We start from the raw sequence: 83282 nt of genomic DNA on the forward strand, positions 1-83282 counted from the left end.
ACGCTGGTCATGCTGATCCGGCACGCGGAGAACCCGTACCCGGGCGACGTCGGCGAGGACGACGAGGGCAACGACGACCCCGGCTCGCTGGCCGGCCGGGGCCGCCGCCGGGCCGAGGGCCTGCCCGCCCTGTTCGGGCCGGCGGCCCGGGTCCCGCTGCCCCGGCCCGCCTCGCTGTTCGTGTGCGGCGGGTCCGTCGCCCGCTCCCGGCAGACCGTGGCCCCGCTGGCCGAAGCGCTCCGCCTGCCGCTCCGGGACCGGATCGCGGTGGGCAAGGAGACCGCGCTGGCCCGGGCCGCACTCGCCGCCCCCGCACCGGTCCTGATCTGCTGGGAACACCACGGCTTCCCCCGGCTGATCCAGGCCCTCGGTGCCGCAGGCGCCCCCGGCGTTCCCGCCGCCTGGCCGGACCGCTACGACCTGGTCTGGCTGTTCACCCGGCGCCGCGGCACCTGGACCTTCCGCGAACAGGGCCAGCACCTCCTGCCCGGCGACGTCTGACCCGAGACCGCCCGACACTGCCCGCCGCCGCTCGCCCGCCGCCGCCCGTACGGTGGCGGCCCGGTGCCCCGCGTTACGTCAGCGTTCCGTCAGCGGGGCCGCCCCCAGGGCACGCGCCAGGTACGCCGCCGTACGGCTGCCGGCCGCGCGCGCCACCTCCCCCGGCGGGCCCGCCGCCACCACCCGGCCGCCCGCCGCTCCGCCGCCCGGACCGAGGTCGACCACCCAGTCCGCGCCCGCCACCACCGCCATGTCGTGCTCCACGACCACCACCGAGTGCCCCGCGTCCACCAGCCCGTGCAGCTGCCGCATCAGCACCTCCACGTCCGCCGGGTGCAGCCCGGTCGTCGGCTCGTCCAGCAGGTACAGGGTGTGCTCCCGGCGCAGCCTCTGCAGCTCCGCCGCCAGCTTGATCCGCTGCGCCTCGCCGCCCGACAGCTCGGTCGCCGGCTGCCCCAGCCGCAGATAGCCCAGCCCGATCTCCGCCAGCGCACCCAGGCTGCGCGCCGCCGCGGGCACGCCGGCGAAGAAATCCGCCGCCGACTCCACGGTCAGGCCCAGCACTTCGGCGATGTTCAGCCCCCGGTACCGCACCCGCAGGGTCTCCTCGTTGTAGCGGGCTCCCGCACAGACCGGGCAGGGCGCGTACGTACTCGGCAGGAACAGCAGCTCCACCGAGACGAAGCCCTCGCCCTGGCACTCCTCGCACCGCCCGCCCGCCACGTTGAACGAGAAGCGTCCCGCCTTCCAGCCCCGCGCCCGCGCATCCTCGCCCGCCGTGAACAGCCGCCGCACCACGTCGAACAGCCCGGTGTACGTGGCCAGGTTGGACCGGGGCGTCCGCCCGATCGGTTTCTGGTCCACCTCCACCAGCCGTCGCACCGCGAACTCCCCGTCCCCCGCGATCCGTTCCCGTACCGCGTCCGCCAACACCCCGCCGACCAGCGTGGACTTACCCGAACCGGAGACCCCGGTCACCGCCGTGAACACCCCCAGCGGGAACTCGGCCGACAGCTCCCGCAGATTGTTCCGGCTGACCCCGGACAGCCGGACCGACGCCCCCGCCCCGCCCCGCACCGGCCTCGGCTCCCGCTGCCGCCCGCCCCCGGCGAACAGGTACGGGGCCGTCGCCGAGCCGGGTACGCCGGCCAGCGCCGCCGGCGGCCCGCTGTGCAGCACCCGGCCGCCGTGCTCACCGGCCAGCGGACCCACGTCCACCAGCCAGTCGGCGTGCCGCACCACGTCCAGGTGGTGCTCCACCACGAACACCGTGTTCCCGGCGGCCTTCAGCCCGTCCAGCACGCCCAGCAGCGCCTCGGTGTCGGCCGGGTGCAGCCCGGCGGAGGGCTCGTCCAGCACGTAGACCACCCCGAACAGCCCGGACCGCAGCTGTGTGGCCAGGCGCAGCCGCTGCAGCTCGCCGGCGGACAGGCTGGGCGCGGTGCGGTCCAGGCTGAGGTACCCCAGCCCCAGCTCGACCACGGACCCGATCCGCGACCGCAGATCGGCCGCGAGGACCCGAGCCGCCTCATCGGTCCCGGACGGCCCGGACGGCCCGGACGGCCCGGACAGCCCGGACGGCTCGGACGGCCCGGACCGTCCCGCGTCCGCCCCCTCGGCCAGTACGCCGTCCAGGTCGGTCAGCGGCAGCGCGGCCAACTCGGCGATCGTACGGCCGGCGAAGGTGACGGCGAGCGCCTCGGGCCGCAGCCGCGCACCCCCGCAGGCCGCACACGGCGCGTCGGTGAGGAACTTCTCCGCCCGGGCCCGCAGGGTGGCGCTCTTGCTGTCGGCGAAGGTTCGCATCACCCAGCGGTGCGCGCTCATGTACGTGCCCTGGTAAGGGCGTTGGATCCGGTCCGCCTCGCGCACCGGGTGCACGGTCACCACCGGCTGCTCCTCGGTGAAGAGGATCCACTCCCGCTCCCCGGCCGGAAGCTCCCGCCAGGGCCGGTCCACATCGTGCCCCAGCGCCTCCAGGACGTCCCGGAGGTTCTTCCCCTGCCAGGCGCCGGGCCAGGCGGCGATGGCCCCCTGACGGATCGACAGGCCCGGGTCGGGAACCAGGAGTTCCTCGCTGGTTCGGTGGATCCTGCCGATGCCGTGGCAGGAGGGGCAGGCCCCGGCGGCCGTGTTCGGCGAGAAGGCGTCGGAATCCAGCCGCCCGGCCCCGGGCGGATAACTCCCGGCCCGGGAGAACAGCATCCGCAGCGAATTGGACAGCAGGGTGACCGTCCCCACCGACGACCGCGCCCCGGGCGCGGACCGCCGCTGCTCCAGCGAGACGGCCGGCGGCAGGCCGCTGATCGAGTCCACCTTCGGCGCGCCGATCTGGTGGATCAGCCGCCGGGCGTACGGGGCCACCGACTCGAAGTAGCGGCGCTGCGCCTCGGCGTAGACGGTGCCGAAGGCGAGCGAGGACTTCCCCGACCCGGAGACCCCGGTGAACACGGTCAGCGCGTCACGCGGAAGGTCCACGTCCACCGCGCGCAGGTTGTGCTCCCTGGCTCCCCGGACACGGATGAACGAGTCTGCGGGCTGCTGCATTCGTCCCAGTTTAGGGGGTGTGTGTCAGCGCAGTCCCGGCGGCCCGGCGGGCGACTCGGCAGGCGTCCCGGCAGGCGGGGCCGGCCGGGTGAGCCCGGTCGGCCCGGTCGGCCCGGTCGGCCCGGTCAGCCCGGCCAGCCGGGCCAGCCGGGAGAAGGAGTCCACCAGTGCCTCGCGATCGTGGGAGGAGGTGGTCACCAGCAGCTCGTCCGGGGCGGTCGACTCCGCCACCGCCGCCAGCCCGGCCGCGACCTGATCCTCCGTCCCGTGGATGTGTCCGGCCAGAGCCCGCTCGTAGAACTCCCGTTCCCTGGGCGACATCTCCAGGGCCGCCACCTCCTCCGCGGGCATCAGCGGGGGGAAGCTGCCGTGGGTCCGCGAGTACGCTGCCGACCACGCTTCCGGGACCAGCAGCCGCCGGGCCTCCTCCTCGGTGGCCGCTACGGCGACCGTGCCCGAGACGATCACGTACGGCCGCTCGCACCGGGCCGACGGGCGGAACTCCCGGCGGTAGCCGTCGACGATCTTCAGCACCCGGTCCCGGTCCCGCAGATCGCCCACGACCAGAGGCAGTCCGGCCCGCGCGGCGATGCCCGCGCCCTCCCCGGTGGCCAGGACGAAGGCGGGGACGCGCAGTCCCTCCGCGGGCCGGGCGTGGACCTGGGGGTGGGCCGTCTGGGTGCCGTCGAGCCAGCCGAGCAGTTCCGTCAGCTGCTCCTCGAAGCCGTCGGCGTCGGTCCGGTCCCGCCCCAGGGCCCGCCGGATGCCACCGGTGAAACCCACCGACCGGCCCAGCCCCATGTCGATCCGGCCCGGGAACAGCGACTCCAGCACCCCGAACTGCTCGGCCACCACCATCGGCTGGTGGTTCGGCAGCATCACCCCGCCCGTGCCGACCCGGATCCGGTCCGTGGCCGAGGCCACCGCGGCGGCCAGCACGGTCGGTGCCGAGCCCGCCACCCCCGGCACGCTGTGGTGTTCGGAGACCCAGAAGCGGTGGTACCCGAGCGCCTCGGCCCGCCGGGCCAGGTCCACCGTGTCACGCAGTGCCCGGGGCCCGTCCGAGCCCTGGCGGATACGGGACCGGTCGAGGATCGACAACCTCGGGATCATCGGTGCAATGGCCATATGCATCTCAACACCCGGCGGCGGCCCGGATTCCCGAGCGGCCTCTGTCACCCCCTGGTCCTAGGCTGCACACATGAGCGATTCCAGCCGAAGCCGGCGGCCGCTGGCCGTCTTCGACATCGACAACACCCTGGCCGACACCGCGCACCGGCAGCACTGCCTGGAGCGGCGCCCCCGGGACTGGAAGGGGTTCTTCCGGAAGGCCCCGGCCGACCCGCCGCTCGACCGCGGAGTGGCCCTGGCCCTGGAGGCGGCCGCCGAGTGCGAGGTCGTGTACCTCACCGGTCGTCCGGAGCACTGCCGTGCCGACACCCTCGACTGGCTGACCCGGCACGGGCTGCCCGAGGGCCGGCTGTTCATGCGGGGCAACGCGGACCGCAGGCCCGCCCGCCTCACCAAGCTGGAGGCGCTGCAGCGGCTCGCCCGCGGCCGCGAGCTGCGGGTGCTCGTCGACGACGACGAGCTGGTCTGCCAGGCGGCCCGGGCCGCCGGGTTCCCGGTGCTCCTCGCCGACTGGGCGGAGAAGGCCCCGGAGCTCAGGCTGGCCCAGGAGGGTGCGGGCCGCACCTGACGCGGCGCAGGCCCGGCTCCGTGCCGGGCCCGCCCGCCCGCCCGTACGCCGGGCAGGACAGCCGGTACGCCGGGCAGGCCCGCCCGTAAGACCGGTCAGTCCTCTCCCTCGAGGCGGAAGCCGACCTTGAGTCCCACCTGGTAGTGCGCGATCTGGCCGTTCTCGATGTGCCCGCGCACCTGAACCACCTCGAACCAGTCGAGATTCCTCAGCGTCTGCCCGGCCCGGGCGACGCCGTTACGGATGGCCTGGTCGATGCCCTCGGTCGAGGTCCCGACGATCTCGGTCACGCGATAGGTGTGGTTCGACATGTGGTTCTCCACGGTGTGAGCGATGCCTTGTTCCACCGTGCCCCAGTAAGGGCGGCTCCGCGATATTTGCGAAGAGAATCCCGGGCGTCAGGCCCTTGATCCGGCCACATGGTCTATGCCAATTTCGAGCCAGCTTTGGTACAGACCAGAAGGTGACCTTCGTGAAGAGACGCTTCCTCGCCGTGTGCGCCGCCCTCGTCGCGGCAACCTCCCTGACCGCATGCGGCGCCCTGCCCGGAAAAGGCGGGGCATCCGGAAAGGTGACGCTCTGGCTGATGAAGGGCAGCGCCTCGGACGCGTTCATCCAGAAGTTCACCGAGAGCTACGAGGCCGAGCATCCGGGCGTCGACCTCGAGGTGAAGATCCAGGAGTGGACCGGCATCGGCGACAAGGTCAACGCCGCCCTCAAGGGCACCGGCCCGGAGCGCGCCGACGTCATCGAGGTCGGCAACACCCAGGTCGCCCAGTACATCGAGACCGGCGGCCTCTCCGAGCTCACCCTCGAAGGACTGCGCGAATGGGGCAGCCGGGACTGGCTCAAGGGCCTCGCCGACCCGGGCAGCATCAACGGCGCCCAGTACGGCATCCCCTGGTACGCCGCCAACCGGGTGGTCATCTACAACAAGGACCTCTTCGAGAACGCCGGCATCAAGAACCCGCCGAAGAACCGCCAGGAATGGCTGGCCGCCACCCAGAAGCTCGACAAGGGCGACCGTCAGGGCATCTACCTGCCCGGCCAGAACTGGTACGTCCTCGCCGGCTTCATCTGGGACGAGGGCGGCGAGCTCGCCGTCGAGGGCAACGGCGTGTGGACCGGGACCCTCGACACCCCCCAGGCCCTGGCCGCCATGGACTTCTACAAGGACCTCCACGCCCTCGGCGACGGCCCGGCCGGCGCCGACGAGGAGACGCCCCCGCAGGCCGAGGTCTTCGCCCGCGGCCAGGTCGCCCAGATCATCGCCCCGCCCGGGCAGGCTGCCCAGATCGAGTCCCTCAACCCCGCGCTCAAGGGCAGGCTCGGCTACTTCCCGATCCCGGGGAAGACCTCCGACAAGCCCGGCGCCGTCCTCACCGGCGGCTCCGACCTGATCATCCCGGCGAACACCCCGAACCGGAGCGCCGCCATCGATGTGATCACCGCCCTGGTCAGCGAGAAGTGGCAGACCGAGCTCGCCCGGACGATGAGCTACGTGCCGAACAAGCCCGCCCTCGCCTACGCCGTCCAGGGCAACGACGGGGCCACCGCCATGACCGCCGGAGCCGCCCAGGGCCGGGCCACCCCGAAGTCCGCCCGCTGGGCGGAGGTCGAGGCCAAAAACCCGATCAAGCCCTACATGACCGCCGTACTCTCGGGACAGGACCCCAGGCAGGCGGCCCGGGCCGCGGGCGAAACGATCGGCAAGGTCCTCAGCTCCGACCGCTGACCCGATCGCCGCCCGGCAGCCGTCCCGATCGCCGCCCGGCAGCCGTCCCGGCGGCTGCCCGGAGTCGCTCCGGCAGCCGCCCCGGCGGCTGACTCCCGGCATTCAGCGTCCGCACATCCAACTGCCGCTGCGAGGTCACGTCGAATCCAGCCGGTCACGGAAAAAGTAGAGAGAGCCAGGCCAGGACCGCCGGCCTGGCTCTCCGCGTCCGGACCAGGAGCTGCCATGACCATCGCCCCCCTGTCCCCAGTCCAGCCGCTCGCCCCCACCACCCCCAGGTACACCGTCCGGCTCGCCCGCGACGAGTCCGAGGTGCGCGCCGCCCAGCGGCTGCGCCACCAGGTCTTCGCCGGTGAGCTCGGTGCCCGACTGGATGGCCCCGAGCCCGGCTTTGACATCGATGCCTTCGACGCCTACTGCGACCACTTGCTCGTCATCGAGGAGGAGACCGAACAGGTCGTCGGCACCTACAGGCTGCTGCCGCCGGAACGCGCCGCCGTCGCCGGCCGCCTCTACTCCGACGGCGAGTTCGACCTCTCCGCCCTCGACCCCATCCGCCCCGACCTGGTCGAGGTCGGCCGCTCCTGCGTCCACCCCGCCCACCGCAACGGCGCCGTCATCGCCCTGATCTGGGCCGGACTGGCCCGCTACATGGACCGCACCGGGCACAACTGGCTGGCCGGCTGCTGTTCGGTACCGCTCGCCGACGGCGGTGTCCTCGCCGCCGCCACCCGCGACACCGTCCTGACCCGCAACCTCGCCCCCGAGGAGTACCGGGTCACCCCGCACCGGCCCTGGAACCCCGAGGGGATCACCTTCCCCGACCGGTCCGAACTGCCCCCGCTGCTCCGCGGCTACCTCCGGCTCGGCGCCTGGGTCTGCGGAGAACCCGCCCTCGACGCCGACTTCGGCTGCGCCGACCTCTACGTCCTGCTCTCCCTGCGCCGGACCAACCCCCGCTACCTCAAGCACTTCCTCTCCCTCGTCCCCTCCGCATGAGCACCTGGCTCCCCACCGCCCCCTGCACCCCCGCGGCCTGTGCCACGCACACCGGCCGGGCCGCGGCCGTGCCGCGCGCCGTGCTCCGGCTCGCCGCGGCCCTCGCCCTGGTCCTCCTCGGGATCCTCGGCGCCCCGCCCACCCGGATGCTCCCGGCCCGCCCCCGCCACGCGGTCACCCGCACCTGGTGCACCGCGCTGCTCAGGGCCTTCGGTGTCCGCGTCACCGTCCACGGCAGCACCGGGCCCGACGGCGCCCGCCTGCTCGTCGCCAACCACATATCCTGGCTGGACATCCCCCTGATCGCCGCCGCCGTGCCCAGCCGGATGCTCGCCAAGAGCGAGATCGGCCGCTGGCCCGTCATGGGCCGGCTCGCCGCGCAGGCCGGCACGCTCTTCATCGAACGCGACCGGATCCGCTCCCTGCCCGGCACCGTCGCCACCCTCACCCGCGCCCTGCTCGCCGGCGACCGGGTGACCGTGTTCCCCGAGGGCAGCACCTGGTGCGGCCGCGCCCAGGGGCGCTTCCGCCGGGCCGCCTTCCAAGCCGCCCTCGACGCCCGGGCCCCCGTACAGCCCCTCCACCTCGCCTACACGCTGCCCGACGGAAGCCCGGCCACCGCGCCCGCCTTCGTCGGCGACGACCCCCTCGCCGCCTCCCTCTGGCGGATCCTCCGGGCCCGCGGGATCCACGCCGAGGTCACCCTGCTGCCGCGGATCCCGCCGGGATGGCACGCCGACCGGCGGTCCCTGGCCGCGGCCGCAGAGGCCGCGGTCGGCACCGCCGCCGGCGTGCCCTTCGTCCCCTACCCGTACTCCTATGCGGCCCCGGACACCCGCCCGGAGGCTTCCGCGGGTGCCTCCCGGCCCGAGCCGCCGGCCACCGACAGCGACAGCGCGAAGCGGCCCGCAGCGTCCGTCCACCACTGGGCCAGCTCCAGGCCCGCAGCAGCCAGTTCCTCCTGAACGCCCTGGCGGCGGAACTTCGCCGAGACCTCCGTGAGGATCTCCTCACCCGCCTCGAACGGCACCACCAGGTCCAGCGCCCGGATCTTCACCGCCAGCTCCGACCGCGCCCGCAGCCGCATCTCGATCCACTCCTCCTCCCGGTTCCACACCGCCACGTGGTCGAAGTCGGCCGGACGGAAATCCGCGTCCAGTTCCCGGTCGATCACCGCCAGGACGTTCCGGTTGAACTCGGCCGTCACCCCTTGCGCGTCGTCGTACGCCGCCACCAGCACGGACCCCTCCTTCACCAGGTCCGTACCCATCAGCAGCGCGTCACCGGGCGACAGCATCGCCCGTACCGCCTTCAGGAACACCGCCCGCTCCGGCGGCAGCAGATTGCCGATCGTGCCCCCCAGGAACACCACCAGCCGCGGGGCGGGGGTGTCCGGCAGGAGCAGCGGCTTTGTGAAGTCCGCCAGCAGCGCGTGCACACGGAGCCGGGGATGCTCCGCCAGCAGCGCGTGCGCCGCCCCGGTCAGGGCGCTCTCGCTCACGTCCACCGGTACGTACGCCTCCAGCGCGGGCAGCGCCTCGATCAGGTGCCGGGTCTTCTCCGAGGACCCCGACCCCAGCTCCACCAGCGTCCGCGCACCCGTCACCGCGGCGATCTCCTGCGCCCGTTCCAGCAGGATCTCCCGCTCCGCGCGCGTCGGGTAGTACTCCGGCAACCGGGTGATCTCCTCGAAGAGTTCACTGCCCCGGGCGTCATAGAACCATTTCGGCGGCAGCACCTTGGGGAAGCGGGTGAGACCGTGCAGCACGTCCTCGCGCAACGCCCTTTCCGCGGCGTGCTCGTCCAGCGTGCGGGTCAACTCGAAGTCGTTCACAGGCCGTTCTCCTCGTGCTTCTGGATGGGCTCGTGCTCCTGGAGGGGGACGAGCGGTGCCACCGGCAGCGGGTCGACCACCACCCGGGTCCGGGTGGCGGTCAGCACGCTCCGGTCCGGCACCTCGCACCAGCGCGGATCGTCGTCGTACGGTTCGGACGCCACCACCGTCCGGCCGCCTCCCGCGGCCTCCGGCTCGGCCAGGTACCAGAGGGAGTCCCCACAGGCCGTGGCCGCGATCGACCCCCCGTCGGTGAGCAGCAGGTTCAGCCGTGAACCCGGCACGGCCGCCCACAGCTCGCGCACCGCCCCGGCCAGTGCGTCGCCGAGCCCCTCACCCGCCCGCAGCCGCCGCAGCACCAGCGCCCACACGAACGCCGAGTCCGACCGCGCCGCCAGCGACAGCAGATCGGCCGGCGGTAGCCCGGCAGCCGGACCCGCGGGGTGGGCGAGGGCCTCCGGCCAGTCCCGCAGCACCCCGTTGTGGCTGAACAGCCACGGCCCCTCCGAGAAGGGCGCCGCGGCCGCCTCCCCGTCCGACGACGGATGCGTGGCATCGCGTACGGCGGCCAGAACGGCCCCGCTGCGCACCACCCGGGCGAGGTCCGCGAAGGCGGCGTCGCCCCACACCGGTTTCCCGCGCCGGTAGCGGGCCGGAACCGGATCGCCCTCCGCGTACCAGCCCAGGCCGAACCCGTCGGCGTTGACCGTGCCGTGCTGCTGCCGGCGCGGCTCCCACGCCTGCCGCACGAGCGAGTGCTCGGGGTCGGTGAGCAGCTTCCCCAGCCGGACGACCGGTCCGACGTAGGCGATGTGACGGCACATCAGACGTCCCTCACGGTGCGGAAGCCGGAGAAGATCTGCCTCCGGGCCGGCAGGTCCCAGTTGCGGAACGTGCCCCGGCAGGCCACCGGGGCCACCGCGAAGGAGCCCCCGCGCAGCACCTTGTGCGCGGACCCGAAGAACACTTCCGAGTACTCCCGGTACGGGAACGCGCGGAAGCCCGGGTACGGCAGGAAGTCGCTCGACGTCCACTCCCACACGTCACCGATCAGCTGCCGCACCCCCAGCGGGGACGACCCCGCCGGGTAGCTGCCCACCGGGGCCGGACGCAGGTGCCGCTGGCCCAGGTTCGCGTGCTCGGGCGTGGGGGCGGAGTCCCCCCACGGATAGCGGGTGGACCGACCGCTCACCGGGTCGAACCGGGCCGCCTTCTCCCACTCGGCCTCGGTGGGCAGCCGCCGCCCGGCCCACCGGGCCCAGGCGTCCGCCTCGTACCAGCTGACGTGCAGCACCGGCTCGTCCGGAGGTACCGGCTCGGTCACCCCGAACCGCCGACGCAGCCACTGGCCGGCTTCCCGGTGCCAGAACAACGGGGCCCCGATGCCGTGCCGGTGGATCTGCTCCCAGCCCTCGGCGGCCCACCAGCGGGGCTCCGCGTAGCCGCCGTCCTCGATGAACGCCTGGAACGCGGCATTGGTGACCGGGACCGTGTCGATGTGGAAGGCCCCGGTCTGGCGCCGGTGCGCCGGCCGCTCGTTGTCCAGCGACCACGGCTCGGCGGTCGCCGAAGTGCCCATGCTGAACGGGCCTGCGGGGACCAGGACCTCCGGGACCGGCGGAGGGTCGTACGGCGCCTCCGGGGCGGGGTCCGGGGCGGTGAGCACGGGTGGACCCTTGCGCAGCTGATGGGTTATCAGCATCGTTTCGTCGTGCTGCTGTTCGTGCTGCGCGATCATCCCGAAGGCGAACCCGTCGGCGAGCAGCCCGGTCCCTTCCAGCGGGGTCCGCTCCAGCAGGTCGAAGACCCGGCCGCGCACCTCGGCGGCGTACGTGCGGGCGTCGGCGGGATCGAGCAGTGGCAGCTTCGGGCGGTCGGCGCGCGGGTGCGCGAAGGCGTCGTAGAGCGGGTCGATCTCGGGCCGCATCGGCTCCCGGCCGCCCACCCGGCGCAGCAGCCAGAGCTCTTCCTGATTGCCGATGTGGGCGAGGTCCCAGACCAGGGGGGACATCAGGGGGGAGTGCTGGGCGATCAGCTCCGGGTCCGGGACGGCATCGGTGAGCGCGGCGGTCCGCGCCCGGGCGGCGGTGAGCTCGGCCAGGGCCTGGTCGCGGAGGGGGGTCGGCGCGGGGGCGGGCGCGGGGGGTATGGGGTCTGTCGGGGCGGTGAGGCCGGCGTCTGTGGGGGTGGGATGGTTCCTGGTGGTCACTGGTGCGGATCCTTCCCGGGAATCGGGGTCGGTGCCGTGCGTGCGCGTTCCGCCGGCCGGGCGGGGCGGGCCGGGCGCTGCGGTTCGTCGGCGGGGCAGCGGCCCCGGAGGACGTACCGCTCGGTGAAGCCGCCGACGGCGTCCAGCACCTGGCGGGAGGCGCCGAGCCGGGGCAGCGCCTCGGTCGCGGCGCGGAAGCAGGCGACGGCGGCGTTCCGCAGCTCGGGGCCGGCGGCCGGACCACGGCGGGCGGCCGCCCGCCACAGCGGATTGCGGGGCGCGGGGTCCGTTCCGTATTCGTCGGCCAGTCCCTTCACCGCCCGGTAGGCCGTCTCGGAGGCCTCCGGGTCGTCGAACAGGGCGTGCACGACGGCCGTCGGGACCAGCCAGCCGTCGTCCCCCGGCTGCGCGTCGATCATGCGCAACTCCAGGTGTCCGCGCGGCCTGACCGGGGGGAACAGCGTGCTCAGGTGGTAGTGCAGGTCCTCCGCCGTGGCCGGGCGAGGCCCGCGGCCGCGCAGCCACTCGCGGAAGGTCAGTCCGTCCGGGACCGTCCAGGTGGCGGCGGTGTCGGCGTGTGCCCCGTCCTCCGCGGACTTTACGCACATCACCTCGGTGTCCAGCGCGTGTGCGGTCCAGGCGGTACGGGGCTCCAGGTCGAGCGGAGGGGCCAGGGCGCGGCGGGGGTCCAGATCGCCCCACACGCCCTGACGCGAGCACCGCCAGCCGGCGTACCGGCCCTCGCGGGCGGGCGAGTTGGCGAACGCGGACACCAGGACCGCGCCGAGCAGGTGCGCCAGCCGCCAGCGCCGCCCGTAGCCGAGCGGACCGGGTTCGTCGTATCCCGCGTCCACGCAGACCTGCACGGAGGCGGATCCGCACATCATGGTCCGGCCACCCGGGCCGGTGCGGTCGAGATAGGTCTCCATGGCCTCGTAGCGCGGAGTCCCGCGGAGCAGCCGGCGGAGGGGGCGGCGCGGGTCGCGGCCGCTGCCGTGGAGGAAGAGTCCCCGTTCGCCGAGCAGGGACCGGACGGCGGCCAGGTCGGCCTGCAGGCCGTCCACGCACTCGGTGAGCGAGGCGGCGGGGGCCGAGCTGAGTTCGAGCTGGCCGCCGGGCTCCACGGTGAAGCAGGAACCGAGGGGCAGTGCGCCCACGGCGTCGAGAGCGTCCCCCAGCCGGTCGGGGGCCACGGGGCTCCCGGGGCGTTCGGTGTCGAGGACGAGCCATTCGAGCTCCGCGCCCAGCAGGCGGGGCGGGCCCGTCTTGAAACAGATGCCGTGCACCAGCTCCTCGGCCTCGGGTTCGGAGATGGACGTGCTCTGGGCGTGCGGTGCGGGTGAGTCCTGTGGCATGACCGGATCCTTGTCTCCCGTCGTGGACCGTGAGGTCACCCGTGCCTACCCGCCCGCGCCGGGGAGCGAATCGTGTGATGTGGCGATCTCACAAAGAAACGCAAGGAAATTGCGTTGCCGATGGTCGTCGCCGATCACGAGGATTCACGACATGAGCAGCAGATTGCGCGCGATCGCGCAGGAGAACACGGAGATCGTGGCGGCCGGCCGGTACCGGACGCGATCGGGACGGGAGGTCTCCCTCGCCGCCGCCGTGGCGGAAGCCAAGGCCGGAACCAGGATATATGGGCCCGAGTCGGTCATTCCAGGCGAAGGGGTCCTGACTGCTCCCTTCGAAACATCGGTGGAGGTCACGGGGGAGAGCAGCACGGTCGCGGCCCGCAGGCTGGCGGCTTCGGGGCGGGTGGCGGTGCTGAACTTCGCCTCGGCCCGGAATCCGGGCGGCGGCTACCTGCGCGGGGCGAAGGCGCAGGAGGAGGCGCTGTGCCGGGCTTCGGCCCTGTACGAGACGCTGCTGGAGGCGCCGGAGTACTACGCGACCCACCGCGCGGAACGCAGCACGTTCTACACCGACCGGGTGATCCACTCGCCCGGCGTCCCCGTGTTCCGGGACGATCGGGGCGAGCTGCTGGAAACCCCGTTCCGGGCTTCCTTCCTCACGTCCCCGGCCCCGAACGCGGGCACCATCCGCCGCCAGGAGCCGGGTCGCACCCACGAGATCCCGACCGCCCTCGCCCGACGCGCGGAGCGCGTCCTGGAGACCGCCGCACTGCACGGCTACCCGCAGCTGGTGCTGGGGGCCTGGGGGTGCGGGGTGTTCCAGAACGACCCGGGCGAGGTGGCCGGGGCCTTCGCCGGACTGCTGCGCGAGGGAGGGCGGTTCGCGGGGGTGTTCGAGCGGGTGGTGTTCGGGATCCTGGATCGGGATCCGGGGGTGCAGAGGCTTTTCGAGCGGGCTTTCGAATGAGTTCGGTGAACCGGGGCTTTCGGTGAGCCGGGGCTAGTGCCACCCGTAGAGCTCGCGCAGCCGGTCGACGACCAGGCCGAAGCGTCGGCGGTCCAGTGCGCACGCCTCTCTGCGCATGCCTGTTTCGTGCACGCGCAGGACCCGGTCCACGTCCACCCAGGATTCCCGTCCGGCACCGTCCCAGGGGCCGGAGCCGATCGGCACCCATTCCCGGTGGTGATCGTGCCGCTTGCTGGACAGCTGTACGGCGAGCAGGGTCGGCCCGCTTCCTTCCCGGGCCACGACCAGCACGGGCCGGTCCTTGCCGCGCCCGTCGTTCTCTTCGTAGGGGACCCAGGTCCAGACGATCTCACCGGGGTCGGGATCACCGTCGTGAGCGGGGGCGTAGGAGGTCCGGACGGGTCCGATGGCTCGTGGATCGGCCTCGGTGGTGGCGTCGTGGCCGTACCGTCCGGGGAATTCACCGGCGGAGGGGAGATAGGGCGGCGTCATCCGCGTCAGGGTACGCCGAAAGAGGGGTGGGGGAGGGGGATGGGTGGGGGAGGGGATGGGCGTGTCTTGGGTGAGCGGGGGTGGGGGTGGGTGGGGGTGAGGGTGGGGTGTGCCGGGGCTTCGCTGGGTCGGCGTCTGGTGGGTGCCCGGGGGCTGCCCGTCAGTCCCAGTGTCATTCCGTGACGGCCGCCGGCGTCAAGGGCGCGACGTTGTCGCGTCGCTTCGCGATTCCGCTTCGCTCCACCCTTGACACCGGCGGCCGTCCCGGAACGACAAGGACTGTCGGGCGGCCCCCGGGGGGATGGCATGGAGGGACCCAAGGCCAGTCGTCACCGGCTTCGGCGGGCACAGGCGGCGGCTGCCGCTCGGCCGGCCGCCCATCCGGGCGGACGCAGAGGTGAAGTCGATCAGATCTACGTAATCCAGCTCGGCCCACGCGCACCAGATCGCTACGCGCTTCTCTTTGTCGGCGGAGGCGGCCCGTCTGGGGTCGGACATAGGCCGCCACCGATCGCTACGCGCTTCTGCTTGTCGGCGGATGCGGGCCGCCGGGGGCTGGACAGAAAGCGCCTGCGAATTAGGTAGGTCGATCCCCCTGTGAAGGCCTGTGCGAATTGGTCTTCTGGGAACGGGTAACTCGATATCGCCTACGAGTCGAGGGCGGAGATCACCGCATGCACGGTGGCGATGTCCTCCTGTCGGCTCAGCGCCCTCGACTTCTGCTGCAGCGTGACGGCGAGCAGGTGGGCCCGTCCGGGATCCAGATCAAGCAGCTTTCGTGCGGCGGCAGCGGATTCGGCCCGAAGGGCCAGGGATATCTCGGGCTGGTCGGCGAATTCCTGTCGGCTGTAGTCGATGAGTGTCACCACGAGACGGGGCAGATAGGCGAGCGGGCTCACCTGGGAGAGCACACGGTACGCCGCAACCCGCTGGCGGATCGGCAGTTCCGCCGATCCCAGAAGTGCGACCCGTGCCCGCAGAACTGCGTCGTGATTGATGTTCGCCGAGTGATTCATGACGGAGATTCTGGAATCCCGACGCTCCCCGAACAAGGCCAACGGACTGTGCCGTTCGCCCTACGAAAACGCCACCGAACCTGTCATGATGGATACGTCTTAACCTCCCGGACCCCTCTCGCCGCCGAAGACGCGCGGCGCCGGCCGCGTCCCGAAGGCCCGTTCCCAAGAGGTCCTTTGGCTCACGGTGAGGCGATGGCGGGCAAGGACGGGGACTTGCGGAGCAGCCACTGTCCGAATGACCGTCGTGGGGGCCGGACCACGACGCGTCCGAAGCTCTTCTTGCCGACGAGCTCCACCCGCAGGGTCACCGACGTACCGGAGGCGGGAGCCTGACGGATCTTCACCTTGCTGAATTCCACTGCCAGGGCATCGGCATCGACCACGATGCCCGGCCTGGTGATCAGCGTCAGGGTCTTGCCGCTCATGTCCATGTCGATCCGCAGGGTGTCCTGGGTGATGACGGCCTGAGTGAAGTCCAGCGTCACCTCGCACCACTCCACCGCAAGTTCGAGCCTCCGAGGCACCACCCAGCGCCCCACGCGCCTGACCGTGCTGAACCTCTGCTCGATCCGGACGACATCCTTGACCCCTGCCACGGCCGTGCCGGCCGAGACGGGCGGCAGGTCGGCGGTGAGCGGTGTCAGCTCGCCGATGGTCCGTGCCGACAGAGCAACCTCCAGGCGCTCGTCCAACTCGTCCGAGGTCAGCAGCCCGTCCCCCGCCGCGACCCGCAGCACGTCCACCACCCGGTCCCGGTCCGCATGGGAGGCCCGCAGTGCGGGCGTCGAGCCAGAGGGCGAGATCTCTCCCGACATGCTTCCGTCCTGGTGCGTCGACGTCTTCGCGCGATGCAGCCACCGGCGCGACTGATGAACTAACGCTATATCGCGACATGCGTCTCGGTCAGCCCTGTCAACCATTGTCGATGTGCCCCGAGTTGACGGCCCGCGTCCAGCCACCGACGGCCGTATCCGCCGCCCGTCCGGAGTCCGTGCCGATCGCAGCTGTCCGCCCTTCGGCAGCCCGCACCCGCCGAGAAACAGGAGCGCGTAGTGATCGTGGGCGGTCTATGTCCGGCCCCCGGCGGCCCGTATCCGCTGAGAAAGCAGGAGCGCGTAGCGATCTGGTGCGCGTGGGCCGAGCCGGCTTACGTAGATCTGATCGACTTCGATTCCGCGTCCGCCCGGATGGGCGGCTGGCCGAGCGGCAGCCGCCGCTCGTGCCCGCCAACGCCCCGGCCAAGGGAGCCTGGGTCCCTCCATGCCATTCCCCCGGGGGCCGCCCGACAGTCCTTGTCGTTCCGGGACGGACGTCGGGGTCAAGGGTGGCCCGAAGGGCCATCGCCGGAGGCGACGCGACCGAAGGGAGCGCCCTTGACGCCGACGGCCGGCACGGAACGACACTGGGACTGACGGGCAGCCCCCGGGCACCCCCAGACGCCGTCCACGGAAGTCTGCCCACCCCACCCCCACCCCCACCCCCACCGCCCTCCCCCCCCACCAGCCGCCCCACGACCGCTCCGGCCGTGCCCGGCGCAGCCCACCGTTGACATGCCGTGACGGCCCGGCGGAGACTGCGCTCGCACACGCCCGCACGCGTGTGCCCGACTCAGGAGAGAGCCATGCACATCCGCGACGTGTACGTCGTCGACGCCGTCCGCACCCCCATCGGCAAGTTCGGCGGCGCGCTCGCCGGCGCCCGTCCCGATGACCTCGCCGCCCACGTCGTCCGCGCCCTCGTCGACCGGACTCCGCAGCTCGACCCGGCCCGCATCGACGACGTCGTCCTCGGTGACGCGAACGGTGCAGGTGAGGACAACCGCGACGTCGCCCGCATGGCCGTGCTGCTCGCCGGGCTGCCGGTCACCGTGCCCGGCGTCACCGTCAACCGTCTCTGCGGCTCCGGTCTGGAGGCCGTGATCCAGGCCGCCCGCGCCATCGCGCTGGGTGACGCCTCCATCGCCATCGCCGGCGGCGTCGAGTCGATGAGCCGCGCCCCGTGGGTCGTCCAGAAGCCCGAGCGTGCCCTGCCCGCCGGGCACCAGCAGATGTGGTCCACCACGCTCGGCTGGCGCATGACGAACCCGAGGATGCCCGCCGAATGGACGGTGTCCCTCGGCGAGGGCGCCGAGCTGATCGCCGACAAGCACGGCATCACCCGCGAGGCCCAGGACGCCTTCGCCCTCGACAGCCACCGGAAGGCCGCCGCCGCCTGGGCGGCGGGGCACTTCGAGGGCGAGGTCGTGCCCTACCCGGACGCGCCGGACCTGGTCCGCGACGAGTGCATCCGCGAGGGGTCCACGCCCGAGGCGCTCGCCCGGCTCAAGCCCGCCTTCCGCACCGACGGCACCGGCACGGTGACCGCGGGTAACGCCTCCCCGCTCAACGACGGTGCCGCGGCCCTCCTGCTCACCGACGAGGCGGGGCTCGCGGAGACCGGCCGCGAGCCGCTGGCCCGGATCCGGGCCTCCGCCGTGACCGGCATCGAGCCGCACCTGTTCGGTCTCGGGCCGGTGGACGCGGTGGAGCGGGCGCTCGCCAAGGCCGGCCGCGGTTTCGCGGATCTCACCTCCTTCGAGCTGAACGAGGCCTTCGCGGCGCAGGCGCTGGGCTGCCTGGCGGCCTGGCCCGAGCTGGATCCGTCGGTGGTCAACCCGCGAGGCGGCGCCATCGCCATCGGCCACCCGCTCGGTGCATCCGGGGCCCGGCTGGCCGGTTCGGTGGCGCACCAGCTCGCCGCGGCCGGCTCGGGCACCGGTCTCGCCGCGCTGTGCATCGGCGTGGGGCAGGGGATCGCCCTCGTCCTGGAACGCTGACCGGCGGCCCGGCGATCAATTCCGGTCATCGCTCGCCTCAACTGCCTGATAACTGAACAGTTTTGGCCTGTCCGGCTGGCTACGATGACCCCTGCCCGAGCCAGCCCGCCGCGCCCCGGAGGCCCTGCCATGCCGCTTCTCGACCCGACCCTCTGGCAGGACGGACCGACGCTGACCGGCGGTCCGGCCCCCGTGGTCGAGCCCGCGACCGGCCGGGTCCTCGCCACGATCGACCTCGCCGCACCGGCCGACGTCGCCGAGGCGGCGGTACGTGCGCGGGCCGCGCAGCCCGGCTGGGCGCGGTCCACCCACCTGGAGCGCGCCGCGGTCCTCCGCCGGGCCGGGGACCTGTTCGCCGGGCACGCCGAGGAGCTGAGCACCTGGCTGGTGCGGGAGTCCGGTTCCATACCCGGCAAGGCCGCCTTCGAACTGCACGTGGCGGCCCAGGAGTGCTACGAGGCGGCCGCCCTGGCCTCCCGTCCCACCGGACAGGTGCTGCGGAGCGAAGCGCCCCGGCTCTCCTACACCACCAGGGTGCCCGCCGGTACGGTCGGGGTGATCGCCCCCTTCAACGCCCCGCTGATCCTGGCGATCCGCTCAGTGGCCCCCGCGCTCGCCCTCGGCAACGCGGTGCTGCTCAAGCCGGACCGGCGCACGGCCGTCTGCGGCGGTCTGGCCCTGGCCGCCGTCTTCGCCGCGGCCGGACTGCCGGACGGGCTGCTGCATGTGCTGCCCGGCGGTGCGGACACCGGAACGGCCGTGGTCACAGAACCCGGCGTCCGCGTCCTGTCGTTCACCGGGTCCACGGCGACCGGCCGGACCGTCGGAGAACTGGCGGGACGCCATCTCAAGCGGGCGCACCTGGAGTTGGGCGGGAACTCCGCGCTCCTCGTCCTCGCCGACGCCGACGTCGAGGCCGCCGTCGCCCAGGCCACCTGGGGCTCGTTCTTCCACCAGGGCCAGATCTGCATGACCGCCGGGCGTCACCTGGTCCACGTCTCGCTCTACGACGAGTACGTCGAACGGCTCGCAGCCAGGGCGGAGTCCCTCGCGGTCGGCGACCCGTACCGGGAGCAGTTCCACCTCGGTCCGGTCATCGACCAGGCCCAGCGGGACCGGATCCACGCGCTGGTGGAGGCCAGCACGGCCCAGGGAGCGAAGCTGGTCGCCGGCGGCACCCACCAGGACCTGTTCTACCGGCCCACCGTGCTCGCGGGTGTCGCCGACGACACCCCCGCCTACGCGGAGGAGGTCTTCGGGCCGGTGGCACCGGTACGGTCCTTCGTCACCGAGGACGAGGCGGTGGCGCTGGCCTCCGGCGGCCCGTACGGCCTCTCCCTCGGCATCGTCACCGCCGACACCGCGCGCGGGCTCGAACTGGCCGAGCGGATCCCCACCGGGATCGCCCACATCAACGACCAGACGGTGAACGACGAGGCGGTGGCCCCCTTCGGCGGCATCGGCGTGTCCGGCACCGGGGCCCGCTTCGGCGGCGAGGCGAACCTGGACGCCTTCACCGAACTCCGCTGGACCACGGCCCGCCGCACCGCGGCCGGGCACCCGTTCTGACCGCCGTTCCGGCCGCCCCTCCCGGCCACCTCTCCCCGTCAGAACTTCCTTTCCCCCAGCGGGTCATCGCCCAGGGCCACCGGGTGCGCGAGCGCGTCCTCGTACGCCGCGCGCCCGAAGGCGTAAGGGCCGATGGCGAGTTCGCCCCATTCCGGGCGGTAGAGCTGCCGGAAGCCGGACCAGGTCACCTCATGCGGTGTGACGGTGACCCGGGCGAGCAGTGGCCAGCACTCCCAGACGCCGCAGCAGCAGCCCAGCAGCGGGATGAGGCCGGTCGAGTCGCCCCACAGTTGCTCCCGCAGCTCCGGCCGGACATCGCCGAGGAAGTGCCGTACCGGGTCGCCGAGGTCTCCCTCCGGCATCCCGTCGTGCTGCCGGAGCACGCGCTCCTCGATGGCTTCCGGGCTGCCGTATTCCTCCGCCTCCAGTTCGGGGACCCAGTGGGCCCGGGTGGCGGCGGCCGCGCGGACCCGCAGGTCGGTGCCGTCCACCCGGATGCCCCAGAGCGACGTGATCCGGTAGGTGTAGAACTCGACGTCGTGCACGGTTCCCATCTTTCCCCCGCGGGCGCCCGGAATGAAGGCGGCGCCCCGCCCGTTGCACCACCAGACGCGCCACCCGGCGCACCCCTACGGAGGTCGGAAGACAGTGGCCACAGTCGAGCTCACCAAGGACAACTTCGACAGCACGGTCCGTGACAACGGATTCGTCCTGATCGATTTCTGGGCGGAGTGGTGCGGGCCCTGCCGCCAGTTCGCGCCGGTCTACGAGCGGGTCTCCGAGGCCAATCCGGATCTGGTCTTCGCCAAGGTCGACACCGAGGCGCAGCCGGAGCTCGCCGCCGCCTTCGACATCCGGTCCATCCCGACCCTGATGATCGTCCGTGACCAGGTCGCCGTGTTCGCCCAGCCGGGCGCGCTGCCCGAGCCGGCCCTCACCGACATCATCGGCCAGGCCCGCGCCCTCGACATGGACGAGATCAAGGCGAAGATCGCCGAGGCACAGGCCGGGAAGGGCTCCGAGGGGGACGGCGGCGCGCCGGACGCCTGAACGGCGTGCGGGCGGGGGCGGCGGCCGAGAGACTGTGCCCCATGACCGAAGCCGAGCAGTACGACGTCGTGGTGCTGGGCGCGGGCCCGGCCGGCGAGAACATCGCGGACCGGACCTGCGCCGCCGGGCTCACCACCGCGGTGGTGGAGAGCGAACTGGTGGGCGGGGAGTGCTCGTACTGGGCCTGCGTTCCCAGCAAGGCCCTGCTGCGCCCCGCCCTCGCCCGTGCGGACGCCCGCCGGGTCCCCGGGCTCGCGGCGGCCGTCCGGGGGCCGCTCGACCCGGAGGCCGTCTTCGCCCACCGCGACTACTGGACGGGGCACTGGAAGGACGACGGTCAGCTCGACTGGCTCGCATCCATCGGTGCCCACTTCCACCGGGGCCACGGACGGCTGGACGGGCCGCGGAGGGTCGCCGTCACGTCGGCGGAGGGGGAGCACCACGTCCTCACCGCCCGGCACGCGGTGGTCGTCGCCACCGGCAGCCGGGCCGTCGTGCCCGATCTGCCCGGCCTCGCCGGGGCGCGGCCGTGGACCAGCCGGGAGGCCACCTCCGCCCGGCAGGTGCCGCCCCGGCTGCTGATCGTGGGCGGGTCGGTGGTGGCCGCCGAGATGGCCACCGCGTGGCAGGCCCTGGGGTCCCGGGTCACCGTGCTGGTGCGCGGGGACCGGCTCCTGCCGCGGATGGAGCCGTTCGCCGGGGAACTGGTCGCCGAGGCGCTGCGGGAGGCCGGCGCGGAGATCCGTACCGGGGTGAGCGTCCAGGCCGTCGTACGGGACGGCCACACCGGGCCGGTCACGGCGGTCCTGGAGAACGGGGAGACCGTCGAGGGTGACGAACTGCTGATGGCGACCGGACGGTCTCCGCGCACCGAGGACATCGGCCTGGAGACGGTCGGGCTGGCGCCCGGGGACTGGATCCCGGTGGACGACACCCTGCGCTCCGCCGCGCACGACTGGCTGTACGCGGTCGGGGACGTCAACCACCGCGCGCTCCTCACCCACCAGGGCAAGTACCAGGCCCGGATCGCCGGCGCCGCGATCGCGGCACGCTTCGCCGGCACCGCCGGCAAGGCGGGTACGGCGGGTACCGGCGGTGACGGGGCGCTCGACACCGCCCGCTGGAGCCCCCATGTGGCGACGGCCGACACGGCCGCCCTGCCCCAGGTGGTCTTCACCGATCCGGAGGCCGCCGCGGTGGGCCCGACCCTGGACGCCGCGGAACGCGCGGGACACCGGGTGCGGGCCGTCGACTACGACCTGGGCAAGGTCACGGGTGCCGGGCTGTACGCGGACGGCTACCGGGGGCGGGCCCGGATGCTGGTCGACCTGGACCGGGGGACCCTGCTCGGGGCCACCTTCGTCGGGCCGGGAGCGGCCGAGCTGCTGCACGCGGCGACGATCGCGGTGGCCGGCGAGGTCCCGGTGGACCGGCTCTGGCACGCCGTGCCGTCCTTCCCGGCGATGAGCGAGATCTGGCTCCGGCTGCTGGAGACCTACCGGGACTCGGAGGGGTGACACCGGGCGGGAGGAGTGCGCCGTACGACGCGTCCGGAGGGCGAGCTCGGCCCGGCCGCTCGGGTGGCGTCCGCCGCGCCCTCAGGTGCCGTCCGCGGTGTGCCTCAGGTGGCCGAGGAACCAGTCGCGGGCGAGGTCGGAGACCTCGTCCAGGGCGCCCGGCTCCTCGAAGAGGTGCGTGGCGCCGGGAACGACCTCCAGCCGGTTCTCGCAGCTCAGCTGCCGCTGTGCCTGCTCGTTCAGGTCCAGCACCGTGGTGTCCCGGCCGCCCACGATGAGCAGGGTGGGCGCGCGTACGGCGGCCAGGTGCGGCCCGGCCAGGTCCGGGCGCCCGCCCCGGGAGACCACCGCGCCGACTCCCGAACCGGCCGGCGCTGCCGCGGCGGCCTGCAGCGCAGCCGCGGCCCCGGTGCTCGCGCCGAAATAGCCGAACGGGAGCGCGCTGCGGGACCGCAGCCAGCGGGTGGTGTCCAGCAGCCGGCCTGCCAGGGTGTCGATGTCGAAGACGTTGGCCCGGCGGGCCTCCTCGGCAGGGGTGAGCAGGTCGAAGAGGAGGGTGCCCAGGCCCGCCTCGTTCAGGGCGGTCGCCACCGCCCGGTTGCGCGGACTGTGCCGGCTGCTGCCGGAGCCGTGGGCGAAGAGCACCACCGCTCCGGCGCCGCCCGGCAGGGTGAGGTCCCCGGCAAGTGAGACGCCACCGGCGTCCACGGCGACGGGTCCGGAAGCGAGCGGGCCGGCCCCGTCCCCGCCGGCCGCGTCCCGCGGACCCGCACCCGCACCCGCACCCCCGCCCCCCTCCTGCTCCGTGGCCCTGGCCAGCAGGGAGACGACCTCCTCGTCCGGGGTCTGGGAGAAGTCCTGGTACCACTCGCCGACTGCGCGGAAGGCGGGCGGCGCGTACAGGCACACCACCTCGTCCGCCTCGGTGCGCAGCCAGGCCAGCGCCTCCGGCGGCGCCACCGGGGCCGCCAGTACCACCCGGGCCGCGCCCTGCGCCCGTACGACCTCGCACGCGGCGGCGGCGGTGGCGCCGGTCGCGATCCCGTCGTCCACCACGATCACCGTGCGGCCCCGTACGGGCACCCGCGACCGGCCCTCGCGGAACCGGTGCGCCTGCCGCAGCAGGTTCTCCTGCTCCGCCTGTTCCACGGCCGCGAGCTCCTTCGCCCCGGCCCGGCTGCTGCGCACGATGTCCTCGCTGATGATGCGCACGCCGCCCTCGCCTATGGCGCCGAACCCCAGCTCACGGTGGTAGGGCACGCCCAGCTTGCGGACCACGATGACGTCGAGCGGCGCCCCGAGGGCACGCGCCACCTCGAAGGCCACCGGGACCCCGCCGCGGGGCAGTCCCAGGACGACGGGCGCCTCGCGCTCCAGGTGCCGCAGGGCCCCGGCGAGGCGCGCGCCCGCGTCCGTACGGTCGGTGAAGAACATCGTCCTCCACCCCCAATCCCACCCCCTGACCGCGGCCGATCCCTCAGCCGATTCCTCTCGGACCGGCGTCTACCCGTACGGGTCGAAGGGGATGCCCGCCGGTTTGGCCTCCGCGAGGTGGGACTGGAAGGAGCCGTCCTTCAGCCCGAAGTGCGCGCTGCCGAAATCCGCCTGGCTGAGCTTGTCGCGCAGGGTGGGGGGATATCCGTCCCAGCCGACGAGCGCCGGGAACTGCCAGGTGCGCTTGTGGTTCTCCGGCGGTTCGTCGTTGTTGTTCGCGGCGCGGAAGCAGTGCGTACCGATGCCGTCCTTGTGGTAGACGATCTTGGGGTGGTTGCCGTCCCAGCGGATCTGGTCCCGCGTGTGGATGTTGAAGTCCCCGTGCGCGGAGGTCGCGACGTACTTCGCCTCGTCGTTCTGGATCCACACCACCACGTGCTCCCAGTCGTGGCGGTGGCCGCCCAGGCTGATGCCGGGCAGTGCCTGGTCCTTCTCGAAGTACAGCGCGTAGGCCACCGCACACCAGCCGTTGTTGCAGGCCGCCCGGGAGTAGCCGTTGGTGTTGTCGAGGTCGGAGGCGTCCCGGCAGCTGCCGTCGAGGGCTCCGGTGGGCTTGAGCCCGCCGTTGAGGACCCCGGTCGGACCTATGGCGGGGGTCGGGTAACAGCCGTCCGTGTCGTAGTCGTACGCCGGCTGGAACGCCCGCTCCATCGCGCCGGCGTTGCCGGGCAGGGCCGGGGGCGGCGCCGCGAAGGCGGCCTGCGGCAGGCCGATGACCAGGGTGAGGGCGGCACCGACCACCACGCAGGTTCTCCGTATGTGACGTCTCCGCATGTGACGACTCGTGCGCAAGGCAGGCCTCCGGCCGGGTGGGTTGGGGGGGCGCGCGAAATCCGGCCGTGGTCGGGCTCCGCGCCCGGAGCATCATTGGCGAACCGGGTCTGCGGGACAAGGGTTTGCGCAGTAATTGGTGTGTGAGGAAGGCGAGTTGGGGGCGGGTGGGCGAGGGGACGGCCGGGAGCCGGGGCGGCCGGGCGCCGGCACCGTCCCGGACGGCCCCCGGCACCGGCGCGCCCCCTGCCCCGTTCCTGCCGCGGACCTCCGCCCCCCGCGCTCCTTACGCCCGCCCCCGGTCCCCTGGTGTCCGAGCCCCCGCTAGACTCCCGCGCACGGCAGCCCGCCTGCTAATTCACTGTCGGCAGGACCCTCCCGCACGAGAGGATGAAGCCTCACGAACCGGGAGGAACCCCATGAGCCAGGTGACCCTGACTCTCCATGACCTGATGCCCGCGCAGGACCTGGCAGCCGCGATCGAGGCCGGACACGTCATCCGCAAGTCGCACCCAGAACTGCCGCTGTCCATCTACACCTACTCGCGCACCTGCCAGTACGAGCGGAACTGGACCGCGGTGACCATGCGCTGCCGCGGGCTCGTCGCCGACGACGCCACCGGCGAGGTCGTCGCCCTGCCGCTGCCGAAGTTCTTCAACGTCGGCGAGCACGAGTCCGGTCAGCCGTACGCGCCCGCCCTGCCGGACGAGCCGTTCGAGGTGTACGAGAAGGTCGACGGCAGCCTCGGTGTGGTGTTCCACTACGCCGGCAGCTGGCGGGTCGCCTCCAAGGGGTCCTTCGGCAGCACCCAGGCGGTCTGGGCGCAGCGCCGGCTCGACCGGGCGGGCACCGAGGCGCTCGGCCGGCTCGTTCCCGGGCTGACCTACCTCGCCGAGATCGTCTACCCGCAGAACCGCATCGTCGTCGACTACGGAGACCGCCGGGACCTGGTGCTGCTCGCCGCCTTCGGCCGGGACGGCACCGAGATACCGCTCGCCGAGGCCGCCGCGCACTGGGCGGGCATCGGCTCCGTGGTGACCGTCCACCCGGTCATGCCGCTGGACGAGCTGCTCAAGCTGACCGAGACGAACACGCTGCCCGGTGGCGGCGCCGCCACCGGCACCGATGCCGAGGGCTTCGTCCTGCGGTTCGCCTCGGGCGTGCGCGCCAAGGCCAAGATCGCCGAGTACGTACGGCTGCACAAAGTGCTCACCGGGGTCACCGAACGCGACATCTGGCGCAGCCACGGCATCCAGCGCTTCGCGGGAAGCTCGGCGAAGCGGCTGGCGCAGGGCCTCGGCCTGTCCGTCGCCGAACTGGGCGGCATCACCTCCAGGGGAGGCCGTCCGCTGGACGCCCTGCTGGAGCAGGTGCCCGACGAGTTCGACGCCTGGGTGCGCGGAGTGATCGTGCGCCTGGAGGACGAGGCGGCGGCCCGGCAGCGGGCCATCGACGAGGCGTACAAGTGCGTCGCTCACCTGGGCGCCGACCGCGGTGCGTTCGCCCGCGCCGTGAAGGCGCTGCCGGTCGAGCCCGGCATCAGGTCCGCGATGTTCCTGCTGCTCGACGGCCGCCCGACGGACCTGCTGGTCTGGCGCGCCGTACGGCCGGAGACGGCCGACCCCTTCACCACCGACGAGGAGAACTGAACCAGTGCCCGTAGTACACGTCATGACGGGACTCCCCGCCTCGGGGAAGACCACGGCCGCGCGCCGGCTGCAGGCGGAGTCCGAGGGCCGGATGCGCCGCGTCAACCTCGACGACCTGCGCACCATGCTCGACATACCGGCGCCCGAGCGCGGCCGCTCGCACGCGCACGAGCAGACCGTGCTGGCGGTCCAGGACGCGGCCCTCCGCTCGGCGGTCGAGGGCGGTTTCGACGTGGTCGTCGACAACACGCACCTCACCCCGCACATCCCCAAGCGGCTCAAGGCCGCGCTGACCGGACTCGACGCGTCCTTCGCGGTGCACGACTTCACCGGCGTACCGGTGGAGGAGTGCGTGCGACGTGACGCCGCGCGGGAGCGGTCGGTGGGCGAGGAGATCATCCACATCCTCGCCGAGAAGCACCGGAAGGCCACCAAGGGCGGCTGGCGGCTCACCGCCGAATGGCTGGGCGCGCAGCCGTCCGCCGAGCCGTACGTCGCCGACCCGGAGCTGCCGTCCGCGGTGATGTGCGACATCGACGGCACGCTGGCGCTGCGCGGCGACCGCGGCGCGTACGACTTCACTCGCTGCGGCCTGGACCTGCTCAACGTGTCGGTCCGGCAGGCGCTGCGCGCGTTCCGGAGTGCCGAGGGCGACCGGATCGTGCTGCTGTCCGGGCGCAGCGAGGACCACCGCGGGATCACCGAGGAGTGGCTGGCGCGACACGAAGTCCCGTACGACGAACTGTGGATGCGGGCGTCCGGGGACGGCCGCAGCGACGACATCGTGAAGGCGGAGCTCTTCGACGCGCACGTCCGTTACCGCTACGCGGTCCGGGTGTCGCTGGACGACCGGGACCGCGTCGTGGCCCTGTGGCGCCGGATGGGTCTGCCGACCTGGCAGGTCAACTACGGCAACTTCTAGGCGCGGCAGCTCCCGGTAGCGCTGCGCGGGTGGTGTTGCAGGGCTGCCATGGGGCGGGTCGTCGGCGGGCGGTCCAGCCCATGGCGGTCCTCAGTCCGCGGCTGCCGTGTTCGATGCGCCGGCGGGGCTCTTGGGTGTGAAGAAGCTGAGGTTGAGCCGGGCACCGGGTTGTGCGAGGGGTTCGGCGAGGCAGGTCGTGAGCCTGCCGGGGCCGTGCAGGGCGTGACGGAGGGGAAGTTCGGAGCCGTCGAAGTACGGCACGGGGGCGGAGGCGTGGTCGCGGTAGAGCCTTCCGGCCACGGGGTCGGCCAGGACGTCGTGCTCGAGGCGGGCGAGCGCGGCGTTCTCCGGACGCAGCTCCACGCTGTGCTTCATGGGAGGCATGAGGGCCGGCATCCAGAGGGTCTCCCAGTCCAGCAGGACGTCGGTGCGGGCCTCGGGGTCGAGGAGCATCCAGCGCATGATGTTGGCCGGAACCTGTCCGCGCGGGAAGAAGCAGCGGAAGTCCTCGTTGTGAACGACGACGTTCCATTCGGCGTCGCTGATGTACGCCAGCGCGCCGGCGATCTGGTCGATGACCCGCTGCCACGGCAGGGCGATGGACGTCCCCGAGGTGTCGTACAGGGCATGGGGCGGGTTCTCCTTGCGGGTGATCATCCACAGGAAGGCCCACTCCTGCTCGCTGAGCCGCAGCGTTCTGGCGACCGCGGTGAGGAGATCGGCGCCGGGACTGGCGAGCTGACCGTTCTCGAACCGGTTGTACGTGCCCGGGGTGCGCGTGAGCAGCAGGTCCATCTGCTCCTGGCTCAGACCGGCGGCCCGCCGGCCGGGACCGGGCAGTCGCTTGGGGAACCCCATGGTCACGGGGTCGATCGCGGCCCGGCGCGCCTGGAGGATCTCCTTGAGACGGCCTCGGTCACTGGCCGACACCTTCATCCGGCACCTTCCCCCTCGCGCTGTGTGCGTGAGCAGACGGCCGAATCGTCTGCACTCACTGCCCCTGGAAACGATGATCACACAGCGCAGGACTCACCTCCAGAACGCTCCCATTGGGACGCAAGGCAGCAACGAGACGCGGCTGTTCACCCTCAACAGCACCGGGAGCGGCAGCGTCAGCTGACCTGCGCCCCGGGCATCAAGGCAGGGCCTCGCGGCCGCGTCCGCGGAGTCCATGGGCCGCTCTGTTCCGAGCACTGTTGCACTATCAGGCGGCCGCCGGCGTGGCCCGCCGGTAGCTGCTCCCGTCACGGGTCCGCACGAGGTGCCCGCCGATGACGAGGTAGCGGCGCAGGGCCGCGCTGTCCTCGTGGACGGTGCGGATCGCGTCGTTCACCTCGGCTTCGGTGTACGTCCGCTCCGGCGCGAACAGGGTCTCGGAGAGGTGCACGAGCAGCTGTTCGCGACGGGCCGGCTTGCGCGGGATCGCCTTCAGGCGCCCGTCGGCGGCGAACAGGTCGGACACGGAACGGGTGGCGGGAGCGGCGGTCGCCGGTTGTTTTTCGATCATGCCCGGAGCCTCGCCCTTGGGCGGGGCCCAGGGCAATCGGTTTTCCCGGGACGCGAAAGCTCCCTCACTCCAGCCCGAGCCGCCTCCGCCACGCCGGATCGAGCCGTGGCCGTACGAGGACGGTGCCCTGCCGCGTCCCGACGGCCATGTCCAGGGTCGGGCTGCCCGGGAACACGGTGAGGCAGGTGACCAGCGCGGGCACGGGGGTGGACCAGATCCGCTCGCCGGTGACGAGGTGGCAGAGTGTCACGCCGGATGCGTCGCTCACGGCCACGAGCGGTTCACCGGAAGGGGAGGAACCGGTCCACAGGATGCGGTACGCGGCCACCGGAAGCCGACCGGTGACCTCCGGGGACGTGGGGTCCCAGACGGATACCGGAGCGGGCTGCCGGTCGTTCGACGCCCTGTGGTCCAGGGCGAGGAGCACCGGCGTGCCGTCGGAGAGGTGTGCCCATCGGAGATGGTCGGCGTCTCCTTCGAGCAGGATCCGGCCCGGCAGGTCGGCTCCCTGCGCACGCGGGCCGATGACCCGGTATTCGACGCCCGTGGCCGGTTCCACTACGGATGTGGCCCCGTTGGCCCCCTGCTGGGCCACCCAGCGCGTGCCCTCTGGACCGTGGTCCGGTACCAGTCGTATGACATCGGGCATGAGTGTGATCCCGGAAGCGAGGACGGGACGGCCCGTCGCACAGTCCCACAGCCGGCCGGTCACCTGACCCGGAGCCCGAAGCTCATCCGCCGGCCCGGTGCCCGGTCCGATCCGCCTGCGCAGGGCCCGCTCACCGGGGCGCACGGGCCGTACGTATGTCAGCAGGGCCGCAGTGCCGGAGCGCGAGGTGAATGCCGTGGAGAGGACCAGGTCGTTTTCACCGATCTGCCAGGGGATTCGCGCCGCGCCGCCAGTGCCACCGGCCGCGTCGCGCAGTCTGACCCGGCCGGTGAACGGGTCGAATCCGACGACCAGGGCCTCGGACCGGTGCAGGGTCGGCGGGAGCAGCGAGAAATGGGTCTCGTCACTGCCGATGCCGTCGTCCTGATGGTCGATCTGGATGACACCGGTGCTTTCCAGGAGGGTGCCGTCCCGGCCCACCTGGTGCAGCACGGCCTCGTGCCCCCACGTGTCGTCGCCCTCCCCCAGGGGCCTGATGTCCCGACTCAGCAGAGTGAGCCGCCCGCCGGATCCTTCGCACCATCCGTACAAGCTGAACCCGACCGGGAGGTGGGGCGCCTTGGCCGGAACCGGGAACGAGTGGTCCAGGGATGTGGTGTCCACCCGGGTGAGGTGCAGGACGGACCGCGACAGCGCGATGCCGGGGGCTCCCCGCCAGGCGATGAGCTCCAGGGGATCGGCGAGCCCGCCTCGGACGGTGTCGGTGCTGTAGCCGCCGTCATGGTCCTTCGCCTCCGACCAGCTCCACAGTCTGGCCGTTCCGTCGTTGCCCACAGTGAGCAGGTCGGGTTTGACGGACCCGCGCGCGGGGATCACGTGCAGTGCGCACAGGGCGCCGTCACCGCCCTGCAGGACCGGACCCGAGGGCATGCCGGTCACGGTGTCGACCACGAGGAACTCGGGCTCGAACGCGGCGACGGCCGCGGCGACGCGCCCCTCGTGGAAGAAGGGGGCGAGGGTGACGAACTGCCGATCACAGGGCGTGTACGCGCGGTTGGCGAAGGACATGGTCATCAACCGTTCGCGGTCGATGACCACGACGACGGGTTCCTCGGCCGGTCCGCGGGCGAACTTGACGAGCGGGTACGGAAACGGCGAGGCGAAGGGAGCCTCGACCGTCCGCCCGGCGCGTGTGTCGACCAGACTCAGCCTCTGCCTTTCACGCAGCGCGACAACCATGGCACCGCGCGAGTCTCGGGCACGGCCCACGATGACCGGCTGGTCCCTTCCCCGGAGTAACGTGCTCGCGCCCCCCGGACCCTCCAGCGGGTGGAGGACGAGGGTTCCGCGGGCCCGGTCGCAGACCAGCAGCTGCGCGTTTCCGCCGGCGTCGTGGCACACGCAGGCGGAGGCGCCGCTGTTGGCCCACTCCACCGGACTCGGGCTCTCGGCGGACACCTCGAACAACGCGTGTCCGGTGCGGAGGTTGAACACGACGATCCGCTCCGCGTTCCGGCACACCGCGACGGGTGTCCCGTTGCGGCCGGTGCCCGTGTCGAGGAGCACCTCACATCCCGTGTCCGGCACGGTCAGGACGACCGACCTCTCCTGCAGGTCCCACCGGCGGAGGGTGCCTGCCGTGTCGAGCGTCGCCACCTCGGTGGGGGCCGGGCCGTCGCCCACCAGACCGAAGCCGGCCACGGGCGCGGGGTGCGGCAACTCCCCCGACTGCGACGGGGCGTCGACCATCCAGACATGTACGACGTCACCGTGCCAGGGCGCCGCCACCACCGCGCGCCCCCCTTCGGGGAGCACGGTGTCGGCCGTCGTCCAGCGAGGGTCGATCCGCGCGGTTGCGTACCCGTCGCCCGCGTGCCGGCCCACGATCCGGTGAGGTGTCACCTTCCTTACGCCCACGCTCATCCGGACCACCGCAGAGGACAGCTCTTCCGCCGGCACGGCAAGCCCGTACTCCCCGTGCCTCCGCGCCACGTACGCCAGGAGAGCTGCCCGGTCCGTCTCCGGTCCGGCCGCCATGAACAGGTACGCGGCTCGTTCCACCGCCATCGACAGCAGCGGGCGGCGCGTGGCGTGCCGGACCGCCGCGAGCAGCGGCACCGGGTCCGCGGCCAGGACGAAGGCGGCGTTCTCGATCAGGTCGTCGATCCGGCCGGTGGCGGCTGCGTGGGTGGCCAGGTGGGAGCGCACGTACGCGGGGGCCCGAGCCCATTCGCCGTCCGGGACGAGCGCGGGCAGGATCCGCATGAAGCAGTCCTGGACCTCGGCCGGGTCCCGGAACCTCAGGGCCCGGCGTTTCACGTGGTCCGTCAGCTCCTGGTGGTACAGCCGGAAGTACGTCGTGCCGTCCACCGTCACATGCGACAGGTACGAGCCGTCGCCCTCCAGCAGCAGGTCGACGTCCGCCTCGGTGAGCGGGATGCCGGACAGTTCGGTCGCCACCCGCAACCAGAGCCGGCGCGGCAGGCCGTTGCCCTCGCCGAACGCCGCCGCGGTCAGCAGGGCCATCGTCGCCGTGTGGCGTTCGCGCGACAGCCGTCTCAGGTACGCCTCGAAGGCGCCGCCCACGTCGGAGGGGAGTTGCTCGGCCCAGCCGGGTGCCGATGTGTCCACCAGGGGCCCGCGCAGCAGCGCGGTCGCCGTCATGCGGGCGACAAGGAAGCAGCGGTCGGCGCGCCGGGCCACCTCGGCCGCGATCCGGCGGGCGGTGTCCGGGACGTCCGCGTAAGGGGCGCCGGTGTCCGCCAGTACCTTCGCCACGTACTCCGCGGTGCTGGTGTCCTCGGCGTACGCCCGCTCGTCGAGGTCGACCACGGGCACCCGCTCACCGATGTGCGGCAGCATCTCGCGGCGCGCCCCGATGACCAGGCGGACGCAGGGCACGCTGCCCAGCGGCCGCAGCAGTTCCCAGGCGATCCGGCGGGCCTCCGCCTTGTCGCCGCCGGGGCCGGCCTCGTCGAGGGAGTCGATGACGATGCGGAGGGGGCGGGTGCGGTCGGCGAGGGCGGCGAGCAGGGTCTCCGGGCAGGACACCCGGGCGTCGGCGGCCGCGGCGAGGCGGGCGACCAAGGCCTCCATCGTCTGGTGGCGGGCGTTGACCGAGGCGTCGGTGTGTCCGTCCAGGACCAGGCGGCCCAGGACGGCGGACTTTCCCGAGCCGGGATCGGCCGTCACCACGAGCGGAGCGCGCCCACCCGCGCCCGACAGGTGGGCCCGTACGGCCGCGAGCGCGCGCTCCCGGCCGGTGAAGTACGAACCGGGGTCGTGCACGTGTTCCACGCCGCGCCCGCGCGGGTCGAAGTGCGCGGCGAGGTCGGAGTCGGCGGCGGCGGGCCGGCCGTCCGGGCCGATCTCGGCCTGTGGGTCGAAGGCCGGGTTGGGGAAGAACGGGGGCCGCTCGGTCTGGTCGAGGGAGGAACAGGCGGCCCGCTGGGGAAGGCCGTCGGCCACGAACGAGCGGGTGATGCGTTCGGCGAGCGTGGCGGGGGACAGGTGGCGTTGGGAGGGGCCGTCGCCCTGGCGCCAGGCCGCGGCCAGCCGGCCGGTGAACGCGCCGTCCTTCGAGGTCTCGCGGTGCCGTGCGGAGGCCAGCAGCCAGGTGCCGGAACCCGGTTCGTCGCCGCGCGGGCGGAGGGACACCATGGCCTCGGTCACGCCGGCGATCTCCTGGCCGGCGGCTGCCGCGTGGCAGGCGTCCACCACGAACAGCACGTTGCGGACGGGGGATCCGGCCAGGATCTCGGCGAGGGAGGAGAGCGACAGCCAGGAACCGGGGCGGCCGTGCCGGGTGTTGGCGCAGGCCAGCCGGTAACCGCCGGAGGAGCGGACGCCGTGCCCGGCGTAGTAGAGGACGACGGCGTCCTCCGGCCGGAGGCCGGCGGTCTCGCACCAGTCCGCCAGGGCCTCCTCGAACCGGGCCGCGGCCGGTTCCAGCGAGACACCGGCCAGCACCCGTTCGTACCCGGCCGCCGTGAACAGTTCCACCACCGCCTCCACGTCCTCGTGGGCTTGCGGCAGTTCGGATTCCTCGAGGTAGTGGCGGGTGCCGGCGGCGATGAGGAACCGCCTCACCGGTGGAGGTCCTCCACGGATCCGGGCCCGTCCGTCGTCGGGTCGGCGCCGCCGTCCGCGCGCAGGCCCGCCGCCACGGCCCGGCCGGTCTCCGCCGCGGTCAGGTAGCGGGTCGCGTCGTGCATGTGGCTGCCGTTGTGCACGAGGGCGTCGGTCACCCCGTCGCCGTAGGAGGGCTTCAGTTCGCGGACGAGGGCGACGATGTCCGTGGAGTCGGCGATGTTGGTCCAGGCCCGGACCGGTTTGGGCCAGACCGCCCGCCGGTTCCCGTCCGGAGCCGGGTCCAGCCGGTCCAGTACGAGCGCCCGCATACCCAGGGGCGAGCCGATGGTGACGAACATAGGGAGGTCCCAGCCGGTGTGGTGCGCCCGGTCACACAGGGCTTCGTAGGCGACCACCGAGCCGAGCGAGTGGCCGACGACCACCTTCGTCTCCGGGGTGATCCGTGCGGCCACCCGGGCCCGGGCCTCGCTCCGGACGGCCGGGTCGGAGAAGTACGCGGTGAGCTGCTTCAGGCTGCCGATCAGCATCGCGTCGAGCATCCCGCGCAGGAAGGCCGCGCCGGTCAGGGCGTCCAGGGCCGACCGCACGGAGGCGAGCCGCAGCGCCCGGGAGGCCGCCCATCCCGCCGCTCCGCGGCTGCCAGGGGCGTCGGGTGCGGGCACGGCGGGGTCGGTGCGGGCCGCCTCCGCCCACCACTCCATCAGCAAGCGGTACTCGTCCTCGGTCTCCACATCGGCGGCCTCGTAGGGGAATTCACCGCCGCCGCGGGTGCCCCGGGGCCGGAACAGGTCCCCGTAGAAGGCGACCGCGACGTCCTCGGGCGCGGGCACCGGGCCGCCGGCCAGCCGTATCCCGCCCAGCAGTTCGGGGACCACGTCCCGGGTCAGCGAATCCTCGCTCAGATACTGCTTGCCGACACCGTGCACGAAGACGACTGTGCTCAAGGGCCCTCCCCGGGTGAGGAACCCAGCCTACGGCCACCGGCCGATGAGTGCGGCTCCTGTGGACAGTGACGGCGATCCGGATCGCCGCCACCGCGCGGGGGCGGCCGGTGTTCGCGGCCCCGGCCAGCCGGAGTCGCGCTGTCCAAGCCCCCACTCGACGGACATGCCCATTCCCTCGCCCCTCGCCTCGCACTCGGTCCCACGCCGCGCGCCACCGGTCCGTGGCAGCGCTTCCTGTCCAACTGCACTTGATGCAGGCACACTTGCACTTGCACTGTGTTCAGGTGCGACCATAAGCCAGCTGTTGAACACAGTGCAAGTCGACTTCCCGGAGGCGTCTGGCAGACTGGCCGGGTCACCACAAGGCGGTGCGGACCAGGAAATCCGGTGTGACTCCGGTGCGGTCCCGCCACTGTGACCGGATCCCGAGCGGGTTCCGGGAGTCAGACCCTGACGCGCCGCCTCTGCACCCCACTTGACGAGGGGACGAGGATCCCCCGGAGAGGCCCGCTCCCGTGATCTCGCATTCACGTAAGGCCGTTCTGCGCGCCGCGCTGTCCGCCGCCCTGCTCATACCCCTGATGTCCGTCGCCGCGTGCGGCGACTCCGGCTCCCCGGACGACGGCGTCCCGTCGGCCGGGGCCGCGGCAGGGTTCCCGTACACCGTCACCAACTGCGGTGTCGACACCACCTACAAGGCGCCGCCGCGACGCGCCGTGACGATGAACCAGCACGCCACCGAGGTGCTGCTCGCCCTCGGCCTGCAGGACCGGATGGCCGGAACCGCCTACCTCGACGACTCCGTGCTGCCGCGCTACAAGCCCGCCTACGACGGCATCAAGGTGCTCGCGAAGGAGTACCCCTCCAAGGAGGTCCTGCTCTCGGCCAACCCCGACTTCGTGTACGGTGGTTACTCCTCCGCCTTCGACAAGGCGGCCGGCCGGGACCGGGCGGGCCTGGAGAAGGCCGGCATCCGCACCAGGCTGAGCATCGAGTACTGCACCCGTGGACAGGTCGGGATCGAGCAGCTCAGGACCGAGATCACCGAGGTGGCCCGAACCTTCGGAGTGCCCGAGCGCGGCCGGGAACTGATCGCGGATCAGCAGCGGCGGCTGGACGCCGTGACCGCGAAGGTCGGCACGCGGCCGAAGCCGGCCGTCTTCGTCTACGACTCCGGCGACGGCTCCGCCTTCACCTCGGGCGGACACGGCATCGCCAACGAGATCGTGACCCGGGCCGGCGGCACCAACGTCTTCGCCGACCTCAAGGACAGCTTCGGCGACGTCGCCTGGGAGGAGGTGATCGAGCGCAAGCCCGAGGTCGTCCTCATCTACGACTACGGCGGCACCAGCGTCGAGGAGAAGAAGCGGCGGCTGCTGGACGACCCGGCTCTGGCCCAGGTCCCGGCGGTCAGGGACAGGCGGTTCGTCGTCCTGCCGTTGTCCTCCGCCGTGCTGGGCCTGCGCGTGGCCGACGCGGTGGAATCGCTGGCGGGCCAGCTGCATCCCGGAGCGTCGTGAACCCGGAACCCCGTCCTGGCAGCGGGCGTTCGCGCATCCGGTCGACGAGGTCCGGCCTCACCCCCGGTGTGCCGGCCCTCGCCCTCCTCCTCTGCGCCCTCGCCCTGCTCGTCTCCGCCCTCGCCGGGCTCGCGCTCGGGCCGGTCCGGATCGCTCCGGGCGAGGTGCTGGACATCGTGCTCGCCGGGCCCGGCCGGTCGGACGGCGCGTTCGCGGCGATCGTCTGGGACGTCCGGATGCCACGGGTGCTGCTGGGCGCGGTGGTGGGAGCCGGGCTCGCCGTCACCGGAGCCGTCCTGCAGGCCCTGGTTCGCAACCAGCTCGCCGACCCGTTCCTGCTGGGCGCCTCCTCCGGGGCCTCCGCCGGTGCGGTGCTGGTCATCGTGCTCGGGGTGGGCGCCTCGATCGGCCTGTCCCTGCCCGCCGCCGCGTTCGCCGGCTCCCTGACCGCGCTGGTCGCCGTCTACGCCCTGGCCAGGCGCGGCGGCACCATGAGCACCGGCAGGCTGATCCTCGCAGGGGTCGCCGTGCAGTACGTCCTGGCAGCCCTGACCAGCCTGGTCCTGGTGCTCTCCGCCCAGCCCGACCAGGTGAGGTCCGTGCTGTTCTGGACCCTGGGCGGGCTCGGCGGCGCCCGCTGGGACGAACTCGCGCTGCCCGCGGCCGTCCTGCTCACCGGTACCGCCCTGCTCCTGGCCCTCGCCAGGCCGCTGGACCTGCTGCTCGCGGGCGAGGAGGGTGCCCGCACCCTCGGCCTGGACACCGGCCGGTTCCGGGCCGCCGTGTTCGTGCTCACCTCCCTGGTCATCGGGGTGGTGGTGGCGTACAGCGGGGCGATCGGCTTCGTCGGGCTGATGGTCCCGCACGCCGCCCGGATGGCCGTCGGAGCCGGGCACCGGGCGCTCCTGCCGGTGTCCGCACTGGCCGGGGCGGTGTTCCTGACCCTGGCCGACCTGGTCGCCCGTACCGCCGCCGCACCCGAGGAGATACCGGTCGGCGTGGTCACCGCCCTGCTCGGCGGGCCCTTCTTCCTGTGGCTGCTGCGCCGCTCCTCCCGTGCGGAAGGGATCTCCGGATGACCTCGGCGAAACCGGCGGCACGAGCTGCGCTGTCCGCCGTGATGTCCGCCGCCGAGCCAGCCGAACTGCGCGTCGAGGGGCTGCGGTTCGAGACCGGCGGCCGCACCGTGCTGCACGGTGTGGACCTGACCGCCCGCCCCGGCGAGACCATCGGCCTGGCCGGCCCCAACGGCAGCGGCAAGACCACCCTGCTGCGCTGCGTGTACGGCACCCTGCGGCCCACCGCCGGCCGGATCCTGCTCGACGGCGCGGACGCCGCGTCGCTGGGGGTGAAGGCACGGGCGCGCCGGGTGGCGGTGGTCCCGCAGGACGCGACGGGCACCCTGGGCCTGACCGTCCGGGAGGTCGTCGCCATGGGGCGGAGCCCGCACAAGCGGTTCTGGGAACAGGACGGCCCCGAGGACGCGCGGCGCGTCGACGGGGCCCTGCGGACGGTCGGGGCGGAGGAGTTCGCCGGCCGGCGCTTCGAGGAACTGTCCGGCGGCGAGCGGCAGCGCGCGCTGCTGGCCCGCGCCCTGGTCCAGGACCCCGGCCTGCTGGCTCTCGACGAACCCACCAACCACCTTGACATCCGCTACCAGTTGGAGATGCTCGGGCTGGTCCGGGGACTCCCCGCGACCGGCCTGCTGGTGCTGCACGACCTCAACCTGGCCGCGTCGTTCTGTGACCGCCTGTACCTGCTCGCCGAAGGGCGGGTGGTGGCCTCCGGACCGCCGTGGGAGGTGCTGACGGTGGAGATGCTGGACGCGGTGTACGGCGTACGGACCCGGATCGGCGTCCATCCGACGACGGGCGCGCCCAGCATCGTCTACCTGCCGTGAACGGCGAGTGAGGTCAGGGCGCCACGGTGATCTGCTGCGCCGGGTCGGTGGTGTCGGAGACCTGGTAGACCGCGTTGAAGACGGAGGCGGTCGCGCTGGTCGGACAGCCGAACCCGCCCGTCACCTTGACCGGCACCGAGACGCCCGTGAACGTCAGGGCGGACGGTGCGCCGTTCGCCCAGGTGCCGGTGACCGTTGCCGGGGCGGTGGGCGCGGCGACGACGGTGCAGCTGGCCAGGCCGCTCGTACGGACGACCAGTCCGCCGGTCGGCACGGTCAGGGTGCCGGTGCCCGGGCTTCCGTTCTGCATGGAGACCGTCCACGCGCCGCTGGTGGTCACGGTGGGGGTGACGCCCGGCATGCTCGACGTGCAGGAGCCGTACGTGGGTGCGGAGATGGGGGAGGAGACGGCGCCGGACGGGTTGTGGTTGCCGGGCGCTGCCGGGACGGTGCCGGCCGCCGCGGAGACCGTGCAGGTCACGGTGACGGAACCGGCCTTGAGGGTGGCCTTGCCGGTGAGCTGGGCCTTGAACGCGTGGCCGGCCGGGGTGACGGTGGTCGACCCGGCCGCGGGTAATGCGGGCGCCGGGGCCGCGGTGGCGGCGGTCGCGGCGCAGGTCGATCCCAGGATCAGGCTGCCGGCGGCGGCCAGACCGAGGGCGAACGCGGTGGGCGTGCGGGTCATGGCTGTGCTCCTTGGGGATCGGGGTGCGCGGGGGCGGCGGAGGTGTCGCCGGGGACGGCCGAGGTGGTGGGGTCGCTGCCGGCGGTGGCGGAGCCGTCGGCGGTGGCACCGGTGGCAGGGGCGGCAGGGGTGCGCGGCTGCCAGCCGAACATCAGGCCGCCCCCGAGGATGCCGAGGAGGGTGCCGATCAGGAATCCGCCGAGGTTGGACAGCACCAGGGCGGCGGTGGCGATGAGCGTGGTGAGGACCCCGGCCAGCCCGCGGTAGTGCGGGGCGAACCACGCGGACAGGCCGAGCACGATCATCACGAGGCCCATGAGGACGGACGGGATGCCCGCCACGCCCTGGGCGAGCATCACCTTCAGCGGGGCGAGGGGGAGCGCGCAGATCTCCGCCCCGGCGAGGACGGCGGCGAGCCCGCCCCAGAACGGCCGGCTGCGCCGCCACCGGCGGAAGCGGGCGGCGCCGCGGCTCAGAAGCATTCCTTCTTGCCCTTGCTGATGTTCATGCTCAGCCCGGAGAGCTTGAAGGTGCCCGCGTTGGTCGCCCAGGCGGTCTGCCGCAGATCGGTGATGACGACGGAGTCGGCCTGCTGGCCGAAGAGGTCCTGCATGCCCTGGGCGTCGGAGGGGCCCTTGTCCAGGGTGGAGGCGTCCCGGCCGATCTCGATGTTGGTGAAGGTGGCGTTGCCGGAGAGCTGGGTGGCGTCGACGAACAGGTTCGACGCCTCCACCGGGGTCTTCTTGCCGGCGGTCAGACCGAGGGAGATGTCCCCGATCACCGGGAGCGAAGTGACCACAGACTGGCAGAGGTTGCTGAGCTTGGCCTCACGGATGGCGGTGACCGCGACGGGGATGAGCTCCTCACGGGCGTTGACGTCCACGCTGCCGTACTGGGCGAAGCCCTCGCCCGTCAGGCTCTGCGCGGAGACCTTGAACTGCTGGCCCGAGACGGCGAAGGAGGCGGCGAGGGCCCCTTGGGCCAGGGCCACGCCGAGACCGGCGGTGACCACGACGGCCGGGACGGTCAGGACGGCGAAACGCCGCCAGGTCACCCGGCCGTCGCCTAAGTGATGTTCCATGACATGTCCCCCTTGTGATCGTTACTGACCGGTATGGGTTGTGTCGTTGAATGTAAGAGTGCCAATGGTGGTTGGCAAGGTTGTGCGAGAGCTGCCTTTCGGCCAACTCCTACCGGCGGGTCTACTGCCCCGTACGCCCGGACTCCGGACCGCCGGTGCGGTCGGCAACGTCAGCGCGGTCGGTGGGGTCAGCGCGGCCGGCAACGTCAGAGCGGTCGGTGAGGTCAGCGCGGCCGGCACGGCCGGAGCGCAGCAGCGCGGCGGCTTCCTCGTCCACCCGCCGGGCCATGGCGCGCGAGAACTCGGCGGCCACCACATCGCCCGCCACCGGGCGCAGCGCCGCCACCGCCCCTGTGATGTGCTCCAGCTGCGCGGCCGAAAGCCGGCCCAGCCCCGCCGACCCGATCACATGCCGCCGGAACAGACCCACGAAGCGGTCCGCGAGGGCCGCCGCCTGGCTCTGCACGAACTCGCCCGCGTCCAGGATCTCGGTGAGCGGCACCCCCTGCCGCACCAGTGTGACCGTCGCCTCCAGCAGCCGCCGGCTCGGGAAGGTGACAGAGTCCCCGCCGATGCGTACGTACTCCAGCTCGGCGGCGCGCCGCGTGTGCTCGGGCCCGGCCGCGGGACCGAACAGCTCCCGGAGCTCGGCCAGGCTCATGGTGACCGGCTCCTCGTGCACCCAGTCGCGGGTCATCTCCCGCTCCAGGCCCAGGAGTCCGGCGATGCCGCCGCCCTGCTCCCAGGCCGCCAGCAGCTCGGCGATCCCGTTCACCGTGTAGCCGCGGCCCAGCAGGTCGTCGATCAGCCGCAGCCGGACCAGGTGGTCCTCGGAGTACCAGGCGATCCGCCCCTCCCGGCGCGGCGCGGGAAGCAGCCCGCGCTCCTGGTAGTAGCGCAGGTTGCGTACCTTCACACCGGCCGCCCGGGCCACTTCCTCCCGGCGGTAGCGCACCCCGTCCCGTGCTCCCTCGCCCTCTCCCTCGCTGCTCACGGGGGCGAGCCTAGCTCCGGGACCGGGGGTTACCGGCGAGTGCCGGAAGATCGGCCGTCGCCCTGCTTCACGGCCCGCAGGACCACGAACTTCGGGTCGCTCGCCACCAGTTCGCAGTTCCCGAAGAGGCGGCGCAGCCGCACGTGGTACCCGAGGTGGCGGTTGCCGACCACCCAGAGTTCGCCGCCCGGCCGCAGGGCCCGGCGGGCCTGGGCGAACATCCGCAGCGCGGTCGCGTCGGTGGTCGCCTGGTGGGAGTGGAACGGCGGGTTGTTCAGCACCAGGTCCACCGACCCGGCCGGCACTCCGGCGAGCCCGTCGCCGACCCGGAACTCGGCCCCGCCGCTCCGGCTGCCCACGCCGGCCCGCTCGTTGGCCCGGTACGTGGCCTCGGCCGAGGCCACGGCCTGGTACGACTCGTCGGTGAACAGCACCTCGGCGTCCGGGTGGGCGAGCGCGGCGGCGGTGCCGACGATCCCGTTCCCGCACCCCAGGTCGACGATCCGGCCGGGCGCCGCTCCGCCGCCGGCCGGCAGGTGCCGCAGGAAGAACCGCGTACCGATGTCCAGCCGGTCGGCGCAGAACACCCCCGCGTGGTTGACCACGGTCAGCCCGGCGGCCGCCCCGGCGTCCGCGTCCGCGGTGTACGTCAGCGGCCACGGATTCGGCCCGGCTGCCTGGGTCTCCGGCCCGGCCGCCCGGGTCTCGGGACCGCGTGCCTGTGTCTCGGGACCGGCCGCTTCGTCCCCCGGGCCGGCCTTCGGTGCCTCCCCGACAACTCCCGGGGAGCAGAAGATCAGCCGGGCCTTGCGCTCGGCCAGCGAGGTCCGGGTGGGCCCGATGATCCGCTCGAACAGGTTCAGCGTGGAGGTGTGGATCTCCTTGACCATGCCGGTGCCCACGACCACCGACCCGGCGTGCAGTGCGGGGGCCAGCCGGTGCAGCTGGTCCTCCAGCAGCGCGAGGCTCTTGGGCACCCGCACCAGCAGCACGTCGATCCGCTCCGGCGGGGTGTCCTGCGTGGTCAGCAGCCGTACCGCCCCCTCGGCCAGGCCGGCCCGCGCCAGGTTGGCCGAGGTGGCCTCGCGGCCGAGGAAGGAGTCGCCGATCTGGGTGACCCGCCCGGCGGCCGGCCCGGCGAGGGCGGTCGCCAGCGCCCCCCAGCGGTCCCCGAGCACGGTGATCTCGCCGGCACCGAGCGCCACCGGCTCCCGGTCCCCGGTCCCGGTGGTCAGGTGCCGCAGCAGGTACTCGTCCGCGGCGTCCCAGGCACGGAGCCGGTCGCGGGGGTCCTCGGGGAAGCGGGTGAGCTCGTACGAGCCGAAAGGCGTGGTCAAACGGTTCATCGTGCCCCCAGGCTATCCGAGCCCGCCCCCTCCACGCCGCCCGCGGCCCCGGGTACCTCGGGGCCGTGCGCGGCCCGGCGCGGCCCCGGCCCGCCCAGGCCTGCCGGCCGCGCCACCCCAGAGGTCACGCCGGGGACCACCTCTATTGGCCGGCGGTCACTCCTGGGGGAACTCCCCGCTCATCGCCGCCGCGATCCGCAGGTACGGAGCGGCCTCCGCGGCCCGCCCCTGCCGCTGCAGGGTGCGCCCGAGCAGCAGCTGCGCGTAGTCCTCGACCGGCCAGCGCTCCAGGATCCCGCGGAGCTCCGTCTCGGCCCGGCCGAGCTGGGCCGAGTGGTAGTAGGCCCGGGCCAGGAGCAGCCGAGTCGCCAGCTGCTCGGGCGCCTCGCCGGCCAGCGGGTCGAGGATGCGCGCGGCCGTCGCGTACTCCTTCGCCTCGAAGAAGAGCTGCGCCCGTGCCCACCGCTCGGCCGCCGTTCCGTGACCGAGGTATCCCGCCGACTGGGTCGACTCGCTCATCGCTGACACCGCCTTCCTCTCGTTCCGGTCCGATGGCTCCAACACGTGCCGAAACTTGAACATTCCACCTAACGGGACCCCGGTGCCGCGGCTACGTTGTGCGCATGAGCAATCTCGATCGCCAGCCCGCTCTCTCGACCTGCGGTGGCCGCGGCTTCGTCGTCGCCGAACCCGTACGCGAACTCCTCAGCCCGCGCCGGGTCACGCTCGGCGAGTCCACCGAGGTCCGCCGGCTGCTGCCCAACCTGGGCCGCCGGATGGTCGGCGCCTGGTGCTTCGTGGACCACTACGGCCCGGACGACATCGCCGACGAGCCCGGAATGCAGGTCCCCCCGCATCCGCACGCCGGCCTCCAGACCGTGAGCTGGTTGCACGAGGGCGAGGTGCTCCACCGCGACAGCGTGGGCAGCCTGCAGACGGTACGCCCGCGCGAGCTCGGCCTGATGACCTCGGGCCGCGGCATCAGCCACTCCGAGGAGAGCCCGCGCAAACACGCCCGCTACCTGCACGGCGCCCAGCTCTGGGTCGCCCTGCCCGACGCCCACCGGCACGTCGAGCCGCATTTCCAGCACCACGCAGAGCTCCCGCACGTCACGGCCCCCGGATTCACCGCCACGGTCATCCTGGGCACCCTCGACACGGCGACTTCGCCCGGCACCGCGTACACCCCGATCGTCGGCGCCGACCTCACCCTGGCCGCCGGCACCGAGACCCGGCTCCCGCTGGAGCCCGACTTCGAGTACGCCGTCCTGTCCATGTCCGGCGAGGCCCACGTCGACGGCGTCCCGGTACTCCCCGGCTCGATGCTCTACCTCGGCTGCGGCCGCACCGAACTCCCCCTCCGCGCGACCTCGGACGCCTCCCTGATGCTGCTCGGCGGCGAGCCGTTCGAGGAGGAGATCGTGATGTTCTGGAACTGGATCGGACGGTCACACGAGGACATCGCGCAGGCCCGCCAGGACTGGATGGAGGGCACGCGCTTCGGCGAAGTGAAGGGTTATGACGGCCCCCCGATCCCCGCTCCGGCACTCCCGCCGGGCCCCCTGAAGGCGCGCGGACGGGTGCGCTGACCTGCGCTTTTTGTGGATCGGTCGATCTGCCCGAGATGGACGGGAGACGGGGCGACGCCGTGCGGAGATCGTTTCGGAGGGGCTCGTGGCAGGCGCTCCCGGAGCGCGGCTACGGGGCTCCGGGGATTCCCGTGTGTGACCAGGTGGGGTCAGCTTCGCCAGGACGAATGCTGACCCAACCCTTGACTCTGCCGCCTGCACCTCGTGTCTGGGGACGCCGCCGGCCAACGCCGCGCGGACGTCCGGCAACGGCTCCTCCGGCGGACCGGCGTCCACGTAGCGCGGGATGTTGAGGTTGAAATCGTTCCCCGCGATCTCCTGCAGCGTGACCGCGCGATACCGATCACTGCTTCGAGCCGGTCGTCTTCGATGATGCCCCGGCGGATCTCCGTTTCTGAGCCTCCCCGGAACAGCACACCGTGCGGGGTTACGACGGCTCCGATCCCGTCCGGACGAAGCACGGCGAGGACGTGCTGGACGTTCATCCAATCAGCCCTCTTCCCCTGTGCGGGAGTCCAGCCGTATCGCATCCGCTCCGGGTGTTCTATCTCCCTATCCGTGTAGTTCATCGAGAACGGAGCGTCGTTCAGCACCCGGTCGAAGCGTCTGCGCCGGCCGTCACCCTGCATGTGGAGTGGATCGGCCGGCGTGTCACCACAGCACCGACCGTCGACGTACTTCTTGGCCTGGGCAGGCATGCCATCGGATCTCCAGATCATCGTCACCCAGAGGAAGCTCCGCCGTCCAGGCCGTAGCGGGGAGCGCCCCTTCCGCGGCCGGGCGAGCGGCGGTCCCTTCACCGGCGGCAGCGAAGCGGATGGACGGGTTGGGCCCCTGGCCGACGGGTTCGGTGTCCCGGGCGCGAGTCGCGAACGGAACCGGCCAGGGCGTGAGGCGCACAGGTCACGGGCAGGATGTCCAGAGCTCATGGGTGTCCGGCCGCGTGCGCCCCGTTGTGCGGCCGGTGCCGAGGGGCCCGGGTCTGCGGTCTACTGTTCGGGACTCGCGAGATCATCCTGTGGTGATCGTCGCTTACTTGAGTGATAATCACGTGAATCGACAAGGAGCCTTCGGCGAAACGTCTGAGCCAACTGACGGGGTGGTGATGCGATCATCTGCCCGAGTGTTGCGAGTACAGGCCCGACGGACGCCAGGGGCGTCGGCCCTCCGGGCCCACGCGGCGTCGTGGGCCTCTGGTGCTGCCGCTCACGAGGGACTCCCCGGTAGCGCGACCGGCTTCTGGCCTCGGGGCTAGGAGGCGCACACGTACCAAGCCGTTCCATGGTTTCCCGGATGGGTCACGACCTCGGACGCACGCCCGCCCGGACGCCGTTGCTCCGCACGGGGGTTGAGGACGGGGGCGCAGCCCCCGGAAGGCCTCGCCACCGGCTCGCACTCAGCTCGACTGTCAAGACCACGTGCTCGGGGACCGCGTGTGCTGGCGTACGCACTGCAGTCCCGGCGAGCAGGGGTATCCAAGGGGGAATCGCATGCCAGTGGTACGGAACGAGTTGTCCGTGCAATTACTCGGACCACTCCGAGTGTGGCGGGAGGACGAGGAGCTCGCCGTCGGACCACCCAAGCAGAAGGCATTGCTCGCGCTGCTCGCCACGCACCGGGGCACTGTGGTGAGCCGCGAGCAGATCATCGATGCGCTGTGGGGGCCTGAGGCCCCCGACACGGCAATGAACGGAGTGCACACCTATGTCGCGGGCCTGCGACGGGTGCTCGATCCCGACCGCCGCGGCAGGGAGGCCGGCGGGCTGCTGATGTCCACGGCCGGCGGGTACGAACTGCGCCTGCCGCTGCAGTCGGTTGACGCGGCCCTCTTCGCCCAGTTCTGCGTCGAGGCCCGGCGGATGGCTGCCGAGGGGGACGAGGCTGCCGCCTTTGACCGGCTCGGCAAGGCGCTCGGCCTGTGGTACGGGGACGCGCTCGCCGGGATCCCCGGGCCGTTCGCGGCCCTGGAGCGCGGCCGGCTGCGCGAGATGCGGTTCTCCGCCGCGGAGGACTGGATCGTCGGGATGATCGCCGCCGGCCGCTGCGAGGAAGCGATCGTGGTCACCGGCGAGGCCATCGCCCAGGAGCCGCTCCGGGAGAAACTGCGCTGTCTGTTGATGCTCGCCCTCTACCGCAGCGGCCGGCAGGCGCACGCCCTCCAGGCGTACAACGACGCCCGCGCCCTGCTCCGCGAGGAGCTCGGGATCGAGCCGGGTGTCGAACTGCGCAGCCTGCACCGGCGGATCCTGTCCGGAGAGGAGGTGCACGCCCCGGCCGGGCGGGGGCCCGCCCCCGCCCGGCAGGGGCGGCCGCAAGAGTCCGCAGCGGAAGGGGTGGCGACGGCCCCGATGCCCGCCTTGTATCCGCGGCAACTCCCCTCCCGTGCACATGTGTTCGTCGGCCGCGAAGACGAACTCGGGTACGTTCGCCAGCTGCTGGTCCAGGAAGTCCCGGAACGCGGCCGTGCCAGCCCGATCGTCGCCATCGACGGGCAGCCCGGAGTGGGCAAGAGCGCGCTCGCGCTGGAGCTGGCGCACGAATGCCTGGGCCGCTTTCCCGACGGCCAGCTCTACACAGACCTCGGCGGGACCAGCGAACGCCCGTTGACGCCGTCCGAGGCGCTGGCCCGGATGCTGCTGAGCCTCGGTGTCCCGGCCGACTCCCTCCCGGCCGACCTGGACGGGCGAGCCACGCTCTACCGGAGCCTGCTGCACGGCAAGCGGATGCTCGTGCTACTGGACGACGCCCTCGACGGGGACCAGATCCGGACACTGATCCCGCAGGGTTCGGCCTGTGTAATCGTCACCGGCCGCAGGCCGCAGCGCGGCCTCGTCGCCCGCTACGGCGCGCACCGCATCAGCCTCAAGCCGTTGGACCCGGACACGGCCGTGGACCTGCTCGAGCGGCTGCTGGACGGGGAGACCGGGCGGGGAACCCGCGAGGCCATCCACCGCCTCGTCGAACAATGCGGGTACCTCCCGCTGGGCATCCGCATCACGGCGGCTGCGCTGCTGGAAGACCCGTACTCGTCCCCCGAGCGACTCGCCGCGCTGTACGAGGATCCGGCCACCCGGCTGGACCTGCTGGCGGTGGCGGGCGACGAGGGCATGAGCGTCCGGGCGGCGCTCCGGGCCAGCTACCGCAGCCTGCCGGAGAAGACCGCCCGGCTGTTCCGGCTGCTGAGCGCCGTCGGTCTGGAGGCCATCGGACTGCCGGAGGGGGGCGGTGTGCCCGGAGTCCACAGCAGCGAGGTGATGTCCCATCTGGAACTGCTCGCCGATCTCGGTCTGTTGGAACGGAAGGGCGCCGGTCGCTACCGCTTGCGTGAGCTGATCTGGGCATACGCGGAGGAGATGGCGGAGGCGGAGCAGCAGCCCCGTCTGCCGCGCGCGGTGCGCAGGCTGTCGGCCGCGCCGCCGCCCGGGTACGGCAACCTGCGCACTGGCTGACGCCGCGCCACAAACCCTGTCACGTACGGGTGGTGATGACGACCCGGTCCGCTCCGTGCTGGCCGGGTCGTCCTGCTGTGGTGCGTGCCGAGGTGCGCCTCGCCTTCCTGGTGATCACCTGAACGGCTGAAATGCGCCCCCTACGGCGGTGTTAGGGGGTGCGGGGTCCTTGCGGCCGTGCTTTGATACGGGACAGTCTCGTATCGAAACTCTGGAAAGGGGGAAGCTCCATGTCCGCACCCGCAGTCTGGAGTAGCCCGAAGCGCTGGTGGGCGCTTGCCGTTCTCGTGATGTGTGTGCTGGTCAACGGCTTGGACGCAACCATCCTCTATGTCGCGATGCCCGAGCTCGTGGACGCGTTGGGCGCCTCCAATTCCGATCTGCAGTGGTTCCACAATGCCTACACCCTGGTGTTCGCGAGCCTGATGCTGCCGTTCGGTGTCCTCGCCGACCGTATCGGCCGCAAGCGCCTCCTGTTGGCAGGTTTGGCGGTCTTCGGCATCGCGTCGGCCTACGCGATGATGGTCGACAGCTCTGGCGAACTGATCCTCGGCCGGGCGCTGATGGGCCTGGGTGCGGCCATCGTGACCCCCGTGTCCCTGGCCATGCTGCCCGTGCTGTTCGCCCCTCAGGAGCGGGCCCGGGCCCTGGCCATCTGGTCCGCGGGCGTTGCCTTGGGCCTGCCGATCGGGCCGCTGGCCGGCGGCTGGCTGCTGGAGCACTTCTGGTGGGGGTCGGTCTTCCTGATCAACATCCCGATCCTCGCCGTGGCCATGGTGGCCGGCTTCCTGCTGTTCCCGGAGCACCGCGGCGTGCGTGAGCACGCGTTCGACTGGCAGGGTGCGGTCCTCTCGGTCGCCGGGCTCGGCGCGCTCACCTTCGCCCTGACCAGGGCCACGGAGGAGGGCTGGCTCAGCACCGACACCCTGGGAGGCTCCGCGGTCGGCGTGGTGCTCCTGATCCTCTTCGTGGTGCGCGAGCGCAGCACGCCGCACCCGCTGCTGGACGTACGGAGCTTCGGGAACCGGCATTTCGGCGCCTCTGTCGTGGCCCTCCTGCTCGTGCACTTCGCGATGACCGGCTTCCTGTTCATGCTCAGCCCCTACCTGCAGGCCGTCCTCGGGAACTCCTCGCTGGGCACCGGAGTGCGGATGCTTCCCGTCGTGCTCGCCGTCATGGTCGGCGCGGGTGCCGCGGAGCGGCTCGCCCCGCGCGTGGGGCCGCGTGGCCCGGTGACGGCGGGGCTGCTGATGATGGCCGTGGGACTGCTGATCTTCTCCACCACCGACATCGACTCCAGCGAGACCGCCGTCGCCGCCTGCCAGCTACTGCTCGGCATCGGCATCGGGCTCACCCTGGCCATCGCCATGCACACCGCGCTGTCCACCGTCTCCGATGACAAGTCGGGAGAAGCGTCCGGTGCCACCAGCGCCTTCCGGCAGGTGGGCGGTGTGATCGGAGTGGCGGTGCTCGGCAGCGTCCTGGGCACGGCCTACCGCGACGACATGGAACCGGCCGTCGGCGGCCTGCCCGAGGAGGCCGCCGACGCGGCCAAGGACACCGTCGGTGCCGCTCTGCACGTCGCGGACATGGCCGGCCCCAAGGGCCAGGCGCTGGCGGACGCCGCCCGTCAGGCGTACGTGGACAGCATGGACGTGGCCCTCATCGGCGGTGCGGTGGTGCTCTTCGCCGTCGCCGCGGTGGTTTTCGCCTGGATGCCCTCCAGGAGTGCCGACCACGGCGTCGCCCACGTCCAGGGCGGTTCGTCCGGCTCCTCCGCGCCCGCCGCCGAGCGCGTAGGATGAGCCGTTCGGAACGTACTTGGTCTACCACGGTGGGCATACCGAGAGGCTGACGGGACACATGTACGAGACGCGTGAAGGCCGACAGACCGCAACCCGCCCCGTGGGGCGGCCTCGCAGCCGCCACGCGGACACTGCGATCCTCCAGGCCGCGGTGACCGTCCTGGGCGAGGCGGGCTTCCAGGGCCTGACGATGGACCAGGTCGCCCGGCGAGCCGGAGTGGGCCGCGCCACCGTCTACCGGCGGTGGCGGTCGAAGGAAGAAATGATCATCGGTGCGCTGGACACGCTGATGGCCGACTTCGACGTGGAGGCCACCGGTGACCTCCACCAGGACCTGTTCGCCATGACCTGCTGGCTCCGGGACGGCCTGCTGAACGCGCCGGAGGGACGGCTCCTGCCGCACCTCGCCGCACAGGCCGTCAGCGACCCGAACTTTCCGTCCAGCCACATGGACACCTGGGTCTGCCCCTGGCGCGATGCCGTCGAGGCCGTCCTCAGCCGGGGCCGTGAGCAAGGGCTTGTCCGCCAGGACGTCAACCTGACCGGCATCGTGGACATGCTGGGCGGTGTGGTGATCCTGCGCCTGTTCCTCGGGCACGGCCGCCCGCTGGGCGACGACCAGATCCGGGACATGATCGACGCGGTTCTCGGCGGCGCACTCGTCCGTGGAGTCGCGAGCGCCTGAACCGCCCCCTCGCGCACCACCGCCACCGGCCCCGCCCGCCTCCGCCGCGCAGCCCCGCTGTCGCGGCCCGGCCCGGGGCCGGTCGCCGTCCTGCGCCCAGACAAACGGAGACCTCCCATGACCGCGCACGCCCACCCGCCGCTGTCCGCGCCACGCCGGATCGGCGAGATCCGTAGCTGGCCCGCCTCCTTCGCCGACCGGCTCACCTCCCCGTTGCCCGGCGTGACCGACTTCGTCCGTCTCGCCCTGCGCGGGCAGCGTCTGCGGCCGTCCGCCAAAGCCCTCTCCCAGATCCCTGATCTGCCCCTGGACCCCGGCCCGGTGCCCGACGCGGGGCCCGAAGACCTGACCCTCACCTGGGCCGGGCACGCCAGCTGCATCGTCCGGCTCGGCGGCCTGACCGTCCTCACCGACCCGGTCTGGTCCAAGCGGATCGTCGGCACCCCCGACCGGATCACACCGGTCGGGGTCCCCTGGCGGGACCTCCCGCACGTCGACGCCGTCGTCATCAGCCACAACCACTACGACCACCTGGACAGCGACACCCTGCAGCGCATGCCCCCGGACACCCTGCTCCTCGTCCCGGCCGGGCTCGGCGCCTGGGTCCGCCGCCGGGGCTTCACCAACGTCACCGAGCTCGACTGGTGGGAGGCCGTGGAACTGCCCGGACCGGTCGGCCCGGTCCGCTTCGACTTCGTGCCCTCCCACCACTGGAGCCGGCGCGGACTGACGGACACCTGCCGCAGCCTGTGGGGCGGCTGGATGATGAGCGCGCCGGACGGCCGCCGCGTCCACTTCGCCGGCGACACCGGGTACGGCCACTGGTTCGGCGAGATCGGTGCCCGCTACCCGGGCATCGATCTGGCCATCCTTCCCATCGGCGCCTACGAGCCGCGCTGGATGCTCGCCCCCGTCCATACCTCCCCGGAGGAGGCCGTGCGGGCCTGCGAGGACATGGGGGCCAGGATCATGGCCCCCATGCACTGGGGGACCTTCCTGCTGTCAGCGGAGGCGCCCCTGGAGCCCCTGCACCGGGTCCGGGACGCCTGGGCGGCCACGGGGCGGCCCGGACAGGACCTCTGGGACCTGGCCATCGGCGCCTCGGCCGTCTTGCCCGCCGGCGCATAGCGCACGGCCAGTGCACGTCCAGATGAGATGAAGACCTTCTACAGAACGCCCGTGCAGACTGACGAGGCGAAATACAGCGGGTCCGGAAACCACCCGCTCCCGCCCCGGATTCTGCACCGGTCCAGAGGAAGGTCAACGCATGTCGTCCAGTCTTTACGGTATTTCCGCCGACTATGACGTCGTCGTCATCGGAGGAGGGCCGGCCGGAGCTACGACGGCCGGCCTCCTCGCCAAGCGCGGACACCGTGTGCTTGTGCTCGACCGGGAACGCTTCCCGCGCTACCACGTCGGCGAGTCCCTCATTCCGGCCTTCATGCGGCCGATGGAGGAGCTCGGTCTGACGGAGCGCATGGACCAGCGCGGATTCGAGCGGAAGTACGGCGGTAGCCTCGTCTGGGGCAACAACCAGGTGCCGTGGAAGTTCGCCTTCCTGAAGGGCAAGTACCCCTACGCCTTCCACACCCGCCGCGCCGACCTGGACGCCCTGATCCTCGACCGGGCGCGCGAACTCGGTGCGCACATCATCGAGGACGCCACCGTCAAGGAGCCCATTGAGGAGAACGGTCGAGTCGTCGGCGTCCGTTACGCCCTGCGCGGCCTGGACGGCGTACGCGAGGTTCGCGCCGGCCTGGTCGTCGACGCCTCCGGCCAGGCCCGGGTGCTCAGCCGCCGCTACACCGACGTCAAGTGGCACGAGGAGCTCCGCAACGTCGCGGTCTGGACGTACTACGACAACTGCGAGCGCCTCGAGGGCGACGAGTACACCAACATCCTCATCGAGGGCCTGGACGACGGTTGGTTCTGGGCGATCCCGATCGACAAGGGCACCATCAGCGTCGGCTACGTGACCCGGTCCGCCACCGCGGGCGAGGCCGGCCAGTCCCTGGAGGACCTCTTCCACGCTGAGCGCGACCGCACCACCAAGCTCAAGCACATGCTGCGCAACGCCCGCCAGTCGGCAGGCTTCCGCACCGCCCGCGACTGGTCCTACCACTCGGACCGGTTCCACGGCGACGGCTGGGTGCTGGTCGGCGACTCCGCCGCCTTCGTCGACCCGCTGTTCTCCACCGGTGTGGCCCTGGCCTCCCTGGCCGGCAGCACCCTCGCCACCATCGTCGACCAGATCATCAAGCACCCGGAGATCGAGGCCAAGGCGCTCGACCGCTACGCCCGCGCCTATTCCGGATTCTTCGACGAGATCCGCGAATTCGTCGAGCGGTTCTACGACCGCACGAAGTACAAGGAGTTCTACCACAGCCTCGCCCAGGAAATGATCGACCCCGAGCACGAGCGGAAGCCGGCCGACGACTTCGTCACGCTGATTTCCGGCCTGAGCGGTAACCACCCGATGTTCCACATAGGCCTCGACGACCTCATCGCGGACGTGTCCACGCCCGCCGGCGTCGAATCCTGAAAATACCCTGTGGCAGCCGTCGCGCCCGCCCGCGACGGCTGCCACAGGGCTGCCTGCACGACATGTGTTGATGTGTCGCACCCGATTTGATGAGGGCACGGGGGAAATGACCAGCCATCAGTTACAGATCTTGTTCGTCGACATCGCGATCATCCTGATCATGGCACGGGGCCTCGGCTACCTCGCGACCCGGATCAACCAGCCGCCCGTCATCGGCGAGATCGTGGCCGGCGTGCTGCTCGGTCCCACGCTGCTCGACGGAGCGCTCAGCGAGACGCTCTTCCCCGACGAGGTCCGGCCCATGCTGGTCGGGGTCGCCAACCTCGGCGTCGCCCTGTTCATGTTCGCCGTGGGCCTGGAGATCGAGAGCAGCACCATGCGCGGGCACGGACGGGTCACCGTCGCCGCCGCCGTCGGATCCACCGCCGTCCCCTTCCTCCTCGGCATCGGCCTGGCCTTCGTCCTGCTGCCCCGGCACGACTCGTCCAACGTCGGAGCCTTCGTCGTCTTCATCGGCCTGGCCGTCTCCGTGACGGCCTTCCCGGTGCTCGCCCGCATCCTCACCGACCGGGGACTGAGCCGTACGACGGTCGGAGGCATCGCCCTGGCCACCGCCGCCTTCGTCGACGTCGTGGCCTGGGCCGCGCTCGCCGGGGTGAACGCCTCGGTCGGCGCCGACGGGGACCACTGGCTCGTCCTGTTCACGGTGCCCTACCTGGCCGTCATGCTGCTCGTCGTACGGCCGCTGCTGCGTCGCTTCCTGACGCCCGGAGGCACTGGCACCCCTGCCGGCCCGCTCAAGTTCGCCCTGGTGCTGGTCGGGGCGCTGCTGTCCGCCGCGGCCACCGAGGCCATGGGCATGCACCATATCTTCGGCGCCTTCCTCTTCGGCCTCGTCGTGCCCCGGGAGGGCGCCCAGGCCCTGCGTGCCGACCTGCACGACCGCACCGGCCACCTGACCGCCGTACTGCTGCCCGTGTACTTCGTGGTCGCCGGATTCCAGGTGGACCTCGGCGGGATCGGCCTGTCCGGGCTGCTGGACCTCTTCCTGATCCTGCTGGTGGCCATCGTCGGCAAGTTCGGCGGAACGTACCTGGGCGCCCGCTCGCAGAAGCTGCACCCCCGGTCCGCCGCCTCGCTGGCAGCACTGATGAACACCCGCGGACTGACCGAACTCGTGATCCTCGGTGTCGGCCTCAAGCTCGGGCTCCTGAGCGGCCAGCTGTACTCGCTGATGGTCGTGATGGCCGTGGTGACCACGGTGATGACCGGCCCGCTGCTCACCCGCATCCAGGGCGGCCGGCTCCCGGCCTCGCCCGACGACAGCGACAGCCGGGACCGGATCGGCGCCGCGTCCCAGTGACCGGCGCGGGCCCGGCCGCTGCGACAGGAACACGGACGAGACGAGCAGGACGGAAGGGAACATCCGCCATGCACTTGGTCGAACGGGACCAGGAGCTCACCGCACTCACCGACATGATGCTGCGCGGCGCCCGCGGCGAGGGCCAGACGGCCCTGGTCACCGGCGGGATCGGCTGCGGGAAGACCGCTCTGCTCGCCGAACTCGGTGAACTGGCCACGGAATTCGGCTTCCAGGTGCTGACCGCGGTCGGCTCGCTCGCGGAGCGCCGGACCCCCGGCGCCATCCTCGGACAGCTGCTGCGCGACGTACCCGGAGCCGCGGACGGCCGGACCGCCCTGGCGGGGCCGGGCGGACCCGGCAGAGCGGCCCGCACCGAGGGCCCGGCCACCGCGCGGACCGAGGGCACCGTCACCCGGCTGGGACCCTCGGCCCTCGACCCGGAGGAATCCCGGGTGCTGCACCGGATCTGTACCGCGCTCGAAGAGCAGGCCCGCCGGAACCCGCTGGTCCTGTGCATCGACGACGTGCAGTTCATGGACGAGTTCTCCCTCCACGGGATCCTCCTCCTGCTCCGGCGGCTGCCGGCCGTTCCGCTCACGCTGGTCATGACCGAGTGCACCCTGTCCCGCACCGCCGACCCCCGGCTGCACGCGGCGCTGCGCCGCCTGCCCGGCCACCGGCCGCTCACCCTCGGCCGTCTGACGGACGAGGGCGTCGCCGCTCTCCTCGCCACCCGCCTCGGCCCCGGCCCCGCCCGGCTCCTGGCCCCCGCGTGCAGGGAGGTGAGCGGCGGGAACCCGCTGCTGGTGGAGGCGCTCGCCGAGGACAGCCGCCACACCGCGGACGGCCCCGCCCCCCGGCTCGACCCCGGCGAGGCATTCCTCGACGCCGTCACCGGCTGCCTGCACCGCGGCTGGCCCGCCCTGCTGCACATCGCCCAGGCCCTCGCGATACTGCACGAGGACGACGCCGCACCGCAGACGGTGGCCCGCCTCGCGGAAGTCGACGACGCCGTCCTCGTCCGCGGCCTCAGGGCCCTCGACAACGCCGGACTGCTCAGCGACGGCCGCCCCCGCCATGCCGCTGTCCGCACCGGCGCCCTGGCTGGATGCACCGGCGAGGAGATCGGCGTGCTGCACCGGCGCGCCGCCGAACTTCTGTACGAGGAGGGTGCCGCCGCGATCGGCGTCGCACGGCACCTGGTCGCCGCCGGGCGGGTGGACGCCCCCTGGGCCGTGGGCCAGCTGAGGGAGGCAGCCGAACGGCACCTCGCGGCGGGACGCCCGGCCCTCGCCCGGCCCTGCCTGGACACCGCACTGCGCCACTGCCGGGACGAGGACGAGCGGCTCCGCCTCAAGGCCATGCTGGCCGGTGCCACCTGGATGCTCGACCCCAGCATGGGCGCCCGCCACCTGGTCGAACTCGCCGACGCCCTGCGCGAGGGCCGATTGCCCGCCCAGCACGCCGTCATGCTCGCCAAGTACCTCCTCTGGCACGGCCGTTACGACGAGGCCGCCGACGCCATCGAACGGATCACCCGCCAGGACGGCGGCCCCGCCGACCCGCTCGCCGCCGCCGAGGCCCGGGCCACCCGTGAGCTGCTGTCCGTCACCTATCCCGGCCTGGTGCCCCGCGGCACCGCGGACACCGGCCCGGTCCGGCGCACCGCCTTCGCCGGGGACCCGCGCACCCGCGGCGCCGCCGCCCTCTCCGACGTACTCCGGTACGGGCCCGCACCCGAGCCCGCCGCCGCCGCCGAGGCCGCCATGCGGGTCATGCGGCTGGGCCGGAACACTCACGAGTGGCTGACCTGTGCCGTGTCCGCCCTGCTGTTCGCGGACCGCACCGAGGCCGCCGCGCACTGGTGCGACCACTGGCTCGCCGAGGCGCGCAGCAGGCGTGTCCCGCTGTGGATCGCCGAGTTCTCCTCGCTGCGGGCCGGGATCGCGCTGCGCCAGGGCCGCCCGCTGGACGCCCGAAGGCTGGCCGAGGCGGCGCTCGCCCAGGTGCCCGCCGAGAGCTGGGGCGTCTGCATCGGCGGACCGCTGGCCAACATGATCCAGGCGACCACCGACCTCGGGGACCTGGCGGCCGCCGCCGAACTCCTGGAAGTACCGCTTCCCGACGGCCTGTTCAGCAGCCGCTTCGGCCTGTACTACCTGCACGCCCGCGGCTCCCACTACCTGGCCGTCGGCCAGCCCCAGGCAGCCCTCGACGACTTCGCCAACTGCGGGGCACTGATGCGGGAATGGGGACTGGACCAGCCCGCGCTGATCCCGTGGCGTTCCGGCGCCGCCCGCGCCCACCTTGCCCTGGGGGCCACCGGCCGCGCCCACGAACTCGCCCGGGAGCAGCTGGCCCTGGCGGGCGAGGCCCTCACCCGTACCCGCGGCATCTCCCTGCGGGTGCTCGCCGCCGCGAGCCGCCCCTCCCAGCGCGGCGCGCTGCTGCGCAGCGCGGTGGCCGTCCTCGAGGAGTCCGGAGACCGGCTGCAACTGGCCGGTGCCCTCGCCGAGCTGGGGACCGCCCAGCTCCGCTCCGGGCAGGTCTCCTCCTCCGACGCATTCCTCGGCCGGGCCGCCAGGCTGGCCGAGGAGTGCGGCTCCCCGGCGCCCGCCCGCAGGCCTCCGGCCTCCTGGCGGGGTGCGGCCGGACCGGCCCTCGCCTCTGCCCCCGCCGGCCCGGACGGGGTGCGCGGGGAAGTCCTGGAGTTGCTCAGCCCCGCCGAACGGCGGGTGGTCGGGCTGGCCTCCGCAGGACTCAGCAACAAGGAGATCTCCGGACGGCTCAACGTCACCGTCAGCACGGTCGAACAGCACCTCACCCGGATCTTCCGCAAGCTCGGCGTCCGCACCCGGGGCGATCTGCCCCGCGCCGCGGGCGAGTGAGTGCGGCTCCACCCGCCCGGGGCCGGACCGGGCCCCGGAACCAGAGCAACAGCTGACCGCCACCACCTCACGAGGAGAGTCGGGAACACCATGAAGCGCACTGACCAATACGATGTGGCAATCCTCGGCAGCGGCATGGCCGGAGGCATGCTGGGCGCGGTCCTGGCGCGGAACGGCGTCAAGGTGCTGCTCCTCGACGCCGGCACCCATCCGCGCTTCGCGGTCGGCGAGTCGACCATCCCCTACACCTCCGGCATGACCCGGCTGATCGCCGACCGCTACAAGGTGCCGGAACTGCGCGCCCTGTCGAGCTTCAAGGGCATCCGCGAGAACGTCTCCCGCAACTGCGGGCAGAAGCAGAACTTCGGCTTCGTGTACCACCGCGAGGGACAGTCCCAGAACCCCCACGAGATCAACCAGCTGGTCGTTCCCTCCGTACTGCGCACCGAGACCCACCTGTTCCGCCAGGACGTCGACGCGTACCTCTTCCACCTGGCCGTCAAGTACGGCGCGCACCCGCGGCTGAACACCCGGATCGTCGACATCGAGACCGACCCGGACACCGGCGCGGTGCTGCGCACCGACGGCGGGGAGGAGTTCCGCGCCAGCTACGTGGTGGACGGCAGCGGCTTCCGTTCGCCGCTCGCCGAGAAGTTCTCGCTGCGCGAGACCCCCACCCGGGCCCGTACCCACTCGCGCTGCCTGTTCACCCACATGGTGGGGGTGGAGGCGTTCGACAAGTCGCCCGCGGCGGCCCGGCACGACCAGCCCAACCCCTGGCACCACGGCACCCTGCACCACGTCTTCGACGGCGGCTGGCTGTGGGTGATCCCGTTCGACAACAGCCCCGAGTCCCTGAACCCGCTGTGCAGCGTGGGGCTCACCCTGGACCCGCGCCGCTTCCCCAAGGACGACCGGAGCCCGCAGCAGGAGTTCGACGACTTCCTCGCCCGCTTCCCCGAGATAGCCCACCAGTTCCGCAAGGCCAGGACCGTCCGGCCGTGGGTCTCCACCGGCCGGCTCCAGTACTCCGCCAAGCAGGTCGTCGGCGAGCGGTTCTGCCTCACCTCGCACGCCGCCGGGTTCATCGACGCGCTCTACTCGCGCGGCCTGACCAACACCATGGAACTCGTCAACGCCCTCGGCTGGCGCATCATCCAGGCCGCCAAGGACGGCGACTGGTCCATGGAGCGCTTCGGCTACCTGGAGGACCTCCAGCAGGGCCTGTTCGACTTCCACGACGACATCGTGTACAGCTCCTTCGTCGGCTTCGGCGACTACGAGCTGTGGAACGCGGTCAACCGGACCTGGATGCTCGGCACCATGCTCGGCAACGTCATGCTGGAGGACGCCTACTACCGGTTCGAACGCACCGGGGACGACGGGGTCTTCCGCGAGCTGGAGACCCACGGAGCCCCCGGCTCCCCGCTCCCGGTCAGCGCCGGCTTCAACCGGATGGGGCACTTCACCCGGGAGCTGTGCCAGGCGGTGGAGGCCGGGACGGAGCGTCCGGGGGACGCGGCCCGCAAGATCCTCTCGTACATCGGGGACGCCGACTTCATCGCGCCCGCCTTCCGGTTCGGTGAGCGCGACACCCGCTGCTTCGCCATGTCCCCGGCGAAGATGGCGATGAACGCCAGGTGGTGCCGGAAGGACGCACCGCCGGAGCTCGGCCCCCGCATGATCAACGCCAGCAAGGGGCTCGTCCGGATGCGGCTCCGCGCCGGCCTGTAGCCGCACCGCGTCACCCGACCCCTATGCCCCCGACAGGGGGGTGCGGGGAAACCCCCGGTCCGGCTGAACAGGGGGTTTCCCCGCGGGCGTCCCGCTTCCTAGCCTGGAACCAGGCGATGCGCGGATATCCGGTGACCTTCAGGGGGCCGTCGAGGTCCGCGCGTGACTACGCCGGTCCCATCCGGTCGGTCCGGCACGCAGCGGCACGGCACCCCACGGCACGCACGGTGCGGCCCGGACCCGGTCCATCCCTCCAGGACGATAAGGCAGCGAATGAACCCGCATTCCACACCCGATCCCGAGGAACTGATCGCCGTCGTCGGCATGGCGGGCCGCTTCCCCGGAGCCCCCGACACCGACAGCCTGTGGCAGCTCCTGATCGACGGCCGCGAAGCCATCCGCCCCGTCCCCGCCGACCGCTGGGACGCCACCGTCCAGCTGGACCCCCGGCTGAGGATCCCCGCCGTCGGCGGCTTCCTGGAGGACATCGACCTCTTCGACGCCGGCTTCTTCGGGGTCTCCCCCCGCGAGGCGGCCGCGATGGACCCGCAGCAGCGGCTGCTGCTGGAGGTCGGCTGGCAGGCTCTGGAGGACGCCGGCCAGCGGGCCTCCGAACTGGCCGGCAGCCGGACCGGCGTCTACGTCGCCACCGTCTGGCACGACTACGAACTGCTGCGCAAGGTCCGTGGCGCCGGCCACACCTCGCACACCCTCGTCGGCACCGGCCGGGACATCCTCGCCAACCGCCTCTCGTACTTCATGAAGCTGCGCGGCCCCAGCCTGGCCGTCGACACCGGCTGCTCCTCGGGCCTGGTCGGCCTCGACCTCGCCGCCCGCGCCCTGCGCAGCGGGGACATCGACGCCGCCCTCGTCGGCAGCACCAACCTGATGATGGACCCGCACGTCACGATCGGGCTGACCCACTTCGGCGGGCTCTCCCCGGACGGCCGGTGCGCCTCGTTCGCCAAGTCCGCCAACGGCTTCGTCCGGGGCGAGGGCGTCGCCGCCGTCTACCTCAAGACCCTGGCCAGGGCCCTGCGCGACGGCGACCGGGTCCACGGCGTCCTGGTCAGCACCCTGACCAACAACGACGGCGGCGGCCACAGTCTGGTCAGCCCCAGCCAGGAGGGCCAGGAAGACCTGCTCCGCCGCAGCTACGACCACGGCACCATCCCCGCCGCCGCCCTGTCCTACGTGGAGGCCCACGGAACCGGCACGAAGCGCGGCGACCCGACCGAGGCGGGCGCGCTCGGCGCCGTCCTGGGCCGCGCCCGCCCGGCCGGGGACCCGCTGCCGATCGGCTCCGTGAAGACCAACATCGGTCACCTGGAAGGGAGTTCCGGCCTGGCCGGGCTCATCAAGGTGCTGCTCTCGCTGCGCCACCGGACCGTGCCGCCGACCCTCCACGCCGAGGAACTCAACCCCGAGATCCCCTTCGACGACCTCAACCTGAGCGTGGTCCGCGAACCGCTCGCCCTGCCCGCCGAGGGCCCCGTCTACCTCGGCGTGAACTCCTTCGGCTGGGGCGGCACCAACGCCCACGTGATCGTCGCCTCCCCGCCGGAGGGCGCCGCGGCCGCCGACGGCCCGGTCCGGCCCGGTCCGGCCGCCGCCACCGGACTTCCCCCCGTGGTGACCCTCTCCGCGCACCGGGCCCCCGTCCTCGCCCGGCGCGCCGCCCGGCTCCGGGACGCGCTCGCCGCGGCCGGCCCGTCCGGCCCCGCCGAGGACCTCGCCGCCACCCTCGGACGACGCCGCGACCACTTCCCCGAGCGGGCCGCGTTCGTCGCGGAGGACCTCGCGGAGGCCGACGCCGTCCTCACCGCCCTCACGGCCGACGACGACCGACCGCAGCAGGACGACGTCACGGCCGGCACCGCCGGAGCCCCGGCCGCGCTCACCGGGCGCGCCGTGCCGCACGGCCGCACCGCGTTCGTCTTCCCCGGCCAGGGCTCGCAGTGGCGCGAGATGGGCGTGGCGCTCTACCGGGACAGCACCCTCTTCGCCGCCGTCGTCGACCGCTGCGCCAAGGCGCTCGCCCCGTACACCGACTGGGACCTGATCGACGTCTTCGCACCGGACGCCGCGCACGAGGGAGCCGGACCGGCCGGCCGCGGCATCGCGGACTCCTGGACCGAGCGTACCGACGTCCTGCAGCCCGCCCTGTGGGCGATGTCCCTCGGCCTGGCCGAACTGTGGCGTGCCTCCGGGATCACCCCCGACGTGGTGCTGGGCACCAGCCAGGGCGAGATCACGGCGGCCACCTTCGCCGGGGCCCTCTCCTACGACGACGCGGCCCTGGTCCTCGCCAGGCGCGGTGCCCTCATCGCCGAACGCGTCTCCGGGCGCGGCCTGATGCTCGCCGTCGACCTCGACCGGGAGGCCGCCGTCCGCGCCATGGAAGGATTCGAGGACGCCGTCTCGTTCGCCGCGCACAACGGCCCGAACTCCTGCGTACTGTCGGGGGACTCCGAGTACATCCTCGCCCTCAAGGAGCTGCTCGAGGCGGAGGGCACCTACTGCGCCCTGGTCAACATCGACTACGCCTCCCACAGCGCCGGCATGGCCGAGCTGACCGAGGACCTCACCTCCCTCGTCTCCGCGATCCGGCCCGCCGATGGCGAGATCACGATCATGTCGACCGTCGAGGCCGCGCCGGTCGACGGCAGCACGCTCGGACCCGGCTACTGGGTCCGCAACCTGTGCGAGCCCATCGAGCTCGTCTCCGCCATGGGCCGCCTCTTCGACGAGGGCGTCACCCACGTGGTGGAGATCAGCCCGCACCCCGTGCTGCAGCCCGCCCTCGAACAGCAGGCCGCAGCCCGCGAGGAGAACCTCGCGCTGCTCACCACCCTGCGCCGGGGCCGGGGCAGCACCCGCGACATGGCCGAGGCCCTCGCCCGCGCGTACACCGCCGGCCTGGAGCCCTTCGCCGCGCTGCCCCACGACGGCCGCTTCCCCGTCCCCGGCTACCCCATGGAGCGCCAGAGCTTCTGGCCCGCCGAGGGTCACCGCTCCACCGGCGCCGCCCAGGGCTTCGAAGCCCCGCTCTCCCCGGCACCCGGCCGGTCCGGGGTCTGGCACGGCGCCCTCGAACTGGCCCCCGCCGCCCTGCCCTGGCTCGCCGACCACAAGCTGTACGACACCGCGCTGCTGCCCGGCGCCGGCATGCTGGCCGTCGCCCTGCACACCGCCCTGGCCCGCACCGGCAAGCTCCCCGCCCGGCTGGAGGAGGTCGCGTTCACCAAGGAGGTGACCCTCGGCGAGGAGCCGGCACGGCTCACCGCCGCATGGCAGGACACCCCCGAAGGCGGTGAGTTCCGCCTGCTGTCCCTGCCCGCCGGCGCCGAGGAGTGGGACGTCGTTGCCACCGCCCGCGCCGAGCGGTCCGCCCGCCCGGCCGACGTGCCGCCGGCCTTCCCCGACTGGGCCGACGGCTCCGCGACGGACCTGGACCCGGGCGAGTTCTACCGACGGTGCACGGCGCGCGGACAGGTCTACGGGCCCGCCTTCCAGGGCGTACACACCCTCCACCGGAACCCCGCAGGCACCGAGGCGCTCGGCGAGGTCCGCCTCGCCGAGGACCTGTGGGCCGGGGCCCGGCCCCGGGTCCTGCACCCCGCCCTGTGGGACGCCGCCCTCCAGGTCGCGCTGGCGCTCGAGGACGGCGACGAGGCTCTGATGCCCACCGCCGTCCGGGAGATCCGGGTACTGCCCGCGGGGGAGGAGACCGCCACCGCGGTCTGGTCCCACGTCGTGCGCGGCACCGACGGCACCCTCGGCATCCGGATCTTCGACGCCGCCCGGCGGCCCCTGCTGGTGATGGAGGGCCTGGTACTCCGGCCGCTGCCCACCGGCCGGGGCACCGACCCCGGCGCGGAACGGCTGCACCGGATCCACTGGACCGACGTCACGCCCCACGACGCCGACCAGGACCGGGCCCGGCAGCACGCCTCCGCCGCGGCCCCGGGCCGCTGGGTCGTCTGCGGCAGCACCGGGAGCAGCGCCGACGCCGTCATCGAGGCCCTGACCGAAGCCGGGGCCGAGGCCGGCCACGCCGGTGCCGGCACCGACCGCCCGCTGGGCGAGGCCACCGCGGACCTCGCCGGGGTGGTGTTCCTCGCTCCCCGCGCCTGCGTCGGCCCGGACGCCCAGCAGCGCGGCCTCGCCCACCTCACCGCGGTGGTCCGCGCCTGCGCGGCCCTGCCCGCCCTGCCGCGCCTGACCGTGCTCACCGACCGGGCGCAGAGCGTCGAGGCCGACGACACCCCCGACCCGGGCGCCGCCCTCTACTGGGGCTACGGGCGGGTGCTCCAGCGCGAGCACTCCGAACTGCGCACCCGGCTCGTGGACGTGGACGCCTCCCACCCCGACTGGGCCGCGGAGTGCGCCGCCGTCCTCCTCGCCGCCGACACCGACGACCAGCTGGCCCTGCGCCGCGGACGCCGGCTGGCCGCCCGGATCGTCCGGGGCGACGGCGACGCGGCGGACGTGCCCGTCCGCCCCTGGCGCACCGTCAGGCAGCCCTTCCGGGTCGGCGCCGCGCGCACCGGCGGCCCTGACACCGCCGAGTTCCTGCCGCTCACCCTGCCCGAGCCCGGCCCCGGCGAGGTGGTCGTGGAGACCGCCGCCGCCGTGGTCGCCCAGGCCGACCTGCGGGACCTGGCCACCCTGCGCAGCGGCCAGGCGGGTGCCGTCCCGCCGCTCGGCCGCGCCTGCGCAGGCCGGATCACCGGGGTGGGGGAGGGGGTCACCGGCCTGCGCCCCGGCGACCGGGTGGTCGCGATCGCCCCGGGGGCCCTGGCCGGACAGGTCCTCGCCGACGCGGCCCACGTCGTACGGATCCCGGACAGGCTGGACGACGCCGGAGCCGCAGCCCTGGTCCTGCCGGCGGCCGCCGCCTGGTACGCGCTGACGCGCACCGGCCGGGCCGCCGAGGGCGACACCGTGCTGGTCCATACGCCGGCCCTGCCCGACGCGCTCGCCGCCGTCCAGGCCGCCCACGCCCTGGGCGCCCGTACCCTCGTCGTCGGCACCCATGCCGCCGAGGAGGCCGCCCTGCTCCTCGGGGCGGGCGCCGAACAGGTCCTCGACGCCGCCGACCCCGAGTGGCCCGACGCCGTACGGACGGCCACCGGCGGCCTCGGCGCGGACGTCGCCCTGGGGCCCGCCACCGGCACCACCGCCCGCCAGGTCTGGGAACTCCTGGGCCCGGACGGCCGGTTCGTGGAGGACGCGACCCGGGCCGCCGCCGCGGACCCGGCCCTGGGACGGCACCCGGTGCCCGCCGGGGCGACGTTCGGCTCGGTGGACCTCGACGGGCTCCGCGGGCACCGGCCCGAGATCTTCGCCGGCCTGCTGGCCGAGGTGTGGGACCTGGTCGTCGACGGCCGGTTCACCGCCCCGCCCGTCACGCCGTACGACTGCCGAACCGTCACCGGGACCACCGTGTGGCTCGGCCACGACCACGACCGGACCCGGCTGGTCCTCACGGACCTCGGCGAGATCGGCCACGTCGCCCCGGAGCCGCTGCCCGGCGGCCGGTTCCGCGCGGACGGCGCCTACCTGATCACCGGCGGCCTGGGCGCCCTCGGCGTCTCCCTCGCCGGCTTCCTCGCCGGACTGGGCGCCGGGACCCTCGTCCTGGTCGGCCGGTCCGCGCCCTCCAAGGAGGCCGCCGCCCAGCTGGACGCCCTGCGCGCCGGCGGCACCACCGTGGAGGTCCTGCGCTGTGACGTCGCCGACCGGGCCGCCCTGCGCCGGTCCCTGGACACCCTGCGCGAACGCGGACTGCCCCCGCTGCGCGGCGTGGTGCACGCCGCCGGCGTGGTCGACGACGCCACCATCGGCCAGGTCACGCCCCGCCAGCTGGCGAAGGTCCTCCAGCCCAAGGCCGACGGCGTGCGCGGCCTGGAAGCGGCGACCGCCCAGGACCCGCTGGACTTCTTCGTGATGTTCTCCTCGGCTGCCACCCTCGTCGGCAATGCCGGACAGGCCGCCTACGCCGCCGCCAACGCCTACCTGGACGCGTTCGCCGAGCTCCGCCGACGGCGCGGGCTGCCCGCGCTCAGCGTGCAGTGGGGACCCTTCGCGGACATCGGCCTCGCCGCCCGCAGCGAACAGGCCGGCGCACGCCTCGGCGACCGAGGCCTGGACAGCTTCCCGGTGGGCGAGGCATGGGCCGCCCTGGTCCGGATGCTCGGCCAGGACCGCGCCGTCCTCGGCTTCGTCCCCATCGACCTGCGGCGCTGGTTCGACGCCGCCCCCGACACGGTCGCGCTCAGCGCCTGGCGGGAACTGCACGCCGGCCTCCAGGACGGCTCCGCCGTCGCCGCGGGCAGCGCCTTCCTGACCGAGCTGCGCCAGGCCCCGGAGGAGGCCCGGCCGGCCCTCGCCGAGGACAAGGTCCGCGAACTGGCCGCCCGGGTGCTGCGACTGGACCCCGAACGCCTCGACCGCGACGCCCTGTTCGAGTCCCTCGGACTGGACTCGCTGATGAGCCTGGAACTCCGCAACCGGCTCGAGGCCGCCTTCGGCCTGCGCCTCTCACCCACGCTGCTGTGGACCTACGGCACCCTCCGCACCCTGTCGAAGGCCCTGGCCGAGCAGATCGCCGCCGCCCCTGAGGAGACCCGGTGACCGCCGCCCCGTCCGGCCGCCCCGCCGTCCCCGCCACGCCACGACCGCAAGGAACCGAGATGCACGAGACAAGCGCCTCCGGGGGAGGCAAGCAGACGCCCCTCACCCGGGCCATGGACACGATCCGGACGCTTCGCCGGCAACTCGCCGAGCAGAGCGGCAACCAGCCCGTCGCGATCATCGGGGCCGGGCTCCGGCTGCCCGGCGGCATCGAGGACCTCGACGGGTACTGGACCGCTCTCGCCGAGGGCCGCGACGCCGTACGGCCCATGCCCGAGCAGCGCAAGGGGCCCTTCGCCCGCGCCTGGGACGGACTGCCGCAGCGCGGCGGCTTCCTCGACGAGGTCCTCGACTTCGACGCCGAGTTCTTCGGTATCAGCCCTCGCGAGGCCCGCCACCTGGACCCGCAGCACCGGCTCCTGCTCGAAGTGGCGTGGGAGGCCATGGAACACGCCGGAGTACGGGCCGGCGCGCTGGCCGAGGCCCGCGCCGGGCTCTATCTGGGCGTCATGTGGCAGGACTACCGGGAATGGTGCGAGGGCGAGCCCGACGCCTACTGGGCCACCGGCAACGGGCACAACTTCGCCGCCGGCCGGGTCGCCTACGCCCTGGGCCTGACCGGACCGGCCATGACCGTCGACACGGCCTGCTCCTCCTCACTGGTCGCGGTGCACCTGGCGGTGCAGGCCCTGCGCAAGGGCGAGTGCGAGATCGCCTTCGCCGCGGGCGCCAACCTGATCATGTCCCCGCAGACCATGCGCCTGGTGCAGGAGACCCGTTCGCTCTCCCCGGACGGCCTGTGCAAGACCTTCGACTCCCGCGCCAACGGCTTCACCCGCGGCGAAGGCGTCGGCGTGGTGCTGCTCAAGCGCCTCGACCACGCGCTGCGCGACGGGGACCGGGTGCTCGGCGTGATCCGGGGCACCGCCGTCAACCAGGACGGCCGGTCCAGCGGCTTCACCGCGCCCAACGTCCTGGCCCAGGTCTCGCTCATCGAGTCCGCGCTCGCCGACGCCGGCCTGGAGCCCTCCGCGATCGGCTTCGCCGAGACCCACGGCACCGGTACCGCCCTGGGCGACCCCATCGAGATGGACGCACTGGCCACCGCGCTGGGACGGCGAAACGGCGGGGCACCCCTGCCGGTCGGCGCAGTGAAGACCAACTTCGGCCATCTGGAGGGGACCGCCGGAGTCGCCGGACTGATCAAGGCCATGCTGTGCGTCTCCCGCCGCCAGGTGCCGCCCGTCGTGCACTTCCGCCACCTCAACCCGCGCATCGACCTGTCCGGCACCGGCATGACCGTCCCCGCCGGACTCCAGGACTGGTCCGAGCGCTCGGGTGACTGCGCCTCGGTCAGTTCCTTCGGCATGAGCGGCACCAACGCCCACGCGATCGTCGGCCCGCTGCTGCCCGACGAGGTACCGCAGGCGCCGGCCGGCGGGGACGCCGCGGCCGGGGCGCCGCGGGCCGCCGGGTTCGAGATCTCGGCGAAGACCCCGGAGGCCCTGCGCGCCCTGGCCGCGCGCTACGCCGGGGTGCTGGACGGCCTCGACCCCGCCGACTACCCGGCCTTCGCGTACACCGTGACCGCCGGCCGCACCCGGCTCGAGGTCCGGGCCGCCGTGACGGCCGACGGCCCGCAGGCCGCCGCAGCCGCGCTGCGTGCCCTCGCCGCCGGCGAGAGCACCGCCGACGCCACGGTCACCGAGCCGCAGGACCGGTCCGGGGACGCGCCGCACCCCGCCGCCGAGCTGCCCCGACGCCTGCTCGACCTGCCCGGGTACCCGTGGCAGCGGCAGCGGTTCGCCCCCCGCACCACGGCCTCCGCCCCCACCGCGGACCCGACCCCCACCGGCACCGCCCCCGCCGGGCTGCCCGCCGCGTACGAGGTGGTGTGGCAGGGCCTGGACCTTCCGGACGCGGCCGGATCCGGCCGGACGGTGGTCCTGGCCGGTGATGACGAGACCCTGCTCGCGGACCTCGCCGCAACGGCCGCCCGAACGGGCCTGACCGGGACCGTGCTCGCCCCGGCCGCCCCCGCCCTGCCCGAGGGATGGGCGTACGCCCCGCTTCCCCGGGACACGGCCGGATGGGCCGGGTTCGGCGCTGCGCACGCCCCGGCCGCGGGGCGGCCCGTCCCCCTGCTGCTCGCCCTGCGCGCCACCGCCCTGTCCGAGGGCCGGGACGAGGACGCCGACCCGGCCGGGCCGGGCGCCGCCCTCTGCGCGGCCGTCACCACCGCCGTCGCCGCCTTCGCCCGGGACGCCGCCGGACACCGGGTGTACGCCCTCACCCGGGCCGCCTGCCGGACCGGCGTCGACGACGCCGTCACCGCCACCGACCACGGTCTGCTGCACGGCCTGGCCCCGGTCCTCGGCCTGGAACTGGGCGCGGCCTGGGGCGGCGTGGCCGACCTGCCCGCCCTGCCGGACGACGCCGACCTCGACGCACTGCTCCGCTTCGTCGTCCGGGAGGCGGACGGCGCCGGCGCGGCCGCCGAGACGACCGTCGAGGACCGGATCGCGATCCGTGGCGGAGCCGCCCTGGCCGCCCGTCTCACCGCGGCCCGGGCCGCCGCCGCCCCCCTCGCCGTCGTGGAGGACGCCACCTACGTCGTCACCGGTGCGCTCGGTGGCGTCGGCCGCGAGCTGACCGCCGAACTGGTCGCCCGGGGCGCCCGCAGCCTGCTGCTCATCGGCCGCCGCGCGGAGGCGGAACTCCCTGCCGAGGCACGGGAACTGCTGGCCGGGTTCGAGGCCGCCGGAGTCCGCGCGGTCTACCGGTCCGGCGGCTGCGACACCCCCGGGGCACTGGCCTCCGCGCTCGCCGGGCTGGAGGGACTGCCGCCCGTACGCGGGGTGCTGCACGCCGCCGGCACGCTGGAGCGGACCCCGGCCGCGGAGACCGGCGCCACGGAGTTCGAGGCTTCGCTGCGCGGCAAGTTCGCCGGGGCCTGGCTGCTGCACCAGGCCTCCCTGGACTGGCCGCTGGACTTCTTCGTCACCGTCTCCTCGGTCTCCGCGGTCTGGGGCACCGAGCGCTGCGCGGCCTACTCCGCGGCCAACGGCGGTCTGGACGCCCTGGTGGCGCACCGCGCCGGACTGGACCTGCCCGCGGCCTCGCTCGCCTACGGGCCGTGGGACCTGGGGGAGTCGGGCATGGCCGACTCCGCCTCGCGGGAGACCTTCGCCCGGGTGGGCGTGGGCGCCCTGGACGCGGCCGCCGGCCGCGCGGCCCTGGCCGCGCCGGCCGGCGCCGCCGGCCACCTGGTCGTCTGCCCGCTTGACCTCGCCCGGTTCCGGTCGATCATGTCGCGGATCCGCCCGCGCGGGCTGTTCGCGGCGGGTGCCGACGAGGCGGGCGCGGCCGGGGCACCCCTCGCCCCGGCGCCGGAGACCGTGGCCGAACCCTCGGTCGCGGCCGAGCTGGCCGCGCTGCCGGAGCGGCGCCGGGCCGTGGCGGCCCGGGCCCACACGGCGCGGATCGTCGCCGCGCAGCTCGGCTTCGACTCCGCCCGGGCGGTCCGGGACGACGCGGGCTTCTTCGACCTGGGCCTGGACTCCATCATGGCGGTGGACCTGGTCGGCAGGCTGGCGCAGGCCTTCGAGGTGTCGCTGCGCGCGGCGGACGTCTTCGACCACCCGACCGTCGCCCGGATCACCGAGTACATCCTGACCGGAGCCCCGGCGGCCGTCGCGCCCGCCGCCGAGCGCGCCGTCGAGACCGCGACCTCCGCCGCCGTGCTCCCGGCGGCCGGACCGGCCGCGGGCGGCGCCGCCGCGCCCCCCTCGGGGCCGACGGCCTCCCCCGTGCCGGCGCCCGCGGCATCGGCCGTACCGGTGTCCGTGACGCCCGCCCGGCAGTACGGGGAGCCTGCGGAGGGACAGCCCGACGCAGAGCCCATCGCCATCGTCGGCATGGCCGGCCGGTTCCCGCAGTCCGACTCCGTCGAGGAGCTGTGGGACCTGCTGCGCGAGGGCCGCGACGCCGTCGGTTCCGTGCCCCAGGGCCGCTACGACCGCGAGGCCTTCCACGCAGACGGCTCCGGACCCGGCCGGATCACCACCGACCAGGGCGGGTTCCTGAAGGACATCGCCCGCTTCGACGCCTCCTTCTTCGGCATCCCCGCCCGCGAGGCGGAGAACCTCGACCCGCAGCAGCGGCTCCTGCTGGAGTCCGCCTGGCACGCGCTGGAGGACGCCGGCATCGACCCGCAGTCGCTGCGCCGCAGCCGCACCGGGGTTTTCGTCGGCATCAGCTACGCCGACTACGCCCGTGTCCTGGCCGCGCCCGGCGCCGACCTGCTCGACGCCTACTACAGCACCGGCACCTCGCTCAACGCCGCCGCCGGCCGCCTGTCCTACACCCTCGGGCTCCAGGGCCCCGCCATGGCCGTGGACACCGCCTGCTCCTCCTCCCTGGTCGCCCTCCACCTGAGCGTCCGGTCGCTGCGCAGCGGGGAATCCGACGCGGTCCTCGCGGGTGGGGTCAACGTCATCCTCGACCCGATGGCCTCCGTGTCCGCCAGCCGGGCGCACATGCTTTCACCGGACGGGCGCTGCCGTACCTTCTCCGCGGACGCCAACGGGTTCGTCCGGGCCGAGGGCTGCGGCGTCCTCGTCCTCAAGCGGCTCTCCGACGCCGAGCGCGACGGTGACCGGGTGCTGGCCGTGATCCGCGGCACGGCCGTCAACCAGGACGGCGCCTCCTCCGGGCTCACCGCCCCGAGCGGCACCGCCCAGCAGAGGCTGCTCGCCGACGCCCTCGCCGACGCCTCCCTCAGCGGGCCGGAGATCTCCTACCTTGAGGCCCACGGCACCGGGACCTCCCTCGGTGACCCCATCGAACTGGGCGCTGCCTGGCGGGTCCTGGGCCCCGGCCGCAAGCCCGGGGAGCCGCTGCACGTCGGCTCCGTCAAGAGCAACATCGGTCACTGCGAATCGGCCGCCGGCATGGCCGCCGTCATCAAGACCGTCCTTGCGCTGAGACACGATCTCATCCCGGCCAACCTCCACTTCGCGGAACCCAACCCGCACGTGGACTGGTCGGAAATGAACGTCAGGGTGGTGGACACCCCGACCCCCTGGCGTTCCGGCGGCAAGCCGCGGGCGGCCGGAGTCTCCGGTTTCGGACTCACCGGTACCAACGCCCACGTGATCATCGCCGAGGCACCGGCCGGGCCCCCCGCCGCCACGAGCGGCGGCCCGGCCGGAACCCCCCACCTGATCCCCCTGTCCGCGCCCGACGAGGTCGGCCTGGAGCGGCTCACGGCCGCGTGGGGACGGCGCCTGGCCCAGGCCACCGACGCCGAACTGCCCGGCCTGGCCGCCGCGGCCGCCGTCGGCCGTGCCCACTTCCCGTACCGCCGGGCCCTGCTCGGCGAGACCGGCGAGAAGCTGACCGCCCAGCTCGCCGCGCCGCTGCCGCCCCGCCCCGCGGGCCGGCCGAGGATCGCCTTCCTGTTCTCCGGACAGGGCAGCCAGCGGTTCGGCATGGGCCGCGAACTCTACGAGACGGAACCGGTGTTCCGGGAGATCTTCGAAGAGTGCGACCGCGGGCTCGCCCCGCTGCTCGGCGGCTCACTGGTCGAACTCGCCCTCTACGGCAGCGACCCCAAGGCCGTGGACGAGACCCGGGTGACGCAGCCGGCCCTGTTCGCGCTCGAACTGGCCCTCGCCGGACTCTGGGAGTCCTGGGGCGTCACCCCGGCCGTGGTCATGGGCCACAGCGTCGGCGAGGTCGCCGCAGCCGTCCACGCCGGGGTGACCGACTTGTCCTCCGGACTCAGGCTGATCGCCCGCCGGGCAGGGCTCATGCAGGGCACCGAACGCGGTGCGATGCTCGCCGTCCAGGCACCCGAGGCCGAGGTGCTGCGGCGGATCGCGGGCACCCCGCTGGACATCGCCGCCGTCAACACGCCGGAGTCCACCGTGGTCGCCGGACTGCCCGCGGAGATCGACCACCTGGCAGCGGAGCTCGCTGCGGACGGAGTACGCGCCTTGCGCCTCACCGTCTCGCACGCCTTCCACTCCCGGCTCCTCGACCCCGTGCTCCCGCAGCTCCGCGAGGCAGCCGCCGCCCTCGATTTCAAGGACCCCGAGGTCCCGCTGGTCTCCAATCTCACCGGGGAGACCGCCGGGCCCGGCACCTTCGACGCCGACTACTGGGTCCGGCACGCCCGCAACCCCGTCCGGTTCCACGACGGCGCCCGGCAGCTGGCCGTGCAGGACGTGGACGTCTGCCTGGAGATCGGCCCCGACCGGACCCTGGTGAACCTGGTTCGCGCCGGCGGGCTCGCCCCCCACGGGGACAACAGCCGACTGCTGCCCTCGCTGCTCCGCGGCAGCGGCGACCGGGCCGTCATGGCGGCCGCGGCCAAGGCCCTGTACGAGCTCGGCGAGGACATCGACTGGGCGGCCGTGCAGGCCCCGCGCCGCACCCCGCGCGGTGACGCGCCGCTCTACCCGTTCGCCGAGACCGTCCACTGGCGGCGCGCGGAACCGGCCGCGGCCGCTCCGTGGACCGGAGCACCGGCGGAGGCCGTCGTCAGGTCCGGGTCCGCAGCGGACGCGGCCGCGGTGTCCGGGTCCGCGGTGTCCCGGGCCGCCACCGCGCCCGCCGGGCCGCCGTGGGGCGCCGAACTGCGCTCGCCTGCCCTGTCCGGCCGGGTGTTCGTCACCGAGCGCAGCACCGTCTACCCGCCGCACCTCGACGACCACCGCCTGTTCGGCACCGTGCAGGTGGCCGGCGCTTCGCAGACCGCGACCGTGCTCTCCGCGCTCGGCAGCGACGGCGGCCACGTCGTCCTGGAGGACCTGCACTTCCCGCGTGCCCTCGTGCTGCACGACGGGGAACGCTACGAACTCCAGGTCATCGAGCGCGCACCGCACCGGGACACCGGCAGCCGCACCGTCAGCGTGCAGAGCCTCCTCGACCCCGAACACGGGCGCTGGCAGGAACATCTGACGGCCCGTCTGCTCGACGGCGACCCGGTCGGCCCGCGGATCGCGCCCGAGCCCGAGACGTTCATCGCGGAGGCCGACCGGCACCTCAGCGGGGAGGCCTTCTACCGGCACCTGCGGGGCATCGGCTACCTGCTCGGCCCGTCGTTCAGCTGGGTCGGCGACGCGTGGATCCGGGGGAACGAAGCACTGATCCGGTTCGACTGGCCGGAGGAGATGAACGAGCCGGCCGAGGACTACCAGATCCACCCCGGGCTCCTGGACTCGTGCCTGCAGAGCTCCGTCAGCTTCGCCGTCCACGAGGAGGACCCCGAGCCGGCCGGCCAGGAGCAGGCGCTCGTCATCCCGTTCGCCGCCGCCCGGGTCTCCTTCCCCGGCCGGCCGATCCCCGGCCGCCCGCTGTGGGGCCACGTCCGGGCCGTCCTGCAGGACGCCCCCGGAGCGGGCTTCAACCAGGTGGAGACCGCGGACCTGCACATCTTCGACGGCACCGGCGCCACCGTCCTGGCCATGGACGGATTCCGGTTCCGGCTCGCCTCCCGCTCCCTGCTCCAGTCCTCGCTCCGGCAGGGCACCCGGCACACCTACGGCCTCGCCTGGACCGAACTCCCGGAGGGCACCGCGGCCCCGGCGTCCCCCGTACGGCATCTCGCCGTCCTCGGTGCGGGCACCGAGGCCGGCCGGGCCATGGTCAAGGCCGCGGAGGAAGCCGGCCACCGGGTGACCGCACCCGTCCTGGACGACCCGAACCGGCTCACCGGTCCGGACGCGGAGGACACCGGCGCGGCAGCCCTGGCCGACGCCGACCTGATCGTCGACGCCCGGTTCCTCGCCGACCCGGGCACCGGAGCCGGCAAGGGCCCCGGAGACGCGGCTGAGGCCGTACTCGGCCTCGCAGGCACCCTCCGTACCGTCCCCGCCTCCGTGCCCTACGCCGTCCTCGCCGCCGGCACCGCCGACCATGCCCCCGTCCGCGAGAGCCTGTGGGGACTGCTGGCCTCCCTGGAAGCCGAGGAGACCGACCGACGGCTGGTCCGGGTCACCCTCACCGACGGCTGGGACGCCGAGGTCCTGCTCCGCGCCCTCGGCCGCGGCCTCGACGCCGGTCTCCCCGAGGCCCGGCTGGAAGCCGGCCCTCAAGGCGTGCGGGCCGCCCGCCTGGTGCACGCCGCCGTACGGGCCGCGGACACCGGCCGCCCGGCCGGCGCCGCCCTGATCACCGGCGGACTGGGCGCCCTCGGGCTGAGCAGTGCCGCCGTCCTCGCCCGCCACGGCTGCCCCGCGGTGACCCTGATGGCCCGTTCGGCGCCCGACGACGAGGCCCGTCGCCGGATCGCCGAGCTCACCGCCGCCGGCACCCGCGTCCACCTCGTGCGAGGCGACGTCACCGACCCCGCCGACTGTGCGCGGGCCGTTGCCGAGGCGGGCGACACGCACCCGCTGCGCCTCGTCCTGCACCTGGCCGGAGTGACCGACGACCGGGCCTTCGCCCGCGTCGACCGCGAGAGCACCGAGCGGGTGTTCGCCGCCAAGGCGCACGGCGCCGACACCCTCGCGCAAGCCCTGCGTGGGCACGAACTCGACGCGTTCATCCTGTACTCGTCGGCGTCCGCTGTCCTCGGCTCCGCAGGGCAGACCGCGTACGCCGCAGCCAACGGCTACCTCGGCGGCCTTGCGGAGGCGCTCCGCGAGGAGGGCGTGCCGGCCACCGCCGTGGCCTGGGGCCCCTGGGTCCCGGAGGGCAAGGGCGGTCTGGCTGCCGCCGAGGCGGTCCGCCGGGCCACCGCCCGCATCGGCGTCGGCACCCTCACCGACGAGACGGCCGAATCCGTGCTGACGGCCGTGCTGGCCGCCCCGGCCGACGCCCCCGCGCGGATCACCGCGGTGGACATCACCCCGGAGCGCTGGATCGCGGAACTGGGCGGGCACCCGAGGGCCCGGCTGCTCGCCTCCCTCACCGCCGAGCACGGACCGCAGGACCCCGAGGCTGCCGGCACCCGGCCGCGCGGCTGGTTCCGCGTGGGTCTGGAGGACCTGGACCCCGACGCCCGTACCGTCGCGGTGCGGGAGCTCGTCCGCGAGACGGCCGGGGAGACCCTCGGCGAGCCCGCCTCCGACGACGACGAGACCACCTTCGGTGACATGGGCCTGGACTCGATCATGGTGATCGACCTGCGGACCCGTCTCTCCCACGCCCTCGGCGTGGACCTGCTGGCCACGGTGGCCCTCGATCACCCCACGGTCCCGCGCATGGCGCACCACATCCTCGGGGCTCTTGGCCTGCCGAACCCGGAGAGCTGCACCCCGTCGGGAGCGGCCGCCCCCGCAGTACCGGGCGGTTCCGCCACCCGGACCGGGCCGGACCACGAGGAGCTGTCCGGCCAACCGGACCCCTCGGAACTGTCCTTCGAAGAACTCGTCCGAGCCGTCCGCAGCGACGTGTCCGCCGGGAAAGGAGAAACGCAGGCATGAGTGACCCCATGGACACCGACAGCATCCGCAGCCTGATGGAGGGCCAGCTCAGGCTCTCCCACAAGCTGCGGGCCAGGATCGCCGAGCTGGAGGAGGAACGCCACGCTCCCGTGGCCGTCGTCGGCATGGGCCTTCGGCTCCCGCCGGCCATCAACTCCCCCGAGGAGTACTGGGAGTTCCTGTGCGGCACGGACACCGCGCTGGCCCCGCTGCCGGAGGACCGGCCCGGCCTGCGCGCCGTGTACGACCCGGTCCCGGGCAAGACCGGCCGCTCGTACGTCGACCGGGCCGGGTTCCTGGACCGGATAGCAGATTTCGACGCGGGGTTCTTCGGGATATCCCGGCGCGAGGCCCGGCTTCTGGACCCGCAGCAGCGGATGCTGCTGGAGACCGGCTGGGAGGCCCTGGAGCGGGCCGGCATCGCCGTCCGCCGCTCCGACCGCCTCGACGTCGGCATCTACCTCGGGATGATGACCTCCGAGTACAGCGAGCGGAACGAGGACCGCTCGGACATGTCCCGCATCGACCCGTACTACATCACCGGCGGGGGTCTCAGCTTCGGAGCCGGACGGATCAGCCACCTGATGGGCTTCTCCGGACCCGTCATGGGCGTGGAGACCGCCTGCTCCTCCTCCATGACCACCCTGCACCTCGCCGTCCGGGGGCTCCGCAACCGGGAGTGCCGCTACGCCCTGGCCGGCGGCGCGAACCTGCTGCTCTCCGCCAGCCTGATGGTCTCCCTGTGCCAGACCCGGGCCCTCTCTCCGGACGGCCGCTCCAAGTCCTTCCTGGCCACCGCGGACGGCTACGGCCGTGGCGAGGGCATCGGCATGGTGGCGCTGATGCGCCTGGACGACGCCGAGGCCGAGGGCCGGCCGGTGCTCGCCGTGATCCGGGGGACCGCCGTCAACCACGACGGCGCGGCTTCCGGCCTGACCGCCCCCAACGGTCCGGCCCAGCAGGAAGTGATCCGGGCGGCGCTCGCCGACGCCCGGATCGACCCGGCCGAGGTGGGCTACGTGGAGGCCCATGGCACCGGCACCGTCCTCGGCGACCCGATCGAGGTCGGAGCCCTGGACGGGGTGCTCGGCGAGGCGGTGCGGCGGCGCGGCACCCCGCTGTCGATCGGAAGCGTCAAGTCCCGGATCGGCCACCTGGAAGGCGCCTCCGGCATCGCCTCCGTGATGAAGACCGTGCTCATGCTCCAGCACGGGGTGATCCCGGCCGCAGCGGACCCCGGGGACGGCGAGCTGAACCCCCACATCCCGTGGCAGCAGATGGGCTTCGAGGTCCCCCGCACCGCCCGGCCCTGGCCCGCAGACCTCTCCCGCCGGATCGCGGGCATCAACTCCTTCGGCATGAGCGGCACGAACGTCCACGCCGTTCTGGAATCCCGCGAACCCGTTCCCACCGCCCCGCCCCGGGGTCCCGAACTGCTCACCCTGTCCGCCAAGGACCCCGAGGCCCTGGACCGGCTCGCCGACGAGATCGGATCCCTGCTCCGCCGCACCGGCGACGAAGGGCTTGCCGACCTCTGCCACACCCTGCGGGCCGGGCGGGCGGCCTTCGCACACCGGCTGGCCGTCACAGGCAGCACCGCCCGGGAACTCGCCGACGCACTCGCCGACTGGCGCGCCACGGCTCCCCGGAACGCTGCCGGCACGGCAGGTGCGGCAGGTTCCGCTCCGCAGCCGCCCCGCCCGGTGCTGACCGTCGCCGGCCCGGAGGGCGCGCTGGAGCAGGTGCTCGCCGAACTGATCGCCGCCCACCCGGACCTGGCCGACCCGGAGACCGGGGACCGGAACCCCGCCGGCCGCCTCCGCGCGATGCTCGACCGGCTGGGGGTGCGCACCCGCCCCGGGAAGGCCGACGGCACCCCGGTCGGCCGCACCCCGGAACCCGGAACCCCGGCGGTCCGGGCCGAGCTCACCTGGGAGGCGGACGGCAGCCGCCAGACCCTGCCACTGGCGGGGGAGCGCCCGCAGGACGCGCCCGCACTGCTGCACACCGCCCTGGCCGCCCTCTTCACCCACGGAGCCGACCTGCGGCCGGCCGCGCTCCGTGCCCCGGGCGCCCGCTTCAGCGGGGGGCTGCCCACCTACCCCTTCCGCCGCCGCCGGTACTGGATCGACGAGCCGGCCGCCGGCGCACCCCGCCCGGCCGCCGGCGGCGCGGCCGGACACGACACCCCCGGAGCCCCTGACGTACCGGCCCTGACCGCCTGGCTGATGGAAGAGCTCCGGACCGTCCTGCAGGCTGAGGAACTCGACCCCGGCCTCTCCTTCCTCGAGGTGGGCGGCGACTCGTTCATCTCGACGCTGTTTATCACCCGGGTCGAGGAGCGCCACGAAATCGGCCTGACCGCCGACCAGCTCTCCCTCGACATGCCGCTGCACGACCTGATGGCCAAGCTCGCCGAAAGCATCGTGGCCACGGCCGCGGCGGCCCCGGTCGCAGGGGCGGTGACCGCATGACCCCCACCGGCAGCGGAACGGCCGGAATCCCCGCCGAAGCCTTTATCCGGCCGCGCACCGTCACCGCACCCGAACTCCGGCTCGTGGTCGTTCCGCACGCGGGTGGCTCGGGCGGCGTCTACCACCCCATGCACCGGGTCCTCCCGCCCGGCTGGGACCTGCTGCTGCTCGACCTGCCCGGCCGCGGAAAGCGGTTCGCGCAGGCCCCCGTCACCGACATGGCTGAGCTCGTCGCCCGGGTCACCGATGACGTCATGGCCCTCGGCGAAGGAGTCCCGCTGGCCCTGTTCGGGCACAGCCTGGGCGCCGTCATCGCGTCCGAAACCGCCCGTTCCCTGCAGGCCCGCGGCCGCGCACCGGTCTGGGTCGGGGTCTCCGGCCGCCAGGCGACCGGCATCCAGCCGGCCGTACGGCTCCTCGACCCCAGCCTGTCCGACACGGAACTCGCCCGGCGGCTCACCCGGCTCGGCGGCATGCCCGACCGGATCGATGAACTGCCCGAGTTCCGTCACCGGTTCCTCCGGCTGATCCGGTCCGACCTTCGTGCCCTGGACTCCTACCGGCCGGACCCGGACCGGACCCCGCTGTCGGCGGACCTCACCGTGTTCGCGTCCACCGACGACGTGCTCGCCCCGGTGCCCGGGGTGCCGGCCTGGTCCCGGGAGACCAGCGGTGAATTCCGTCGGCGGCTTTTCCAGGGCGGCCACTTCCACTTCCTCGGGGACACCTTCCCCGCGTTCACCGAGGTGCTGGCCGCCGAGATCACGCAGACCCTGGCCCGACTCGCGCCCATCGGCACCGAGGCCGCACCGCCCCGACGGGAGAGCACGGCATGACCCACGAGAGCCCGGCCGACTTCAGGACGCTGATGGCCGGCTTCCCCACCGGCGTCACCATCGTCACCACGGCCGGCGCCGACGACGTCCCCCGCGGCATGACGCTCACCTCCCTGTGCAGCGTCTCGCTGGAGCCGCCCGTCCTGCTGGTGTGCATGCGCCGCGGCAGTCCCACCCTCGAAGCGGTTCAGGACGGAGGCGGGTTCGCGGTCAACCTGCTGCACCGCGGGGCCCGCACCACCGCGGAGCTCTTCGCCTCCGGGGCACAGGACCGCTTCGAGCGGGTGCCCTGGCGGATGACCGGCGAGGCGGCCGGCCCGCACCTGTTGGGCGCGGCGCACACCATCGCCGACTGCCGGGTCACCTCCGACCACATCGTCGGGGACCACGTCGTGATCATGGGCCGGGTGACCGCGGTGAGCCGGCTCGGCGAGGAACAGCAGCCCCTGCTCTACGGGCTGCGCCGGTTCGAGACATGGCCGGACACCGAGGACCGGCTGTCCTACGACTTCATTTCCTGAGGACGCGGAGCGCACAGTGATCACGCAGCAGCCGGCGGTGCGCCGGAATTCCCGCCCGGCCGGCGTGCCGGAGCAGGAGCGGCCCGCGCTCACCCTGGACCAGGTGTTCTCCCGCATCGCCCGCAGCCACCCCGCCCGGGTGGCGGTGCAGGAAGGCCGGCACCGGCTCACCTACGACCGGGCCGAACGCCAGGCCGTGCGCCTGGCGTCGGCCCTGGCCCGCGGCGGCGTCCAGCTCGGCGACCCGCTGATCGTCCACTGCGGGAACCACCGCCAGGCCCTCGTCGCCCAGTTGGCCGTGCTCAAGGCGGGGGCCGTGTGTGTCCCGCCGCCGGACCGGCCCGGCGGCCTCGCCGCCCTCGCCGGGGCGACCGGGGCCCGGGCCGTGCTGTGCAGCCGGGCCACCTACGACCGGGCCGTCCGGGGCATCCCCTCCCTCGCCTTGGACGATCTCCTCACCTGGCGGAAGATCTCCGCCGCCCCGGAGGAGCCCGCGCTGCCGCGCTCCTCACCCGAGGGCGGGGCGTACTTGCTGCCCGACGGGGACCGGAGGGTGGCCCGGCTCGTGGACCACCGCTCGTGGCTGCGCTCCGCCGCCGACCGCAGCCGCCGCGTCGTCAGCCCGGCCGGCACCGTGACGACCGGGCGGGAGCCGATGTCCCGGGTCGCGCTGGCGGCCACCTGGTGGGCCGTCAGCAGCGGGGCAACCCTGCACACCGCGCCCTGGGACCCCGACGACGACCTGTGGCCGCTCACCGGATCGTGGGACAGCGCCGCCATCCTCACGCCGGGGGACTACGCTGCCCTGCAGGACGCCGGCCCGGCTTCCCGCCCGGGCCCCCGATCCGGTGTCGGCACCACAACGGGCACCGGGCGCGCGGCGCGCGCCGGTTCCGGCTGCGGAACGGTCGTCCTCATCGGCGAGCCCTGCTCCCGGGAACTGGCGGCCCGCCACTTCGCCGCGCGGCCCGGGACCCGCCTCTGGTCGGAGTTCGCCCCGACCGACGGCGCTTTGCCCTGGACCGCCCACGAGATCACCGCCCGGGACGCACGGAGCCCCTACGAGCCGGGAGCGGGCAACCCCGTACCGCCCGTGCGGCTGCGCATCGCGGGACCGGGCGGGGAGACCCTGCCGCGCGGCGCCCACGGCGAGATCGTCGCCATGGGCCCGCCCTGGTTCCCCGAGGACGTCCAGTACTCGGGCTGGCACGGCTGCTGGACCCCGGACCACACCCTCGAAATAACCGCGCGCCCGCCTCGCGTATCCGCCGACCCGCGTCGCCGCCCCCACGCCCCTGCCCACCAGGACCGGGTCCGTTCGCCGGAACCGCCCGGCCGTCTTGAGATGGAAGTGATATGACCGCTACCGGTAGCCAGCGCCCGCAGGAGACCGACGAGCTTGCCGTGCCCGACTTCGCCGACGCGCTGAACGCCTTCATGTCACGCTCCGAAGGCCCGGGCATGCTGCAGCTGCTGACTCCCGAGGGCACCCTGGTGCTTCCCCCCGACCGCACCCCCGGCTACGACCCGGAACTCCTGCGGTCCTTCTACCGGGACATGGTGGTCTCCCGCGGCTTCGACGCCGAGGCCACGGCCCTCCAGCGACAGGGCGAACTGGGCCTGTGGCCGCCGCTGGCCGGTCAGGAGGCCGCTCAGGTCGGGTCGGCCCACGCGCTGCGCCGCGACGACTACGTCTTCCCCAGCTACCGGGAGCACGCGGTCGCCTGGTGCCGGGGAGTCGACCCCGTCGACATCGTCAAGTTGTACCGGGGCGTCACCAACGGCGGCTGGGACCCCAAGGAGACCAATTTCCACCTGTACACCCTGGTGGTCGGCTCGCACGCACTGCACGCCACCGGCTACGCGATGGGCCTGGCCAAGAAGGGCAGCGACGCCGCCGCGATCGCCTACTTCGGTGACGGCGCCACCAGTGAGGGAGACGTGGCCGAGGCGTTCACCTTCGCCGCCGTCCACGACGCTTCGGTGGTGTTCTTCTGCCAGAACAACCAGTGGGCCATCTCCGAGCCTGTCCAGCGCCAGTTGCGCGGCCCCCTCTACCGCCGCGCCGACGGCTTCGGCTTTCCGGGGGTGCAGGTCGACGGCAACGACGTCCTCGCCGTCCACGCCGTGACCCGGGCCGCCCTGGAACACGTCCGTGCGGGCAACGGCCCCTTCTTCATCGAGGCGTTCACCTACCGGATGGGTGCCCACACCACCTCCGACGATCCCACCCGATACCGCCGCCCCGCCGACGTGGAGCACTGGCGGGCCAGGGACCCGATCGCCCGGCTCCGCACCCACCTGACCGATGCCGGCCTCGCCGGACCGGAGTTCTTCGACGAGGTCGAGGAACAGGCCCGCGAACTGGCCTACCGCGTCCGCCGCGAGGCGCGGAACATGCCGAACCCGCACCGGCTGGCCGTCTTCGACCACGTGTACGCCGAAGGCCATGCGCAGGTCGAAGAGGAGCGGGAGCAGTTCGAGGAATACCACCGATCCTTCGCCGACGGGGAGACTGAGTAGGCATGGCTGCGGAGAAATTGACACTGGCCAGGGCGCTCAACGAGGCCCTGCGCACGTCACTCGAGGAAGACCCCTCCGTCCTGGTCATGGGGGAGGACGTCGGCGTGCTCGGCGGCGTCTTCCGGGTGACGGACGGCCTGCAGAAGGACTTCGGCGAAGAGCGCGTGATGGACTCGCCGCTCGCCGAGTCCGGCATCGTCGGCACCGCCATCGGACTGGCCCTGGGCGGGTACCGGCCGGTGGTGGAGATCCAGTTCGACGGGTTCGTCTTCCCGGCGTACGACCAGATCGTGACCCAGCTGGCCAAGCTGCACGCCCGCTCGCAGGGTGCCATCAGGATGCCCGTGGTCATCCGGATCCCGTACGGCGGCGGCATCGGTGCCGTCGAGCACCACAGCGACTCCCCGGAGGCACTGTTCGCGCACGTCGCCGGCCTGAAGGTGGTGTCGCCGTCGAACCCGGCGGACGCCTACCGGATGCTCCGTCAGGCCATCCGCAGCGACGACCCGGTGATTTTCTTCGAGCCGAAGCGCCGCTACTGGGACACCGCAGAGGTGGACCTGTCCGCTCCGCCGGAGCCGCTGCACCGGGCGCGTGTGGTCCGCGAGGGCACCGATCTCACGCTCGCGGCGTACGGGCCGACGGTGAAACTGTGCCTGGAGGCGGCCGAGGCTGCGGCCGCCGAGGGACGCTCGCTGGAGGTCCTGGACCTGCGGTCGGTCTCCCCGGTGGACTTCGACACCATCCAGGGCTCGGTGGAGCGAACCCGCAGGCTGGTGGTCGTGCACGAGGCGCCGGTCTTCTTCGGCGCGGGCGCGGAGATCGCCGCCCGCATCACCACCCGATGCTTCTACACGCTGGAGGCACCGGTCCTGCGGGTCGGGGGATACCACGCCCCCTATCCGGCGGCCCGGCTGGAGGAGGAGTACCTGCCCGACCTCGACCGGGTGCTCGACGCAGTCGACCGCTCGCTGGCCTACTGAGGACATCAGCCATGACCGACACTGCGACCCGCCTGCGCGAGTTCCGGATGCCCGACGTGGGCGAAGGGCTCACCGAGGCGGAGATCCTCACCTGGTACGTCCGGCCCGGCGACCGGGTCACCGACGGCCAGGTGGTGTGCGAGATCGAGACGGCCAAGGCCGTGGTGGAGCTGCCGGTCCCGTTCGACGGGGTGGTGCACAGACTGTGTTTCGAGGAGGGCGACACGGCCGCGGTCGGCGCGGTGATCATCACCGTTGCAGACGACGCCGGGGCGGACGGCGGCCCGGATGCCGTGCCGGACCCGGCGGGGCGGCGCGAGCCGGTCCTCGTCGGGTACGGGGTCGCAGCCGGCACCTCCCGGCGCCGGCCCCGGCGGCCGGGCGGCCCGCACAACCGCCCCGGCCCGGGCGAGGGGAGGGTCCGCGCAAAACCGCCGGTCCGCAAGCTCGCCAAGGACCTCGGGGTGGACCTGACCACCGTCAGCCCGTCCGGCCCAAACGGTGTGATCACCCGCGAGGACGTCCACGCGGCGGCGCATGCGGTCCCGGCCGCCCCTGCCGGATCCTCGGCCGACGGCGCGGAGGCGGCCCGGCCCGCCGCTCCGGCCCCGTCCGCCACTGCGGAGGGCGTGTGGGAGCGGGAGACCCGGATCCCGGTGAAGGGCGTCCGTAAGGCCACCGCGGCGGCCGTGACCGCCTCGGCGTTCAGGGCACCGCATGTCACCGAGTTCGTCACGGTGGACGTGTCCCGCACCATGAAGCTGGTCCGGGAACTCCGCGACGACCCCGGGTTCGCCGGCCGCCGGGTCACCCCGCTCCTGCTGGTCGCGCGAGCCGTCCTCGCCGCCGTGGCGCGCAACCCCGGTGTCAACGCGGCCTGGGACGACGCCGCCCAGGAGATCGTGCTCAAGCACTACGTGAATCTGGGCATCGCGGCCGCCACTCCCCGCGGCCTTCTGGTCCCCAACATCAAGAACGCCCAGGCCCTGCCCCTCGTCGGGCTCGCCGAGGCGCTGGACGGCCTGGTGGACGCAGCCAGGGCCGGCCGGACTTCCCCGTCCGACCTGGCCGGCGGCACCCTCACGCTCACCAACATCGGGGTCTTCGGAATCGACGCCGGGACGCCCATCCTGAACCCCGGTGAAGCCGCGATCCTGGCGGTCGGGGCGATCGGGGCACGCCCCTGGGTGCACAAGGGCAAGGTGAAACCGCGTCAGGTCGTGACGCTCGCCCTGTCCTTCGACCACCGTCTGATCGACGGCGAACTCGGTTCCAGGTTCCTCGCCGATGTGGCGGCGGTCCTGGAACGGCCCGACCGTACGATCGCCTGGAGCTGAGCCCCACAGAGGATCTCCAGGAGACGTACAGAGCCTCTACAGGCGGTTTCCGCAGACTGTGAGGCGTCACCCCCCCGTGACAGGGCCGGTCGCCAGACATCCCCCGCCTGGTGGCCGGCCCGCCCTTTCCCCGTCGGAACACGTAAGGAGTCCTGAGGTGTTGGCCGATTCTCCGGTGAAGGAAGTCCGCCGCCTCGACCGAGTGATCATCCGTTTCGCGGGTGACTCGGGTGACGGAATGCAGCTCACCGGTGACCGCTTCACGTCGGAGACGGCGTCGTTCGGGAACGACCTGTCCACGCTGCCGAACTTCCCTGCCGAGATCCGCGCGCCCGCCGGCACGCTTCCGGGTGTGTCGTCCTTCCAGCTGCATTTCGCCGATCACGACATCCTCACGCCGGGTGATGCCCCGAACGTGCTGGTGGCGATGAATCCGGCGGCCCTGAAGGCGAACATCGGGGATGTCCCGCGGGGCGCGGAGATCATCATCAATACCGATGAGTTCACCAAGCGGCCGATGGCGAAGGTGGGGTATGAGACCTCGCCGCTGGAAGACGGATCGCTGGACGCGTACAACGTGCATCCGGTGCCGTTGACCACGCTGACGGTGGAGGCGCTGAAGGATTTCGGGCTTTCCCGCAAGGAGGCCGAGCGCAG

General features: G+C 73.2%; 57 protein-coding genes, 1 pseudogene and 1 riboswitch (1 of these 59 cut by a window edge). Of the genes and pseudogenes, 34 read left to right on the plus strand and 24 right to left on the minus strand.

Annotated elements, in window-relative coordinates; genetic code table 11:
• On the plus strand, positions 1–501 hold the 3' portion of the coding sequence (locus ACGFQ9_RS06350) for a hypothetical protein (protein WP_393571728.1). It extends 156 nt beyond the left edge of the window; 501 of the gene's 657 nt are visible here — the last part of the coding sequence; its start codon lies off the left edge, out of view; the stop codon is at positions 499–501.
• Positions 502–579: 78 nt separating this feature from the next.
• Here ACGFQ9_RS06350 and ACGFQ9_RS06355 read toward each other — a convergent pair whose 3' ends face one another.
• Both ACGFQ9_RS06355 and ACGFQ9_RS06360 read right to left on the minus strand, forming a co-directional pair.
• Positions 580–3048, minus strand: a complete 2469-nt coding sequence (locus ACGFQ9_RS06355) for an ABC transporter (protein ID WP_393571730.1) — start codon at positions 3046–3048, stop codon at positions 580–582.
• A gap of 24 nt (positions 3049–3072) precedes the next feature.
• Positions 3073–4176 carry an LLM class flavin-dependent oxidoreductase gene (locus ACGFQ9_RS06360; RefSeq protein WP_393571732.1) on the minus strand — a complete coding sequence of 368 codons (1104 nt, stop codon included), beginning with the start codon at positions 4174–4176 and terminating at the stop codon, positions 3073–3075.
• A 73-nt stretch (positions 4177–4249) separates the two neighbouring features.
• Between ACGFQ9_RS06360 and ACGFQ9_RS06365 the strand changes: the two genes are divergently transcribed.
• A complete protein-coding gene (locus ACGFQ9_RS06365) occupies positions 4250–4747 on the plus strand; it encodes a hypothetical protein (protein WP_393571734.1) in 498 nt (165 codons plus the stop codon).
• 95 nt (positions 4748–4842) lie between these two features.
• Here ACGFQ9_RS06365 and ACGFQ9_RS06370 read toward each other — a convergent pair whose 3' ends face one another.
• A complete protein-coding gene (locus ACGFQ9_RS06370) occupies positions 4843–5058 on the minus strand; it encodes a dodecin (RefSeq protein WP_393571736.1) in 216 nt (71 codons plus the stop codon).
• Positions 5059–5219: 161 nt separating this feature from the next.
• Between ACGFQ9_RS06370 and ACGFQ9_RS06375 the strand changes: the two genes are divergently transcribed.
• The 3 genes and pseudogenes from ACGFQ9_RS06375 to ACGFQ9_RS06385 form a co-directional block, all read left to right on the plus strand.
• Complete coding sequence (locus ACGFQ9_RS06375) at positions 5220–6482, plus strand: extracellular solute-binding protein (RefSeq protein ID WP_393571737.1); 1263 nt, start codon at positions 5220–5222, stop codon at positions 6480–6482.
• Between the two features lie 225 nt (positions 6483–6707).
• The gene (locus tag ACGFQ9_RS06380; protein WP_393571738.1) at positions 6708–7481 is read left to right on the plus strand and encodes a GNAT family N-acetyltransferase; all 774 of its coding nucleotides are present in this window, start codon (positions 6708–6710) and stop codon (positions 7479–7481) included.
• 146 nt (positions 7482–7627) lie between these two features.
• A pseudogene (locus ACGFQ9_RS06385) lies at positions 7628–8002 on the plus strand (lysophospholipid acyltransferase family protein); the annotation flags it as partial.
• Between the two features lie 296 nt (positions 8003–8298).
• Here the strand turns inward: ACGFQ9_RS06385 and egtD are convergent.
• The 4 genes from egtD to egtA are packed head-to-tail and all read right to left on the minus strand — an operon-like array spanning position 8299 to position 12879.
• Positions 8299–9315 carry an L-histidine N(alpha)-methyltransferase gene (egtD, locus tag ACGFQ9_RS06390; RefSeq protein WP_393571740.1) on the minus strand — a complete coding sequence of 339 codons (1017 nt, stop codon included), beginning with the start codon at positions 9313–9315 and terminating at the stop codon, positions 8299–8301.
• Positions 9312–10139 carry an ergothioneine biosynthesis protein EgtC gene (gene egtC / locus ACGFQ9_RS06395; protein ID WP_393571742.1) on the minus strand — a complete coding sequence of 276 codons (828 nt, stop codon included), beginning with the start codon at positions 10137–10139 and terminating at the stop codon, positions 9312–9314. Before egtC ends, egtD begins: the two co-directional genes overlap by 4 nt.
• Entirely contained in the window at positions 10139–11464 is a 1326-nt protein-coding gene (egtB, locus tag ACGFQ9_RS06400) for an ergothioneine biosynthesis protein EgtB (protein WP_393571891.1), read from the minus strand. Before egtB ends, egtC begins: the two co-directional genes overlap by 1 nt.
• 56 nt (positions 11465–11520) lie before the next feature.
• Positions 11521–12879, minus strand: coding sequence for an ergothioneine biosynthesis glutamate--cysteine ligase EgtA (egtA, locus tag ACGFQ9_RS06405; protein WP_393571744.1), 1359 nt, complete (start codon positions 12877–12879; stop codon positions 11521–11523).
• Between the two features lie 151 nt (positions 12880–13030).
• Between egtA and ACGFQ9_RS06410 the strand changes: the two genes are divergently transcribed.
• A complete protein-coding gene (locus tag ACGFQ9_RS06410) occupies positions 13031–13846 on the plus strand; it encodes a TIGR02452 family protein (protein ID WP_393571746.1) in 816 nt (271 codons plus the stop codon).
• 33 nt (positions 13847–13879) lie between these two features.
• Here the strand turns inward: ACGFQ9_RS06410 and ACGFQ9_RS06415 are convergent, their stop codons facing one another.
• From ACGFQ9_RS06415 to ACGFQ9_RS06425, 3 genes are all read right to left on the minus strand, one after another.
• The gene (locus ACGFQ9_RS06415; RefSeq protein WP_393571748.1) at positions 13880–14338 is read right to left on the minus strand and encodes a type II toxin-antitoxin system PemK/MazF family toxin; all 459 of its coding nucleotides are present in this window, start codon (positions 14336–14338) and stop codon (positions 13880–13882) included.
• A gap of 647 nt (positions 14339–14985) precedes the next feature.
• Positions 14986–15354, minus strand: coding sequence for a hypothetical protein (locus ACGFQ9_RS06420; RefSeq protein WP_393571750.1), 369 nt, complete (start codon positions 15352–15354; stop codon positions 14986–14988).
• Between the two features lie 182 nt (positions 15355–15536).
• Positions 15537–16172, minus strand: coding sequence for a DUF1707 domain-containing protein (locus ACGFQ9_RS06425; protein ID WP_393571752.1), 636 nt, complete (start codon positions 16170–16172; stop codon positions 15537–15539).
• 806 nt (positions 16173–16978) lie between these two features.
• Between ACGFQ9_RS06425 and ACGFQ9_RS06430 the strand changes: the two genes are divergently transcribed.
• Entirely contained in the window at positions 16979–18172 is a 1194-nt protein-coding gene (locus ACGFQ9_RS06430) for a thiolase family protein (RefSeq protein ID WP_393571754.1), read from the plus strand.
• A gap of 129 nt (positions 18173–18301) precedes the next feature.
• The gene (locus ACGFQ9_RS06435; protein WP_393571756.1) at positions 18302–19741 is read left to right on the plus strand and encodes an aldehyde dehydrogenase family protein; all 1440 of its coding nucleotides are present in this window, start codon (positions 18302–18304) and stop codon (positions 19739–19741) included.
• Positions 19742–19779: 38 nt separating this feature from the next.
• On the opposite strand, the gene ACGFQ9_RS06440 is transcribed toward ACGFQ9_RS06435, so the two are convergent.
• Positions 19780–20286 carry a hypothetical protein gene (locus ACGFQ9_RS06440; protein WP_393571758.1) on the minus strand — a complete coding sequence of 169 codons (507 nt, stop codon included), beginning with the start codon at positions 20284–20286 and terminating at the stop codon, positions 19780–19782.
• Between the two features lie 103 nt (positions 20287–20389).
• On the opposite strand from ACGFQ9_RS06440, the gene trxA reads away from it, so the two are divergent.
• Together trxA and ACGFQ9_RS06450 are read left to right on the plus strand one after the other, a co-directional pair.
• Positions 20390–20791: a thioredoxin gene (trxA, locus tag ACGFQ9_RS06445; protein WP_393571760.1), complete on the plus strand. Its 402-nt coding sequence runs from the start codon at positions 20390–20392 to the stop codon at positions 20789–20791.
• Positions 20792–20832: 41 nt separating this feature from the next.
• Complete coding sequence (locus ACGFQ9_RS06450) at positions 20833–22308, plus strand: dihydrolipoyl dehydrogenase family protein (RefSeq protein WP_393571762.1); 1476 nt, start codon at positions 20833–20835, stop codon at positions 22306–22308.
• Between the two features lie 81 nt (positions 22309–22389).
• Here ACGFQ9_RS06450 and ACGFQ9_RS06455 read toward each other — a convergent pair whose 3' ends face one another.
• Both ACGFQ9_RS06455 and ACGFQ9_RS06460 read right to left on the minus strand, forming a co-directional pair.
• Positions 22390–23742: an alpha/beta family hydrolase gene (locus ACGFQ9_RS06455; RefSeq protein ID WP_393571764.1), complete on the minus strand. Its 1353-nt coding sequence runs from the start codon at positions 23740–23742 to the stop codon at positions 22390–22392.
• A gap of 69 nt (positions 23743–23811) precedes the next feature.
• Positions 23812–24576, minus strand: a complete 765-nt coding sequence (locus ACGFQ9_RS06460; RefSeq protein ID WP_393571766.1) for an NPP1 family protein — start codon at positions 24574–24576, stop codon at positions 23812–23814.
• Positions 24577–24992: 416 nt separating this feature from the next.
• Between ACGFQ9_RS06460 and ACGFQ9_RS06465 the strand changes: the two genes are divergently transcribed.
• The gene (locus tag ACGFQ9_RS06465) at positions 24993–26222 is read left to right on the plus strand and encodes a T4 RnlA family RNA ligase (protein ID WP_393571768.1); all 1230 of its coding nucleotides are present in this window, start codon (positions 24993–24995) and stop codon (positions 26220–26222) included.
• A 4-nt stretch (positions 26223–26226) separates the two neighbouring features.
• Positions 26227–27144 (plus strand): AAA family ATPase, encoded by a 918-nt coding sequence (locus ACGFQ9_RS06470; protein ID WP_393571769.1) that lies wholly within the window; start codon positions 26227–26229, stop codon positions 27142–27144.
• A 90-nt stretch (positions 27145–27234) separates the two neighbouring features.
• On the opposite strand, the gene ACGFQ9_RS06475 is transcribed toward ACGFQ9_RS06470, so the two are convergent.
• The 4 genes from ACGFQ9_RS06475 to ACGFQ9_RS06490 all read right to left on the minus strand — a co-directional run bounded on the left by ACGFQ9_RS06475 (position 27235) and on the right by ACGFQ9_RS06490 (position 34297).
• On the minus strand, positions 27235–28074 hold the full coding sequence (locus tag ACGFQ9_RS06475) for a helix-turn-helix domain-containing protein (RefSeq protein WP_393571771.1): 840 nt from the start codon (positions 28072–28074) through the stop codon (positions 27235–27237).
• Between the two features lie 274 nt (positions 28075–28348).
• Entirely contained in the window at positions 28349–28651 is a 303-nt protein-coding gene (locus ACGFQ9_RS06480; protein ID WP_393571773.1) for a DUF2087 domain-containing protein, read from the minus strand.
• A gap of 64 nt (positions 28652–28715) precedes the next feature.
• Complete coding sequence (locus tag ACGFQ9_RS06485; RefSeq protein ID WP_393571775.1) at positions 28716–33350, minus strand: caspase family protein; 4635 nt, start codon at positions 33348–33350, stop codon at positions 28716–28718.
• Positions 33347–34297 carry an antibiotic ABC transporter ATP-binding protein gene (locus tag ACGFQ9_RS06490; RefSeq protein WP_393571777.1) on the minus strand — a complete coding sequence of 317 codons (951 nt, stop codon included), beginning with the start codon at positions 34295–34297 and terminating at the stop codon, positions 33347–33349. Before ACGFQ9_RS06490 ends, ACGFQ9_RS06485 begins: the two co-directional genes overlap by 4 nt.
• Before the next feature lie 336 nt (positions 34298–34633).
• A riboswitch (cobalamin riboswitch) is annotated at positions 34634–34770 on the plus strand.
• A gap of 45 nt (positions 34771–34815) precedes the next feature.
• On the opposite strand from ACGFQ9_RS06490, the gene ACGFQ9_RS06495 reads away from it, so the two are divergent.
• The 3 genes from ACGFQ9_RS06495 (at position 34816) to ACGFQ9_RS06505 (ending at position 37717) form a co-directional block, all read left to right on the plus strand.
• Positions 34816–35817: an ABC transporter substrate-binding protein gene (locus ACGFQ9_RS06495; protein WP_393571892.1), complete on the plus strand. Its 1002-nt coding sequence runs from the start codon at positions 34816–34818 to the stop codon at positions 35815–35817.
• Positions 35818–35885: 68 nt separating this feature from the next.
• Positions 35886–36896, plus strand: coding sequence for a FecCD family ABC transporter permease (locus ACGFQ9_RS06500; protein ID WP_393571894.1), 1011 nt, complete (start codon positions 35886–35888; stop codon positions 36894–36896).
• Positions 36897–36937: 41 nt separating this feature from the next.
• On the plus strand, positions 36938–37717 hold the full coding sequence (locus tag ACGFQ9_RS06505) for an ABC transporter ATP-binding protein (RefSeq protein ID WP_393571896.1): 780 nt from the start codon (positions 36938–36940) through the stop codon (positions 37715–37717).
• A 13-nt stretch (positions 37718–37730) separates the two neighbouring features.
• On the opposite strand, the gene ACGFQ9_RS06510 is transcribed toward ACGFQ9_RS06505, so the two are convergent.
• The 6 genes from ACGFQ9_RS06510 to ACGFQ9_RS06535 form a co-directional block, all read right to left on the minus strand.
• Positions 37731–38402 (minus strand): hypothetical protein, encoded by a 672-nt coding sequence (locus ACGFQ9_RS06510; protein ID WP_393571779.1) that lies wholly within the window; start codon positions 38400–38402, stop codon positions 37731–37733.
• Positions 38399–38884: a DUF6114 domain-containing protein gene (locus ACGFQ9_RS06515; RefSeq protein WP_393571781.1), complete on the minus strand. Its 486-nt coding sequence runs from the start codon at positions 38882–38884 to the stop codon at positions 38399–38401. The genes ACGFQ9_RS06510 and ACGFQ9_RS06515 overlap by 4 nt, the downstream gene beginning before the upstream one ends.
• Positions 38875–39483, minus strand: coding sequence for a DUF6230 family protein (locus ACGFQ9_RS06520; protein ID WP_393571782.1), 609 nt, complete (start codon positions 39481–39483; stop codon positions 38875–38877). Before ACGFQ9_RS06520 ends, ACGFQ9_RS06515 begins: the two co-directional genes overlap by 10 nt.
• A gap of 121 nt (positions 39484–39604) precedes the next feature.
• On the minus strand, positions 39605–40477 hold the full coding sequence (locus ACGFQ9_RS06525) for a MerR family transcriptional regulator (protein ID WP_393571784.1): 873 nt from the start codon (positions 40475–40477) through the stop codon (positions 39605–39607).
• Between the two features lie 29 nt (positions 40478–40506).
• Entirely contained in the window at positions 40507–41814 is a 1308-nt protein-coding gene (locus tag ACGFQ9_RS06530; protein WP_393571785.1) for a methyltransferase, read from the minus strand.
• 165 nt (positions 41815–41979) lie between these two features.
• Complete coding sequence (locus tag ACGFQ9_RS06535; RefSeq protein WP_393571787.1) at positions 41980–42342, minus strand: tetratricopeptide repeat protein; 363 nt, start codon at positions 42340–42342, stop codon at positions 41980–41982.
• 104 nt (positions 42343–42446) lie between these two features.
• Here ACGFQ9_RS06535 and ACGFQ9_RS06540 point away from each other — a divergent pair, with 104 nt between their 5' ends.
• Positions 42447–43412, plus strand: coding sequence for a pirin family protein (locus ACGFQ9_RS06540; RefSeq protein WP_393571789.1), 966 nt, complete (start codon positions 42447–42449; stop codon positions 43410–43412).
• 149 nt (positions 43413–43561) lie between these two features.
• Here ACGFQ9_RS06540 and ACGFQ9_RS06545 read toward each other — a convergent pair whose 3' ends face one another.
• The gene (locus tag ACGFQ9_RS06545; RefSeq protein WP_393571791.1) at positions 43562–44341 is read right to left on the minus strand and encodes an N-6 DNA methylase; all 780 of its coding nucleotides are present in this window, start codon (positions 44339–44341) and stop codon (positions 43562–43564) included.
• A gap of 588 nt (positions 44342–44929) precedes the next feature.
• On the opposite strand from ACGFQ9_RS06545, the gene ACGFQ9_RS06550 reads away from it, so the two are divergent.
• The 18 genes from ACGFQ9_RS06550 to ACGFQ9_RS06635 form a co-directional block, all read left to right on the plus strand.
• Positions 44930–46861: a BTAD domain-containing putative transcriptional regulator gene (locus tag ACGFQ9_RS06550; RefSeq protein ID WP_393571793.1), complete on the plus strand. Its 1932-nt coding sequence runs from the start codon at positions 44930–44932 to the stop codon at positions 46859–46861.
• 230 nt (positions 46862–47091) lie between these two features.
• On the plus strand, positions 47092–48666 hold the full coding sequence (locus ACGFQ9_RS06555) for an MFS transporter (RefSeq protein WP_393571794.1): 1575 nt from the start codon (positions 47092–47094) through the stop codon (positions 48664–48666).
• Between the two features lie 58 nt (positions 48667–48724).
• Positions 48725–49351, plus strand: coding sequence for a TetR/AcrR family transcriptional regulator (locus ACGFQ9_RS06560; protein ID WP_393571796.1), 627 nt, complete (start codon positions 48725–48727; stop codon positions 49349–49351).
• Between the two features lie 117 nt (positions 49352–49468).
• Positions 49469–50479 carry an MBL fold metallo-hydrolase gene (locus ACGFQ9_RS06565; protein ID WP_393571798.1) on the plus strand — a complete coding sequence of 337 codons (1011 nt, stop codon included), beginning with the start codon at positions 49469–49471 and terminating at the stop codon, positions 50477–50479.
• 139 nt (positions 50480–50618) lie between these two features.
• The gene (locus tag ACGFQ9_RS06570; RefSeq protein ID WP_393571800.1) at positions 50619–51893 is read left to right on the plus strand and encodes an NAD(P)/FAD-dependent oxidoreductase; all 1275 of its coding nucleotides are present in this window, start codon (positions 50619–50621) and stop codon (positions 51891–51893) included.
• A 106-nt stretch (positions 51894–51999) separates the two neighbouring features.
• A complete protein-coding gene (locus ACGFQ9_RS06575; RefSeq protein WP_393571802.1) occupies positions 52000–53256 on the plus strand; it encodes a cation:proton antiporter in 1257 nt (418 codons plus the stop codon).
• A 68-nt stretch (positions 53257–53324) separates the two neighbouring features.
• Entirely contained in the window at positions 53325–56144 is a 2820-nt protein-coding gene (locus ACGFQ9_RS06580) for an AAA family ATPase (RefSeq protein ID WP_393571804.1), read from the plus strand.
• Positions 56145–56234: 90 nt separating this feature from the next.
• Positions 56235–57878: an NAD(P)/FAD-dependent oxidoreductase gene (locus ACGFQ9_RS06585; protein WP_393571806.1), complete on the plus strand. Its 1644-nt coding sequence runs from the start codon at positions 56235–56237 to the stop codon at positions 57876–57878.
• Positions 57879–58151: 273 nt separating this feature from the next.
• Positions 58152–64517, plus strand: a complete 6366-nt coding sequence (locus ACGFQ9_RS06590) for an SDR family NAD(P)-dependent oxidoreductase (RefSeq protein WP_393571808.1) — start codon at positions 58152–58154, stop codon at positions 64515–64517.
• Positions 64518–64576: 59 nt separating this feature from the next.
• Positions 64577–73951, plus strand: coding sequence for an SDR family NAD(P)-dependent oxidoreductase (locus ACGFQ9_RS06595; protein WP_393571810.1), 9375 nt, complete (start codon positions 64577–64579; stop codon positions 73949–73951).
• Positions 73948–76425, plus strand: coding sequence for a beta-ketoacyl synthase N-terminal-like domain-containing protein (locus ACGFQ9_RS06600; RefSeq protein ID WP_393571812.1), 2478 nt, complete (start codon positions 73948–73950; stop codon positions 76423–76425). The genes ACGFQ9_RS06595 and ACGFQ9_RS06600 overlap by 4 nt, the downstream gene beginning before the upstream one ends.
• Positions 76422–77261 (plus strand): thioesterase II family protein, encoded by an 840-nt coding sequence (locus tag ACGFQ9_RS06605; RefSeq protein ID WP_393571814.1) that lies wholly within the window; start codon positions 76422–76424, stop codon positions 77259–77261. Before ACGFQ9_RS06600 ends, ACGFQ9_RS06605 begins: the two co-directional genes overlap by 4 nt.
• The gene (locus ACGFQ9_RS06610) at positions 77258–77782 is read left to right on the plus strand and encodes a flavin reductase family protein (protein WP_393571816.1); all 525 of its coding nucleotides are present in this window, start codon (positions 77258–77260) and stop codon (positions 77780–77782) included. Before ACGFQ9_RS06605 ends, ACGFQ9_RS06610 begins: the two co-directional genes overlap by 4 nt.
• A 16-nt stretch (positions 77783–77798) precedes the next feature.
• Positions 77799–79142 carry an AMP-binding protein gene (locus tag ACGFQ9_RS06615; protein ID WP_393571818.1) on the plus strand — a complete coding sequence of 448 codons (1344 nt, stop codon included), beginning with the start codon at positions 77799–77801 and terminating at the stop codon, positions 79140–79142.
• Positions 79139–80305, plus strand: coding sequence for a pyruvate dehydrogenase (acetyl-transferring) E1 component subunit alpha (gene pdhA / locus ACGFQ9_RS06620; protein ID WP_393571820.1), 1167 nt, complete (start codon positions 79139–79141; stop codon positions 80303–80305). The genes ACGFQ9_RS06615 and pdhA overlap by 4 nt, the downstream gene beginning before the upstream one ends.
• Before the next feature lie 2 nt (positions 80306–80307).
• Positions 80308–81288, plus strand: coding sequence for an alpha-ketoacid dehydrogenase subunit beta (locus ACGFQ9_RS06625; protein ID WP_393571822.1), 981 nt, complete (start codon positions 80308–80310; stop codon positions 81286–81288).
• Positions 81289–81299: 11 nt separating this feature from the next.
• The gene (locus ACGFQ9_RS06630; protein ID WP_393571824.1) at positions 81300–82625 is read left to right on the plus strand and encodes a dihydrolipoamide acetyltransferase family protein; all 1326 of its coding nucleotides are present in this window, start codon (positions 81300–81302) and stop codon (positions 82623–82625) included.
• Between the two features lie 157 nt (positions 82626–82782).
• The coding region (locus tag ACGFQ9_RS06635; RefSeq protein ID WP_393571826.1) for a 2-oxoacid:acceptor oxidoreductase family protein at positions 82783–83282 on the plus strand (500 nt) is incomplete at its 3' end.

This window comes from Streptomyces sp. NPDC048603 (genome assembly GCF_043199475.1).
Taxonomy (GTDB): domain Bacteria; phylum Actinomycetota; class Actinomycetes; order Streptomycetales; family Streptomycetaceae; genus Streptomyces.

Bases quoted from the DNA above. Each gene is read 5' to 3' on its own strand.
- ACGFQ9_RS06355 (WP_393571730.1), bottom strand. From the start codon at position 3,048: ATGCAGCAGCCCGCAGACTCGTTCATCCGTGTCCGGGGAGCCAGGGAG.
- ACGFQ9_RS06360 (WP_393571732.1), bottom strand. From the start codon at position 4,176: ATGGCCATTGCACCGATGATCCCGAGGTTGTCGATCCTCGACCGGTCC.
- ACGFQ9_RS06365 (WP_393571734.1), top strand. From the start codon at position 4,250: ATGAGCGATTCCAGCCGAAGCCGGCGGCCGCTGGCCGTCTTCGACATC.
- ACGFQ9_RS06370 (WP_393571736.1), bottom strand. From the start codon at position 5,058: ATGTCGAACCACACCTATCGCGTGACCGAGATCGTCGGGACCTCGACC.
- ACGFQ9_RS06380 (WP_393571738.1), top strand. From the start codon at position 6,708: ATGACCATCGCCCCCCTGTCCCCAGTCCAGCCGCTCGCCCCCACCACC.
- egtC (WP_393571742.1), bottom strand. From the start codon at position 10,139: ATGTGCCGTCACATCGCCTACGTCGGACCGGTCGTCCGGCTGGGGAAG.
- egtA (WP_393571744.1), bottom strand. From the start codon at position 12,879: ATGCCACAGGACTCACCCGCACCGCACGCCCAGAGCACGTCCATCTCC.
- ACGFQ9_RS06410 (WP_393571746.1), top strand. From the start codon at position 13,031: ATGAGCAGCAGATTGCGCGCGATCGCGCAGGAGAACACGGAGATCGTG.
- ACGFQ9_RS06415 (WP_393571748.1), bottom strand. From the start codon at position 14,338: ATGACGCCGCCCTATCTCCCCTCCGCCGGTGAATTCCCCGGACGGTAC.
- ACGFQ9_RS06420 (WP_393571750.1), bottom strand. From the start codon at position 15,354: ATGAATCACTCGGCGAACATCAATCACGACGCAGTTCTGCGGGCACGG.
- ACGFQ9_RS06425 (WP_393571752.1), bottom strand. From the start codon at position 16,172: ATGTCGGGAGAGATCTCGCCCTCTGGCTCGACGCCCGCACTGCGGGCC.
- ACGFQ9_RS06430 (WP_393571754.1), top strand. From the start codon at position 16,979: ATGCACATCCGCGACGTGTACGTCGTCGACGCCGTCCGCACCCCCATC.
- ACGFQ9_RS06435 (WP_393571756.1), top strand. From the start codon at position 18,302: ATGCCGCTTCTCGACCCGACCCTCTGGCAGGACGGACCGACGCTGACC.
- ACGFQ9_RS06450 (WP_393571762.1), top strand. From the start codon at position 20,833: ATGACCGAAGCCGAGCAGTACGACGTCGTGGTGCTGGGCGCGGGCCCG.
- ACGFQ9_RS06455 (WP_393571764.1), bottom strand. From the start codon at position 23,742: ATGTTCTTCACCGACCGTACGGACGCGGGCGCGCGCCTCGCCGGGGCC.
- ACGFQ9_RS06460 (WP_393571766.1), bottom strand. From the start codon at position 24,576: ATGCGGAGACGTCACATACGGAGAACCTGCGTGGTGGTCGGTGCCGCC.
- ACGFQ9_RS06465 (WP_393571768.1), top strand. From the start codon at position 24,993: ATGAGCCAGGTGACCCTGACTCTCCATGACCTGATGCCCGCGCAGGAC.
- ACGFQ9_RS06480 (WP_393571773.1), bottom strand. From the start codon at position 28,651: ATGATCGAAAAACAACCGGCGACCGCCGCTCCCGCCACCCGTTCCGTG.
- ACGFQ9_RS06505 (WP_393571896.1), top strand. From the start codon at position 36,938: ATGTCCGCCGCCGAGCCAGCCGAACTGCGCGTCGAGGGGCTGCGGTTC.
- ACGFQ9_RS06510 (WP_393571779.1), bottom strand. From the start codon at position 38,402: ATGACCCGCACGCCCACCGCGTTCGCCCTCGGTCTGGCCGCCGCCGGC.
- ACGFQ9_RS06515 (WP_393571781.1), bottom strand. From the start codon at position 38,884: ATGCTTCTGAGCCGCGGCGCCGCCCGCTTCCGCCGGTGGCGGCGCAGC.
- ACGFQ9_RS06520 (WP_393571782.1), bottom strand. From the start codon at position 39,483: ATGGAACATCACTTAGGCGACGGCCGGGTGACCTGGCGGCGTTTCGCC.
- ACGFQ9_RS06535 (WP_393571787.1), bottom strand. From the start codon at position 42,342: ATGAGCGAGTCGACCCAGTCGGCGGGATACCTCGGTCACGGAACGGCG.
- ACGFQ9_RS06540 (WP_393571789.1), top strand. From the start codon at position 42,447: ATGAGCAATCTCGATCGCCAGCCCGCTCTCTCGACCTGCGGTGGCCGC.
- ACGFQ9_RS06545 (WP_393571791.1), bottom strand. From the start codon at position 44,341: ATGAGCTCTGGACATCCTGCCCGTGACCTGTGCGCCTCACGCCCTGGC.
- ACGFQ9_RS06555 (WP_393571794.1), top strand. From the start codon at position 47,092: ATGTCCGCACCCGCAGTCTGGAGTAGCCCGAAGCGCTGGTGGGCGCTT.
- ACGFQ9_RS06560 (WP_393571796.1), top strand. From the start codon at position 48,725: ATGTACGAGACGCGTGAAGGCCGACAGACCGCAACCCGCCCCGTGGGG.
- ACGFQ9_RS06565 (WP_393571798.1), top strand. From the start codon at position 49,469: ATGACCGCGCACGCCCACCCGCCGCTGTCCGCGCCACGCCGGATCGGC.
- ACGFQ9_RS06570 (WP_393571800.1), top strand. From the start codon at position 50,619: ATGTCGTCCAGTCTTTACGGTATTTCCGCCGACTATGACGTCGTCGTC.
- ACGFQ9_RS06575 (WP_393571802.1), top strand. From the start codon at position 52,000: ATGACCAGCCATCAGTTACAGATCTTGTTCGTCGACATCGCGATCATC.
- ACGFQ9_RS06580 (WP_393571804.1), top strand. From the start codon at position 53,325: ATGCACTTGGTCGAACGGGACCAGGAGCTCACCGCACTCACCGACATG.
- ACGFQ9_RS06585 (WP_393571806.1), top strand. From the start codon at position 56,235: ATGAAGCGCACTGACCAATACGATGTGGCAATCCTCGGCAGCGGCATG.
- ACGFQ9_RS06590 (WP_393571808.1), top strand. From the start codon at position 58,152: ATGAACCCGCATTCCACACCCGATCCCGAGGAACTGATCGCCGTCGTC.
- ACGFQ9_RS06595 (WP_393571810.1), top strand. From the start codon at position 64,577: ATGCACGAGACAAGCGCCTCCGGGGGAGGCAAGCAGACGCCCCTCACC.
- ACGFQ9_RS06600 (WP_393571812.1), top strand. From the start codon at position 73,948: ATGAGTGACCCCATGGACACCGACAGCATCCGCAGCCTGATGGAGGGC.
- ACGFQ9_RS06605 (WP_393571814.1), top strand. From the start codon at position 76,422: ATGACCCCCACCGGCAGCGGAACGGCCGGAATCCCCGCCGAAGCCTTT.
- ACGFQ9_RS06610 (WP_393571816.1), top strand. From the start codon at position 77,258: ATGACCCACGAGAGCCCGGCCGACTTCAGGACGCTGATGGCCGGCTTC.
- pdhA (WP_393571820.1), top strand. From the start codon at position 79,139: ATGACCGCTACCGGTAGCCAGCGCCCGCAGGAGACCGACGAGCTTGCC.
- ACGFQ9_RS06625 (WP_393571822.1), top strand. From the start codon at position 80,308: ATGGCTGCGGAGAAATTGACACTGGCCAGGGCGCTCAACGAGGCCCTG.
- ACGFQ9_RS06630 (WP_393571824.1), top strand. From the start codon at position 81,300: ATGACCGACACTGCGACCCGCCTGCGCGAGTTCCGGATGCCCGACGTG.